The sequence below is a fragment of the Salipiger mangrovisoli genome (genome assembly GCF_015223355.1).
Lineage (GTDB): Bacteria > Pseudomonadota > Alphaproteobacteria > Rhodobacterales > Rhodobacteraceae > Salipiger > Salipiger mangrovisoli.
Map to the genome: position 1 here is coordinate 1 of NZ_JADFFK010000005.1, position 111,993 is coordinate 111,993.

Below are 111,993 nucleotides of genomic sequence, written 5' to 3' on the forward strand. Positions count from 1 at the left end.
CGCTTCCGGATGGACGTCTGGAACAGCTTCGCCCCGCACCTGCTGCACCTGCTGCAGGTCGGCGCACGTGAACTCGCCGCTGAAAGGGCCTGACACATGGGGATTTTGACCGATACCCGAACGCCCGCCACGCCGGTTGCGACCGGCGGCGCGCAGACCATGACCTTCATCCTCACCGTCTCCTGCCCGGTGCGCAGCGGCATCGTCGCGGCGATCTCGACCTACCTCGCCGAGCAGGGCTGCAACATCCACGACAGCGCGCAATTCTCGGATCTGGCGAACGACCGCTTCTTCATGCGGCTCAGCTTCAGCTCGGAGCAGGGCCGCAGCCGCGAGGCGCTGGAGCAGGGCTTCGCGGCGATCGCCGGCGCGCTGGAGATGGAGTTCGACTTCCATGACCCGCGCCGCAAGATGAAGGTGGCGATCATGGTGAGCCGCTTCGGGCACTGCCTGAACGACCTGCTCTACCGCTCGCGCATCGGTGCCCTGCCGGTGGAAATCGTCGCGGTGATCTCGAACCACCAGGACTACCAGAAGGTGGTGGTGAACCACGACATCCCCTACCACTGCATCAAGGTCACGAAGGACAACAAGCCCGAGGCCGAGGCCGAGCAGATGCGCATCCTGCGCGAGAGCGGCGCCGAGCTGGTGGTGCTGGCGCGCTACATGCAGGTGCTGAGCGACGAGATGTGCACCGAGATGTCGGGGCGGATCATCAACATCCACCACTCGTTCCTGCCGAGTTTCAAGGGCGCCAACCCCTACAAGCAGGCCTACGAGCGCGGCGTGATGCTGATCGGGGCGACGGCGCATTACGTCACCGCCGACCTCGACGAGGGGCCGATCATCGAGCAGGACGTGATCCGCGTGACCCATGCGCAGAGCGCCTCGGACTACGTGTCCTTGGGCCGCGACGTGGAAAGCCAGGTGCTGTCGCGGGCGATCCACGCGCATATCCACCGCCGGGTTTTCATCAACGGCAACAAGACCGTGGTCTTCCCGGCGAGCCCGGGCGAATACGCCTCGGAGCGCATGGGCTGACACCATCGCCGATCGGAATGAAAAAGGCCTGCCGCGTGACGCGCGGCAGGCCTTCGCTTTTCCGGACAGGGCGGGCAGGGCGCCCGCCCAACCGTTGCTTACCAGGAGGTCAGCACGGTGCCGTGGTACTTCTCTTCGATGAACGCCTTGATCTCGGGGCTGTGGTAGGCGTCGATCAGCGGCTTCACCCAGGGCTGCTCCTCGTCGCCCTGACGCACGACGATGATGTTCACGTAGGGGTTGTCGGCGCTTTCCATGGCGATCGAGTCTTCCTTGGGGTTCAGGCCCGAGGCGATCGCGTAGTTGGTATTGATCAGCGCCGCGTCGAGGTCGGCCAGCGAGCGCGGCAGCTGTGCCGCGTCGAGTTCCTGGAAGCGCATGTCCTTGGGGTTCTCGACCACGTCCAGAACGGTCGGCACGAGGCCGGTGCCCTCGGCCAGCTTGATCAGGCCAAGCTGCTGCAGCACCAGCAGGGCGCGGCCGCCGTTGGTCGGATCGTTCGGGATGCCCATGGAGCCGCCCTCGGGGAAGTCGTCCATCGAGGTGATCTTGTCCGAGTAGACGCCCATCGGGGTGGTGATGGTGGTCGCGATCGGCGCCAGCTCGAAGCCGCGGTCCTTCATCTGGTTGTCGAGGTAGGGCTCGTGCTGGAACGAGTTGGCCTCGATGTCGCCATCGGCCAGCGCCTGGTTCGGCACCACGTAGTCGGAGAATTCGACCACGTCGATGTTGAGGCCCATGGGCGCGGCGATCTTGGCCACTTCTTCCATGATCTCGGCGTGCTCGCCGGGCGAGACGCCGACCTTGATGTCTTCGGCCATCGCGGTGCCGGCGATCAGCGCCAGCGCGGAGACGAGGGGGAACATACGCTTCATGGGAAATCTCCTTCCAATTGCGTTCTTATTGTTGGTTCAGCGGCCGCGGTTGCGCGGCGCGCGCTTGTCGACCAGCCTGGCCAGCCCTTCGCCGAGGGACTGCACGAGCTGGACCAGCACGATGAGGATGACCACCACTGCCAGCATCACCTCGGGCATGAAGCGCTGGTAGCCGTAGCGGATGCCAAGATCGCCAAGGCCCTCACCGCCGACCGCGCCGACCATGGCAGAGTAGCCGATCAGGCTGACCACGGCGAGCGTCAGGCCGAGGGTGATGCCGGGCAGCGCCTCGGGCACCAGCACCTTGCGGATGATCTGGAGGGGCGTCGCGCCCATGGCGCGGGCCGCCTCGATCAGGCCGCTGTCGACCTCGCGGATGGCGTTCTCGACGAGCCGGGCGATGAAGGGCACGGCGGCGATGGTCAGCGGCACGATGGCGGCGGTGGTCCCGATCGAGGTGCCCGCGATCATCCGGGTGAAGGGGATGATCGCCACAACGAGGATGATGAAGGGCACCGAGCGCGCCGCGTTGACGATGAGTCCCAGCACCTTGTTGACCCAAGGCGAGGACAAGAGCTCGCCGCGTTGCGAGACGGCGAGGTAGACGCCGATGGGCAGGCCGAAGAGCGTGCCGAGCGCGCCCGAGATGGCGACCATGTAGAGGGTCTGAAGCGTGGCTTCGATCAGCAGGTTGATGAGGTTAGCCGACATAGCCCAGCACCTCCGTGAGCAGTTCGTGACGTTCAAGATAGGCGCGGGCCTCGGCGCCGCGGGTGGCCTCGACCGAGACCAGCAGGTTGCCGAAGGGATGCGGACCGATCTCCTCGATGGCACCGGCAAGAATGTTGACCGGGATGCCGAGCTCCGAGGTGAGCTTGGCCAGCATCGGATCGGTGGCATGGCGACCGGCGAAGGTGATGCGGATCACTTCCTGGCTTTCGCCCTGCGGACGCTCCGACATCAGTTTTCCGGCGATGAAGCTCGGCAGGGTGATGCCGGTGATGCCCGACAGGAACGAGCGGGTCGTCGGGTGCTGCGGGGCGGCAAAGACATCGTAGGTCTCGCCCGCCTCGACGATGCGGCCGCCGTCGATGACAGCCACGTGGCTGGCGATGTCGCGGACCACGGCCATCTCGTGGGTGATCAGCAGGATGGTAAGCCCGAGGTCGCGGTTGATGTCCGCCAGCAGCTTCAGCACGGTCTGCGTGGTCTCGGGGTCGAGCGCCGAGGTCGCCTCGTCCGAGAGCAGCACCTTGGGCTGGGTGGCGAGCGCACGGGCGATGCCGACGCGCTGCTTCTGCCCGCCCGAAAGCTCCGCCGGGTAGCGGGTGCTGAACTGCTCGAGGCCGACGCGGGCGATCAGGTCATCGACGCGGCGCTTGATCTCGGCACCGGGCACGCCGGCGATCTCGAGCGGCAGGGCGACGTTGCCGTAGACCGTACGCGAGCTCAACAGGTTGAAATGCTGGAAGATCATCCCGACCTCGCGCCGGATCCGGCGAAGCTCGGTGCCGCTGGCACGGCCGACATCATGCCCGGCGACGGTGACCGTGCCGGAGGTCGGTTGCTCGAGTCCGTTGACCATGCGCAGCAAGGTGGACTTGCCCGCGCCGGACCGTCCGATGATCCCGGTGATCGTGCCGGGAGCGACGTCGAGGCTGATATCCTCGAGCGCCATGACTTGACCGGAGCCCTTCTTGGCGAAGGACTTTCCCAGCTTGTCGAAGGTGATCGCGGCACCTGATGTCTTTACGTCGGCCATCCGAGTCTCTCGTTTCCGTCCGGCCTCCTCCCGCGGCGCGATAGACCGGATATGTGCCGGGGACGCAAGCCCTGCCGGGCGCTTGCAGGTGCAGGGGCGCTGTGCGGTGGAGTGTACCATGTCGGAGGGACGGGAGGGTGTTCCGGCTTGTGGCGGCGCGCACGCGGGCTGTTCGCTCCGCAGCGGGGCGGGCCGGAGGATGTTCTTTTTGCTGCGGCGAAAGGCGCGGTCAGGCCGCCGGGCGAGCGATGCCCCGTCCCGGCGGCCCGCGTTGCTACCCCTGACTGCGCGCCGCCAGCCACGCCTGCCAGTTCGCCTCGTTCCCGGCAAAGGCGTTGAGGTCCACCGAGCCGCGCACGCCGGGCACGAGGCCGGTGCCGGTGTACTGCCAGAAACTCCAGCGCTCGTCCGGATAGCGCTCGGCTGGATGCGCGGTGACCGAGCGGAGCCAGAACTCGGTGCCGCGCAGGCTCCCTAGGTCGTTGCGCGCGTAGAAGTCCGGTGTGGTGTAGATCACCGGCGCGGTGCCGTAGTGGCGTTCGACGATGCGGGAGAACTCGCGGATGCTGGCGCGCACCTCCTCGGCGGGCGGGCGGATCCGGCAGGTCGGCGAGAGGTGGTTCCACTCCATGTCGAGGATCGGCGGCAGGTCGCCGCGCCGCTTGGGGACGTTGGCGATGAACCAGGCCGCTTGCTCGCTGGCGGGGCGGCAGAAGTAGTAGAAATGATAGGCTCCCACGGGAACCCCCGCCGCACGCGCGCCCGCGGCGTTCTGCGCGAAGGCCGGGTCGAGCACATCGCCGCCCTCGGTGGCCTTGAGGTAGCCGAAACGGATGCCCGCGCCGCGCGCCGTGTGCCAGTCGATGACGCCCTGATAGCGCGCCGCGTCGAGCCCGTGCACGGGGTAGGTGGCCGGGCCGATCGTGCCCCAGTCGTGCGGCTTGCTGTCGCCAAAGCGGCGGGGGATTCCGCTGGCGCGGTTTTCGCGGACGTAGAGGGCTTGGGTTTCGCTGGGGGAAAGGGTGGCGGTGCGTGGCGCCGAACTGCCGCAACCGCCGAGGGTTGCCGCGAGTGCGACGATCAATGCGCCCGCCCTGACCCATGGTCTGGGGGATGTGGTGATCATCTTCTTGTCCTGCTCTTGCCTGAAAAGAGCGTAACGCGAATTTCGATTCACCGCATGATGTAGTTGTGCAACGTCGGGTCACGCCCAACGGGTGCGCCCGCGCCGCCGGAGGGGCAGCGCGGGGCCGGTCTCAGCGCTGCGCGCTCCGCCAGTCGGGATGAATCCACGGCTGCGCGTTGTCGCGGGGCAGGGGCTGCTTGCCGAGGATGTGGTCCGCGGCCTTCTCGCCGGTCATGATCGAGGGCGCGTTGAGGTTGCCGTTGGTGATCTGCGGGAAGATCGAACTGTCCGCCACCCGCAGCCCCTCGACGCCGATCACCCGGCACTCGGGATCGACCACCGCCATCGGGTCGGTCGCAGCCCCCATCCGGCACGAGCCGCAGGGGTGGTAGGCGCTTTCGGCATGCTCGCGGATGAAGGCATCAAGCTCTTCATCGGTCTGCACCGTGTCGCCCGGCTGGATCTCGTGGCCGCGATAGGGGGCAAAAGCCTCTTGCCCGAAAATCTCGCGCGTCAGGCGGATGCAGGTGCGGAAGTCGCTCCAGTCATCTTCATGCGACATGTAGTTGAAGAAGATGCTGGGCGCGTCCTTGGGATCCGCCGACTTCAGGGACACCGCGCCGCGCGACTTCGAGCGCATTGGTCCGACGTGGGCCTGGAAGCCGTGCCCCTCGGCCGCCGCCTTGCCGTCGTAGCGCACGGCGATGGGCAGGAAGTGGTACTGGATGTCGGGGTATTCGACGCCCGGTTTCGAGCGCACGAAGGCGCAGCTCTCGAACTGGTTCGAGGCCCCCGGACCCTTGCGGGTGAACAGCCACTGCGCGCCGACATAGGCCTTGCCGAAGAGGTTCCAGTACTTGAACAGCGACACCGGCTGCGTCGCCGCCTGCTGGATGTAGAGCTCGAGGTGGTCCTGCAGGTTCTGCCCGACGCCCGGACGGTCGGCGACGACCTCGATGCCGTGCTCCTTGAGGTGTGCGGCGGGGCCGACCCCCGACAGCAGCAGCAGCTTCGGCGAGTTGATCGAGGAGGCGGCGAGGATCACCTCGTGCGTGGCGCCGATCATCTCGATCCTGCCCTTGCGCTCGATCTCGAGGCCGGTGGCGCGACCGTTCTCGATCACCACCTTGCGGGCGAAGCCGCGCACCACCTCGACGTTGCCGGTGGCGATGGCGGGCTTGAGATAGGCCTTGTAGGCCGACCAGCGTTCGCCCTTGTGGATCGTCGCCTCGAAGGGGCCGAAGCCCTCCTGCTTCTCGCCGTTGTAGTCGTCGGTGGCTTCGTAGCCCGCCTGTACCCCGGCCTCGACGAAGGCGCGGGTGAGGGGATTGTCGCGCTTGCCGCGCGAGACATGCAGCGGGCCGGACTTGCCGCGCCAGTCGGCATCGCCGCCGTGGCCGTTCTCGTGCCAGCTTTCCATGCGCTTGTAGTAGGGCAGCACGTCGGCATAGGCCCAGCCCTGCGCGCCCATCTCTTCCCAGGTGTCGAAGTCGCGGGCGTGGCCGCGCACGTAGACCATGCCGTTGATCGAGGACGAGCCGCCCAGCACCTTGCCGCGCGGCGTGGCGAGGCGGCGTCCGCCAAGATGCGGCTCGGGCTCGGATTCGAACCCCCAGTCGTAGCGCTTCATGTTCATCGGGTAGGACAGCGCGCCGGGCATCTGGATGAAGGGCCCGGCGTCGGTGCCGCCGAACTCCACCACGATCACCTTCTTGCCCGCCTCGGCCAGCCGGTAAGCGATGGCGCAGCCCGCCGAGCCCGCGCCGACGATGACGTAATCTGCCTGCATCAAAGCCTCCCTCAGAACGGCGCTTCGGTCGGGTTCATGCCGACGTAGACCGATTTCACCTGGCTGTAGTGGGCGATGGCGGCCTTGGAGTTCTCGCGCCCGACACCCGACATCTTGGAGCCGCCGAAGGGGGCCTCCACCGGGGTCAGGTTGTAGGCGTTGATGTAGCAGGTGCCCGCCTCGAAGCCCGCCGCCATGCGGTGCGCGCGGGTAAGATCGGCGGTGAAGACCCCCGCGGCGAGGCCGAACTCGGTGGCATTGGCGCGGGTCAGCGCCTCTTCCTCGGTGGCGAATTTCAGCACCGACATGACCGGGCCGAAGATCTCCTCGCGGGCGATGGTCATCTCGTCGGTGACATCGGCGAAAAGCGTGGGCTCGATGTAGAAGCCCGCGCCGTCGATCACCTTGCCGCCCTTCACCAGCCGCGCGCCTTCCTCGATGCCCTTGGCGATGTAGCCCTCGACGATCTCGCGCTGCCGGGCCGAGACCATAGGGCCAATGGTGGTCGCCTCGTCCATCGGATCGCCGATCACGGCGTTGCCCATGCGCTCGGCGACGCGGGCCACGAACCGATCGTACAGCCCTTCCTGCACGAAGACGCGGGTGCCGTTAGAGCAGATCTGGCCAGTGGAATAGAAGTTGCCGTTGATCGCCGCCGAGACGGCGCTTTCCAGATCGGCATCGTCGAAGACGACGATGGGGGACTTGCCGCCAAGTTCCATGGTGACATGGCGCATTCCCTCGGCGGCGGCGGCATAGACCTTGCGGCCGGTGGGCACCGAGCCGGTGAGCGAGACCTTGTCGACGCGCGGGTCGGTGATCAGCGCAGCGCCGACGGCGCCATAGCCTTGGACCACGTTGAAGAGGCCCGCCGGGGCGCCCGCCTCGATCAGGATCTCGGCCAGCTTGAGTGCGGTCAGCGGGGTCATCTCGGAGGGCTTGAAGATCATCGCGTTGCCGCAGGCCAGCGCCGGGGCGGCCTTCCAGCTGGCGATCTGGATCGGGTAGTTCCAGGCGCCGATGCCGACGCAGACGCCGAGCGGCTCGCGGCGGGTGTAGACGAAATCGCCACCGGCAACGGGGATGTGCTCGCCGGTCAGCGTGCCGGCGAGGCCGCCGAAGTACTCCAGCGCGTCGGCCCCCGAGGCGGCATCGGCGATCAGCGTCTCGGACATCGGCTTGCCGGTGTCATGGGTCTCGATCTCGGACAGCGCGCGGTTGCGTTCGCGCAGCAGGTCCGCCGCCTTGCGCAGCACGCGGCCGCGCTCGGTGCCCGACAGCGCGCCCCACGCCTTCTGGGCAGCCTTGGCCGAGGCCAGCGCCTGTTCGATGATCGCCGGGGTGGCCGCGTGCAGGGTGGCAATCACCTCGCCGGTGTGCGGATAGATCACTTCGAGTTTTTCGCCTGCGGTGTCATCGACATAGGCGCCGTTGATGAAGTGGCTGCCAGCGGGTTGGAAAGCAGTGGTCATGATTACTCCTGAGGTCCTGCGAGGGGGGCCATGGGCGCCGGGTCGGCGTCCGCCATGGAGATTTCGTCGTTTTCGTGAACTTCTGTGCATTCGGCGGCGATGGCGCGCAGCACGTGCTGCGCCCCCTCCGAGCCGTCGACCGCGCCGACCGCCTCTTCCGGCGGGCGCAGCGTGCGGGTGTCGAGCGCATAGCGCAGGTAAAGCCCGTCGATCAGCCCGCCGATCCGCCGCGCCACGTCGGGAGCGCGCTCGCGAATCTTCGGGCGAAGCGCGTGCACCAGATTGCTGTGCAGGCGGCGGTGGTAGAGCGACAGCAGCCGCCGCGCTTCTTCGGAGCGGAGCGCAAGTGCATAAAAATTCACCCAGGCCGAGATCGCTTCGCGGCGGAAGCTCGTCATGCCGAAACTGGCCTGCGCGATGGCGTGCAGCCGCTCGTCGGGCGTGCGGGTTCCGGCCAGCGCCTGCGTCACGTCGGCCCGATATTCCGTGAGAATTGAACGCATTGCCGCAAGGAACAACGTGTCCTTGTCGGTGAAGTAGTGAAAGGCCAGTCCCGGCGAAACACCGGCGCTCTTGGCGATCTGGCTGGTCGTCACGTTGAGCGTGCCCGAGGCACCGATCTCGCGGATCGTCGCAGCGATCAGATCCCTGCGCCTTTCTTCCTCGGATTTGCGTGCCATGCGGGGCTCCCACAGATTTCTGGTTGCTTTTCTGGAATAGCCCGTCATTAATTGACTCGTCAATCAATAACTCAGACTTCATCACGCTAACCTCAAAAGGGGACCCTATGAAACTCATCCTGACCACCTCCGCCATCGCCCTTTGCGCCAGCGCCGCCGCTGCGGATTGCTCCAAAGTCAGATTCTCGGACGTGGGATGGACGGACATCACCGCCACCACGGCCGCGACCACGACCGTGCTGCAGGCGATGGGGTACGACACCGAGATCAGCGTGCTGTCGGTGCCGGTGACCTACGTGTCGCTGGAGGAGGGTGACATGGACGTCTTCCTCGGCAACTGGATGCCCACGATGGAGGCGGACATCGCGCCCTACCGCGAGAAGGGCACGGTGGACACGCTCCGCGCCAACCTCGAAGGGGCGAAGTACACGCTCGCCACCAATGCTGCAGGTGCCGCGCTGGGGATCAAGGATTTCGCCGACATCGCGGCGCATGCGGATGAGCTTGACGAGACCATCTACGGCATCGAGCCCGGCAACGACGGCAACCGGCTGATCATGGACATGATCGAGGCCGATGCCTTCGGGTTGAAGGACTTCGACGTCAAGGAAAGCTCGGAGCAGGGGATGCTGAGTCAGGTGTCGCGGCTGTCAAAGAAGGACGATCCCATCGTCTTCCTCGGCTGGGAGCCGCACCCGATGAATGCCAACTTCGACCTGACGTACCTGTCGGGCGGTGACGAGTGGTTTGGCCCGGATTTCGGCGGGGCCACGGTCTACACCAACACCCGCGCGGGCTATGTCGATGAGTGCCAGAATGTCGGCAAGCTTCTGGAAAACCTGGAATTCTCGTTGCAGATGGAGAACGAGATCATGGGTGCCATCCTCAACGACGGCGATAAGCCGGACGAGGCGGCCAAGGCCTGGCTCACCGCCAACCCCGCGGTGCTTGATGGCTGGCTCGACGGGGTGACCACGCTCGACGGCGCACCGGCGCTCCCGGCGGTCAAGTCCGCGCTCGGCCTCTGATCCGGACTGTTGCTCTCGGGCTCCGCGCGCTGACGCGGAGCCCAACGTGACTTCCCTAGCGACTGCTCAACAACAAGGAGCGCAGCCTTGGATTGGCTCACTTCATACAAGATACCCGTCGGCGACTTCGCGGCCTTCATCTTCGAAGGCATCCGTGACCACGCCGAGGGGCTGCTCGACCTGCTCTCCGTCGTTCTGGAAACGATGATCGAGGGCATCCTCTGGGTGCTGCAGGAACCCCACCCGTTCATCATCATTGCCGTCTTCATGCTGTTTGCCTGGCTGCTGCAGCGCAGCTGGAAGATCTGCGCCTTCGTGGCGCTCGGCTTCCTGTTCATCCTCAACCAGGGCTATTGGGAGGAAACCACCGAGAGCCTGACGCTGGTGCTCTCGGCCTGCGTCGTCTGCATGGCGATCGGCGTGCCGGTGGGCATCGCCGCCGCGCATCGGCCCCGGCTCTACGCGGTGCTGCGCCCGGTGCTCGACCTGATGCAGACCCTGCCCACCTTCGTCTACCTGATCCCGGCGATTGTCTTTTTCGGCATCGGCATGGTGCCGGGCTTGATCGCCACGGTGATCTTCGTGCTGCCCGCGCCGATCCGGCTGACGCAGCTTGGCATTTCGTCGACGCCGGAGCAGCTGACCGAGGCGGTGCGCGCCTTTGGTGGCACCAACCGCGACGTGCTGCTGAAGGCCGAACTGCCCTACGCGCTGCCGCAGATCATGGCGGGGCTCAACCAGACCATCATGCTTGCGCTGTCGATGGTGGTGATCGCCGCACTGGTGGGGGCCGACGGGCTTGGTGTGCCGGTGGTGCGCGCGCTCAACCAGGTCAACACTTCGCTCGGCTTCGAGAGTGGACTGGTGATCGTGGTGGTGGCCATACTTCTTGACCGTCTGCTGAACTGGGGGGGCGACCGCAAATGACCGTGGCCGTGAAAATCGACAATGTCTCCATCGTCTTCGGCGAGGAGCCTGAAGCCGCGCTGCCGCTGATGGACCAGGGGCTGGACCGCGCGTCGATCCAGAAGAAGACCAACCAGGTGCTCGGCGTTCACGATTGCAGCCTCGATGTCGAAGAGGGCGAGATCCTCGTGCTCATGGGGCTCTCGGGCTCGGGCAAGTCGACGCTGCTGCGCGGGATCAACGGGCTCAACCCGGTGGTGCGCGGCGGGGTCCATGTCCGCGAGGGCGCGCATATGGTCAACGTCACCGATGCCGCGCCGGCCGATCTGCGCCGTATCCGCCGCGAGCGGGTGGCCATGGTCTTCCAGCAGTTCGGTCTCTTGCCCTGGCGCTCGGTCGCCGAAAATGTCGGGCTCGGGCTGGAACTCGGCGGCATGGCCAAATCCGCCCGCCGCGCCAAGGTGATGGAACAGCTGGAGCTGGTCGGGCTGACCAACTGGGCCGACAACAAGGTCGGCGAGCTTTCGGGCGGCATGCAGCAGCGCGTCGGCCTCGCCCGCGCCTTTGCCACCGAGGCGCCGATCCTGCTCATGGACGAGCCCTTCTCGGCGCTCGACCCGCTGATCCGCAGCAAGTTGCAGGACGAACTTCTGGAACTTCAGGCCAAGCTCAAGCGCACGATCATCTTCGTCAGCCACGACCTCGACGAGGCGTTCAAGATCGGCAACCGCATCGCGATCATGGAGGGGGGGCGCATCGTGCAATGCGGCACACCGAACGAGATCGCCAGCGCGCCGGCAAATGACTACGTGGCCGAATTCGTGGCGCATTCCAATCCGCTCAGCTTCCTGCGCGCAAAGGACGTGATGCAGCCCATCGATGCCCCGGCCGAGGTCGAAGTGGACGAAGATACCCCGGTGCTCGATTTTGCCGCTGCGATGACCGCGCGCAACGCGCCGGTGGCGGTGACGCGGGCGGGGGTGCGCGTGGGCGCTGTGACCCCGGCCACGCTGCTCAAGCGGCTGGTGGACCAATAAGCGGAGCGGCGCAGCTTCGGCTGCGCCGCGTCGCATTCTGCCGCAGCCGGAAGGCAGCGCGCCGGGCGGTTGGACCGGACCCCGAGTTCAGCCCGTGTAGATCAGCAGCAGGTTCACCCGCGCCCGGTCCCTGCGCGCCTCGCGCTCGAGCAGGGCCTCGCGGCGCGCCAATTGCAGTTTCTCCAGCGCTTTCTGGCGCGCGTTGTACAGCGCGCGCACCCGCGATCCCCGGTTGCCGATCTGCACGGCAAGATGGGTGGCGCTGCCCGGGAAGAACCCGGTCACGTTGCGCTGCGCCGCGCGGAAGGCCTCGTCCGCCTCGATCCAGGCGCTGTAGGATTTCATCAAGAGCCGTCGTGATGCTGAAGCCATGCGTCTCCTCCCCAGGATGAGCCTCTGTCTCGACACACCCGCAAGTATAGGCGGCGCGGGTGCGGCTGTCAGCAACGCGAAGTGACGCAGAGGAAGATGTGAACGGTCGGGGGAATCAGCTGCCGGCTTGGACGGCCCAGGGCAGGATCTCGGCGACCATGCGCCGCGTCGCCTGGTCGAAGGCGGCCACGAGCGTCGCGGTCTCGTCATCCGTGGCGGGCTCGCGCACCTCGAAGGTGCGGCTTGCGACCACGGCGGCGTCGCGCTCGCGCACCAGTCGCAGCATCAGCCGCAAGTGGACGGAGACCGGGGCGCCGGTGCCGTAGCTCTCGGCCTGGAAATCGGTCAGCTCGCCCAGAAGCGCGTAGTCGCCCTGTGCGCCCAGCGGTGCCCGTCCGACCGAGGCAAACGCACCGGTTTCGGCAAGGCTGCGCACGAGCAGCGTCTGAAGCAGAACCGGTGTGTCGTCCGACCAGCGCGCGCCGGGAAGGTATTGCGCCTGCAACGGCGAGGGGCGGATCATGATCCGTTCGGTGCTGAGCGCGCCGCTGGCGATCGGTGGTTCGACCACCAGTTCGGCCCAGCCGCGCCGGGCCGGTGCCTCGATGGCCGGGGTCTGCAAGTCGTAGATGTCGAGCGGCTCCGAGGCGCTGCCGAGCGCCGAGATCGCGGCGCAGCCAGAGGTGCCGAGGGCAAGGGCGAGTGCGGGGAGAAGGGATCTCGGGGGCATGGCGTTACCTTCGGTATTCGGGGGCGCGGTCATCGAGGAAGAACCGGCCCGGATCGCGGCGAAGCTGGGTGGTGAGCTTGTCGAGGTTGTCGATCAGCGCGCGCGCCTCGGCGGCGAGACGGCCGAACTGCGGCAGGGCGGTGGCGCTGAAATCGCGCAGCGCGGGCCGCGCCTCGCCAACGGCGCCCTCGAGCCCGGAGAAAGCGGCGGCGGCGGAGCGGCTGGCGGCGCGCAGCTCGTCGGCAATCTCGGGGATCTGTCCCGAGACCGCGCCGACGGCGCTTTCGAGACCGGCCAGGGTCTGGCGCAGCTGCGCGGTGATCTCGGCGACCTCTTCGTTGATCACCTTGTCGGCCCCGTCAAAGGCGCGCTCGGCGGCGGAAAGCGCACGATCGCCGGTCTCCAGCGTGCCATTGAGCGCGGAGAGCGTCACATTTGCATTGGCGAAAGTCGTGCGCGCGGCCTCGAGCGTGTCTGACGCCTGACCCGCCAGCCCGTCGAGCTGCCCCGAGGCAGAGCTCAGATCGGCGCCGACGGTCTCGATGGTCTGCACGGCGGAGCGGGTGGCGCTGCGGATGTCCTCGAAGATCGCGGTCAGCTCGGCACCGGTGCTGTCACCGAAGCCACGAATGACCTTTGTGGCCTCTGCCGTGGCGGTGCGCAGCTCGGCGATCAACGCGGCGGCGTCCCCGGCCAGTAGCCCGTCAAGCCGTTGCGCCGCGCCGTCCACGCTGCGCGACGTCGCAGTCAACTCGGTCACGAGCGCGTCCACCGACGCCAGCGTGCGCTGCGCCTCGGTGAGCCGGGCGGTGGCGGCGGTGCCGGTCGCGGTGAAGGTTTCGGCCAGCGTCTCGGCCCGCGCGCTGAGTGCGGCAAAGCGGGTCTCGATCTCGGCGACGGACCCCTGAAGCTGCTCGGTGGCGGGACCGAGCCGTTCGGTGATGTAGGTTTCGGCGACCTGCGCCGTGCCGGTGCCCTGCGCCACCAGAGCGCGCGCCTCTTCCGACAGGGTGGTGATCGCACGCAGCGTTTCGCGGGCATCGGCCATCACCCCGGCGACGTCGCCGCTGAGCCCCTCGACGCTGGCGTTGAAACGGTCCATCTGGTCGGTGAAGGTCGAGACGGCACCGGTCACGCTCGAGAGATCCTGCAGGGTCTGCGACAGCTCGCCCGAGGCGATCTCGACGTTTTCGAGGATGGCCGTGACACGCCGCTGGTTCTCACCGCCCAGCGTTTGCCGCAGGTCGCGCACCAGCGCCAACGTCTCGTCGAGGATTTCAGGTCCGGATTCGGTCAGCGATTGCAGCGCAGACTGGCCCGCCTCGATCGTTGGAATCGTGTCGCCGGTCTGGTCCGACAGCAGCCTTGCGCCGGGACTGCCGGAGGAGATGCTGACGTAGCCCAACCCCGTGACACCCTGAGCCTCGATCGTGGCGACGCTGTTGCTCCGCACCGGCGTACCCGCGGCCACCTCGACGCGGACCCGCACCGTGCCATCATGCGCGGGGGACAGGCCAAGGCCGACAACCTGACCCACGGGCAGGCCGGAGAAGCGCACCTCGGAAGAGACCGACAAGCCGGAAACCGAGGGGAAGTCGATGTCGTAATAGTCGAACTGGCGATCAAGCTCGACGTTGGCAAACCACAGCAGGAAGCCGAGCAGTCCAAGGAAGCCCGCGATGGCGAAGGCTCCGACAAGCACGTAGTTGGCACGGGTTTCCATGGTCACTCAGCCTCGGGTTTCGTGTCGCTCCGGCCCGCCCCGCGCGCAAGGCGCGCCCGCGGCCCGGTGAAATATTCCTGCACCCACGGGTGATCGACCTCCAGCATCTGCGGCAGAGTGCCGGTGACCAGCACACGTTTTTCCGCCAGCACCGCGATACGGTCGCAGGTTGCATAGAGCGTGTCGAGGTCGTGGGTGACGAGAAACACGGTCAACCCGAGCGCCTCGCTCAAGGTGTTGATCAAGCTATCGAAGGCCGAGGCGCCGATCGGGTCGAGCCCGGCCGTGGGCTCGTCGAGAAAGACGATCTCGGGATCGAGCGCAAGCGCCCGAGCAAGCCCGGCGCGCTTGCGCATCCCGCCAGAGAGTTCCGAGGGGTAGGCCTCGCCGGCGCGGTAGGGCAGGCCGACGAGCGACACCTTGAGGTCGGCCAGCGCCCGGCGCAGCTCCGGCGTCAGGTCCGGGATGCGCCGCAAGGGCACCTCGACGTTCTCGCGCACGGTCAACGAGGAAAAAAGCGCGCCGTCCTGGAACATCACCCCCCAGCGCTGGTCGAGGCGTTCGCGCTCTTCGGGGGAGGCGCCGAGCACCTCGGTGCCAAAGGCCTCGATGCGTCCGGCGGCTGGCGTGTCGAGCCCGGTGATTGCCCGCAGCAGCACCGATTTTCCGGTACCAGAGCCCCCCACGACGCCGAGGATCTCGCCCCGATAGACGTCGAGGTCGAGCCCGTCATGCACCACGTGGCTGCCGAACTGGGTGCGCAGTCCACGGACTCGGATAAGGGTCTCGCGCGCGCCAGGATGCTCGGGCGTGGTCACAGGCCGACCTCGGCGAAGAAGATCGAGAACAGGGCATCGGCGACGATCACCGCGAAGATCGCCGTCACAACGGCGCTCGAGGTCATCCGCCCGAGCGATTCCGCGTCTCCCTTCACCTGCATCCCGGCATGGCAGCCCACGACGCCGATGATCAGGGCGAAGACCGGTGCCTTGATCAGCCCGGCGATGACATTGCTGATGTCGGTGTCGGCCACCAGCCGCGTGCGGAACATCGAGGGCGAGATGCCAAGCTCTATCCAGGACATCAGTGCGCCGCCGAACAGCCCCATGACGTCGGCGATCAGCCCGAGGATCGGCAGCATGAGCAGCAACGCGAGGATGCGCGGGACGAATAGCACGGTCACCGGGTCGAGCCCGAGCGTGCGCATCGCGTCGATCTCCTGCCGCATCTTCATCGACCCGATGGCGGCCGTGAAGGCCGAGGCGGTGCGGCCCGCGACGATGATCGCGGTGAGCAGAATTCCCAGCTCTCGCAGCACCGAGATGGCAATGAGGTCGACCACGAAGACCTCGGCGCCGAACTGGCGCAACTGTGTCGCGCCCTGAAAGGCAAGGACGACGCCGATCAGGAAGGCCATCAGCGAGACGATCGGCACCGCGCGCAGCCCCACGTCGTCACAATGGGCAACAAGCGCTGTCAGGCGAAATTCGCGCGGATGCAGCAACACCCGCACCAGACCCGCGACAAACATGCCAAGATATTCGAGCAATCCGCGCAGGAAGGTCACCGCCGCCACCACCCGCCGCCCGGTTGCCTCCAGCAGGGCCCGGGGCCCGGAGGCCGAAGGCGGCTCCGGCTCGGGCACCGGCAGGGCGCGCCGCACCGTGCCCAGAAGCAGCTCGGCCGCCTCGCTCGCGCCGCGGTAGCGCAGAGTGCCGCCCGCCGCGGCCACCCGTTGCTCGAATTCGGCCAGTGCCCAAGCCCCCGCGGTGTCGATCCGCGTGACGCCCGAAAGATCGATGGTGGGGCTCAACGTCGGCTCCGCCAGCTTTCCATGCAGCGCGGCGAGTTCGTGCACGGTCAGCGCGCCCGAAAGGCCAATCACCTGCCCGGCAGCTGATTCTCCGTTCTCCGTCTGCAAGCCTGTGGTGCTCATCGGCCGGTGGGCTCCCTGCGTATGGGTCTCATTTTGAAAGCTTTTGCCGCATTTCGCCAGCCCAATCAGAGCAACCGGGCAGGGCGCTTTGACGCGGCAGCCGACTGTTGCCGCTCTGCGTCAGGCTCTTCCATTGAGTGCATCAATGCGCCCGTAGACGCGGTTAGGACGACGGCGCCGCATGTGTGGCGCACGATTTTTAGGCATCAGCGCACCTGAAGCGCTTTGGGTTTGGTTAAACGTTTAATTCTTCGTTGACCGACGGAAATCTGGCTGATTAAACGTTTCACCAACGAGGGAATTGCATGACCAGCATCAAGCAGATTGCACAGGATATCGGGGTTTCGGCCGCCACGGTCTCGAATGCGCTCACCGGCAAGGGGCGGGTGTCGAAGGATCTGGCCGATCGCATCCGGGCCCGCGCCGAGGCGCTCGGCTATCGTCCGAGCAGCGCCGCCCGCGCGCTGAAGACCGGACAAAGTGGTATCCTTGGACTTGTCATGCCGGACCTTACCAACCCGTTGTTCCCGCGCATCGCGCAGAACCTGTCGATCGCCGCCGAGGCGCGTGGTCTCGGCATTCTCATCGCCGACTCGCGCGGCAGCGAGGCGCGGCAGACCGAGGCGCTTCAGCAGCTCGTGGGGCGCGGCGTCGACGGGGTGGTGATCGTGCCGCAGAAGGGCACGTCACCCTCGGCACCGGGCCTGCCGTTGGTAACGATCAATACCGCCCGCGATCCGCGCAACACGGTGTCGGCCGACCACATTGGCGGGGGAGCCCTCATCGGGGCACATATCCGCGAGCTTGGCCATCAGGACATCGTGCTGCTCGGCGGCGATCGCGTGTCGGACGTGCAGCAGGACCGGATGCGGGGCATGGCCGAGGGCCTTGGGCCGAGCATCCGGATCGCGACGGTCTGGGGCGACAACGGGCTTGCCGCGCTGCCGGAGCTCGTGCGGCAGGGCAGCAGCGCGATCCTTGCGACCTCGGACCTTCTGGCGCTTGCGGCCCTGTCGGAACTGGCGCGCGCCGGGATCTCCGTGCCCGAGGACGTCAGCCTCACAGGTTTCGACGATCTGCCCTTCGCCCCCGCCATGCACCCGGCGCTGACCACCACGGCACAGGACGTGAGTGCCATTGCCGAACACGCGCTCGAGGTGCTGACGACGCTCATCGCCGGCGGCACCCGCCCCGAAACCGGCCACGCGGTGCCGATGCGGCTGGTTCCGCGCGCCTCGACCGCCGCCCCCCGATAACCGACCCCGACCAACACGGAGTGACTGCCATGAAGACCCAACTTTCGATCCTCGCACTCGCCAGCGCCCTCGGCACCGCCGCCCATGCGGAAGACAAGACGCTGACCATCTCGGTCTATTCCTTCGCCCAGGACGAGTACAAGGAAGCGCTTTACGATCCGTTCGAGCAAATGTGCGGCTGCAAGCTGGTCGTCGAGACCGGCAACAGCGTCGAGCGCATGGCGAAGATCGAGGCGAATGCCGCCGACCCGGTGATCGACATGGCCGTCATCTCGACGCAGGACGCGCTGGCGCTGGCCCGCAAGGACCTGATCCAGCCGCTCGACAGCGCCAAGCTGAGCAACTTCGACAAGCTCTACGACAGCGCCAAGGATCCCGTCGGCGACAACATGGCGGTGGGCTATACCTACTACGCGACCTCGATCGTCTACCGCTCGGACCTCGTGGACATTGCCAGCTGGTCTGACCTGCTGGGCGAAGACGTCGCAGGACAGGTGGCGCTGCCCAACGTGACCACCACGCAGGGCCCGCTCACGCTGATGATGCTCGGCAAGTCGCTCGGCCACGAGGATGATTTCGGCCCGGTCATTTCCGAGATCGGCGCCCACGCCTCCGACATCGTGACCTTCTACTCTCGCTCGTCCGAGTTGGTGCAGCTGATGAACCAGCAGGAGGTCATCGCCGCCCCCGTCGGCCGCTTCGCCTGGGCCAGCTTCAAGGACGCGGGCCTGCCCTTCGCCTGGGCCGAGCCCGAGGAAGGCCAGGCCGGCGGCATGAACGTCATGGTGATGACCAAGGGCAATGGCAACGAGGAACTGGCCTACCAGTTCATGGACTACTGGCTGTCGACCGAAGTCCAGACCAAGATCGGCGAAATGCTGGTGGACAGCCCCGCCAACAAGGAAGTCGAGCTGAGCCCCGAAGCCGCCGACAACCTGACCTACGGCGCGGATGTCATTGAATCGCTGAACATCCTTCCGGCCGACGAAGTGCTCGACAAGCGCGAGGGCTGGGTCGAGCAGTGGAACACCGAGGTGATCCAGTAACACCCGGCACCGCACCCGGCGGGCGGCCCCGTGCCACCCCCGGAACCCGGCCATGGGCGCCTTCCATCCCCAGCGCCCATGGCCACCACCTCCGCTTCTGACAGACGGGACCGATACCCATGTTTCGCAACACGCGCGAAGGGCTGGCGCTGGCCCTTCCGGCCGCCATCTTCTCGACGCTGCTCTTCCTCGTGCCGGTGTGCATCCTGCTGTCCGAGGCGTTCCGCGCCGGCGGAAGCTGGTCGCTGCAGGGCTACATCGATTTCTTCAGCACGCCGCTCAACCGCACGGTCTTCCTGCGCACGTTGAAGCTGGGCGTGCTGGTGGCCGGGACGGCGGCGGTGATCGGCTATGCCGCGGCCTTCTGCATCGTCAACCTCGGGCCGAAGTCGCGCGGCAAGGTGTTCGGCATGGTCGTCCTGCCGCTGATGATCTCGCCCGTCGCCCGGACCTACGCCTGGATCGTCATCCTCGGCCGCACCGGCATCGTCAACGAGGCGATCACCGGGCTGGGCCTGTCGGACACGCCGCTGCGGCTGCTCTTCACCGAGACCGCCGTCTTCCTCGGCCTGCTGCAGCTCTTCCTGCCGCTGATGATCATCAGCCTCGTGTCAGCCATGGAGAACATCCCGCGCGACGTGATCCCCGCCGCCCGCGTCCTCGGCGCAAGCTGGATCGCGGTCTTCTTCAAGGTGATCCTGCCGCTGACCAAGGAAGGGCTCGTCATCGGCGGCACGCTGGTCTTCACCGGTGCGCTGACGGCCTACATCACCCCGGCGATCCTTGGCGGCTCGAAGGTGCTGATGCTGGAAACGCTGCTCTACCAGCGGGTCAACGTCAGCAACGATTTCGTCTCGGCCAGCGTCATCGCCATGATCCTCATCGTCATGTCCTTCTCGGCGAACCTGCTGCTGAAGCGCATCGCGACCGCCCGGAGCTGACCCCATGAACCCCTCCATGCGCCATCTCGCCAACTGGACGATCCTCGGGCTCACGCTCTCCTTCCTGATCGGGCCGTTCCTGATCATCATCCTCGCGGGGGCCTCGGCCACCGACTATCTTGCCTTCCCGCCCGAGGGGCTGACCCTCAAGTGGTACCTCAAGGTCTTCACCGTCGAGAGCTTCCGCGCCTCCTTCCTGCTGTCGATGGCGCTGGCGGTCTTCGGCACGCTGGCGGCGCTGCTGCTCGGGGTGCCGGCGGCCTATGCGCTGAACCGCTACGACCTGCCGGGGGCCGAGACCCTGCGCACCATCGTCGCCGCGCCGATCATCGTGCCGGGCATCATCGTCGGCCTCGCGCTCTTGCGCTACATGGTGGTGCCGACCGGGGTCACGGTGACGCTGGCACTTTTCATGGCGCATACCGCGCTGGTGCTGCCCTACGCCGTGCGTGTCGTCTCCTCGTCGATGACCAACCTGCGCGCCGACATGGAAGAGGCCGCGGTTCTGCTCGGCTGCTCGCGGCTTCAGGCCTTCACCAAGGTGGTGCTGCCGAACATCCGCGGCGGGGTGCTTGCCGCCTTCATCCTCGGCTTCGTCACCTCCTTCAACCAGGTGCCGGTCTCGCTGTTCCTCTCGGGCCCCGGGGTCCGCACCCTGCCCATCGACATGCTGGCCTACATGGAGATCACCTTCGATCCCTCCGTCGCCGCGCTCTCGGCCCTCTTGGCCTTCATGTCGCTCGCCATCGTCTACACCGCCGAACGCCTGCTGGGATTCTCTCGCTATGTCTGACGCCTTCGTCCAACTCTCCGACCTCACCCTCAGCTACGGCAAGTCGGTCGCCGTGCCGAACCTGAACCTCTCGATCCGCGAGGGCGAGCTGATTGCGCTGCTCGGCCCGTCGGGCTGCGGCAAGACCACCACGATGCGCTCGATCGCCGGGCTGCTCGCGCCCTCCGGCGGGACCATCACCATCGACGGCCGCGACGTGACCCGCGTGCCCGCCAACAAGCGCGGCATCGGGCTGGTGTTCCAAAGCTACGCGCTCTTCCCGCATCTCACCGCCTTCGAGAACGTCGCCTTCGGCCTGCGCCTGCAGAAGCTGCCCGAGGCGGAGATCCGCCAGCGCACCGAGGAAGGGCTGGCGACCGTCGGCCTGACCGGTTTCGAGAAGCGCAAGCCCGCCGAGATGTCGGGTGGCCAGCAGCAGCGCGTGGCACTGGCGCGGTCGCTGGTGATGCGGCCCAAGGTGCTGCTGCTCGACGAGCCGCTGTCGAACCTCGACGCGCGGCTGCGCCTCGAGATGCGCACCGAGTTGCAGCGGGTGCAGAAGGAGACCGGCATCACCATGGTCTTCGTCACCCACGACCAGGCCGAGGCGCTGGCGCTGGCCGACCGCATCGTGCTGATGAAGGACGGAAGGATCGAGCAGCTTGGTACGCCCGCCGACCTCTACGCCCGGCCCGAGACGGCATTTGCCGCCGAATTCATGGGCTTCGAGAACATCTTTAAAGTGGAGGGCACCGACGTGATCTCGCCCAAGGGCCGACTTCCGCTGGCGGCCAGCCCCACGAGCCCGATCCTCGCATGGCGCCCGGATGCGGTGACCGTGGGCAGCGGCCCGCACGAGGGCCGCGTCGCCGCCTGCAGCTTCGCCGGGGCGCACCGCGAGTACGTCATCGACAGCGCGCTCGGCCCGATCAAGGCCGATGCCGCCATCGCGCTGCCCGAGGTGCCGCTGGGGCAGACCATCCGCTTCGATCTGCCGCTCGCCACCGCGCGGGGCCTCGCGGCATGAGGCTCTGGGTCGACACCGACTACGGCTTCGACGACCTCTGGGCGCTGCTGCTGCTGCGCCGCTACGGGGCGACGGTCGAGGGCATTTCTCTGGTGGCGGGCAACACGCCGCTGCCGCAGGTCATCGCCAATGCGCTTGGCGCAGCGCAGGCCTACGGGCTGGATGCACCGCTGCACGCCGGGGCCGAGAAGGCGCTGGTCCGCGAAGTCGAGACCGCGCAGGAGATCCTCGGCGAGAAGGGCATGGACAGCCGTGGCCGCTTCCTGCCCGAGGTGGATCGACCGCAGCCGTCCGCCGATGCCGTCGAGGCGCTGGCCGCGTGGCTCATGCAGGACGGCCCGCGCGAGGTGCTCGCGCTGGGGCCGCTGACCAATATCGCGCTCTTGGTGCAGCGCTTCCCGGAGGCCGCCGCGCGCATCACCCGGCTCGTGTGGATGGGCGGCAGCAACGGGCCGGGCAACCATTCGCCGCTGGCCGAGTTCAACGCGCTCTGCGATCCCGAGGCGGCGGCCATCGTTGCGGGTGCGGGCCTGCCGCTCGAGGTGATCGACCTGATGATCTGCCGGCAGGCGACCTTCGGCCCAGATGACATGCCGGACACCGATCCGCTCACCGCCGACCTGCTCGGCGGCTACCTCGACATCGGGCTGAAACGCGGCCGTGCCGGCATGGCCATCTACGATCCGGTCGCGGCGCTGGCCATGGTGCGCCCCGCCGCCTTCGACTTCGCACCGCAGGACCTCTCCGTCTCGACCGAGCGGGACGAAACCTATGGCGCCACGCGCTTCACCGCCGACCCGCAGGGGCGCACGCGCCTTGCCATCGCGCCGAGAGAAGACATCGCGCGTCTCTGCCTCGACGCGCTGCGACAGGAGGCGGCCGATGGCCTTTCCGAGTGATCTCAACGACCCTGCGCTGCGCGCCCGCGCCGTGCAGGCGGCGCGCGGCGACGTGCCTTTCGACCTGCTGGTCGAGGGGGGCACGCTGCTCGACATGATCACCGGGCGCGAGCGCAAGGTGGACGTCGGCATCATCGGCCCGCTCATCGCCAGCGTCCACGCGCCCGATCCCGCGCGCCCCGCGCAGCGGCGCATCAGCGCGCGCGGCATGACCATCGTGCCGGGCTTCATCGACAGCCACATGCACGTGGAGAGCTCGATGATCACCGCCAGCGCCTATGCCGCCGCCGTGGTGCCGCGCGGCGTGACCACGGCGCTGTGGGACCCGCACGAGCTGGCCAACGTCTCCGGCGAGGACGGGCTCGCCTACGCCTGCGCGGCGGCGCGGGATCTGCCGCTGCGGCTGATGCCGCTGGTGCCGACCTGCGTGCCCTCGGCCCCCGGCTACGAGACATCAGGGGGCGATTTCACGCCCGAGACCGTGGCGCGCTGGCTGGCGCGCGCGGACACCCATGGCGCGGCCGAGCTGATGACCATGCGGCCGCTGCTCGAGGGCGACGCCCGCGTCGCGGGCATCGTGCAGGCCGGGCTCGACGCGGGCAAGCGGGTCTGCGGCCATGCCCGCGGGCTCAAGGGCAGCGATCTTGCGGGCTTTGCCGCGGCGGGAATCGAAACCGACCACGAACTGACCGGGGCGGAGGACCTGATCGCCAAGCTCGAGGCGGGTTTCACCATCGAGCTGCGCGGCTCGCACGAGCACCTGCTTCCCGAATTCGCCGAGGCCCTGACCCGGCTCGGCGAGCTGCCACAGACCGTCACCCTCTGCACCGACGACATCTTCCCCGATGACCTGCTGCGCAAGGGCGGTCTCGACGGGGTGATCCGGCTTCTGATCACCTGCGGGCTGCCGCCGGTCTGGGCCTATCGCGCCGCCACCCTCAACGCCGCGAGCCGCATCGGGCGCCCCGATCTCGGGCTTGTCGCCCCGGGCCGCCAGGCGGACCTGGTGCTGCTGACGGATGTGGAGACCGTGCGCGCCGAGGTGGTCGTCGCGAATGGCGCCGAAGTGGCGCGCGGCGGCAGGCTTTGCGCCGCGCCGGAGCCCGCGTCGGTGCCGCCTGCGCTGCGCCGGACCATGCGTCTCGATCCCGTCCGGGCGGAGGACTTCGAGGTTGCGGCCGTGGGGCCCCGCGCCCGCATCGCGACGCTCAGCAAGCCGCGTTTCCCGGTCTGGGGCGAGCGCAAGGTCGCAGTGGAGGACGGCAAGCTGGCGCTACCGGACGACATGATCCGCATGGGTATCGTCAACCGCCACGGCGCGGGCACGCCGATGCGTGTGGCGTTCCTCGAGACCTGGGGAGACTGGCGCTGCGCCTTTGCCACCACCGTCTCGCATGACAGCCACAACCTGACGGTCTTCGGCCGCTGCCCCGAGGATATGGCTGCCGCAGCCAATGCGCTGCGCGAGGCGGGGGGCGGCGTGGCCGTCGCCTCGCGCGGCAAGGTGCTGCACTGCCTGCCGCTGCCCATCGCCGGGCTGATCAGCGAGGCCCCGCTGGCCGAGATGGCGGAGAGCTTCGCCGCGCTGCGCGCCACGCTCGACGGGCTGGTCGGCTGGCAGCCGCCCTATCTGGTGTTCAAGGCGCTGTTCGGGGCTTCGCTGGTCTGCAACCCGGGGCCGCGCCTCAGCGACGTCGGTCTGGTTGACCCCTTCGAGGGGCGTGTGCTGCAAAGCTGTGTGCTCGAAGACGGGCTGAGGTGACCCGCGCCGGCAGGTCCCTGCCGGGGTCTGCCGGACCGTCTCGGAAACACCTGGAGACGTGCCGCGTGAAGCCCCGCACGCCGAGGCGCGCGGAAAAGGCCGCGGGTGCGGTCCGTCATCGCGCGGACGAGAACGCGCGCGCGCGCCGTCGGTCGTGGCTGCGGGCGCGCAGCGATGCAGTACGAGGCTTTTCCCTGTGCTTGCAGGGCCTGGTTTTCCTGGGATGGGATCGGCCTTCCTTACCGCGCGCCTCGCCACGCCGGTCACGAGCGCGACCCTGCGCCGCGGGCTGCCGAACCCGCGCTGTGCCGCGCGCGTCCGCGATGCGCGCGACGCAAGAGGGGGCTCCGCCCCCCGGCCTGCGGCCTCCCCCCGGGATATTTCAACCTAGAAGAATGGCGCGCGCTGCAGACAGGAAAAGGCCCGCACCCCGGGGAGGGTGCGGGCCGCTGTTCAGGCTCCGGCGCGGATCACTTCACGTCGAAGCGGTCGGCGTTCATCACCTTGGTCCAGGCGTCCACGAAGGCCGCCAGGAAGGTCTCGGTGCCGTCGTCCTGGGCGTAGATCTCGGCGTAGGCGCGCAGGATCGAGTTCGAGCCGAACACCAGGTCGACGCGGGTCGCGGTCCATTTCACCTCGCCGGTCCTGCGGTCGCGGATCTCGTAGAGATCGCGGCCCGCCGGAACCCAAGTATAGGCCATGTCGGTCAGGTTGACGAAATAATCCGTGGTCAGCGCGCCGGGACGGCTGGTGAAGACACCGTGCTTGCTGCCGCCGTGGTTGGTGTCCATGGCGCGCATGCCGCCCAGCAGAACGGTCATCTCGTTCGCCGTGAGGCCGAGCAGCTGTGCCCGGTCGAGCAGCATCTCTTCCGAGGAGACCGCGTAGTCCTTCTTCTTCCAGTTCCGGAAGCCGTCGGCCACCGGCTCGAGCGGATCGAAGCTTGCGGCGTCGGTCATCTCGTCCGTGGCGTCACCGCGGCCCGGCGCGAAGGGCACCGAGATGTCGTGGCCCGCGGCCTTGGCGGCCAGTTCCACCCCGACGTTCCCGGCCAGCACGATGGTGTCGGCGAGGCTCGCACCGGCAGCGTTCGCCAGCGGCTCGAGCACGTTCAGCACGCGGGCCAGACGCTCGGGCTCGTTGCCTGCCCAGTCCTTCTGCGGCGCAAGGCGGATGCGCGCTCCGTTGGCACCGCCGCGCATGTCGGAGCCGCGGAAGGTGCGGGCGCTGTCCCAGGCGGTCGACACGAGGTCCGACACGCTCAGGCCCGAGGTCGCGATCTTCGCCTTGAGGCCGCCGATGTCGTAGCCGGTGGCACCGGCGGGGATCGGGTCCTGCCAGATCAGGTCCTCGGCGGGCACGTCGGGGCCGACGTAGCGCACCTTCGGGCCCATGTCGCGGTGGGTCAGCTTGAACCAGGCGCGGGCGAAGACCTCCGAGAAATACGCCGGGTCGGCCATGAACTTCTGGCAGATCGCGTTGTAGATCGGGTCGACCTTCATCGCCATGTCGGCGTCGGTCATCATCGGCATGCACTTGATCGAGGGATCCTCGACGTCTGCGGGCATGTCTTCCTCGCGGATGTCGATGGGCATCCACTGCCATGCGCCGGCGGGGGACTTCTTGAGTTCCCACTCGTAGCCGAAGAGCAGCTCGAACCAGCCCATGTCCCACTGGGTGGGGTTCTTGGTCCAGGCGCCCTCGATGCCGGAGACCACGGTGTCGCGGCCGATGCCGCGGCCCTTGGTGTTCATCCAGCCCATGCCCTGCGCGGTCACGTCGGCGGCCTCGGGATCTTCCGACAGGTTCGCCGCATCGCCGTTGCCATGTGCCTTGCCGATGGTGTGGCCACCGGCGGTCAGCGCCGCGGTTTCCTCGTCGTTCATCGCCATGCGGGCAAAGGTCTCGCGGACCATCGCGGCGGTGCGCATCGGATCGGGCTGGCCGTTGACCCCCTCGGGGTTCACGTAGATGAGGCCCATCTGCACCGCCGAGAGCGGGTTCTCGAGCGAGGCGGGGTCGGTCACGTCATCGTAGCGCGTGTCGGAGGGCGCGAGCCATTCCTTCTCGGCGCCCCAGTAGACGTCCTTCTCCGGGTGCCAGATGTCCTCGCGGCCAAAGGCAAAGCCGAAGGTCTTCAGGCCCGCGACCTCGTAGGCGATGGTGCCCGAGAGGATCATCAGGTCGGCCCAGGAGATCTTGTTGCCGTATTTCTTCTTGATCGGCCAGAGCAGGCGGCGGCCCTTGTCGGTGTTGACGTTGTCCGGCCAGCTGTTCAGCGGCGCGAAACGCTGGTTGCCGGTGCCGCCGCCGCCGCGGCCATCGGCCAGGCGATAGGAGCCAGCCGCGTGCCATGCGACGCGGGCGAACATGCCGACATAGGAGCCCCAGTCCGCGGGCCACCACTCCTGGCTGTCCTTCATCAGGGCGCGCAGGTCATCCTTGAGCGCTTCCACGTCGAGCTTCTTCAGCTCCTCGCGGTAGTCGAAGGCCGGGGCGAAGGGCTTCGTCTTGGCATCGTGCTGGTGCAGGATGTCGAGGTTCAGCGCGTTCGGCCACCAGCTGGTCACCGAGGTCGCGGTCGAAGTCTGACCGCCGTGCATCACCGGGCATCCGCCCGAGGGTTTCACATCATTTCCGTCCATCGTTGGCTCCGACATTCGCTGCGTTGGTTGTTTTGTGCGGTTTGCGCCGCCACCGGGCGCTGGGGCCGATGGGGTGACCAGACACCGCTTGGCTATGGTCTACCGTCAGCACGCGATAAACGGAAATTGGATTTATTTGTGTTTGGGATAACTAAAACTTATTGAACCAAGCGCCAAGCCGAGCCCGCAACGGGGGCAGGGAACCCGGACGCGGCGAACTGGTTGCAAAGGGATGAATGATGATTCCGACCCCACCCGCAACGATGCTTTGAAGAACGACACCATCCACCGCCCGGCAGAGGAGCGCTCGGTGGACAGCGCCTCGCGGCTTTCGGCACGGCTGATCTACGAGGTGGTGCGTCGCGACGGCGAGGAGGAGCTCAATCGCCCGACCGTCTCGCTGATCTGGTCCGGCCTTGCGGCGGGCATCCTGATCAGCCTGTCGGTGCTGGCCCAGGCCGTGCTCCGGGCGCATTTGCCGGAGGCCGGCTGGGCGGTGCTGATCGAGAGCCTGGGCTATTCCCTGGGTTTCATCGTGGTGATCTACGGCAGGATGCAGCTGTTCACCGAGAACACCATCACCACGGTGATGCCAGTGGTCGCGAGGCGCTCGGCACGCTGCTTGCGCCAGATGATCCGGCTTTGGGCAATCGTCCTGTCGGCAAACGTGCTGGGCGCGATCATCGCCTCTGGTTTCCTGCAACTTCCGGGCGTGCTGGCACCGGAGCTGGGCGAGAGCCTGCTGGCCGTCGCCCGCCACGCGGTCGAGGGAACGGCCGGAGGAAACTTCCTGCGCGCGATGCCCGCCGGGGTTCTGATCGCTGCGCTGGTCTGGGTCATGCCCGGTGCCCGCGGCGAGGCTCTGCTGATCGTGCTGGCGATGACCTGGCTGCTCGCGGTCGCGGGATTCGCACATGTCATCGCCGGATCGGTCGAGGCCGGGCTGCTGGTGTGGCACGGCGAGATCGGGATCGCCCAGGCGGCCTGTGGTTTCTTCCTGCCGGTTCTGGCAGGCAACGTCGCCGGCGGCACGGCGATCTTTACCTTGGTCACCTGGGGACAGGTGAAGAACGAGGTGGCCCAGGCCGAAGAGTCACACGCCGGGCGGCGCGCCTAGGCTGCCTTTGGCGTGGCCTTTGCAGCGGCGGGCTGCTGGCCGATCTGTTGGCCGGTCTGCTGGATGCGGAAGTTCCAGGCAATCACCGCGTTCAGCACCGCCGCCCCGACGAAGGAATAGCCCACCAGCTCCAGCGGCAGCACAAAGCACGACACCAGGAAGACCAGCGCATCAAAGCTCATCTGGAACCAGCCGGTCTTGAAACCGGTCTTTTCCTCGACGATCAGCGCCAGAACTCCGAGACCGCCGGCCGAGGCATTGTGGCGGAACAGCGCGATCAGCCCAGCTCCGGCGCTGGCCCCGGCGAGGACCGCTGCGACAAGCGGCGGCAGGTGGTCGAAGGACACCCAGCCCTGCAGCAGCGGCGCGGTGATCGAGATGCCGACCACCGCCGCGATCGTGCGGAGCGTGAAGCCCTTGCCGCGGCGTTTCCACGACAGCCAGAAGAACGGCAGGCTGACGAGCAGGAAGATAACCCCGAAATCCAGCGGCAGCAGGTAGGACAGCAGCACCGAGGCCCCGGCGGTCTGGCCGGTGATCAGCCCGGCCGCCTTCAGGAAGACGACGCTGAGACTTGCCATGAGAATGCCGAAGGCGATGCCTTGCGCGTCATAGAGCGAGATCGGGGATTTGAGCGGCATGGGAGGTCTCCAGCGGCGAGGCTTGTGACTTGGGAGGGGCGGTCAAAGGCGATGGGCGGGTGCCAGCGCGCGGGAAAGGGCGGTCTCTTCGCCGTCGATCGCGGCGGCGAGCAACGCGCCGGTTGTCGGCCCGAGCGTGAACCCCTGGTGGCCGTGGCCGAAGTGGAACCACAGCCGCTGATGGCGCGGCGCGGCCCCAACCAGCGGCAGCATGTCCGGCAGGCAAGGGCGGGTGCCCGACCATTGCGGCTCGTCCACCCGTGCGCCGATTTCGAGCATGTCCGACAGCGCGGCGCGGCCACGGTCGAGCTGGCGCAGGTCGGCGGGGGCCTTGCGGGTGACCAAGGCGGCGCCGGTGGCGATGCGGAGCCCGGCCCGCATCTGCCCGGCGACCACGCCATTGTCCATGTCGACGATCGGGCGCAACGGCGGGCGCGGGGTTTCGAAATGGCCGTGGTAGCCGCGCTTGTAGATCATCGGAATGCGATAGCCGAAGCGGCGCAGCAGCGTCGGCGACCAGGGGCCGAGCGCAACAATGGCATGTTCGGCCTCGACCGCCTGCGCCACCGTGTTCACCGTCCAGCCATGCGCGGAGTGGCGGAGGCTGGCGGCATCGCCTTCGAGCAGCCGTCCGCCGCGGCTGGCGAAGAGCTTGGCGTAGGAATGCACGAGGCAGCCAGGGGCGCTGCAGCTCCAGCTGTCGGTCCAATGGATGATGCCGGCGGGATCGCGAAGCAGGGCAGGGTCTTCGCGCCGGTAATCCTCCCCCGAGAGCGCGCGGTGGCGCACGCCGTAGTCCCGCCGCAAGCGTTCGGCCTCCGCGGCGTCGGCATCGAAGGCGGCGCGGTCTCGGTAGAGCTGCACCATGCCTTGCCGGGCGATCAGGTTGCCGGCACCTGCGGCCTCGACGAGCGGCGCGTGATCTTGGGTGGCGCGGGCGGTGAGCTGCGCATAGGTGCGGGAAATCTCGGCGTGCCGCCGCGGCGCCGATTGGCGGAAATAGGACCAGAGCGCCGGCGCCATTTGGGTCACGCCCCGCAGCGACCAGGTGACATCATTGCTGCGCCCGCTGACCATCGACCAGAGCGTGCCCAGATCGCGCGGCAATCCGTAGGGTTCGGCGGCCTCGGCCTGGATGATCCCGGCGTTGCCGAAAGAGGTCTCGCGGCCAGGCGCGCTTCGATCGACCAGGCTCACCGCGTGGCCGCGCGCCTGCAAGGCCAGCGCGGTGGAAACGCCGACCATGCCGGCACCGAGGACAAGGATCTCAGCCATGTTTGGGCTCCGCTGGCGAGGTATTCGGAAAATTGGCCGCGCGGGCCGCGAGCCCGTCGATCAGCAGGTCAAGCAGCACCGCGTAGCCGTCGTCATAAGAAACCTGCGCCCCGTTCTGCCAGCGCAGCACGAAGATGCGGTTGGCGAGCTGCGGCAGAGCGGCGTGGGTCAGAGGATGGGTCTTGGGGTCGACCTCGGCCATGCGCTGCGCGACGCGCTCTTCCCAGGCCCCGTCCTCCGAGGCCGGACCGGGCGCCAGCTCCATGGTGACAAAGCCGCACAACCCGCCGATCAGCGCGTTGAACGCGTCCCGCAGCGCATCGCCCTCGAAGCCGCCCTCGGCGAGGGCGACGAGCACGGTCTCGATCCAGTCAAGGCTGGCAACGCCGTTGGATTTCATCTGCGCGCCCAAAAGCGGCGAGACCTTGGGGTGGCAATGGACCGAGGCGCGATAGGCGTGGAACACCTGCCGCAGCCGCTCGGTCCAGATCGCAGAGGGGTCCTGCGCCTCGGCAAGCCCGCCGGTGATCGTGGCCGCGATGGCAGCAAACAGGTCTTCCTTGGCGCCGCCGACATGCCAATAGATCACCGCCGGGGAGACACCAAGGCTGCGTGCGAGCTCGCGCAGGGAAAAGGCCGCGAGCCCCTTGGCCTCGATCTGCGCGACGGCCGCGGCAACGATCTGCGCGCGGCTCAATCCGATCGAGGCCGCCCGGCCGCGCGGTGTTCTCCCGCGCTGGGACTCCGTGGTGCCCATCAGCCGCACACCTTTGGCGGATGCAACGGGCGGCAGGACGGGCAGGCGGCAGGACGGTGAAAGAGAGGCATCGCGGCGGATCCATGGGAAGTCTCCACCGCTTTAGCGCATCAATAGAACGATGTTCAATTGTGAATTCGAGCGCGGCAGATCATTTGCCGGCGGTGCGGCGCGGGCCGTTCGGGCGGCTCAGCACGAAGGCCGCGGCACCGCCCATGCACAGAGCCTGGATCAGCAACAGGCGTGGCGGTACCGACAGCGCGACGCTGATCAGCAAGGCAACGAGCATCATGCTCACGGCCATGGCCTTGTAGCGCGGTGCGATCGCACCATGCGCGCGCCAATCGGCGATCATCGGGCCGAAGCGCGGGTGATCCGTGAGATAGGCGTGAAGCCTCGGCGAGCTTTTCGAGAAGGCAAAGGCCGCGAGGATCACGAAAGGTGTCGTAGGCACGACCGGAAGCACGACGCCGACAATGCCCGCAAAAAGCGCGACGCCGCCAAGCGCCAGCCACAGCAGCCGCAGACCGCCAACGCGTGTCATCATCGGGTCTGTGGGGCGTTCAGAGGGCATCTTGGGGCATCCGGTCCTCGGGACGGTGATCGCAACGCGGGATGATGCGAGAGATTAGCGCGTCGCGACTGCATATCAAACCGCACGGAAGGCGCATGCAGGCGCTGGACCCGAAGGAAATCGCTGCATCGTATAAGTAGGATTATGTTAATAATTTCCTGCTAGGCCCGCAAGCCTTGTCCCGCACATGCCAGTCTCGCCGCGCCTAGATGCTGATGCCCGGGCAATGACTCGCGCGGGTCCATCGCAGGCGCCCCGAGCAGTGTCAGAGTTGACCGCTGCCGTGTCCCGGTCGCATGGCGATCTGCTCCTTGTCCGAGCGCGCAGGCCCCGACTTTGCCCGCCGCGCCGACAAAAGGAACAGCGCAAGGATCATCGCCGCAGGAATCATCAAATAAGCAAGCAACACCACAAGCGGATGCGCTCCGGCATTCCACAGGACGATCCCCGCCACGATCCCGATGAGTCCCGAAAGACACGCAATAACGAAACCGCCACCCGATGAGATTCTACGGCCTTTAACAGGCTCGTTGTTATTGTGGTTCATGCGCCTCCCTTCCTGAAAGCGGTCATTTATGACGACTAACATCTTGAAAAACAAAGGAATTAACCACAAAAACCCCGAATCCGAGCGGGGAAACGCATTCAGAATAGCGAGTTTTGGAGCGGAAAGCGAATTAATGCGTAACCCTAGGTCAATTAACCCAACGTAAAATCATCTGCGTCACATGGGATACAGAGGTGACGCTCTATATTGTGGCAGCCGCCCCAACCGCGATTATTGCGCAAGCACAATTTTAGCCGCCAAATGTGCCTCGCGCGGCACCTGTACCTCCGAATCCACCGCGCGACGCAACGGTGGCCCGGCTCATCGGTGCCTTGCCCGCGGTGGTCGGCGGCTTGGAGAACATGCTGGTGCCCAGCTTGGCGCGGCCCGAGTTGCTCGAGTAGGTGCTGGCGCCGGTGGCATTGGTGAAGCGGCCGTCGGGGGTACGGTAAAGCGGTTGCGCCGCAGCCATCCCCGAGCGGCCCCCAAGCATGTTGCCGATCAGATAGCCTGCCAGCAGCGGCATGAAGATGCTGCCCGAGCCGCCCTGCGTTGCCTGCGCTTCGCTGCCGCAGGCGCCTTCGCCATGTTGCTCCTCGCAGACCTGCAGGCTGTCATAGCGCGGTGCGGACTCGACGTGCAGCGCCTCGGCCTCGGCAAAGGCGGTGTCGCAATCCTGTGCCGAGAACATGCCGCCGGAAAGCGCCGCATTGCGGCAGCTCTCGAGGTCCGGGAAAGCCTGCGCGTCGACCTGTTCCTCGCGGCAGCCGGCAAGGGTGAAGGACGCGGCACCGACGATCGCCAGTGCGACGGTTCTGGAACGTTTACGCATCTTTTTCTCCCTTATGGCGACGGTCAGTCGCGTATGAAATGCGGCTTGAACCGCGACAGGTCCTGAGTGATCCGGGCGCGGTCCTCGCGCAGGCCGATCCCCGCGCAGCTTTCACCGATCACCCAGGCACCGACCACCGGTCGGAAGCCCTCGAAGACCGGCAGCGGCTGGTAGGCCTGCACCACCCGCGGATGCTCCTCGTAGCCTGCATCGGGCGCGGATTCCAGCAACTTCCCGTTCTCGAAGATGCGCACCGAGGCCCCTTCGCGCGAGAAGATCGGCTTGCTGACATAACCGCGTGCGAGGACGTCGGCGGCACGCTGGAACGCATCCGATCCGGCCTCGCGACCGGCCAGCGCCTCGGCCACCTCGTCCTCGAAAAAGGCAGGCAGCAGGTTCGGATGCCCTTCGAACATCCGCCAGAGCACGGGCAGCAGCCCCTTGTTCGACAGCACAGCCTTCCAGGCCGGCTCGAGCATCAGGCAGCGCGCGGTGCCAAGATGCCGCGCATAGTCGTCGCGCAGCAGGTCTTCCCAGGGATAGAGCTTGAACAGTGTGCCGATCACCCGATCCTCGGAGTCGAGGAACTGTCCGTCGGTGCTGATGGCGAGCTGCTCGAGGTCGCTGTAATGCGCGCCGAGATCGGCCTCTCGCGCAGCCCAGCCCATGGCCTCTACCGTGCCGTAATCCTCGGGGTTGCCGGCGGCTGCGGCAAAATGCAGGTCCGTGCCGGGCTCGAAAAGCGCGCGGAACCGTGCGACCAACGCCTCGTGGATGCCGTTGAACTGGTCGTCGCCCTCGCGCAGCACGCCCGCCTCGAGCTGATCCTCCAGCCAGAGCCATTGGAACGACGCGCTCTCGTACAGTGACGTCGGCGTATCCGCATTGTATTCCAGCAGCTTCGCCGGCCCCTGCCCGTCATAGGCAAAATCGAAGCGCCCGTAGATCTCGGGATCGCCGCGCTGCCAGCTCGCGGCAACCAGGTCCCAGTGCTCCTGCGGGATGCCGAGCCGGGTCAGCAGCTCCTCGCTCTGAACGATGGCGGCGGCGGCCTCGCGGCACATGCCGTGAAGCTCGGTCGCCGGGTCCTCGATGTCCTCTTCGATCTCCCGCAGCGTGAAGCGATAGGCCGAGGTCTCGTCCCAATAGGGCTCGCCGTGCATGTCGGCGAAGGTAAAGCCGAGCTCTTCGGCCTTCTCGCGCCAGTTCGGGCGCTCGCTCAGGGTCAGTTTTTCCATGCGGGACTGTTCGCGGCCTCCTCGGGGCGGGTCCGCGCCTCCCTGACAGGTTCCGTCGGAAGAAAACAGCGCGAAGTCGCCGGTTCCGCAGATATAGGAAGCGTGGGCCGGGGTTTGAGACCCCGGCGCAAGAATGACGTAACGGAACTCGTAATTTTCTTTATCTTATAATCGCTTGCCCTGCCCTACTCCGGCCGCTCCGTCAGCCGCAGGACAGCGACTCCCGCCGCGTTGGTCAGGCTCAGGTTCTTGCCGTAGCGCACAAAGCCGGTGGTCTGTTCCAGCGCAGCGACCATGGCCTTGTCGAGGTTCATGCGCGGCTCGGGACAGGCGCGGCGTGTCCCGGCCAGCGGTTGCAGGACGTGCAGCGTGCCCGCACCGATCTCGGCCCGACCGGTGAAGCGGTTGCAGCCGCCATACATGGAAAACGTGCCATCCTCGTTGAAGGCCATGCTGGGCGGATCCTCGGTCACCATCATCCGGCCGCCGATCTCGAAGGCCGCCCATTCGATGCCGGTGATGCGCGGCAGATCGGCCACCGGCATCGTGCCGGTCTGTTCCAGCGTGATCTCGGGGCGCGCGGGGGCGTCGCGGGTGATCGCGGGAAAGGCGGTGGTGGTGCGCAGCACCACGCTGTCGCCCGCACGCACCTTGCCCGCGACGATGTAGCTCATGCGCGGATCGATCGCGTCATCGTCATAGGGCAGCTTGACGATCACCGGCAACACCTCGACGCGGTAGCGATGCGCCGAGAGCACCGTGGCCGGGGCATCGGCCCGCGACACGTCGAGCAGCTCGACCTCGAGCATGGCATCCGGCGGCAGGGTTGCGCCCTCGGCCAGACGCACGACGACGGGCAGATCGACGGTCTCGGCCATGGCGGGCGCTCCTCCGAGGCTGGCCAGCAGGGCGATCGCGCCGAGCGGCCGCGCCAGATGGTGGAACAGGGGTCGGGCAATGGGCATGTCGCGTCTCCTCGCAGGATGGGCCACGTCGCCGGACGCGGACCGGGCGGGTCGGCACCCCCTGCAACCTATAGGCGCAGACCCGTGCCCGGCATGATGGCGCAAGCCCCCCTGCGCGGCAAGCGTGACCGAAGGCGCGTCGGCGCAGATTTGCCAAGATCTGCCAATATGATGACGATCATCGGCGGGGGCGACGGGCGGAAACAGCTGTGCTAGGCTCGGTGCGGATTTCCCGTCGGGCGCGACCCGGCACCAAATGACTTTTGACGAGGTGAGGATTTTGCCATGGCACGGCGCACGCGTTCGCCCAGATACGTCACGACCCTGATGATGGCCCTGATCGGGGTCATGCTCATCGCGGCCTTCATGGCTGAGGATGCCGCGGCCAAGGGAGATGTCACCTGGGCCGATCTGCCCAAGGGGCTGATGCTGCGCTACCTGCTCGCGATGGCAATCGGCGGTGCTTTGGCAGGCTGGCTGCTGTCGGGGATGTTCGGGCGGCGCGGCGTCGGGGGCTTCATGCTCGGGTTTCTCGGATCGGTGATCGCGACGCTGGTCGCGGGGCTCTTCGGCAGCGCGGCGGGGCTGCTGCCGGATCTGCTGCGGGATGGCTGGTCGAGCGCCGACCTGATCCCGGTTCTCTACGGTCTTGCCGTGCTGCCGCTGGCCTTCGCCGGGCAGCCTCTGCTCTTTGTCGGATGGCTGGTGCTGATGCTGCTCACCCACCTCTGGGCGCGGCGCATCCGCGGCGTCTGAGCCGCCGATGCTCGGACGGCAGCGCAAGCTGCGCTGCCGTCCGCGTCCGGGGCCGTCGCCCGCGTGTCGAGGATCAGGGCTTGAGGGTCACGCGGCTGATGTGATCGCCGGTGGCATCGTCCTGCCCCTTGCTCTTGTTCACCACGTAGACGCCGCCATCCGAAGCCGCGATCAGGTGGTTGGGGAAGCTGCCGATCTGGGTCTTGGCAACCACCTCGCCCTCGGGCGAGACCGCAACAAGCGAGTCCGAGCCGCGCACCGCGACCCAGGCCAGATCGTTTTCCGTATCGAAGGCGATGTTCAGCGGGCCCGAGCCGACCGGCACGTCATGCAGCGTCTCGCCGGTGGCGGCATCGACGATCAGCACGTTGTCGGTGTTGACCCCGGCGGTGAAGATACGGCCCGTCTTGGCATCATAGCCCACACCGATGGTGCGCTTGGACAGCGGCAGCGGGGTGACTGCGGTTTCCTCCCCCGAGGCGAGATCGACCGTGGCCACCTCGTCGGTGTCGAGGCTGACCACGTAGAGCGTGCCGCTGGCCTCGTCGATGTGCATGCTGGCGGTGCCGAAGGTTTCGCCGCGCTTGCCCGAACTCAGCTCGATCGGTGCGAGTTCTTCCAGCGTTGCCGCGTCGAACACGTGGATCGTCGGCTCGAAGGTCGCGGTCACGTAGACCTTGCCGTCATGCGCCAGCGCATCGCGCGGGTGCGGCACCGCGCCCTGCTCGAACTGCTTGATCAGCGACAGGTCCTCGGCGCTGTAGACAGCGACCGTGTCCTGGCGGGTGTTGGTCACCCAGACCTGCCCCTGTGTTTCCTCGACGCCGACGCCGTAGACCGCGAACACCCCGCCGTCGCGGCCATCCGGGCGGTCGGGTGCCTCTTCCGGGGTAATTTCGGCCAGAATTTCAAAGCTCTGCGGATCGAGTTTGAGGAGCTTGCTTTCGGTCACGGGCGGGCGACCGACAGCCGAGGTGACGTAGAGCGCGTCCGGCGTCTCGGCGACCTGGTAGAGCCCCGGCACCAGCTTCTGGGACGTGATGTCGAGCGCCCCGACATCGGGCAAGACCGGCGAGATCTTCAGATCGACCGTCAGCGCATATCCCGGTTCGGCGATCTCGGCGACCACCGGGTAGAGCCCCGGCTCCGCGCCCTCGGGAATGGCGATCTCGGTGCGGAACTCGCCTTTGTCGTCGGCGGTGATCGGGGTGCCCTCGGTGAGCACGACACCATTCTGGCGCAGCACAACGGTTTGACCCGGCACGAAACCTCGACCGCGGACCTCTGCGCTGCCGCCTGCGGTGATCGGCGCGCGGTTCAGGCCCTCGGCAACCATCTGGCCCTCGAAGCCCTTGGCGAGATTGGTGAAGGGATCGCTGAGTGCCGCGCTCGCCATCAGGGCGGTGAAGGCAAGGCCGCAGACGCCGGTACGGAGTGCCGAGACAAGGGACATGGAAGTCCTCCTTTGAGGGCGCGCAGGGGCGCGCGAAATGTCGATGGGCTGGCTCGGACCCTCGGGCTCCGTGGCTCTGCGGAAAAGCCCGCAGTTGCCTCTGCCTAAGATGGCTGACTATTACAGTCAAGTATCCTCCTGCCCCGCTGACAGCCCCGTGAACAGTGGCGGCTCTCCACCGAAATCGTGGCCTTTGCCAGATTGTCTGGCAATCAGGCGATCTGCCTGCTACTGCTTGAGCTGGAGGACGATTCACAGGGAGGAACCTATGTCCAAGAAATTCACCGCCATCCTTGCGGGTGCCACGCTGCTGGCCGGAGCCGCGAGTGCCCAGACAACGCTGCGCATCCAGACCCACCAGTCGCCGGAATCCGTGTCGGGCCAGCTTGTCCGCGACTTCGTCGAGCAGGTGGAAGCCATGTCCGGCGGCTCGGTCGATATCGAGATGTTCTACAGCTCCGCCGTCGTTGCCTCGGCCGAGACCTTCGGGGCCGCGGCCACCGGCATCCTCGACTGCGACATGACAAATCCAAGCTACCAGACCGGCCTCAACCCGGCGTTCCAGTTCGTTGCAGATACCATGGGCGGCTACGACACGCCGCTCGAATACCTCAGCTGGATAGCCTACGGCGGTGGCCGCGAGGCGATCAACGAGCTCTACAATGCCAATGGCATGGAGTTTGTCGGGGCCTATCTCGGCGGTCAGGAATCGATGAATTCGACCGCGCCGCTGGCGGGCATCGAGGACCTCAAGGGCTGGAAGTTCCGCTCGCCGCCGGGCATGGAATCCGAGATCTTCGCCGAGCTGGGTGCAACGCCGGTCGTGATGGATTTCACCGAGATCTTCACCGCCCTTGAAACCGGCATCATCGATGGCGCCGATGCCTCGACACTGGCCAACAACGTGGGGCTCGGGATCTACGACATCGCCAAGCACACCACCTTCCCCGGCTTCCACTCGATGAGCTCGGACCACCTCGCCTGCAACAAGACCGTCTGGGACGGGCTCGACCCGGCGCAGCAGGCGATCCTGCGCTCGGCGATGGACACCCTCGCGATGAACCTGATGATGCGCACCATCGTGCAGAACGGCGAGGCGCTGACAGCGCTGCCCGAGAAGGGCGTGACCATCTACGACTGGTCCGCCGAGGACCGCGCCGCCTTCCGCAAGGCGGCGGTCAGCCGCTGGGACGTCTGGGCCGACAAGACACCCGAAGCGGCGGCCATGGTCGAAAGCCACAAGGCGTTCCTCAAGCGCATCGGCCTCGGCCAGCCTGAGTAACCCTGCCACCCATCCCCAAGGGCGGCCCGCAGGGGCCGCCCGTTTCCGCAACCCGCCTGAATATATGGAAAGTAAGTCCGAATGAACGTTCTGATCATCGGCGGCGGCGGCTTCATCGGCCGCAAGGTCGCCCAGAGCCTCGCCGACCGCGGCAACCTGCGTGACGAACCCATCGAAAAGCTCACGCTGGCCGACATCGCGGTGCCCGAGCCCATCGAGGCGCCCTTCCCCGTCGAGACCCGCGCCTGCGACATCACCGACCGCGCCTCGGTGGACGCTTTGATCGACGGTGATACCGACGTCATCTTCCACTTCGCCGCCGTGGTCTCGGCCCATGCCGAGGCCGATTTCGAGGCCGGCATGAAGGTCAACCTCGACGGCACGCTGAACGTGCTGGAACGCTGCCGCGCGCTCGGCACCTGCCCGGTGGTGGTCTTCACCTCCTCGCTGGCGGTCTTCGGCGGCGAGGTGCCGGATCCGATCACCGATTTCACCATTCCCAATCCGCAAACCTCCTACGGCATGCAGAAGGCGATCGGCGAGCTGCTGCTGAATGACTATTCGCGCAAGGGTTACGTCGATGGCCGCGGCTTCCGCCTGCCGACCATCTCGGTGCGCCCGGGCAAGCCGAACCGCGCGGCCTCGTCCTTCATGTCCTCGATCATCCGCGAGCCGCTGAACGGCGAGCCGGCGATCTGCCCGGTGGATGAGGGTCAGGAACATTTCTACCTTTCGCCAAGGCGTTGCGTGGAAAACCTCATCAAGGGCGCCGAGCTCGACGCCGCGGACCTCGGCATGCAGCGCTGCATGACCATGCCGGGCCAGCGGCTGTCGATCCGCCAGATGATCGACGCGCTCACCGCGGTCGCGGGCCCCGAGCCGGCGCAGCTGATCCAGTGGGAAGAACAACCCGAGATCGCCGCCATCGTGCGCGGCTGGCGCTTCGACTACCGCTTCGACAAGGCGCTGGCGCTGGGGCTTGAAGCCGATGCCAGCTTCGAGGAGAACGTGCGCTACTACATGGAAGACGATCTTCCCGACGCCACGCCAGCTGCCTGAGGCCCACCATGCTGACCCCGATCGTCCAGACTCCGCGCTACCGGCTGGTCGCCGAGGAGATCGCCACGCGCATCCGCGCCGGCGATTTTGCTCCCGGCACCAAGATGCCGGCGGACAAGGACCTGGTCGCCCAGCTCGGGGTCAGCCGCACCACGGTGCGCGAGGCGATGATCGCCCTCGAGCTGATGGGCTATGTGGTCACCCGCTACGGCGCCGGGGCCTTCGTCGCCGACCCGCTGCCGCCGATGCAGATCGAGCCGCAGGCGGGCGCGCAGGGCCTGCCCGGCTTCTTCGAGCTGGTCGAGGCGCGTTTCGTCATCGAACCCGAGATCGCCGCCATCGCCGCCAGCACCGTCACCCCCGCGCAGATCGCGCAGCTCTCCCGCTGCATCGAGGCGATGTGCGACGCCAGCCTGCCCTTCGAGCGGATCGAGGCGCAGGACCGCGAGTTCCACCTGATCGTTGCGCGATCCACTGGCAATTCGGTCTTCGTCTCGGTGGTCGACGAGTTCTGGCGCGTGCGCCAGCGCTATCCGGAATGGACTCGGCTCAACAACCGCCAGGGCGCCGCGGACATCGCGCGCTTCTCGCGGGACGAGCATCAGGCCATCGTCGATGCGCTGGCCTCCGGAGACGCCGACGGCGCCCGCGCGGCCATGGCGCTGCATTGCCGCAACTCCGGCCAGCCGCTGTTGGAACGCTGGCAGCTCTTCGAGGGCGAAGCGGGTGGCGAGGAGGTGCTGCACCGCCTCAAGGCGCGTGCAGGCCGGGAAGGCTGAGGGGGCGCTGCCCCCTCTTGGCCTGACGGCCAATTCATCCCCGGCGTATTTCAAAAGAGAAGAAGCGACGAGATCCCGATGGAAAAGGCCCGCATGTCAGAGACATGCGGGCCTTTCTTCATCCTGGCGCCAGGATCACTTCAGATCGAAGCGGTCGGCGTTCATCACCTTGGTCCAGGCCCGCGCGAAATCGGCGACGAATTTGTCCCCCATGTCGTCCTGGGCGTAGATCTCGGCGTAGGCGCGCAGGATCGAATTGGAGCCGAAGACGAGGTCCATCCGTGTCGCAGTCCATTTGACCGCCCCGGTCTTGCGGTCGCGGATCTCGTAGAGGCCCTCTGCCGCGGGCACCCAGCTGTTGGCCATGTCCACAAGGTTGACAAAGACGTCGCTGGTCAGCGCGCCCGCGCGGTCGGTGAAGACGCCGTGCTTGCTGCCGCCGTGGTTCGCGCCCATGGCGCGCATGCCGCCGAAAAGCACCACCATCTCGGGTGCGGTCAGCCCCATGAGCTGCGCGCGGTCGAGCATCAGCTCCTCGGCCGAGACCACGTAGTCCTGCTTGAGCCAGTTGCGGAAGCCATCGGCCAGCGGCTCGAGCGGCTCGAAACTCTCGGCGTCGGTCGTCTCGTCCGTGGCATCGCCGCGGCCCGGCGCAAAGGGCAGCTCCAGCGTGTGGCCCGCCGCCTTGGCGGCCTGCTCGACCCCGAGGTTGCCGGCCAGCACGATCACGTCGGCAAGCGAGGCGCCGGTCTCGGCGGCGATGGGTTCGAGCACCGACAGCACCTTCGCCAGACGCTCGGGCTCGTTGCCTGCCCAGTCCTTCTGCGGGGCGAGGCGGATGCGCGCGCCATTGGCGCCGCCACGCATGTCGGAGCCTCGGAAGGTGCGGGCACTGTCCCAGGCGGTGGAGACCATCTCTGCAAGACTGAGGCCGCTCGCGGCGATCTTTGCCTTGACCGCGCCGACGTCGTAGCCCGACGGCCCGGCGGGGATGGGATCCTGCCAGATCAGGTCCTCGGCGGGCACGTCCGGCCCGAGGTAGCGCGATTTCGGCCCCAGATCGCGGTGGGTCAGCTTGAACCAGGCGCGGGCGAAGGTGTCGGCGAAATACTCCGGGTCGGCCATGAACTTCTGGCAGATCGCGTTGTAGATCGGGTCGACCTTCATCGCCATGTCGGCATCGGTCATCATCGGCATGCACTTGATCGAGGGATCCTCGACGTCGGCGGGCATGTCCTCTTCCTTGATGTTCACGGGCATCCACTGCCAGGCGCCGGCGGGGGACTTCTTCAGCTCCCACTCGTGGCCGAAGAGCATGTCGAACCAGCCCATGTCCCATTGCGTGGGATGGGTGGTCCAGGCGCCCTCGATGCCGGAGACCACCGTGTCGCGGCCGATGCCGCGGCCCTTGGTGTTCATCCAGCCGATGCCCTGGTACTCGGGCCCGGCGTCCTCGGGGTCGGGGCTGAGGTCGGCGGGATTGCCGTTGCCGTGGCTCTTGCCGATGGTGTGGCCACCGGCGGTCAGCGCCGCGGTTTCCTCGTCGTTCATCGCCATGCGGGCAAAGGTCTCGCGGACCATCGCGGCGGTGCGCATCGGATCGGGCTGGCCGTTGACCCCCTCGGGGTTCACGTAGATGAGGCCCATCTGCACCGCCGAGAGCGGGTTCTCGAGCGAGGCGGGGTCGGTCACGTCATCGTAGCGCGTGTCGGAGGGCGCGAGCCATTCCTTCTCGGCGCCCCAGTAGACGTCCTTCTCCGGGTGCCAGATGTCCTCGCGGCCAAAGGCAAAGCCGAAGGTCTTCAGGCCCGCGACCTCGTAGGCGATGGTGCCCGAGAGGATCATCAGGTCGGCCCAGGAGATCTTGTTGCCGTATTTCTTCTTGATCGGCCAGAGCAGGCGGCGGCCCTTGTCGGTGTTGACGTTGTCCGGCCAGCTGTTCAGCGGCGCGAAACGCTGGTTGCCGGTGCCGCCGCCACCGCGGCCGTCGGCCAGACGGTAAGACCCTGCCGCGTGCCATGCGACGCGGGCGAACATGCCGACGTAGGAGCCCCAGTCCGCGGGCCACCACTCCTGGCTGTCCTTCATCAGGGCGCGCAGGTCGTCCTTCAGCGCCTCCACGTCGAGCTTCTCGAACTCTTTGCGGTAATTGAAATCCGGCCCCATCGGGTTGGTCTTGAGATCGTGCTGGCTGAGGATGTCGAGGTTAAGACCTTTCGGCCACCAGCTGGTCACCGACGTGCCGCTCTCGGTCAGACCGCCGTGCATGACCGGGCATTTGCCCCCGGTGCCAACGTCGTTTCCGTCCATGTCGTTTCTCCCATAGGATGAGCATCCTTGCGCGGGACGAGGCAGGGCAGCGGGCGCGGGTCGTTCGCATGCGCCGATATCGCCGCCGAGGTCCCTCCTGCACGGGCAGTCTATCTAGCGGAGGCGGAAGGGTCAGGTGATTCTTGCCCGCTTACGTTGCGCCTGCGGCAGTCTGCCGCTGCGCGGAAGATAGGTTTCAGATGTCACAAAGGGATCACAGCACCATCGCAGGTGTCGGCCCGCTTTGCTCCAGCTCCCAGATCGCGCGCCACTGACCGGCGCGCCGTTCGAGCCGCAGGTAGTTGCGCTCGGCAACGTAGCGCGTGGCTTGCCCCGGCAGAGGGCGAATGCGGATCGCGCGGCCCGGAAGCGGTGCCTCGCCCAGCCCGGCCAGCGCTCCGAGGCAGCGGGCATAGGTCTTTGGCGGCGCGCGGTGCGAAATGCCCGAGGCGACGAGCTGGTGGATCTGCTCCGGCCCGCTGCCCATCTCGGCGCGGGTGGCAAGATGGATCTCGCCCGACAGCACGGTGACCGGCCCGGCCTTGCGCATGCGCAGGACCTCAGAGAGCATCCGCCGCCATTCCTCGCGGTGGGCGTGGCTCTGCCACTGGTCGCGCAGGTCGTCTTCGTATTTCTGCATCCGGGGGATCGCCATCATCAGGCTCTCGACCAGCGACAGGCGCGGCCCGAGCAGCGGCACCGAGGAGACAAGGAACGTGTGCGCGCCGCCCTCGGTGGCCTCGACCCCGCGCCAGCCCGCGGTGCCCATCACCTGCCGCCGCTCGCGCTCGGAGCGCAGGTCGGGGGCCAGCAGCGTCAGGCCCGGCAGCTCGTGTCGCCAGGACAGGCTGCGACCCTCCGGGTCAAGGAAGAGCTCGGGCACGTCTGCCTCGGTGGCGGCATGCTGGAACAGCAGGTAGGTCTCACGCGCGATGCGGAACAGCAGCTGGCCGATCGCCGAGGCGGTGGCCTCGCGCCGCAGCGAGCCCCAGCCGTCGCAGATATCGTGGTCGTCCCAGATGCAGAGCGCCGGCACCTCGGCGGAGACCTCGGCGAAGCCGGGCGCGGAGAAGGTGCGCAGATAACGCTCGAAGAAACGCGAGCGGAGGTGGGCTTCGAGATCGGCCAATGCCTCGGGCGTCGCTTCGGGCAACCGCTCCGGCCAGTCCTCGGAGAGCGGGTGCCCATGGGTGGCCTCGTCGGCGTAGATCTGATCCCCGCCCATCAGCATCAGCGCGTAGCCCGTCTCGCGGTGCTGCGCATGGAGGCGGTGCCACATCCCGTTGCGCTCGGCCGCGTCGCGCCCGAGATCGCCGTGCTCCTCGCCGTTGCAGGAGACGAAGGCTATGCGCAGGTCGCCGGAGAAATCGGTGACAACCGAACGCGTGATGCCCTCGAAGTCATAGGCCGGCGCGGCATGCGGCAGGGTCAGATCATAACGCCAGACCCGCCTGCCCTCGCAATCGGCAAGCAGGCGCGGCGCGACGGCTTCCCCGGCGACGCGCATGTCTTCCGGCCGCTCGGCCTCGGGGCGCACCACCAGGGCGGCGATGCGCAGCGCATGGGGCTCGGCGGCCCGGAAATAGAGGATCGGGCCGATGCGGTCGGGGGTGTCGGTCATGGCGGTCCTGCTCTGCCTGTGTCATCGTCAAGATAGGCAGTCGCGGCAGAAATTCCCGTGTGCGCCGAGGGCTTCCCGAGATTTTGCGGCTTTGCGCGATCAGACCTTCGTGACCGCCTCGGCGATCGCCTGCATCCGGTCCGGCCCTTCGGGCAGCCCCGGCAACAGGGCGGCGAGCAGCAGGCGGGCCTTGGCGGCGCTCAGGTCCCCGGCAAGGATCGCCCCTGCCTCGACCATGGTCACCCCGCCGCCGTCGGAGCCGTAGACGGCGCGGGTCCGTCCCTCGGAACAGCGGCTGGCAAGGATCACCGGAACGCCAGCGGCGACCAGCCGCCGCGTCGCATCCGCAAAGCCCCTGGGCGCGTTGCCCCGTCCGAAGGCCTCGATCACCACGGCAGAAGCACCGCTCTTCGCGCACCATTCAAGGTAGCGCGGCGTGCTGCCGAGGCCGAGGGCCACAAGCTCGACGTCCGGGTCGAGCGCGACGGCGTCGATCCGATGACGCGGCCGTGCCGGTCGGGTGTAGAGATGAACCTCGCCCTCATCCACCTCCCCCAATTTGCCGTGGCCGTTGGAGCGGAAGGTATCGGTGCGCGAGGCATGCACCTTGCTGACGTGGCGCGCGCCGTGGATCTCGCCTTCGAAGACGATCACCGCCCCCACGCCACTCAACTCGGGCGTCGCCGCGCAGAGCAGGGCATCGCGCATGTTGCGCGGCCCGTCGGTGTCGCGTTGGCCCGCGTGGCGTTGCGCGCCGGTGAAGACCACCGGCTTGTCGGAGCTGACCAACAGCCGCGCGAGGAAGGCGCTTTCCTCCATGGTATCGGTACCATGGGTGACGACGACGCCATCGACCCCCGCCTCGGACAGCCGCGCATCGATATGTCGGCATAGCCTGTGAACGGCCTCGAGCGTCAGCGCGTTGCTGCCCGCGGCCGCGATGGTGTCGACCTCGACGGTGATCCCCGGCAGCGGCGCATTCAGGCTCTCCAGCAGCGCGTCGCCGCTGAGCCCGGCGGTGACCGCCCCACCCTCGGTCTTGGCAAAGGAGGCGATGGTGCCGCCGGTGGCGACGAGAACGATATGGGGCATGCGGTCCTCCTGCGGAACGGAAACTGACGGTGTGCGACAGCTGCATAGGCGCAGGCGCGCGCGAAGGCCAGACGGCGCGCCGCGTTCGGAATTCTGCAAAGGAAGGGAGGATGCGGCGGCCCCAAGGGAGGAGAAGGGCCGCCGCCGATTTCCGGGGCTGAGGGAGGAGGAGAAAGACCCCGAAAAAATCCTTTGACGCGTTGCCGCGTCGACAGGGCCTATCTAGGAAGACGCCGCCCCGGGAACAATCGACATTCCTGCAGAGCCGACCTGTCGAGAATGCATGGCGGCCGCCGAAGTGGCCCAAGGCGCTGTATTTCAGGGATGAGCCGCGTTGCGCCGATGCTGCATCGCGTGGCAGGAGGGCGGAATTGAGGAAGTCAACAACAACTGCATATTGACGCATTCGGGGTGAGATGTTCTAGATGTAGTTGCTTTTCGGTTCCATCGAGTCGGGCGACGGCCCGGCGCGGCGACAAGAGGGAAACCGGTGAAAACCCGGTGCTGCCCCCGCAACTGTAAGCGGCGAGTGAAGGCCCAAAGAGCCACTGGGACCCCCCGGGAAGGCGCGGCCGGAACCACGACCCGCCAAGCCAGGAGACCTGCCGAGGGCCAAAACGAATGACCACGAACGGAGGGTTCGGGGCGTGCAAGATCTGCGGCAGGCACGGGGCCTGTCCGGTTGCGCGTTCCTGCCCTGCTAGCTGAGGACGCAAGAGCATGATCACCGTCTACTCGAAACCCGCCTGCGTGCAGTGCACTGCCACCACCCGCGCGCTCGACGCCAAGGGTCTGGACTACAACGTGATCGACCTCACCGAGGACGACGCGGCGATGTCGCTCGTGACCGAACTGGGCTACCGCCAGGCACCCGTCGTCACCTTCGGCGAGGATCACTGGTCGGGCTTCCGCCCGGACCTGATCGCCCGCCTCGCGAACTGAGGTCGGCAGGATCGGCAAAAAGGGATCGGCCATGTCGGGGCTCGTCTATTTCTCCTCTGCCAGCGGCAACACCGCGCGTTTCGTCGCCAGCCTCGGCCGGGCGGCGCTGCGCATTCCGGTGTCGCCGAAAGAGATGACGCCGGAGCCCGGTGACCCCTTCGTGCTGATCTGTCCGACCTATTCCGACGGCGAGGGCCGCGGCGCGGTGCCGAAACAGGTGATCCGCTTTCTGAACGATCCGGCCCGCCGCGCGCTGCTGCGCGGCGTGATTGCCGGCGGCAACCGCAATTTCGGCGAGACTTTCGCGCTCGCTGGCCGAGTCATTGCGCAAAAATGCAACGTCCCCCTGCTCTACAGTTTCGAGCTGGCGGGAACGACCAAGGATTTCGCCCGCGTCAACGACGGGCTCGACGCTTTCTGGGGGACCCCATGCTTGACCGCCTGAACGAGACGCTGGACTACCACGCGCTCAACGCCATGCTGAACCTCTACGATGCGGACGGCAACATCCGCTTCGAGGCCGACCGTATGGCGGCGCGGCAGTATTTCCTGCAGCATGTGAACCAGAACACCGTGTTCTTCCACTCGCTGACGGAAAAGCTCGGCTACCTTGTCGAGGAAGGCTACTACGAGGCCGAGGTGCTCGCCCAGTATGAGCAGAGCTTCCTGCAGAAGATCTGGGACGCGGCCTTTGCCAAGAAGTTCCGCTTCCCGACCTTCCTCGGTGCGTTCAAGTATTACACCTCCTACACGCTGAAGACCCGCGACGGGAAACGCTTCCTCGAACGCTACGAGGACCGCGTGGTCATGGTCGCGCTGGCGCTGGCGCGCGGAGACGAGGGGCTGGCGATGTCCTTCATGGAAGAGATCCTGTCGGGCCGCTTCCAGCCCGCCACGCCGACTTTCCTCAACGCGGGCAAGAAGAGCCGGGGCGAGCTGATCTCCTGCTTCCTGCTGCGCATCGAAGACAACATGGAAAGCATCGGCCGGGCGATCAACTCGTCGCTGCAGCTGTCGAAGCGCGGCGGCGGCGTCGCCCTGATGCTGACCAACATCCGCGAGGCCGGTGCGCCGATCAAGGGCATCGAGAACCAGTCCTCGGGCGTGATCCCGGTGATGAAGCTTCTTGAAGACAGCTTCTCCTACGCAAACCAGCTGGGCGCGCGTCAGGGCGCGGGCGCGGTCTACCTCAACGCGCACCACCCCGACATCCTCAAGTTCCTCGACACCAAGCGCGAGAACGCCGACGAGAAGATCCGCATCAAGACCCTCAGCCTTGGCGTGGTGATCCCCGACGTGACCTTCGAACTCGCCAAGCGCAACGAGCCGATGTACCTGTTCTCGCCGCATGACGTGCAGAAGGTCTACGGCGTGCCCTTCTCCGAGATCTCGGTGACCGAGAAATACGAGGAGATGGTCGAGGACAAGCGCATCCGCAAGACCAAGATCAACGCCCGCGCGTTCTTCCAGACGCTGGCCGAGATCCAGTTCGAGAGCGGCTATCCCTACATCATGTTCGAGGACACGGTGAACCAGATGAACCCGGTGGACGGGCGCATCACCATGTCGAACCTCTGCTCGGAGATCCTGCAGGTGGCCGAGGCGTCGGAGTTCAACGACGACCTGAGCTATTCCAAGCTCGGTACCGACATCTCGTGCAACCTCGGCTCGCTCAACATCGCCAAGACCATGGACGGCCCGGACTTCGGCGCCTCGATCGAGACCGCGATCCGCGCGCTGACCGCCGTGTCGGAAATGTCGGCCATCGACTCTGTGCCCTCGATCCGCCGCGGCAACGACGAAAGCCGCGCGATCGGCCTTGGCCAGATGAACCTGCATGGCTACCTCGCCCGCGAGCACGTGCATTACGGCTCGGACGAGGGCGTCGAGTTCACCTCGGTCTACTTCGCCGCCGTGGCCTACCACGCGCTGCGCGCCTCCTGCGCCATGGCGCGGGAAAAGGGCATGACCTTCAAGGGCTTCGAGAAGTCGAAATACGCCGACGGCAGCTTCTTCGAGAAATACGTCACCCGCGACTGGCTGCCTGTGAGCGAGACGGTCACCCAGCTCTTTGACGGTATCACCCTGCCCACCCGCGCCGACTGGGAGGCGCTGAAGGCCGACGTCATGGCGCACGGGCTCTACAACCGCAACCTGCAGGCGGTGCCGCCGACCGGCTCGATCAGCTACATCAACAACTCGACCTCCTCGATCCACCCGATCGTGTCGAAGATCGAGATCCGCAAGGAAGGCAAGATCGGCCGCGTCTACTACCCGGCCGCCTTCATGAACAACGAGAACCTCGAGTATTACCGCGACGCCTACGAGATCGGTCCGGAGAAGCTCATCGACACCTATGCCGCGGCCACCGAGCACGTCGACCAGGGCCTGTCGCTGACGCTGTTCTTCCCCGCCGAGGCCACCACGCGGGACATCAACCGCGCGCAGATCTACGCGTGGAAGAAGGGGATCAAGACGATCTACTACGTGCGCCTGCGCCAGACCGCGCTGGAAGGCACCGAGGTGCAGGGCTGCGTCTCCTGCACGCTCTGACCCGAACGCCGGACCGGGGGCGCTGCCCCCGGACCCCCGGCGTATTTGAGGAACAATGAAGAAGGGGCGCGCGCGCCTCGCAAGGGACGAGGGCCGCTGGCCCGATAAAGGGATGATCCGATGAAGGACACCGTCACCTCCCCCGCCGTGCCGCGGGCGATCAACTGGAACCGGCTGCAGGACGACAAGGACCTCGAGGTCTGGAACCGCCTGACCGTCAACTTCTGGCTGCCCGAGAAGGTGCCGCTGTCGAACGACGTGCAGAGCTGGGCAACCCTGACCGACGCCGAGAAGCAGCTGACCATCCGTGTCTTCACCGGTCTCACCCTGCTCGACACGATCCAGAACTCGGTCGGCGCGCCGGCGATGATGCCCGATGCGCAGACCCCGCACGAGGAGTCGGTGCTGACCAACATCGCCTTCATGGAGGCGGTGCACGCGCGCAGCTACAGCTCGATCTTCTCGACGCTCTGCTCGACCCGCGAGGTCGACGAGGCGTTCCGCTGGTCGGACGAGAACCCGCACCTGCAAGCCAAGGCCAAGGCGGTGCTGGAAACCTATGCCGCCGGAGCCGACCCGCTGAAGCGCAAGATCGCCTCGGTGTTCCTTGAAAGCTTCCTGTTCTACTCGGGCTTCTACCTGCCGATGTACTGGTCGAGCCGCGCCAAGCTGACCAACACCGCCGACCTGATCCGCCTGATCATCCGCGACGAGGCGGTGCATGGCTATTACATCGGCTACAAGTTCCAGCGCGCGCTGGAGCGCGAGAGCGAAGAGCGCAAGGCCGAGCTGAAGGATTACGCCTTCTCGCTGCTGTTCGAACTCTACGACATCGAGGCGCGCTACACCGAGGAGCTCTACGATGGTATCGGATTGAGCGAAGAGGTGAAGGCGTTCCTCCACTATAACGCGAACAAGGCGCTGCAAAACCTTGGTTTCGAGGCTCTTTTCCCGCCCGAGGCGGCGGAGGTGAATCCGGCGATCCTGGCGGCGTTGAGCCCCGACAGCGAGAACCACGACTTCTTCTCGGGCTCGGGGTCGAGCTACGTGATCGGCAAGGCCGTGGCCACCGAAGACGAAGACTGGGATTTCTGAGCGCCGCGCCAGGCCCGGCCCAGACTTGCAAAGCGCCGCCCGATCCCTCGGGCGGCGCTTCTTCGTGTGATGCATCAACTACGGATCAGAAGGTCTTGGTCAGACCGAAGTAGTAAGCGCGTCCGGGTTCGTTGTACGTATTCGCGCCATCGCCGGACCGCAGGATTTCCTTGTCGAAGAGGTTGGTCACCCCGGCCTTCAGGTCAAAGCCGTTGTCAAACTGGTAGGTCATCGCGAGGTTGACCAGCGTGTAGGGATCGCGGTCTTCGGTGTCGTCGATCGAGTAGCCGGAATGCGCGCTGTACTCGGTGGCCTCGGTCGGCCCGTAGTGGGTGAGCGACGGAATGAGGCTGAACTTGTCGTTCACTTCCCAGGTCACCGCGGCGTTGATCGTGTAGTCGGGCACCAGCGACAGGGGCACCTCGACGTCAAGATCGCCATAGCTTTCGCCGTCGGAGTTCGTGCCACCCTTGATCTTCAGCTTCTGCGAGGACTCGATCATGTAGGTCCCGTTCACCGCCAGCGACAGCCGCTCGCCAAGCGGCATGGCGAAGCTGCCCTCGAGACCTTCGACTTTCGATTCCGGCACGTTCTGCCACTGGTAGAGCCGTGCGGTGCTGCTCCCGACGGAGGTGGTCCCGACCTGCTCGGTGCCCGCCTGGATCTTGTCGCGGTAGTCGTTGTGGAAGTAGGTCAGCGTCGCATTGATGCCGTTCAGGCCGGAATAGGCCACCCCGATTTCGGTGTTGATCGAGGTTTCCGGGTCCAGGTCATCGTTGCCGAGCACGTAGCACGGTCCATCGCCGACATAGGGGTACGGACAGCCGTTGCCCCGCGTCGTGTAGACGTAGCGGCCCGACTGCTGGTAGAGCGTCGGCGCCTTGAAGGCCTTGGCGATCCCCCCCTTCACCGTCCACTCCGAGGTCAGGTCGTAGGAGGCGTTGATCCCGCCGGACATGGTGGTGCCGAAGGTGTCCGCCCAGTCCAGGCGCACCGAGGGGGTGAGCGTCAGCCGGTCGGTCCACTCGATGTTGTCCTCGAGGTAGAGACCGAGCGTGAGCTGTTCGGTGACGTCGTCGCCCGACGTCGTGTCGATCGAGCCATCGTTGCTGGTGATCGAAGAGAAGGAGCCGTAGTCGCTGAGGTCGAGCTTTTCGTACCGCAGTTCGGTTCCCAGCGTCAGCGCCGAGGGGCGGCCGAGGAAGCTGCGGTCGAGGTAGGCCTCGGACTTGCCGGAGATCGCCTGCAGCAGCGCGGTATCCCATTCGTCGGTTGAATTGATCGTCCCCTCGCTGCCGCCGGCGGGGCCCTCGGAGAGGCGCGTGTTGTCGCTGCGCTCGTACTGGAGGTAGCTCATCGTCTCGCCCCAGCCGTAGCTGCCGTTATGGGTGATCGCGAAGGTGCCCCGCTTGATGACGTTGGTTTCTTCGCCGTCGTCCGAAAGCTGGGTGACCAGCGAGTCGGGATCGTCGGTCAGCCGGTTGCCAAGCTGGGTGTCGCCCGCATAGAGGTTGCCCTGCCGCGACCAGCCAAGCTCGAAATCGAAGCGGTTCCGGTCGCTGGGCTGCCAGCGCAGCGCAAGGGTCGCGTCCTTGTTGACCACGCCTTCGCTGCCCGCGTCGCGGCTGCAGCTCACCTCGCCGGTGTCCTCGTCGGTCTCGCAGGTCTCGACTTCGCCGTTGACGTCCGGATCGTCCGCATCGGTCTTGTTGTAGCTGCCCGAGAAGCGCAGCGAGAAATCCTCGTTGAGGCGCTTGGCCCAGAGCAGGTTGTAGCGCTGGGTCGCGCCTTCGAGGCTGCTTTCGGGCACGTCGAAGAAGGTGCCGATCTGCAGCAGATCCTCGTCGGGGGCCTTGGTGATGATGTTCACCACGCCGCCCGCAGCGCCCGAGCCGTAGCGCGCCGCCGCCGGGCCACGGATGACCTCGATACGCTCGACCATCTCGGCGGGCACCCAGTTGGTGTCGCCGCGGGTGTCGCGCTCGCCCGAGCGGCCCATCTTCACCGAGGTGCGCGACAGCACGGGTTTGCCGTCGATCAGGATCAGCACGTTTTCGGGCCCCATGCCCCGGATGTCGACCTGCCGCTGGTTGCCGCGCTGGCCCGAGGGCGAGGTGCCGCTGAGGTTCACGCCCGGCATCTTGCGGATGATCTCGGCGATGTCGTTGACCACCGGCTGCTTGTCGAGGTCCTCGGCGGTGATGGTCGAGGTGCCGAGCGCCTGCTTGATCTGTTCCTCGGCGGTGAGGACGATGGTACCAAGCTCGTAGCCGGCGTCATCGCCAAGGGTGAAGTCCTGCGCCAGTGCCGGGGTCAGCGGAACAGCGGACAGAAGAAATACGGCTGTGCCAGAGGCAAGCCGTGCACGTGCGGATGCCATGAGCGATCCTCTCTGCGCGTTGAGGGTTTCACGATGTAAGGAGAGTCGCTGGCGGGAGCTGGCGTGGCGGAGGAGAACCATCTCGGCCCCGCCTCTGCAATATTTCAGACAAAATTACTCAGTTTCTTGTCGCATTTCTGCAACAAGCTGTCCGCTGCCCATGCGCGCCAGTCGGGGCTCGCGCGGGTAAGCACCGCGTCCGTGTTCGCGACTGCCATGCGGCAAGCCGAGGGATTTTACCTGTCCGCCGACGCCGGTGATGGTCTCGACGAAATTCTCTTCCTGCCGGCGCAGCAGTGCGTGCTCCTCCTCGTGCAGGGCGCAGGTGATATGCGGCACGGGAATTCCCCAGCGGTCGCGCCGCTTGGGATCGAGGGGGATCCGGTTGGTCGCGTGGGACTGGATCTGGCCGAAGCCGAAGAACAGCAGCGGCGCGGGCTCGCCCGCGGGCACCGCGCCGCGTCCGACCGCGCCCTGGAAATCGAAGTGGCCGATCTCGACGGGGTCGCCGGAGAAGCGCGGAATGAAGACGCCGCCCTGCGGGGCGCAGAAGAGGTCCTGCGGCTGGCCGTCGGTGCCGGTCCAGCCGCCCCCGACAGCCGGAAAGCACCCCATACCCAGCATTGGCAGCTGGTCCATGACCTCGCGTCCGAGCGTGCCAGAGGACGTGCCGTGCCCGCCGGGGTGCGCCTCGGAGGCGGAGGTGAGCAGCCGCCGCGCGCTCCCGGCCACCTGCTTGAAGCTCTTCTCGGCCGGGCTCTTCTTGGCCGGGGCCTTGCAGATGGCATCGGGCAGCTGCGGCAGCCCGTCGGCATTGCCGTAGGTGCCGAGGCAGGTCTCGACATCGTCGTGGTTGGGCTCCAGGTCCTCGTGGCCGATCGGCCGGTCCTCGCCGCGCCCCCTGAGGGTTCTCGAGAGGAGATCGTCATCGGACCAGCGCAGCAACACCCGGCCGAAGATATGCGTCCTTCGGCCCGCCTGCCGCCCGCGGCTCCACGCGAGGGGCGCGCCATCTTCACGCCGCCTGCAGGCTGATGGCGCTTGTCCCTCTCCTGGCCCTGCCCGTGCTGATGCGCCTCGATCCAACCCGAGCATCACTGATGAAAAACCACGCCCATGGCCGAGAACAAGTCGATTGGCGCAACCAAAAGGGAGAGAGGACCTTCCATGACCCAGATCGGCGTCTTCCTTCCCATCGGCCGCCACGGCTGGCTGATCCGACGACCTCGCCGGACACCATGCCCAGCGTCGATCTGAACAAGGCGGTGATGCAGCGTGCCGAGCACTTCGGGCTCGACGTCGCGCTGTCGATGATCAAGTTGCGCGGCCACAATGGCCCGTCCGAATACCGGGTGCAGAACCTCGAGCGCTTCACCATGATGTCGGGCTCGCGGCGGTCACAAGCCGTATCAAGCGCTTCGCTTCCTGCGCCATGCTGACCCTTCCGCCCGCGCTCACCGCCCGCATGGCGGTCACGCTCGACTCCATCGCGCCGGGCCGAGCCGGGGTGAACATTGTGACCGGCTGGCAGCCCAAGCAATACCAGCAGATCGGCATCGAGCTGACGCCCGAGCATTTCGCCCGCCGCCATGATTGCGCAGCCGAATACGCGCAGGTCATGCAGGGGCTGTGGCGCGACGGCCGCTCCAACGTCAAGGGCGACGTCTTCCCGATGGACGACTGCGTGCTCGAGCCGCGTCCGACCGATGGCCGCATTCCGATCGTCTGCGCGGGACAGTCCGAGAAGGGCCTAGAATTCGTCGCCAAGTACGGCGATTACAACTTCGTCGGCGCGGGCGGAGACATGAACAACACCTCGGCCTCCATGGAGATGGTCGCCAAGGAAAGCTCGACCGCTGCGAACCTCGTGCGCGCGATCAAGAACCCGCAGCCCACGGGCATGCTCAAGCCCATCCGCGGCTACGAACAGGGTGCCGCCATGCGCGACGAGATCGCCGAGGCACCGGGTCTGAAAGGCATCCTGTCGACCTTCGACGACTTCCTCATCGGCATGGAGCAGTTCGGCCAATACATCCAGCCGCTGATGAAGCCCCGCAGCGACGCGGGGCGCAAAACCTCCTTCGCGGCCTGACGCACGGCTGACACCTCCCCGCGAGACCCTGCCCCGGACCGCTGGCTTGTCCGGGGCTTTTTCCGTGCGTCTTTGCCCCTCATGCCGTCCATGGCCGTGGCACGACGGTGAAATCCCCCGTTCCATTGCCGCGCAACATCTGCAAACGTGATTGCAAAAGCTGCCCCCGAGTAAGACACATGTCGGATCGGGGATAAAAACAAAACCCGTGCAACCACAGAGAGGTAAACTATGAAACTCACCGCAGCCGCGTTCCTGACGCTGACCACCGCGCTTGCCGGCGCCGCCTCGGCCGAGACCTGGGACATGCCGATGGCCTATCCCGCCAACAACTACCACACCGAGAACGCGCAAGCCTTCGCGGATGCGGTCAAGGAGTGCACCGGCGGTGACCTGGAAATCGTCATCCACGCCGGCGGCTCGCTGTTCAAGGGCGACGAGATCAAGCGCGCCGTGCAGCTGGGCGAAGCGCAGATCGGCGAGCGTCTGCTCTCGGCCCATGCCAACGAGAATGCGGTTTTCGCCTACGACTCGATCCCCTTCCTTGCCACCTCCTTCGAAGCCTCCGAGACGCTGCGCGCCGCGGCCGAGCCGGTGCTCGCCAAGGTGCTGGCCGAGCAGAACATCGTGCCGCTCTACTCGGTGCCGTGGCCGCCGCAGGGCCTGTATTTCTCCAAGCCGGTCGAGACCCCCGAGGCCATGGAAGGCACCAAGTTCCGCGCCTACAACTCGATCACCGCGCGCGTCGCGGAACTTGCCGGCATGGTGCCGACGCAGGTCGAGGCGGCGGATCTGAAACAGGCCCTCGCGACCGGCGTCGTTTCGGCGATGATCTCTTCGGGTGCCACCGGCGTGGACGAGAGCGTCTGGGAGGACATGACCAACTTCTACGACGTGAAGGCCTGGCTGCCGCGCAACACCGTGTTCGTCAACAAGGACGCGCTTGACGGCCTGTCCGACGCGGCGCGCACCTGCGTGCTCGACGAGGCGGCTGCCGCGCAGACCCGCGGCGCCGAGAAGGCCGCCGAGCTCGCTGGCGGCTTCGTCAAGACCCTGGCCGACAACGGCATGGACGTGAACCCGCCAAGCGAGGCGATCACCGCCAAGCTGCAGGAGATCGGTGCCGAGATGACCACCGAGTGGATGGAGACGGCTGGCGCGGATGGCAAGGCCATCGTCGACGCCTACAAAGCCCAGTAAGCACGGGCATCCCGAACGCGCGGCGCCCCGGACTGACCGGGGCGCCGACCCGGTCATGACGCCGGATGCCCGCGTTCGCCCGTGACTGATCCCGACATGACGTCAACGACACATATGGAAGGCCGAGACGCGATGACAGCAGGCTCCCCCCTTCGCCGCCTCGCCGATGGGCTCTATGCACTCTCCGGCACGGGGGCCGCGCTGGCGCTGGTCGCGATCCTCTGCCTCGTGGTCGCGCAGATGGTGACGCGCTGGCTTGGCGTGCTCTTTCCCGGCGGCGCCAACTACGCCGGCTACGCGATGGCCACCGCCTCGTTTCTCGCGCTCGCCGACACCTTCCGGCGCAACGAGCACATCCGGGTCGGCATGCTGGTCGAACGGAGCGGCGCCTTGCGGCGCGGCGTCGAGATCTGGTGCTACACCGCCGGGGCGGCAGTGGCCCTGTTCTTCGCCTGGTACGCGGTGAAGGCACCCTACCTGAGCCACAAGATCAACGACATCAGCCAGGGCCAGGATGGCACGCCGCTGTGGATCCCGCAGATCGCCATGGCGGTGGGCGCGGTGCTGCTGGCCATCGCCATGGTCGACAGCCTGTTGGGGCTGCTCTTCACCAGGGAGATGGGCGTCGACACCCCGCGCCAGCCGATGCTGCGCGACGCGCTCGGCTCGGTGAAGGCGCGGCTGGCGCTCTTCGCGCTGTCGGTGCTGGTGCTCTACGCCGCGATCCACCTGATGACCGGCTTCGACCGTGACGCGGTGGGGCTGAAGATCGGCGTCTTCCTCTTCGTGATGTTCTTCCTGCTGGGCTCGGGGCTCTGGGTCGGGCTCGCGCTGATGGGGGTCGCCTACATGGGGATGATCGGCTTCACCCCGCGCAACCCCGGCAGCTCGATGAGCATCACCGTCTGGACCTCCTCGTCGAGCTGGACGCTGACCTCGTTGCCGCTGTTCATCTGGATGGGGGAAATCCTCTACCGGACAAGGCTGTCCGAGGACATGTTCAAGGGGCTTGCGCCCTGGCTCTCGCGCTTCCCCGGCGGCTTGCTGCATTCCAACGTGGTGGGCTGCACGGTCTTCGCGGCAGTCTCGGGCTCCTCGGCGGCGACGCTGACCACGGTCGGCAAGATGTCGATCCCCGAGTTGCGCAAGCGCGGCTATCCCGAGTTCATGATCGTCGGCACGCTCGCGGGGGCCGCGACACTGGGGCTGATGATCCCGCCCTCGCTGACGCTGATCGTCTACGGCGTCACGGTGCAGCAGAGCATCACCGGCCTGTTCATGGCGGGCGTCATCCCCGGCATCGTGCTGGCCACGATGTTCATGGCCTACATCGCGATCTGGTCGGTGGTCCGCAAGGATCAGGCCCCCGAGCCGGAGCCGCACACCACCTTTGCCGAGAAGCTGCGCGCCTCGACCCTGCTGATCCCGGTGATCGCGCTGATCCTCGTGGTCATCGGCTCGATGTACCTCGGCATCGCCACGGCGACCGAGGCGGCGGCCTTCGGCGTCATCGGCGCGCTTGTGCTGGCCGGGCTGCAGGGCTCGCTCGACTGGGAGGCCTTCCGCCAGAGCCTTATGGGGGCCACCCGCACCTCGGCGATGATCGCGCTGATCCTGATGGGCGCGAGCTTCCTGACGCTGGCCATGGGCTTCACCGGCGTGCCGCGCGCGCTGGCCGGGGTGATCGCCGCCTGGGAGCTCTCGCCGGTGGCGCTGATCGCGGCGCTGACGGTGTTCTACATCATCATCGGCATGTTCCTCGACGGCATCTCGGCGGTGGTGCTGACAATGGCGATCATCGAGCCGATGATCCGCGCGGCGGGCATCGATCTCATCTGGTTCGGCATCTTCATCGTGGTGGTCGTCGAGATGGCGCAGATCACCCCGCCGGTGGGCTTCAACCTCTTCGTGCTGCAGGGGATGACCCGCCACGACATGAGCTACATCGCCAAGACCGCCCTGCCGATGTTCCTGATCATGGTGCTGATGGTCGGCGTGCTGGTGGCCTTCCCCGGCCTCGCCACCTGGCTGCCGGACATGGTCCAGGCCAAGCAATAACCCCGGTGGGGAGCGCGCTGCGCTCCCCGTCCCTGTCTCAGGTGCGCCATGTCCGCCTTCATCGGCATTCTCAGCCTCGACACCCGGTTCCCGCGCATCCTCGGGGATGCGGGCAATCCCGGGAGCTACCACCTGCCCGCCCGCCTGCGCATCGTGCCCGGTGCCGGCAGCCCCGACATCGTAAGAGACGGCCGGCCTGCTCCGGCGCTGGTGGCGGGGTTCCAGGACGCCGCGGCGGCGCTGGTGGCCGAGGGCGCCTGCCTGATCACCTCGACCTGCGGCTTCCTGATCACCGTGCAGCAGGAGGTCGCCAGCACACTGCCGGTCCCGGTGCTTCTGTCGGGCCTGTGCCTGCTGCCCGTCGTCAGCCTGATGACCGGGGGCCGCCCCGTGGGCGTGCTGACCGCCTCGGAGACGGCGCTGGGACCGGCCGCGATCCGCGCCGCAGGGGCGCTGCCCGAAAAGGTCCGGATCGGCGGCCTTCAGGACAGCACCCTCTTTGCAGGCACTTTCCTTGCGGCCAAATCCGAACAGCGCGCCGGTTTCGATCCCCTAGAGATGCAGCACGAGGTCTGCGCCGCCGCCGAGCGGCTGGTCACCCGCGCGCCCGAGATCGCCGCCATCGTCCTCGAATGCGGCAACCTGCCCCCCTACGCCGAGGCGATCCGCAGGGCCACCGGGCGGCCGGTCTTCTCGATCCTCGACGCAGCGCGGCTGGTGACCGCGGCCTGACTGGCCGCGGCCTAATCGAGCGCCGGGTCCGCCGGGCAGAGCGCATCGAGCTGGCTCACGTTCTTCAGCACCGAGGCGAGGATCCCGCGCACCGCCATGCGCCGCAGCAGCGCCTGCCCCGGCTCGTCAAAGAGCTCGGACCCGAAGTTGGTGGAGAAGGTCGCGCGGTTGGCGACGTTGAAGAAGCTCACCGCGCTGATCTGCCAGTGCAGCGCCACCGGCGAGATGTCCTCGCGGAACAGCCCCGCCTCGCAGCCCGCCCGGCAGATCCGCTCGACCACGCCGATGGCGCGCTCGTTCTTCGCCGCCAGCGTGTGCATCTTCTGCATGTGCCGCGCATCATGGATGTTCTCGATCATCACGAGCCGGATGAACTCGGGGTTACGGCGGTGGTGGTCGAAGGTGAATTCGAGCAGCGCCCGTAGCGCCACGTCGGGCCGCAGCCCCTCGAGGTCAAGCTCCAGTTCCCCCTCGCGCACCTCGGCATAGCAATCCTCGAGCACCGCCTCGTAGAGCGACTGCTTGTCCTGGAAGTAGTAGAAGATCATCCGCTTCGAGGTCTTGGTCCCCGCCGCGATGTCCTCGATTCGCGTCCCCGAAAGGCCCGTCCGGGCAAACTCGGCCCGGGCGACGCGCAGGATGTCGGCTTTCACCGCCTCGGGGTTCTGCTTCCATTTCCGCGACTTCTCGCGAGTTTCCATGGAGTTTCTCCTGCTCCTTCACCTCGGGGTGATCCTACCCGCTTAACCCACAGGTTCAATTCCCTTGACAATTTAACCCATCGGTTCAATCTAGCATTAAATTAACCCGTGGGTTCAATACTCGGGAGTGGGGCCGCGCCAGCGCGGCAGGAGACGCAGGGGGAGGAGGCCGCCTTGAAGACTGCAAAAACACAGGAAGACTGTCTGCTTGCCGGCCTGATCGGTCAGGGCATCGCGCTGTCGCGCACGCCGCTGATGCAGATGGAGGAAGCCCGTGCACAGGGGCTCTTCGCGAGCTACAAGAAGCTCGACATGGAGGCGCCCGAGCGCCGGGACATGACCCTGGCGCAGATGGTCTCGGCTGCCGAGGCCGCGGGCTTCGACGGGCTGAACATCACCTACCCCTACAAGATCGACGTCATCCCCCTGCTCGACGAGTTGAGCGAGAATGCGCGTGCGGTCGGTGCGGTGAACACCGTCGTGTTCCGGGGCGGAAAACGCATCGGTCACAACACCGACATGTGGGGCTTTGGCGAAAGCTTCCGCCGCGGGCTCGAAGGCGCGGACACCGGCCACGCGCTGCTGCTGGGTGCCGGCGGCGCGGGCGTCGCTGTGGCCAATGCGCTGGCGGAATGCGGCGTGCAAAAGCTGTCGATTTTCGACACGGACCCGGCGCGGGCCGAAGCGCTGGCGGCGCAGGTCGCGGCGAACTTCCCCGCAACCCGGACGCAGGCAGTCAGCGACATCACCGCGCTCTTTGCCGAGGACAGGCCGAACGGCGTGGTCAACGCGACCCCGATGGGGATGGCCAAGCTGCCCGGCATGGCGATCGACGCGGCGCTCATCGACGCGGATCTCTGGGTCGCCGACATCGTCTATTTCCCGCTTGAAACCCAGCTCATCGCCCGCGCGCGTGCGAAGGGCTGCCGCGTGCTGCCGGGCTCGGGCATGGCGGTCTTCCAGGCGGTGCGCGCCTTCGAACTCTTCACCGGGCGGCCCGCCGACGCGGTCCGCATGAAGGCGACTTTCGACGCCTTCGATCTGCCCGCGCCCGCCGCGGGCACTCAGAAACGCTAAGGGAGGAACTCATGCGTTCGATCACCAAGACCCTGCTCGCCGTCACCGCACTTTGCGGCAGCCTTGCCGCCACCACCGCCGGGGCGCAGACGCTGCGCGTCGCCCACGTCGACCCCGACGACTGGACCGGCTCGAAGAAGGGCGCCGCGGCGCAGATCTTCAAGAACATCGTCGAGAGCGAATCCGACATGACAGTCGAGATCTTCCCGGCGGGCGCGCTCGGCAACGAGGACGAACTGGTCGCCCAGGTGCAGGACAATCTGACCCAGGTCGCGCTGATCTCGGGCGCCATGTCCAAGGTCTGCCCGGCGGCCTCGGTGCTGGACATCCCCTACACCTTCTCCTCGGCCACCATCGCCTGGGACGTGCTCGACGGCCCCTTCGGCGACGAGCTGGCGCAGCACTGCCTCGAAGAGACCGGCCTGCGCACCCTGGCCTACGGCGAGACCGGCTTCCGCAACTTCACCAACAACACCCGCGAGATCAAATCGCCCGCCGACATGGCCGGGCTGAAGTTCCGCGTGCAGCCGATCCCGCTCTACGTCGAGATGGTCAAGGGCCTTGGCGGCGAGCCGACCCCGATCGCCTGGACCGAGCTGCCGAACGCGCTGTCGACCGGTGTGGTCGACGGCCAGGAGAACCCGGTCGGCGTGATCTACAACAACGGCCTGCACAAGCTGCAGAAGTACATGACGCTGGACGGCCACGTCTACGCGGCGGACTTCATCGTCATCTCGGACGAGTTCTATGACATGCTCGAACCGGCGCAGCAGGAAGTGATCCGCAAGGCCGCCCGCGTCGCCGGCACAATGGGCCGCGCCATCCAGCAGTGGAACACCGCCGAGGGCGTCGGCAAGGCGCAGGCCGAGGGCATGCAGGTCTATGCCCCGACCGCCGACGAGATCGCGGCCTTCGCCGACAAGGCACAGCCCGCCGTGGTCGAATACCTGCGCGGCGAACTCGGGGATGACGCCGAGTGGATCGACCGCCTGCAACAGGCCGTCGCGGACGCGACCGAGTAACACCGCATGACGTCCGGCCGGGCCCGCCCTGCGCGGCCCGGCCTTTCCTTTGGAGGAGCCAAGATGGATCGTCTCATCCGCGGCGCAAGGGGGGTCTTCGCCTTCGGCGCAGGTCTCAGCATGGCGCTGGTCTTCATCATCATCTTCGTCAATTCGCTGCGGCGCTACGCCGTGGGGCGCTCGGTGCCTTGGGGTGAGGAGCTGCCGATCTACCTGACGATCTACGGCGTGATGTTCGGTCTTGCGCTGGCCTATCTTGGCGACAACCACATCCGCTTCACCGTGGTCTCGGACATGCTGCCGAAGCGCGTGCGCCACTGGCTCTTCGTCGCCGCCGACGCGGTGGGCGTCGCCACCGGCATCGCGCTCGCCTACGCCGGGCATGTCTTCGCCCTGCGCCGCGGCGATGTCGCCTCCTCGGGCCTGAAAAGCACCGCCGACGCGCTGGCGCAGAGCACCGGCATCGAGGCGCTCACCTGGCTCGGCAAGGTCGGCCCCTATCAATACGCCATCGCCTTCGGCGGCGCGGTCCTCGCGCTCGCGGCGGCGCTCAAACTCATGCAGCGGCTCTCGGGCCGCGCCGCGGAGGTCTGATCCATGGTCTACATCATCCTGATCGGCGGCCTGCTGGCCGGGGCCCCCATCGCGGTGGCGATCCTCGCGGCGCTGCTCTTCTTCATGGGCACCGGCGAGGCGCCCTACACGCTGCGCATCGTGCCGACCGAGATCTTCAAGGGTCTCAACTCCTTCCCGCTGCTGGCCATCCCGCTCTTCGTGCTGGCGGGCGAGCTGATGAACGAAAGCGGCATCACCGGGCGGATCATCGCCTTTGCCAACGTGCTGGTCGGCCGCATGCGCGCAGGGCTCGCGCTGGTGAACATCTGGGCCTCGGTGATCTTCGCGGGCCTCTCGGGCTCGGCGGTGGCCGACACCTCGGCGATCGGCCGGGTGTTCATCCCCGAGATGGAAAAGCACGGCTATGACCGCGCCTATGCCGCCGCGCTGACCGCCGCCTCCTCGGTGATCGGCCCGATCATCCCGCCGTCGATCCCGGTGATCATCTACGCGCTGATCGTCTCGGGCGTGTCGGTGCCGGCGCTGTTCCTTGCAGGCGTGGTCCCCGGCATCCTGCTGGCGATCTTCCTGTCGGGCTACGTCATGATGACCGTCAAGGTCGACAAGGGCCATGAGGCAGGGGGTATCGGCGGGCCATCGAAAGGCCAGGCGCTGCTGCAAGGCATCCTGCCGCTGTTAATGCCGGTGCTGGTGGTGGGTTCGATCCTGCTCGGCATCGTCACCCCGACCGAGGCCGCGAGCTTCGCCGTGGGCTACGCGCTGATCCTCGGGCTCTTCGTCTACCGCAACATCCGCCTCTCGGCGCTGCCGCGGATCTTCTCGGGCGCGATGCGCGACAGCGCGGTGATCCTGATCATCATCGCGGCGGTCTCGGCGGCGAACTGGCTGCTGACCTACAACCGCGTGCCCAACATGCTGACCGACTGGGTGCTGGCCAACGTCGACAGCAAGACCACCTTCCTTATCGCGGTCATCATCCTGTTCCTCTTCGTGGGCCTGTTCCTCGAAGGCATCGCGGCGATGCTGGTGCTGGTGCCGATCCTGCACCCGATCGCCGTGTCGATGGGCGTCGATCCCACGCACTTCGGCATCCTCGTGATCTTCAACCTGATGATCGGCCTGATCACCCCGCCGCTGGGCCTGTGCCTCTTCGTCGCCGAGGGGGTGGCCAACGTCGGCATGGCCAAGCTGATCCGCGCGATCATGCCGTTCTTCTTCGTCGAGGTGCTGGTTCTGATCATCCTGACCTTCGTGCCGCAGACCGTCATTTGGCTGCCGCGCGCGCTTGGCTACTGAGGAGGCAATCCCCATGAAAACCGCGATCGCCACCGTCTCGATCTCGGGCACCCTGCCCGAGAAGCTCGAGGCCATCGCCGCCGCAGGCTTCGACGGCGTGGAGATCTTCGAGCAGGATTTCATCGCCCATGACGGCGGCGCGCGGGACGTGGGGCGGATGATCCGCGACCACGGGCTGGAGATCCCGCTGTTCCAGCCCTTCCGCGATTTCGAATGCCTGCCCGAGCCGCTGCGGTCGAAGGCCTTCGACCGCGCCAAGCGCAAGTTCGACGTGATGCAGGAGCTCGGCACCGATCTGATCCTGATCTGCTCGTCGGTGCACCCGCGCGCGCTCGGCGGCATCAAGCGGGCGGCCGACGACCTGGCCGAGCTTGGCGAGATCGCCAAGGAGCGCGGCATCCGGCTCGGCTACGAGGCGCTGGCCTGGGGCCGCCACATCAACGATCACCGCGACGCCTGGGAGATCGTGCGCCAGGCCGATCATCCCAACGTCGGCATCATCCTCGACAGCTTCCACACGCTGGGCCGCAAGATCGACCCGGAGTCGATCCGCGCGATCCCCGGCGAGAAGATCTTCTTCGTGCAGCTTGCCGACGCCCCGGCGATCGACATGGACCTGCTCTACTGGTCGCGCCACTTCCGCAACATGCCCGGCGAGGGCGATCTGGAGGTGCAGCGCTTCATGCAGGCGGTGATGGCGGCGGGCTACACCGGGCCGATCAGCCTCGAGATTTTCAACGACCAGTTCCGCGGCAGCAACGCCCGCGCCACGGCGCAGGACGGCTACCGCTCGCTCATCGCGCTGATGGACGACGTGCGCCGCGCCGAACCCGAAACGAAGATCGACCTGCCCATGATCCCGCCGCGCGTGCGCGCCGAGGACGTGAGCTTCGTCGAATTCGCCGCCCGCGACACCGAGGTCGAGACGCTGACAGGGATGCTGCGGACACTGGGCTTCCGCAACGCCGCCAAGCACCGCAACAAGGCGATCACCCTCTGGCAGCAGGGCGACGTGCGCATCGTGGTGAACTCGGAGACCGAGGGCCATGCCGCCCACGTCTGGAACACCCGCGGCCTGTCGGTCTGCGACATCGGCCTGCGGGTCTCGTCGGCGCATGACACCGTGGCCCGCGCCAACGCCCTCGGCTCGCCGACCTTCTCGCAGCCGACCGGGCCGGGCGAGCTGGCGATCCCGGCGATCCGCGGCCTCGGCGGCTCGGTGCTGCATTTCATCGACGCCACCAGCGGCCTCGGCGAGGTCTGGGACGTGGAATTCGAGGCGCTGCCGGACAGCAAGGACGAAGACGCGGGCATCACCCATGTCGACCACCTTGCGCAGACCATGTCCTATGAGGACATGCTGAGCTGGACGCTGTTCTACAGCGCGCTCTTCGACATGAAGAAATCGCCGATGGTCGACGTGATCGATCCCGATGGGCTGGTGCGCAGCCAGGCGGTGGAAAGCGCCGGGGGGCGGCTGAAGATCACCCTCAATGGCGCCGAGACGCATCGCACGCTGGCGGGCCGCTTCCTGGCGTCCACCTTCGGGGCCTCGGTGCAGCACATCGCGCTTTCGACCGAGGACATCTTCGCCACCGCCGCGCGGCTGGCCGAGCTGGGCTTTGCCGCGCTGCCGATCCCCGGCAACTACTACGACGACCTCGCGGCGCGCTTCGACATGCCGGACGGGCTGCTCGAGAAGCTGCGGGCGGCGAACATCCTCTATGACAGAGAGGGCGACGCAGAGTTCTTCCAGCTCTACAGCCGTGCCTTCGCCGGGGGCATGTTCTTCGAGATCATCCAGCGCGGGCCGGGCTACAGGGGTTTCGGCGGGCCGAATGCACCTTTCCGGATTGCCGCGCAAAAGCGCCTCGGCTTGCCCAAGGGGATGCCACAGGCCTGATCCGGACCGTCCCGAGCATAAGAAAACCGCCGGGCCTTCGCTGGCCCGGCGGTCTTTCATCCTGAATGGTATGCGGCGCGTTCAGCCGCCGAAGCTCTCGATGAAGCGCCGCTTGATGTCGGCACCGTCGCAGTTGAGCGCCACGCCGATCTCGGGGCGGCCCGCCGCGCGCCGGGTGCGGCCGATTTCCTTGCCATCCAATACCACCTCGACCGGCGTGTGCTCCAGCCCGACCAGGTCGGGCATGATGCAGGCCATGACCGCCAGCGGATCGTGCAGGCCGCAGCCTTCCGCCCCGACGGTGCGGTAGAACTCGAGGTAGAAGTGGCTCATCTCGCGCAGGAAGGCGCCGTGCTCGGGGTCGCGCCGCTCGAGTTCCTCGAAGTCCTCGGCGGTGAGCAGCACCTCCATCGTCACGTCGAGCCCGATCATGCGGATGTTCGCACCGCTCTGGAGCACGATGTCGAGCGCATGCGGATCGTGGTAGGTGTTGGCCTCGGCATAGGGGGTGATGTTGCCCCGCGCATCGAGCGCCCCGCCCATGAAGACAATCTCGCGCAGGTTGCCCGCGAACTCGGGATCAAGCGCGATGGCGTCGGCGACGTTGGTGATCGGGCCAATCGGGCAGAGAACCAGCTCGCCCTTGTGCTCACGCGCCATGCGTACGAGGAATTCCGCCGCGCTCTCCGCGACCTTGGCCCCTTTCGGGGTCATCTCGGGCAGGTGGCCGAAGCCCTCGGGCCCGTGCACGTGGTGGCTCGGGGTGAAGGGCGGCAGCGCCATGGGCTTGCCCGCACCCTCGGCCACGGGAATGTCGAGCCCGGCGCGCTCGACCAGATAGAGCGCGTTGCGCGTCGCCTGCGCCACGGTGACATTGCCGAAGACGGTGGTCAGCCCCAGCAGCTCGATCTGCGGGTGCGCGGCGGCGTAGAGGATTGCCAGCGCGTCGTCGACGCCCGGATCGGTATCGATGATGAGTTTCATGTCTGCATCCGTCTTGAGGCCGGATCAGCACCCGGCGAAACATCGCCCTGCTTACCCTCCCGCGCGCCGCAAGGGAACCGGGACGATGAGCGCGGCTGCGGAGCGACGCGGCTCTACCCCACCTCCGCGAAGTCCCTTCGCAGCGCCTTGCGGCGGATCTTGCCGAAACCGTCGCGGGGCAGCGCTTCGGACACCTGGAAGGTCTTCGGCACTTCCTGCGGGCCGAGGTGCCGCAAGCAGAAGGCGCGCAGCGCCGCCTCGTCGAGCACCGCGCCCGGCTTCGCCACCAGGCAGGCAACGATCTTCTGGCCCCATTCGCGATCCTCGACACCGAAGACCACCGCATCGCCGACGCCCGGCGCGCGCAGCAGCACCGCCTCGATGGTCTCGGGGTGGACCTTGACGCCGCCGGTGTTGATCACGTCATCGCGCCGCCCGCCGAGGTAGAGATACCCCTCGGCATCCAGCCAGCCGACGTCGCCGATGCTCTGAAACCCGTCCGCGTCGCGCTCGGGTTCGGGCGCTTCGGGGCCCGTGTAGTGGCTGCGGCCCGACAGGTCGACCGGCCGCATGAAGATCTCGCCCGGTACACCCGAGGGCTGGAGCTGGCCATCGGGGCCGTAGATGCGGATCTCGGTCTCGAAGCCGCGCCCGACCGAGCCCTGATGCACCAGCCATTCAGCCCCGGTGATGGTGGTCTGGCCGGTGTTCTCGCCCGAGCCGTACATTTCGGTCACGCGGTCGGGTCCCAGCACCTCGATCCACGCCTGCTTGAGCCAAGCCGCGCAGGGCGCACCGGTGTGATAGAGTGCATGCAGGCTGTCCAGCGCCGCGCCGCTTTCCTCCAGCCGATCGATCATCCGCACCATCATCGTCGGTACCAGCATCGCAAAGCCGACCTCATGCGCGTCGATGACCCTCAGCGCGCGCATCGCATCGAAACGCTCCATCAAGACCAGCCGATTGCCCTCGAACAGCCCGTTCTGCGCCCAGGTGAAAGGCGCATTGTGCGACATCGCCCCGCAGACAAGCTGCGTCTGGTCGCAGCGAAAGCCGAGACGCGGGGCCACTCGGCCCCAGCTCGCGCCGGGGATGCGGGCGAAGGGACGGTCGTCGCACATCATCTTCGGCAGCCCGGTGGAGCCGCCCGACAGCACGATCTTGCCCGGAACGGACAGGCGATCCGCAACTGGTGTTTCAGGCAGACGGCTGGCGAGCGCCTCGAACTCGTCAAGCGTCAAATCTCCCAGCCCATCGCCCTGCCCGATCAGCAAGAGCGCGCCACTGCGCGCCTTCATGGCGGCGGCGGTCTCGGGGCGGATGCCGGGGTCGAGCACCATGGTCGTCGCGCCGACCCGCCAGACCGCCAGCGCCAGACCGAGATGCGCGGGAATGTTGCCGAGGGCAAAGGCGACGACGTCGCCCTGCCCCACGCCGCGCGCCGTCAGCGCGCGTGCGTATCGGTCGGCCATGGCGTTGAGCCCCGCCCAACTCTGGCTCTGCTCCTTACCCTCCGCGGGCAGAAAACGCACCGCCTCGGCATCGCCACGCTCGGCGGCAAGCTGGCGCAGGCGCGCGCCGTAGCTGATCGGGGATGTCGTCATGGCCGTGTCCTTGGTCGCTTGGGTCTCAGGCTTCCTCGAAGAGGATCGCTTGCGCACCTTCCCACAGCACCTTGGGGCCGATCTCGGCCAGCTTGTCGAGGTTCGAGGTCAGCGTGATGAAATGGTTGCCCGCCAGCTGCCCCATCTTCGAGGCGAAATGCACACCGCCATAGGCCAGCAGGATCTCGGTCTCGGAGATGCCGCCCGGATAGAGAATGAACTGGCCCGGCGCGGGGTAGCTGGTGTGGTTCTCGTACTCGACGCCGAAATCGGTCTCGCCGAGCGGGATCCAGACGCCCTCGCCCGACCAGCGCACGTGCACCACCTGGCTTGTATAGGGAAGCTGCGCGCGGAAGGCGGCGACCGTCTTCGGCGCGGCCTCCTCGAAACGCGCGTCGAACTCGATGCCGGCGATGGTGACTTTGAGCTTGGTCATTGGTCTTGGTCCTAAAGTGAGGTCAGTTGATGAGCCCGAAGAGCCGCGGCAGGAACAGCGACAGGTCGGGAATGAAGGTCACCGCGATCAGCATGGCGAAGAGCCCGGCGAGCGGCCAGCCGAGGCGGCGCGAGACCTGCAGCACCGTGCGGCCCGCGACGCTCGACGAGACGAAGAGCGACACGCCGTAGGGCGGCGTCACCGTGCCGATGGCGCAGTTGAGGATCACCAGCAGCGAGAAGTGCAGCGGGTCCACCCCCATCTGCGCGGCGATGGGCGCAAGCACCGGCACGATGATCAGGATCGCTGCGATGGTCTCGAGAAACATGCCGACGAAGAGGAACAGCAGATTGGCGATGATCAGGAAGACGGCCTGGCTCGACGAGACGCTTGCGATCCAGTCGCCGAGGATGCGCGGCACATTGGCATTGGCGATGAGCCAGGAGAAGACGCTGGCGGTGCCGATGATCAGCATGACCGCCGCCGAAAGCGAGGCGGTGCGCAGGATCAGCCCGGGCAGTGCCGAGAGCTTGAGGTCGCGGTAGACGAAGGCGCCGACGAGCAGCCCGTAGAAGCCCGAGACCGCCGCCGCCTCGGTCGGGGTGAAGATGCCTCCCAAGATGCCGCCGAGGATCAGCACCGGCATGCCCGCCGCAGGCAGCGCCGCCCAGCCGGTGCGGCCGAGGCGGGCCATGGTGAAGGGCTCGGCGTCGCGGTAGGTTTCGCCGCCCTTCTTCGCCTGGAAATAGGCGATGAGCATCAGGATCACGATGCACATGAGCCCCGGCAGCACCCCCGACACGAAGAGCGCGCCGATCGAGACGTTGGAAACCACGGCGAGGATCACCATCGTCAGGCTCGGCGGGATGACCTGCGCGATGGACCCTGCGCAGGCGATGAGCGCCGCGCCGAAGTCGACGTCATAGCCGCGGCGGCGCAGCTGCGGCTGCATGATCGCCGAGATCGCGGCGGTGTCCGCCGACCCGGAGCCCGAGATCGCGGCGAGGCCCGCGGCGGCCACGCAGCTCACCTGGTAGAGGCTGCCGACCACCCAGCCGATCAGCGCCGAGGCGAAATCGACGATGCGGCGCGAGATGCCGCCCGCGTCCATGATCACCCCGGCAAAGACGAAGAAGGGAATGGCCATCAGGGTGAAGGAGTTGAGACCCGCAAAGACCCGTTGGCTGACGATGGCGACCGGCACGTCGGTGGTGGTGACCAGCGCCAGCACCGCCGAGGCACCGAGCACGAAGACCACCGGCACGCCGAGGGCGAGAAGAAAGACGAAGGCGGCAGCGATCACGATCATCAGAGTGCCTCCTCGGCGTCGGGTTCAGGCGGCGGGAAGGGATTGTCCCAGCGCTGGATGACCGAGAGCAGCAGCTCAAGCACCATGTAACCCGCCCCGAAGGGCAGGCAGAGATAGACGTATTTCATCGGCATGCGCAGCGCCGGCGAGCTCTGGAAGGAGCCCATCTTCAGCAGCGGCAGGCTGCCCCAGGCGAGCGTCGCCAGAAAGGCGGTGATGACCAGCGCGATGGCGATCAGCGCCACGCGCGCCAGCGGCAGCGGCAGCTGCGCGGGCAGCATGTCGATGGCGACGTGCTGGCCCTTGGCCACCGCCACCCCCGCGCCCATCAGCACCAGCCAGATCTGGCTGAAGGTGGCGATCTCGGTCGCCTGCGCGATCGAGTAGTTGAAGACGTAGCGCCCGCCGACCTGGACCAACACCGAGATCATCATCACCGTGAAGAGCAGGATCACCACGCCCGAAACGACGTGGCGCAGGGCAAAGCAGAGGCGTTCGAGAAGGGCGAACATGGGCGGGCTTTCTTGCGGGCAGTCAGAGGAGAGGCCCGGCCGCGGAGTGGGCGCGGCCGGGCAGTTGGGTCGAGCCTGGGGAGGTTACTCGACCGATTTCAGCATCTCGAAGATCTTCTTCTGCGTGTCGGTCTCGAGATATTTCTGCTGCACCGGCGCGGCGGCGGCGCGGAAGGCCTCGACGTCCGGGTGGGTGATGTTCACGCCGGCCTTCTCGAGGTCTTCGAAACGGGCGTTGTCCGAGGCGAGATAGGTGGCGCGCTCGGCCTTGCCGGCCTCGAGGCCCGCCTCGTCCAGCGCGGCCTGCACGTCCACGGGAAGCGCTTCATAGGCGGCCTTGCCCATGATCACCGGAGCGACCAGTTCCAGCCAGCCGACCACGGCCCAGTCGGGCGCGACCTCGTAGAACTTCTGCGAGTAGAAGTTGGTGTTGGCCGCTTCCGCGCCGTCCACCACGCCGGTCTCGATCGCGCCGTAGAGCTCGGTGTAGGCGATCGGCGTGGCGTTGGCGCCGAAGGCGTTGAAGGTGTCGACGTGCGCCGGGTTCTGCATGGTGCGGATTTTCAGGCCGGCCATGTCGTCGAGCGATTCGATCGGCTTCTTCGTCATGATGTGACGGGTGCCGGCCGAGAAGACCGACAGCAGGTGGAAGCCCTGCGCATCAAGCGCGGCGTCGATCTCTGCCAGCACCTCGGGATCGCTCAGGGCGCGGTCCATCTGCGCGGCGTCGTTGAACAGGAAGGGCAGCGAGAAGACCGAGAGATCCGGCACGAAGTTTGCCAGCGTCGAGTTGGCGGTCACGGCGATGTCGACCGTGCCGATCTGGGTGCCCTGGATGCTCTCCATCTCGTCGCCGAGCGTGGCGTTGTCATAGACCTCGATGGTGGCCTTGCCGCCGGATTTCTCTTCGAGGATCTCGGCCATCTTGCGCATGCCGACGCCATAGGGCTCGTCGGCATTGGCGTTGTGGCTGGCCCTGAGGGTGATCTCCTGCGCGACGGCGGGAGCGGAGACGAGGGTCGCGCCGAGCGCGGCGCAGAGGGCGAGGTTGGTGAGTTTCATCTGGGTGTTCCCTGTTGGGGTTTCTCTCTGTTGGGGCGGATGTTGTCCCCCGGCGGGACGCCGGGTTCAGGCCTCCGCCAGCAGCCCGAGATTTCGGATGATGGTTTCCAGATCGGCGCGCCTGTCCTCGGGCAGAGGCAGGCGCGGGGCGCGCGGATCGCCCATCGGACGGCCGATCATCTGCATCGCGGCCTTGGTGGCCGACACGTAGAGATCACCGGCCAGCGCGTTGATCAGCGGCAGGCTTTTGACGTAGAGGTCGCGGCCCTCTCCGGAGCCGTCAACCGTCCGCTCGAAGGTCTGTGCCGAGAGCTTCGGGGCGATGTTGGACATCACCGAGCTGTAACCCCCGGCCCCTGCAAGGTAGCTCTCCCACGGGTAGTAACCGGCAAAGACGGTCATCCGGCCCTGGCAGGCCTCCAGCAGTTCGGTCACCCGGTGCACGTTCTTGGACGTGTCCTTGATGTAGCGGATGTTGTCGACTTCCGAGAGCCGGCCCACCAGCGCCGCGCTCAGGTCGACGTTGGCGGTGAAGGGGTTGTTGTACAGCATCACCGGGATCGTGAGCGCCTCGGCAACGCGGGTGAAATGCACGACCAGCTCCTCGTCGGTGGGCGAAGAGTAATAGGGCGGCACCAGCATCACGCCGTCGGCGCCCAGCTGCTCTGCCTCGCGGCTCAGCGACACGGCCTCGTCGGTCCATTCAGCGGCGGTGCCGATCAGCACCGGCACCCGGCCCGCCGTTTGCTGGATCACCACCTCTGCGACCGCCGTGCGTTCTTCGCGGGTCAGCGACAGGAACTCGCCGGTGCTGCCGAGCGGGATGAGGCCATGGACCCCTTCCTCGATCTGCCAGTCGACGTAACCGCGCAGCGCCTCGAGATCGACGCGGCCCTCGGCGTCGAAGGGCGTGACGCAGACGGTGTAGCTCCCCTTGAAGGTCATTCGTGTCCTTTCCGGCATTTCGAACGCCGATCCAAATTCCTTGCAGTCACGTTTTATCTGATCAGATAATGAGTCAACTCAGCGACCCATCACCGCGCCCTCTGGCGCCAATTGCCTCAAGGAGACTCACCATGCCCTTCATCGAGATCATCGACCGCGACGCGACCGAGGAAATACGGGAGGTTGCGACGAAAGGCATGACCGATGGTCTCTGCCAGGCGCTCGGGATCAAGCCGGAAATCGTCACCTGCTATTATATTTCGGCCCCCAACTATTCCTACGGACATGCTGGAAAATATGGCGAAAACGCTGAAAACTTCCGCATGTTCATAAAAGTACACGCCTTCCCGAGGGCGCAGGAGGCGAAGGAAAATGCCGCCCGCGCGATCACCGAGGCGGCGGTGCGCGCCTATGGGGCCTCCCCCAAGGATGTCATCGTCTACTTTTTCGACCGCGCGCCCAGCGACGCCTTCCATGCGGGTGTCGCCTCGACTTGACCCGGCGGTATCAGCCTGTGTAGCTCATGATCAAATAATATCAGACTTAGCCAAAAGGAGATCAGATTGGATCAGTTCTATTCCGAAGAGCAGCGCATGGTCCGCGACACCGCACGGCGGCTCTCCGACGACGTGGTGGCACCTGCCGCCGCGGCCATCGACCGCGACGACGAATTCCCCCGCCCGGTCTACGAAGCGCTGGCCGAGCAAGGGCTTTTCGGCGTCGCGCTGCGCGAGGAGGCAGGCGGCGTCGGGCTCGACGCCATGGCCGCCTGCATCGTCATGGAAGAGATCGCGCGCGGCTCGGGCGCGGTCGGCAATGCCTTCGCGATCCCTGTCGAAGCTGCGCTCTTCCTCGACCACCACGGCTCGGAGCAGCACAAGGCGCTGATTCCCGGCATCCTCGAGGGCAAGCTGATTCCCGCCACGGCGGTCACCGAACCGGATCACGGCTCGGACGTGGCGGCGATGGAGACCACCGCGCGTCGCGACGGTGATGAATATGTCATCAAGGGCACCAAGGCCTGGGTCACTTTCGGGCAGGTCGCCAATATGATCATGGTCTTCGCCAAGACAGATCCCGAGGCCGGGCATCGCGGCATCTCGTGCATTCTTGTGGAAACCGACCGCCCCGGCGTGATCCGCGGCAAGTCCGAGGAGTTGCTGGGGATGCACGGTCTGGCTGAATGCATGGTCAGCTTCGACGAGGTGCGCGTGCCGGTCGGCAACCTGATCGGGCCGGAGCATGGCGCCTTCAAGATGGCGATGGAGAACTTCAACTTCTCGCGCCTGATGATGTCGTCCATGGCCCTCGGCATGGCGCAGGCGGCGATGGAGGATGCCATCGCCTATGCGGGCGACCGCAAGCAGTTCGGCAAGCCGATCTTCGAGCATCAGGCGGTGCAGTTCATGATTGCCGACATGGCCAAGGACATCGCCGCCGCCCGGCTGCTGATCCACAATGCCGCGAAACTCTATGACGCGGGCAAGCCGATCGCGCTGGAGGCGGCGCAGGCCAAGCTTTTCACCACCGACATGGCGCAGGTGCACATCTCGAACGCGCTGCAAATCCATGGCGGCAACGGCTACTCGCGCGAGTTCCGGGTCGAGCGGCTGTTCCGCGACGTGCGCCTCAGCCAGATCTACGAGGGCACCAACCAGATCCAGCGCATGATCATCGCGCGGCAAGTGCAGAAGGCCTACGCATGAACCTCTACTACGAAGACGTCGAGATCGGCCGGACCTACACGACACCCGGTCACGAGATCACCGTGACCGACATTGCCGATTTCTGCCGCCTCACGCGCGATCACCACCCGCTGCACACCGACGAGGACTACGCGAAGGAGGCCGGCTTCCCCGGCATCATCGCGCATGGCCTCTATGGCCTTGCGCTGATGGAGGGGCTGAAGACGGAACTGAAGCTCTACGAGGAAACCTCCATCGCCTCGCTCGGCTGGAACAACGTGCGTTTCAAGCACCCCATCGGCGCCGGGGACGCGGTCTACGTGGAGATGGATTTCACCGCAAAGCGCGAAAGCGGCTCGCGCCCTGCCGGAGTTATCACCGAAGCGGTGCGGCTGATCCGAGATGACGGCACGTTGCTGATCGACGCCGAGCATATCTCCTTGATCCGCAAGAAGCCCTGACGGAAGGTCTGCCCATGTCCAACGAAGCCCTCGCCCTAGATGCCGCCCAAAACTCCGTGGATCAGGCCACCCGCCTGATCCGCGAGGATATTCTTTCCGGGCGCATCGCCCCCGGCGAGCGGCTGAAGACCGCCGAGCTGGCCAAGCGGCTCGGCTTCTCGACCATGCCGCTGCGCGAGGCGCTGCGGAAGCTCGAGGGCGAGGGGCTGGTGGCCATCGAGCCCAACCGGGGCGCCACCGTGCGCCAGCTCGACCGCGCCTATATCACCGACCTCTTCGAGCTGAACACCGAACTGCGCATCTTCGCGGTGCGGCGCGGCATGGCGATGCTGACGCTGGAACGGATCCGGGAACTCGAAGGTCTGGCCAAGGAATACCGCATGCACCTCGAGGCCGGCGAGGATCTCGAGGCGATCGACTGCAACCGCCGCTTCAACGCCCGGCTTGTGGAATTCGGCGGCAACCGCGAGGCGCTGCGGGTCTTCCTGCGCGGCTGGGACACGATCTTCGCCTTCCGCCGTGGCTACGGTTACGGCACCGGGCGGCGTCGGGTCATGGCCGAAGAGATGAAGCTGCTGATCGAGGCGCTGCGCCGGCAGGACGCGACCTCGGCCGAGGCGATCCTGCGCATGCAGAACGCCGCGATGATGGAAGACCTCGTCTCGCGCATCGCACCCGAGAGTTGAAAGACCGAATGCCGGCCATGGCGGCGCGAGTTCAGCCCTGCGAGGTCGCCTCCGGCTCCATGCCCATCCAGAGTTTGCCCGCGCGGTAGCCGCCGGGCACCAGATGACCGGTACGCCCGATCTCCGGGTGCGCCTCTGCCCAATCACGGTAGCGATCGTTGGTGACAATGCGCGCGCCCTGGTCGCGGGCGACCCGCAAGATGATCTGATCCGCCGGAACGCCCTTGGGAACCACCATCACCCGGTCGCGGGGCAGCCCCAGCAACTCAGCCAGTTCCGCATCCCCCTGATAACGGCCGACCAGCTTGTAACCGACATTGGCGTCGAAGATGACGCCAGCCAGAAAGCCCCGTGCAGCAAGGCTGTCCAGCGTGTCCTTGACTGCCGCCAGCTCGGCACCGTCGCCGCGCCAGTACATGACGTTGGAGCCATCGAGGATGATATGCTGTCGCCCCGCTCCACCGCGCCGCGCACGGAACAGCAGGATCAGGCTGGCAAGGGCGCAAGGCGCCGCCAGAAGCAGGACATCGGACAGCCCCGGCAGGATCAGCGCCGCGGCCAATCCGGCGAGAGACAGGGCAAAAAGAAACAGCGGCATCCACATGGCGCGACGGTACGCCAGGCCATGCGGTCTGCCAAGACCCTGATGCGCCATGACTATCGCGTCCCCGCGGCAGAGCCGACACGGAGGTGCGGCGTCACCCGCCCCTTTGCGTCTTCATCCGATCGCAGAGGGGCGGTACGGCTGTCAGGCCCCGAAAGCCTGGCTGGTGCCGCGTTCGAGGTAGACGCCCGCGTCGCGCGCCCCGGTGACCTCGCCGTCCTCGAAAATCGTCCTGCCGCGCAGGATGGTGCGGACCGGCCAGCCCGTCACAGCGAGCCCCTCGTAGGGCGTGTAATCGCAGTCGTGGTGCATCAGCGCCTGCGAGATCGTCACCTCGCGAGACGGATCCCAGAGCGTGATGTCGGCATCGGCACCCACGGCGATGGTGCCCTTGCGCGGGTAGAGACCGAAGAGCTTGGCAGGGTTGGTGGCGGTCAGCGCAACGAAGCGTTCGATCGAGATGCGGCGCTTGGAAACCCCCTCGGAGAAAAGGATCGGCAGCCGGGTCTCGATGCCGGGGATGCCGTTCGGCACCCAGCGGAACGAGGTGCGCGCACCGGGCGCGTCCTTGCCCTTGTCGTCCTCGAAGCGGAACGGGCAATGGTCCGACGAGAAGATGTCGAAGGTACCGTCGCGCAGCCCTTCCCAGATCGCCTTCTGGCTGTCGTTGTCACGGGGCGGCGGGGAGCAGACATATTTGGCGCCCTCGAAATCCATGTTGAGCCCCTTCAGGTCATCGGCGGTCAGCGTGATGTACTGCGGGCAGGTCTCGGCCCAGATGTTCATGCCGCGGCGCTTGGCCCATTGGATCTGCTCCATCGGCTCGCGCCCCGAGACGTGCACGATGGTGATCGGCACGTCGGTCAGCTCGGCGTGGGAAATGGCGCGGTGCGTGGCTTCGCGTTCGACCGACTGCGGGCGGCTCTCGGCGTGGTAATAAGGCGCGGTCCTGCCCGCCTCTTCCAGCCGTTTCGCCATGTAGCGGATCGCGTCGTAGCCCTCGGCATGGACCATGACCATGGCCTTCTCGCGCCGCGCAACGTCGAAGACGTCGAGCAGCTGCGCGTCGTTCAGCACCATGTCGTCATAGGTCATGAAGACCTTGAACGAGGTGTAGCCCGCCTTGACCAGCGCCGGCAGCTCCTGCCCCAGCACCTGCGGCGTCGGGTCGGTGATGATCAGGTGGAACGAGGTGTCGACGTGGCACTTGCCCTCGGCCGCGGCGTGGTAGGCCGCGACCGCCTCGCGCAGCGACTGGCCCTTCTGCTGCAGGGCAAAGGGCATGACCGTGGTGTTGCCGCCCGCCGCGGCCGAGCGCGTGCCGCTCTCGAAGCCGTCGGCCATGACCACGCCGCCGCCCTGGTGCTGGGCGAGGTGGACATGCGCGTCTATGCCGCCCGGAAGCGCCAGAAGCCCCGCGGCATCGATTTCCTCGCGCGCGGGGCCGACATCCTCGGCGATGGTGACGATGCGTCCGTCTCTTATGCCGATCTCGGCGCGGATGCGGTCGGCGGCGGTGATGATCTCGGCGTTGCGGATGGCCGTGTCGAGCATGCTTGGGTCTTTCCTGGAAGAGAGGTCGGACCCGCGGCGGATAGGGAGGGGGACACCGCGGGTCCGGGGTCAGCTTACTGGGTCAGCGCCTCGAAGAGGGCCTTCTGACCTTCGGTGGTAAGCTGGCTTTGGTAAAGCGGCTGCGAGGCTTCGACGAAAGGCGCGGTGTCGGGCGTGGTGATGGTGACACCATGCTCCTTGAAGCTGTCGATCAGCGGCTGCTCCTGATCCACCACATACTGGCGCTGCCAGCTGGCGGCTTCCGAGCCGGCTTCCATCAGCGCGGTCTGGATGGTCTCGGGCAGCGCGTCGAAGGTGTCTTTCTTCATGGTCACGGGCGCGGTCATGTTCAGCCAGCCGACCAGCGCAAAGTCGGGAGCGACCTCGTAGAACTTCATGCCGTCATAGCCGGTGGAGGCGCCTTCGGCCCCGTCGACGACGCCCGACTGAAGCGCGCCGTAGAGCTCGGAGTAAGACATCGGCGTCGGGTTGGCGCCATAGGCGCGGAAGGCCTCGACGTGGATCGGGTTCTGCATGGTGCGGATCTTCATGCCCGCGAGGTCATCCATGCTCTCGACCGGCTTCGAAGTCATCAGGTGGCGGATCCCCGAGGAGAAGACGGCGAGCAGCTGGAAGCCCGAGCCGTTGGCCGAGGATTCCATCATGTCCCAGTTGGCATCGACCTTGTCGCCGAGCTCGGGGATCGTCGGGAAGAGGAACGGCAGGTCGAAGACCTTGTAGTCCTCGACGTAGTTGGAGAGCATCGCGTTCGAGGTCATGCCCATGTCAAGCGAGCCGAGCATCACGCCCTCGACCGTCTGCTGCTCGTCGCCGAGCTGGCCGCCGGCGTAGATTTCCAGCGTGGCTGCGCCGTCCGTCTTTGCTTCAAGCAGCTCCTTCATCTTCTGCAGGCCCATGTCCTGCACCTCGCCCGCGGCGTTGGTGTGGGCGACCTTGAAGGTGTAGTCGGCGGCGAAGGCCGGCGCGGCGGCAAGAGCGGCCAGCGCGGCGATGGTGGTGAGAACCCTGTTGGACATCTTTGTTTTCTCTTTTGGTTGAGGTTGCGTGAGTGGGGGTGGGACGGCACCCGCGGTCACAGCAGGACCGAGGGAAGCCAGAGGGAAATCGCAGGCACGAAGGTGACCAGCAGCAGCGCCACCAGCATGCAGCCGAGCGGCAGCCAGACCTTGCGCGAGACCTGCTCGATGCGCCGCCCGGCCACGGTGGAGGCGACGTAGAGGCAGATGCCGTAGGGCGGCGTGATCAAACCGATCGAGAGGTTGAACGCGGTGATCACCCCGAACTGCACCGGGTTGATGCCGTAGCTTTGCGCCATGGGCAGAAGGATCGGCAGCAGGATCAGCACCGCCGAGATGCTCTCAATGAACATGCCGACGACGAGCAGCAGCAGGTTCACGATCAGCAGGAAGACGATGGGGTTGTCGGTCACCCCGGTCAGCCAGTCCTTGAGCATCGCCGGGAAGCCCTGCGTCGCGATGATCCAGGTGAAGACCGAGGCGGTGGCGATGATGATCAGCACCGTGGCCGAAAGGCTGATCGCCTTGAGGAAAATGCGCGGCAGGTCGCGTGGCTTCAGTTCGCGATAGATGAACATGGTCACGATCAGCGTGGTGAAGAGCGCCACGCAGGCCGCCTCCGTGGCGGTGAAGATGCCGCCGACGATGCCGCCGATGATCACGATGGGCACCAGCAGGCCGGGGGCCGCATCGATGAACCCCTTGCGCAGGCGCGCGAGGGTGAATGCCTCCTGGTCCCGATAGGCGTCACCGCCGCGCTTGGCGTAGAGCCAGCAGCCGACCATCAGCCCGATCATCACCAGCAGCCCCGGCACGATACCCCCGAGGAACATGGCGCCGATCGACTGGTTCGAGGTGATGGCGATGACGATCATCACGATCGACGGCGGGATGATCGAGGCGAGCGAGCCCGAGGCCGCGATCACCGCCGAGGCGAGGTCGATGTCGTAGCGCCGCCTGCGCATCTCCGGCGTCATCACCGCACTGATCGCCGCCGTGTCGGCCGAGCCCGAGCCCGAGATCGCCGCGAGCCCGGTGCCGGTGACGATGGAGACCATGTAGAGCGAGCCGGTGATCCAGCCGACCAGCGCGCTGGCCAGGTTGACGAAGCGCCGTGCGATGCCGCCCGCCTCCATCAGCAGGCCCGAGGCCACGAAGAAGGGGATCGCCATCAGGGTGAACGAGCTGATGCCGCCGTAGACCCGCTGCGCGACGATCGAGATCGGCGCGGTCGTGGTCAGCTCGATCGCCAGCAGCGCCGCGATGCCGAGGGCCAGCACGATGGGCGTGCCCGAGATCAGAAGGACGAGAAAGCCGCCGCCTGCCCAGATCATGCCGCACCCTCCGCGTCGGAGTCCTGTGCGGGCTCGGCCCGGCGCGGATCAATCACCTTCGGCAGCGTCGTCACGGCGTATTCGATCAGGAAGTAGCCGAAGCCGACCGGCAACGCCATGTAGGGAACCGACATGGGAATGCGCAGCGCCGGGGATTTCACCACGAAGCCGATGGCCAGCATCGAAAGCGAGCCGACGACCACCACGCCAAGAAACCAAAGACCCAGCAGCAGGCTCGCGCCGTTGCACAGGCGCTGCACCGGCAGCGGGGCCTTGCGGATCAGCACGTCGACCCCGACGTGCTGGTTGTAGCGCATGGCGATCCCGGCGCCGAGCAGCGTCAGCCAGACCTGTGCGAAGGTGGCGGTCTCCTCGCTCCAGGCGATGGAGTAATTGAAGAAGTAGCGGCCGATGATCTGCACGCCGATGGCGCAGGCCATGTAGGCGAGCAGCAGCAGCGCCACACCGTCCACCAAGCGCCGCAGGGCGGTGAGGCACAACCGAAGGAATCTGATCAAGTTGGGGAAGACCGCACCATCGTGCAGGGCCGTCACTCCGCTGTTGCTGGACGTCCGGTCAAGCATGGACGCACCTCCTTTCGTCGCATGGGTGCGCGGATAGGCAAAAGCCGAGCCAACGTCACCGGAGCTGATTTTCAGAGGAGGTTACCGGCATCGGCGGGCCGGTGAAGCTATGGGTCTATAAATATCGTGATAGGAAGTATTTAACGCCCCGGTTTTCCGAATATTCCGGGAAAATCTGATCTATTCTGCGGATGACACAAAAGCGAACGGATCAAAAAGTGGTCAATCCATGAGTATCAGATCAATCATCGGGCAGCATGAGAACGCCGCGGGCGCGCGCTTCGGCCTCGCCTTCTGCCTGCTCGGACGCGCCGAGGCCATCCTGTTGGCACGGGGGGCCGGATTCGACTTCGCGGTGATCGACATGGAGCACGGGCCGCTTGGCCTCGGCGATCTCGGTCAGGCCGCGGCGGTGGGTCTGGCGGCGGGCCTGCCGGTCTACGGCCGCGTCACGGGCCCGGCCTCACCCGACATCGCGCGGGTCCTGGACTGCGGTGCAACCGGGGTAATCGTGCCGCATGTGGACAGTGCCGAAGAGGCAGCGAATATCGCCCGCGCCTGCCATTTCGCACCGCGGGGTGCCCGCGCCCTGCCCGGCCCGCTGCCCGCGCTCGACTACCGCGTCGTGCCCGCGGCCGAGTTGACCGATACCGCCGAGCGGCAGGTCGAGGTGATCGCGATGATCGAAAGCGCGGCCGCGCTCGAGGCGGTGGAGGACATCGCCGCCACGCCCGGGATCGACATGTTGATGATCGGCAGCAACGATCTCGCCGACGGCATCGGCCATCGCGGCGATCTTGCACACCCCGAAGTGCTCGCAGCCTTTGCCCGCATCGCCGGGGCGGCGCGGACCAATGGTCGTGGCTTCGGGGTGATGGGACTTCCGCCTGCGCTGGTGCGGAGCCACGCTCTATCGCTCGGGGCCACGACGCTTGTTGCGAGCAACGAGACCAACCTGATTGCGGAAGGCGGCGCGGCGCTGTTGCGCGCGCTGCGCGAGACCCTCAGCCCTGAAGCGGACGCAGACTCTCTGCCCTGACCTCGGCGAGGCGGATCGCCACCCTCTCGCGGAAGGCCTTGATGAAGCGCTGGGTCTGCCGCGAGGGTGGCTTGGTCCGGGAGATGGCAGCGCAGAGATCAAAGTGCATCTCGGGACCATAGGGGCGGATCACCAGCCCCGGCCGCATTGCGGTGAAGGCGGAAAGCTCGTCCACCAGCGCCACGCCCCAACCGTCGCGCACGATGCGCGCGGCGGCATTCATGAAGCGGGTTTCGATGGTTGGACGGTAATCCTGACCTCGGGCGCGGAAACTGTCGGCCAGCATCAGACCGATGCGGTTGGCGACCTGAGGGCCGACCATCGGGCGCTCGGCCAGGTCCTTGGGATTGACCACCTCGAGCTTGGCCAGCGGATCGCTCTCGTCGCAGAGCACCACCGGGCGCAGCTCGTCGATCAGCTCGTAGTCCAGTGCCTGCCGCTCGAAGGGCGACAGCGCAAAGGCCACGTCGGCGACGCTGTTCTCGACCACCTGCAACACGCTGTCGAGCGGGCGGGTTTCGAGCGATATCTGGATGCGCGGGAACTCCCTCGCGTAATCCGCGATCACCCGTGGCAGCACCGCCTCGCTCAACTCGGCGGTAGAGGCGATGCGGATGCGGCCGATCCGCCCCATCCGCAAGTCCGCCGCGCGCTGGTTCACCGCGTCGCGCAGAAGGAAGAGCGGTTCGGATTCCTCCAGCAGGATCAGCGCCTCTTCGGTCGGGGACAGGCGGTTGCTGACCCGCTCGAAGAGCGGGAAGCCGAGCACCGTCTCGATGTGACGGATGGTGTTGGAGATCGAGGGCTGCGACATGCCGAGCCGCTCCGCCGCGCCGACGGTGGTGCGGTACTGCACCACGGCGCGCAGGATCTCGAGCTGACGAAGGTTCAGCATGTCGCCGATCGGATACCCCTGCACCGGCTTTGCCTTGCCGGCCCTTTCCTGTCCCAAACCGCTGCCTCAGCTCTGCGTCAGCCGGATCCGGTGAAAGTTCCGCACCTTGTCGCTGAACGGCCCGAAGCCCTTGATAGCATTGAACTCGGGCGTTTCATAGGCGTCCGGTCCGGTGATCGTGTAGATCGCGACGTGACGCGGGCCGCCTTCAAGGCATTTCTCCCGCCGGGCATCCAGCCAGCCGGGGCATGCAAGAATATCGGGAAGGTGGGTATTCACGTACCAGTCGTCGAAGGCGGCCTCGTGCTCGGGGTCGATGTCGACGAAGACGATATGGGTTTGCGGGTTGGTCACAGGGTCAGCTCCAGGCAGGGGCGAAGGGCGCTCATCAGGGCGTCAAGCTCGCCCTGCTCGATACGGGGGGTCGGCGCGCGGCAGGCGGGGCTGTCGATCCGTCCAAGTTCGGCAAGGCAGGCCTTGAGGCGCGCGGCGGCAAGGTGGCCGGGCGCGGCGTAGACCAGCTTGGCAAACTCGAAGAGCGCCTCGTGGATCACCCGAGCCTCGTCGATCTCGCCTGCGCGGACATGGCTGTCGAGCGCGGTGATCAGCTCGGGCAGGATCGCCGAGAGGCTGACCGCCGAGCCATCGCTGCCAAGCATGAAACAGGGGAAGAGGTGCTCGTCGCCCGAGGCCATGACCGCCACGTCGGGACGCATCTCGCGCGCGATGCGGCGGGTGACTTCGTAGGCCTTGCTCTCCCAGCTGCCTTCCTTGATGCCGACGACCGCCTCGATCTCGAGCAGCCGGCGCAGGACGTCCGGCGTGTAGGCCAGCTTGAACGAACCGACCGAGCCCTGGAAAAGATAGACCGGCGCGCCGGTCGCCTCGGCGATGCCGCGGTGATGCGCGACGATGGCGCGCGGGTCGGCCCCGAGCGCCCAGGAGAAGGGCGCGAAGACCATCACCGCATCGGCCCCCGCCTTCAGCGCCGCCTGCGCGTCGGCGGCGGCCACGGCGGTGCTCTCGGCGCTGACCGCCGCGAGGATGCGGCGCTTGCCCGCCACCTCGCGGGCGATGCGCACCACCTCGGCCTGCTCGGCGCGGGTCATGAAGATGCCCTCGCCCGCGTGGCCGTTGAGCAGCAGCCCCGCCTGCCCCGGGTCGGACAGCACGGTTTGGAAATGCCGTTCGAGGCTGGCGCGGTCGAGCGCGCCCTCCTCGGTCATCGGGCAGATCGTCGCGGCGTAGAGACCGCCGTGCAGCGCCGCGCTCATCACAGCACCTCGGCCGCGATCAGCGCCTTGCGCACGCCCTCGCGCACCGCCTCGGACTGCGGCAGCAGCGGCAGGCGCGGTGCGGCGTTCTTGATCACGCCCATCATCTGCAGCCCGTCTTTCATGCGGGTGTGCATGTCGACCACCGGCGCGGGGCCATAGATCGCCCGCACCACCGGGTAGAGCCGGTCGTTGGCGGCGCGCATCTTGGCCAGGTCCATCTCTTCCGACGCCTGCCACAGATCGGCCAGCAGGCCGGGCACGAGGCTGGCAAGGCCCGACAGGATGCCGTCCCCACCCAGCGCCACCTGCGCAAAGAACCAGTGGAAGTTCGACGGCAGGATCGCAGTGTCGGGGCCTGCGGTCTTCACCGCGCGCCGGTTCTCGTCATAGGCAAGCAGCGTCGCCGAGCCTTCCTTGATCGCGATGACCTCGGGGATCTGCGCGATTTCGGCCAACACCGGGGTCGCGAGGCCGAAGCCCGACGCGATTGGGAACTGGAAGTGCGACAGCGGCATCTGGATCTCGCACGCCAGAAGCTCATACATCTTTACCGCCGCCGAGGTGTTGGCGTTGCCGCCGCCAAGCGCCTCGGGCGGGAAGATCACGGCGACATCGGCGCCGGCCTCGCGCAGCATCTCGGCCTGACGCAGAGCGTCAGGGATGCCCGTCGGCACGATGCCGGCAAGCAGCGGCTGGTCCTTGTGGATCTGGTCGCGAGTGCGCTTGATCACCTCGACCTTTTCGGCGTCGGTCAGCGCGGTGGCCTCGCCCGCATGGCCGTTGACGAAGACGCAATCGGTCGTCTCTGGCTTGGCGCAATGGTCGAGCACGGCGGAATAGCCGTCCCAGTCGATCGCGCCCGCCTCGTCGAAGGGCAGCACGGTGGCAACGGTGATGCCGCGAAGATCCTTGCCGGTCAGGGTCATGCGATTACTCTCTTTCTCGGGAATTTCAGCGTGGCGTCGGCTTTCAGCACCTCGACGCCCTCTTCGTTTGTCGCGCTGGCCTGCCAGTCGACGGTGCGGGTCTCTTCGTCCTTGCCGGAGATCCAGATGTCGAAGGTGATTGTGTCGCCGTAGCGCACCGCGCCGGTGAACCAGAAGCTGTCGCGGATCGACACGCCCACGGTGCCCACCAGCTCGGCGGTCAGCACCGAGGTGCAGATGCCCGCGACGAGGATACCGGGCGCAAGCCGTTCGCCGAAGCGGGTGGTCGAGGCATAACCCTCGTCCACGTGCACGGGGCCGAAATCGCCGGTGGCGGCGATGTACATGGCGCCATCGGCCTCGGTGACGGTCTTGGAGACGGTGATCCGGTCTCCCACCTCCAGCTCGTCGATATTGCGGATGTCATACATGCTCAGGCCTCCAGCGGCACCATGCGCGCGCTGCCGGTGATCACCTCGTCGCCCTCGACCAGAACCGAGAGGGTGCAGGCGATGGCCTCGGGCGAGGCCTCGGTGACCGTGGCGGTGGCGGCGAGCGAGCTGCCCACCGGGAAGGCGCGGGCGAAGGAGACCGAGAAATCGCCGATCCGCCACGCGGGGCCAGCGAGGCGGCCAAGCGCGGTGGTCAGCAGGCCGGAGGCGGCCAGCTCGAAGACCGACATATCCGCAAGGCCCGCGCTCTTGGCATGGGCGCGGTCGACGTGCGGTTTGGTCATGTTGCCGGTGATGCCGGTGAAAAAGCCCTGCTCGGCCACGGTCATCGTCTTGCGGAAGGTGATGGCGGCCCCGGTTTCGGGAAGTTCCAGTGTCATCGCTGTCTCGTCTGCTGCACCGGGCCGGGGGCCAGCCCCCGGACCCCCGGCGTATTTGGGGAACAATGAAAGGGGCGGCTCAGAGAGTGAGGCCGCGCTTGATCACCGATCGGGCGATCAGCATGCGGTGCACTTCGGAGGTGCCGTCGTAGATGCGGGTGACGCGGGCATCGCGGTAGATGCGTTCCAGCGGCAGCTCCCTGGTGAAGCCGTAGCCGCCGAAGACCTGGATGCCGCGGTCGGCGACGCGGCCGAGCATTTCGGAGGCCTGCACCTTGACCATCGACACCTTGTCGCGCGGGTCGAGCCCCTGGTCGACCTCCCAGGCGGTGTTGAGCACCATCATGCGGGTGGCGAAGATCTCCATCGCGCTGTCGGCGATCATCTGCTGAACCATCTGGAACTCGCCGATCGGCAAACCGAACTGCTGGCGGGTGGCGGCGTGCTCGCGCATCATCTCGAGCACGCGGCTGGCCATGCCCACGGCGCGCGCGCCGATATGACCGAGGCGGATGCCGCCGACGTTCGCCATCATCACCTTGAAGCCGTTGCCGACCTCGCCCAGCACGTTGCCCTTGGGGATGCGCACGTCGTCAAAGACCAGCTCGGCGTGACCGTAGCCGCGGTGGCCCATCATCGGCTGGTTGCGCATGACCTTGAAGCCGGGCGTGCCCTTGTCGACGATCAGCAGCGTGATGCCGCCGCGGGCACGCTTCTCGGCGTCGGTGACGGCCATGACGATCACGTAATCGGCGATGTCGCCATCCGAGATGAAGTGCTTGGTGCCGTTGAGCACCCATTCGTCGCCATCGAGATGGGCGTTGGTCCTGATCGCCGCGGCGTCCGAGCCGGCGCCGGGCTCGGTGATCGCCATGGCGCAGATCTTGTCGCCCTTCACCGTGGGGTGGAGATACCTGTCGCGCATCTCGCCCTCGAAGGCCTCGAGCATCGGGTAGACCTGCCCGAAGATGCGCCGGATCAGCGCGTCCGATGTCTGGCCGAGCTGCTCCTCGACGAGACACATGTCCATGACGCCGAGGCCCGCGCCGCCGACCTCCTCGGACATGTTCATCGCGTAGAAGCCCAGCTCCTGCGCCTCGGCCCGCAGCTTCGCCAGCTTCTCGGGCGGGATCTGCCCGGCCTCTTCCGTCTCCTGTTCGAGCGGCTGGACCTTTTCGCGCACGAACCGGCCCACCGCGTCGGTGATCATCTTCATCTCGTCGGAGATCGTGAAATCCATCTGTCCTGTCCTGTCGGGTAGCTGGGTGGGACGTGCGCTCAGGCGCGCATCTTGTCGGTTTCGACCACGGCACCGGAGGTGATCAGCGCGTCGATCTCCGCTTCCGAGAAGCCCGCCTCGGCGAGCACCTCGCGGCTCTGGCCGCCGAGCGCCGGGGGCGCGCGCCGGATGGCCGGCGCTTCACCGTCGTAGCGCACCGGGTGAGACAGCATGACCATCGGGCTGCCCTTGTCGCTCGGCACCTCGGTGAAGGCCTCGAGGTGCGCGACCTGCGGGTTGACCTTGAGCCCGTCGTAATCCTGCACCACCGCGTGCCAGACGCCGGCCTCGGTCAGCTTGGCAACGGCCTCGTCGGTGGCGAGTGCAGCCATGCCTGCAGCGACCATGCGGGAGATCGCGCCGCGCTTCGAGAACCCCTCGTCGGCCGAGAGCTCGGCCAGCGCGGGTAGACCCAGCGCCCCGGCAAGCTGCGGCGGCGTCGACATCGAGATCATCACGTGCCCGTCGCTGGTGGCGTAGATGCCGTAGGGCGCGGGGCTGAACCAATTGGCCATGCCGTCGCCCCCGCGCGGGCCGGCGCGATCCGCGCCGTTCATCCAGGCGGTGATCGACTCGCCCTGCAGGTCCATCGCGGCCTGCAGCATGTTGACCTCGACCCGACGGGCCACGCCGGTACGCTCACGCTCGAAGAGCGCCGCGACGATGCCGGCGACAGTGAGCGCCGCGGCATGGTGGTCGATCGGCACCGAGCCAACCGCCACGGGGCCACTTTCCATGCTTCCGGTATGCGCCGCGAGGCCGGTCATCGCCTGCAGCAGCACGTCCTGACCGGGGCGCTTGGCATAGGGGCCGTCGGCGCCGTAGCCGGTGGTGGCGGCATAGATGAGGCGCGGGTTCACCTTGCGCATCTCGGCCTCTGACAAACCAAGCTTGTCGAGCGTGCCGGGACGGAAATTCTCCATCACCACGTCGGCGGTGGCGATCAGCCGCTTCACCGCCGCGATGCCCTCGGGCGATTTGAGATCCACGGCGATCGAGCGCTTGTTGCGGCCGGTAGTGATATGGTTGACCGAGGTGTCGTCGACGAAGCGGTTGGCCACGGCCCAGTTGCGCTGGAAGGCGCCGCCCAGGGGCTCCACGGTGATCACGTCGGCGCCGATGTCGCCGAGATGCTGCGCGGCGGCCGGGCCGGACAGGAAGTGGTTGAAGCTCAGTACTCGGATTCCGTCAAGCGCGCCCATCACAGTCCCTCTGTTGGTATGGGCTGAGCCTAGGGCCTTTGATCCGGGCGGAGAATATATCCAGCTATGATATGTAGCCCCCAGAAAATTCGGATTTAGAATAGTCGAGAGCCGCGCGCCGCGCCGGAAGAGCCTTCCGGCATCGCCCGCAATGCGGGTATTGCTGACTGTCCTTAACCCTTTGACGGGCGCAAACTGTCGACACCGCCCCTGCGCGATGGCGCGCCGCCGGTCCGGCCGGAGCACCGTCGCGGCCGGGGGTGTCCGCAGGGGAGTTCGGCTTTTGGAAAAGATCAGCTACGACGAGTTCCTCGACCGCTGGAACAACCTCGACCTGCCCGACGCGGCGCTGCGCCCCTACGTGCTGGTTTCCCCCGGCGAGAGCGCCTTTTCGGTCGAGCTTCGACCCAACCCCGAGACCGTCACCGGCATCCCGAAGCTGGAATCGGCGATGACCTTCCTCAACGATCGCAGCCGCCGCCAGCGGCAGCGGGACTTCGAGCGCGCCCTGGCGCGCGGTGATCCGCGGCCGGTGCTGGTCAGCGAGGGCGACAGCTGGTTCCAGTTCCCGCTGCTGCTCGACGACGTCATTGACCATCTGGGCACCGATTACCTCATCTGGAGCCTTGGCGCGGCGGGGGACACGGTCGAGAACATGATCGACAGCGATGCCGCCGAATACATGCAGGGGCTCGACGCACAGGCGGGCCGGGTGCAGGCCTTCCTTCTTTCGGCGGCGGGCAATGATGTCATTGGTGCTCGAGACGGCGTGCCGGTGCTGCTGTCGCTGCTGCACAACGGCAGCCGCGCCGATCTTCCCGAGAAGCTGGTCAACCAGGCCGAGCTCGGACGGGTGACGGAGAAGCTCAAGGCGAGCTATCGAAAAGTCGTCGCAACGATCCGCGCCGACCCGCGCTTTACCGAGCTTCCGATCCTGATTCACGGCTATGACTACGCCTTCCCCTTTCCCTTCGGCAACGACACGCGGCGACCGATCTGGGTGTTCAACAACCAGGACAAATGGCTTGGCAGCGCTTTCCAAGCCAAGGGCATCACGGGTCAGGACCTGCGCCGCGACATCATCCGGGTGTTGATCGACGCGCTGCACGAGGCGCTGGCCGAGGTGGCGGACGAAGACCCCAATGTGCATCTGGTGGACCTGCGCGGCACGCTCACCAAGCGCAGCGACTGGGCCGACGAGATCCACGGCACCGGCGAGGGTTTTGCACGTGTCGCTGCGAAATTCGCCGCCGTGCTGCGCGCCGTTCTGCCCGTCGCCCCGCCGCTCGGGACCCCCGCCCTGCCCGAACCCGCCAGCCCCGCGACGCGGGGCGAAGAAACGCTTCTCGCGCCGGAACCGAGCCTCGCCCGTCATCGCTACCGCCTGCCCGAGGTGCCCGCCAAGGCAATGGGCATCCCCGATCCCGAGCGTTTCGGCCTGGGCTTCACCGACCCGGCGCGGCTCGAGGCCATCGTCGAGGAAGATGACAGCGTGCCTTTCTGCTTCCTCTCCAGGGGCAGCGAGATCGGCCGCGCGGTTGCCCGCATCAGCACGCGCGGCACCACCTGGGACGGCAAGTCCGGGCGCTGGCGCGGCACGGGGTTCCTGGTCGGCCCCAATATCCTGCTGACCAACGCCCATGTCCTCAACAGCCCCGAGGTGGCAGGCGCGGCGAAGGTGGAGTTCGGCTACGAGGAATGCGTCGGCGGCGAGGTGCTGCCGACAGTGAACTACCGGCTCGATCCGAACCGGCTCTTCGTCAGCAGCGGGCCGGAGGATCTCGATTACACCTTTGTCTGGATCGAGGGCGACGCCGCCGAGCGTTTCGGCCACATCCAGCTCTGGCGGGGTTCGTTCATCGCGGTGGACCGGCACCCGGCCCATGTCATCCATCACCCCGACGGCAAACCCAAGCGCGCCTCGCTGCGGCGCAATGACATCGTGACCTCGCTCGGGGCACGTGAGGTGCTGGTGCATTACACGTCCGACACGATGCATGGCAGTTCCGGCGCCCCGGTGCTCCGCGATGACTGGCGGCTTTTTGCGCTGCACCACGCGTTCGAGGAAGCCGACGCCGAGCTGCGCGCCAAGCTCAGCCGCAACGGCTTCGACGTGAATTACGTCAACGAGGGCATCAAGATCTCGGCCATCGCCATCGATCTCGACATGCGCGCCCGGAGCGGCCCGAACCAGCAGTCCGCCGCCGAGGTGCTCCGCCACATGGGCGGCAGCGACTCGCGCACGGGTTTTTTTGGCACGCTCGGCCGCGAGGCGACGGGCGAAAGCGCCTTCGAACGGGTGGTGGACACCTATCGCGGCGGCGAGCAGGACGTCGATGTCGCCTTCTGGAACGTGGCATGGTTCAGCCGGGATGTGCGGCAAAAAGCGCAGGGGGTCGCGCGGGTCATCGCCGATCTCAACCTTGATATATGGGTTTTGGAAGACGCGTCGTCCGAGGCGGCGCAGGCCTTGGTTGCCGAACTCAAGCGCGGCTTTCAGATGCAGTTCGAGCTTGCAGTCTCGGAGACTGATACCCCGGACTCACAGCACAACACGGCGGTGATCTGGAACCGGATGACCGTCCAGGGGCGGCGGCTCGACTGGCCGGCAGAGGCCGAGCGGATCCTCCGCGCAGGCAGCGGTCCCGATGCGCGTTCCGAAACCTGCGTCTTCACCCGCCACCCCGGCCTCTTCGGTTTCTCCTCGACCCTGTCCGGCACCGGTGAGCGTTTCGACTTCCTGCTGGTGCCACTGCATCTCAGGGCGCTTACCGAGGGTGCGAAGCGTCGCCGCATGGCGACCGACGCGCTCGCACAGGCGCTCATGCTCGCCCTTGCCCAACACGGCGCGCATGACATCCTGATCGGCGGCGACACGAATGCCGGCATCGGTGCTGGCCAGATGCAGGCGCTGCGCGACGCAGGTATTTCGGTGCATGGCGCGGCCGATGCGCGCGACGGCGCCTTCACCTACCTGCGGTGGCCGCAGCAGTCGCATGTGGATTCGATCTTTGCGTCACCGGGGATGACGCAGGCGGTCGGAAGCGAGGACTTCATCCTGATCACCGCAGATCGAACGTTCCCGCAGTTCCTCACCCAGGTCTCGGATCACCGACCGGTCATGGTGCGCCTGAGCCTCGGCGAATGCCCCGGCGGACCTGCCCCACACCTTGCCCCACCCGTCGCGACCCCCGAGATCAGTCCCGGCGCCAGCGACGAGAGCTTGCTCCAGGCGTTTGCCGAAAGGTTCAGAACCGATCCCGGCGGCACCCTGCGCGCGCTCGCGGACATCTGGGGGCAGCAGGAAAGTTGATCGTCAGCCCAGCCGCGCCCTGAACCGCGCCATTTCTTCCTCCGATGGTCGCTTGCCAGTATAGATTTCCACGTAATGCGGGATCCGTTCGAGCCGCTCATCCAGCGCTTCTTGGACCCGCATGGAGATATATCCGACCTGCACAAGGTAGATGGTGCGCGCCCGTACGTCGGCATCCGCCGCCGCGTGGCCCCAGGCCATCAGCATGTCCCGGAGCGCGTCCAGCCGAAGCGCATCCGCCTTTTGCAGCCGCGCCAGAACCGACGGGTCCTGCTGCGCCCAGGAGCGCACTGCCAGCTCCAGCCGCGCATCGAAACTGCGGTCCGACAGGAAGGTCCCGATGACATTGAGCATCGCCTCTGTCCCGGTCGCCGCATACTCGCGGGTGGCCGCCACAAGCGGCACCGTCGTGGACGCCTCCCAGCGCTCGAGCAGCGCGTCGAGCAGCTGTGTGCGGTCCTTGAAGAACCAGTAGAAACTCGTCCGCGAGAGCTGCAACGCATTGGCGAGCGGCATGATTTTCACCGCATCGACGCCCTTGTCGGTCAACGCCTCGTAGGCGGCATCAAGCCAAAGATCGGGAGATCCGCGCCAGCCGCGGTTGGGAGAGGTCGTATTGGACATGGGCCCTTCTCGAGACCGACGGGTGAGCGCGAACCGCGGCATTTTCGGAAAAACCTAGGGTACTGTCGAGTCCGAGCAAGGGAAAAATAGACATATGTGATCGCATTATTGACATACATGTACATTCCGGGAATCGTCGTGACAGTTCCCCCCTCGAGAGCGTCCTGACATGTCCACTGACCCCTTGCTCCAGCCGTTTCAGCTCAAGCACCTGACGCTGAAGAACCGCATCATGATCACCAGCCACGAACCGGCCTACCCCGAGGACGGCATGCCCAAGGAGCGCTACCGCGCCTACCATCTGGAACGTGCCAAGGCGGGCGTCGCGTTGACCATGACCGCGGGCTCCGCTTCGGTCGCACGCGACAGCCCGCCGGTGTTCAACAACATTCTCGCCTGGAAGGACGAGGTCGTTGGCCACATGAAGGCACTCACCGATGCCTGCCATGACGAAGGCTGCGCGGTGATGATCCAGCTCACCCACCTCGGGCGGCGCACCCGCTGGGACAAGGCCGACTGGCTGCCCGTGGTCTCTGCAGGTCACGAGCGCGAGCCGGCGCACCGGGCGTTTCCGAAGAAGCTGGAAGACTGGGACATCGCGCGCATTGTCGAAGATTACGCCGATGCCGCCGAACGCATGCAGGCGGCGGGTCTTGATGGCATCGAACTCGAGGCCTACGGCCACCTGATCGACCAGTTCTGGTCACCGCTGACCAACGACCTCGACGCGCCCTACGGCGGCGATCTCGACAACCGGCTACGCTTCGGCTTTGACGTCTTGCGCGCAATCCGCGAGCGCTGCGGCACGGAATTCCTTGTGGGCGTGCGCTACACCGGCGACGAATGCCTGCCGGGCGGCACCACGCCGGAAGACGGGCTGGCAATTTCGCACAAGCTCAAGGACAGCGGCCTCGTCGATTTCCTCAACGTCGTGAAAGGGCATATCGATACCGATCCGGGGCTGACCGACCTCATTCCGATCCAGGGCATGAGGGGCGCGCCGCATCTCGACTTCGCGGGCGAGATCCGCGCGGCGACCAATTTCCCGACCTTCCATGCCGCCAGGATCCCCGACGTGGCCACCGCACGCCATGCCATCGCCAGCGGCAAGCTCGACATGGTTGGCATGACCCGCGCCCACATGGCCGACCCGCACCTGGTGCGCAAGGTGATCGAGGGCCGCGAGGATGACATCCGCCCTTGCGTCGGTGCCAACTACTGCCTCGATCGCATCTACCAGGGCGGCATGGCGCTCTGCCTGCACAACCCCTCGACCGGGCGCGAGATCGAGATGCCGCATGCCATCGCGAAGGCCGGAACGCCGAAGCGCGTGACAATTGTCGGTGCGGGACCGGCCGGGCTCGAGGCGGCACGTGTGGCGGCGGAGCGTGGTCACGCGGTGACGGTGTTCGAGGCGGCCGACCAGCCCGGCGGACAGATCCGGCTGACCGCGCTGCAGGAGCGGCGGCGCGAGATGTCCTCTATCATCGCCTGGCGCTTCGACCAGTGCCGCAAGATGGGCGTGACCTTCCATTTCAATGCCTTTGCCGAGGCCGCCGACGTGCGGTCCAGTACCCCGGACGAGGTGATCATCGCCACCGGCGGCCTGCCCCACACCGAGGTTCTGGGTGCCGGAAACGATCTGGTCGTCTCTGCCTGGGACATCCTGTCGGGCGACGCCAGACCCGGCCGAAACGTGCTGGTCTATGACGATGCCGGCGATCATGCCGGCCTGCAGGCGGCGGACGTGATCTCTGCCACCGGCGCGCGGGTCGAGATTGTCACCCCGGACCGGGCCTTTGCACCCGAGGTGATGGCGATGAACCTCGTGCCCTACATGCGTGCGCTGCAAGGCCGCGACACGACCTTCACCGTCACCTGGCGGCTGGCCTCGGTTGCGCGCGCTGGCAATGGGCTCGTGGCGCGGCTCGGCTCGGACTACGGCGATGTGATCCGCGAGCGCGACGTCGATCAGGTGGTGGTGAACCACGGCACCAGGCCACTCGACGAACTCTATTTCGAGCTGAAGCCTCTGTCGCGCAATCTAGGCGAGGTGGATTACGAGGCGCTGGTGGCCGGAAGCGAGCAGGAGGTGCTGCGCAACCCGGACGGCACCTTCCGGCTGTTCCGCATCGGTGATGCGGTCGCGGCGCGCAACACCCACGCGGCGATCTACGACGCGCTGCGGCTGGTACGGACACTGTGACCGGCGGGCGGGGCCCCGAGCCCCGCTTCGACGCGGCGGGCACGGCACCCGACAGGGGCAGCCGCTGCGAGGATTTGCCCGGTGCAGCACAGCCTGGCGCGCTTGGATTTTCAAGATCAGGGGATGAGAGGGGAGGTGCGGCGACCCCAGGGAGGAGGAGAGGGGCCGCCGCTAATTTCCGGAACTCAGGGAGGAGGAGAGAGTTCCAGGAAACCCGGTGACGCATCGCTGCGTCGTGGGTTCTATCTACGACCGACGCCGCGCCGGAACAATGGTCAGGATTGCAGACCCGTCTTGACGTCAGCGCATGGCAGATCTTGTGTCTTGGGATCACCGCGGCGGCAATGGACCACGTCCTGACGCCTCTCGCGCGGCTGCTGAACCGGTCCAGCGACTCGCCTCGCGCCCCGACAACCGCTCGGATCTCCGGGGAATTGCCCATGAATTGAGCAAATGCCCCCGATGACTCTGCGACAAAATCGACGAAAGCGCGAAATCGCTTCCGCGCCGGTTGCGCTAAAGTGCAGCATATTTAGTAAGTAAGGTATCCGGCCGCCCCAAAACCTCCCAAGGAGCGACCGGATCACTGAAGATGGCTACTCCTCCCAAAGCGCCATCTTGCTGGTCGATCCTCCGAGTTAGGCACTCGGCGGATCGACCATAATTCTCTAGTCGCGCCCACAACACATGAAGTTTTTGTGTCTGTCCAGCGGATTTTGCGAAATTCCTGCGCAACCAACGGATCGACTGCGGCAGCACGCGTCTGCCGGGGCCGCGCCGACGACACGTCCGGCGCGACCACAGAGCCGATTCTCATGCGGTTCCTGAGATGGCGCGCAGGCCGCCGAGCGCAAAGCGGCACAGGTGATCGACCAACACCTCGGGCCCCATGCCAAGTACGTCATCGGCCAATGGCGTGATCCGCGGCGCGGCAACCACCAGCATCGCGCAAGGACCCAGAACGCTGAACAGGCTGCGGCGCAGCGCGGGATCGTCCGGCGCGAGGCCGGTGATCTCGGACAGCAGGCGCAGCATGATCTCCATCTTCGCGCCGATCTCGGCGACGGGGAGGACATCGAGGTGTGACGAGGGCGAAAGCACCTCTCGGCTCAAGACCCGCGCATGCCATCCCTGCCCGTCCAGCCCCTGCCCGATGATGCGCGCGATGAAGGCCCGCAGCTTCTGCTCCGGCGGCAGAGCTGACCCGGCTATGGCGCGCAGCTCTTCTACCGAGATGATCCTGCGGTGCGCCTCGACCAGCACCTCGCGGTAAAGCCCCGCCCGGCTGCGGAAGTGGTAGTTGATCGAGGCAATGTCCGCCTCGGCTTCCGCGGCAATGGCCTTGTTGGTGGTCTCGGCAAAACCGTGCTCGGCAAAAAGGCTGCCCGCCGCCTCCAGCAGGCGCGCGCGGGTCGCCTCGCCATCGGTCCGCATCGGGCGGCGTGACGCGCGCGCTTGGGCCGCGCCTTGCCCGGCGCGGGATCTGCTGGTGTCAGGGCCTTTCGTCATGCTCCGGGTACCGTCGGGGTTGCAGCCGGGGTTGCGGCGTTAGTCTAAATCACATTTAATCTACTCCGAGCGCCGCAGAGTCGCAATCTCTGCCCGCAAGGGGACGCACCGACATGAAGAAGGCCCTCGTCATCTTCCTCGCCCTGGCCGCCGCGCTTGGCGGGGTCTGGCAGTTTTCCCGGCAGGAGAGCGGACCCAGCGATCTGCTCGAGCTGCATGGCAACGTCGACATCCGTCAGGTCGCCCTGGCCTTCGACGGCAGTGGCCGGATCACCGAGCTGCGCGCCGAGGAAGGCGACCGGGTTACCGAGGGACAGGTGATCGGCGTTCTCGACACCCGCACGCTGGCGCTTCAGGCCGATCAGGCCGCGGCCCTGGTCGAGGCCTCGCGCCAGAGCCTGCTGCGGCTGCAGAACGGGGCGCGTCCGGAAGAGATTGCCCAGGTCCGTGCGCAGCTTGCGTCGGCCGAGGCGACGGCGGCCCGCGCCGCGCAGGACCTGACCCGCGCGCAGCGCCTGCAATCCTCCTCGAGCGGCGCGGTCAGCGTGCAGGCCGTCGATCACGCACAGAGCGAAGCCGAGGCCGCCGAGGCCAAGGTCACCGAGATCCGCGCCGCGCTGGATCTGGCCGAGGCCGGCGCGCGCAAGGAGGACATCGCCGCCGCCGAGGCCGATCTGGCCGCCGCGCGGGCCAATCTCGCATTGCTGCGGCATCAGATCGACCTTGGCACGCTGCGCGCGCCCATCGCCTCGGTGGTGCGCTCGCGACTGCTCGAACCCGGCGACCAGGCGACGCCGCAGCTGCCGGTCTTTGCCCTTGCGGTGACCGAGCCCAAATGGGTCCGCGTCTACGTGAGCGAGCCCGACCTTGGCCGCATCGCACCCGGCCTGCACGCCGAGGTGGTTTCCGACAGCGCCCCCGACCAGCCCCTTCCCGGCACCGTCGGCTACATTTCCTCGGTGGCCGAGTTCACCCCCAAGCCGGTGCAGACCGAAGAGCTGCGCACCAGCCTCGTCTACGAGACCCGCATCACCGTGACCGATCCGCAGGACCAGCTGCGCCTCGGCCAGCCGGTCACCGTGCGCATCCCGCTCGGCACCGCGCCCGGCAGCGGGCAATGACCGGAGCCACCGTGGTCGCCGAGGGGCTTCAGCGGTCCTTCGAGGCGCCGGGCGGCGGCAGCCTGCGGGCCATCGACACGCTTTCGCTGACCGTCCGACCCGGCGAGCTGACCGCGCTGGTCGGTCCCGATGGCGCGGGCAAGACCACGCTGCTGCGGATGATCGCCGGGCTGCTGACGCCGGGCGGCGGGCGACTGGAGGTGCTTGGCACCGATGTCACCCGCGACCCGCAGCGGGTCCAGGACCGGATCAGCTACATGCCCCAGCGCTTCGGTCTCTACGAGGATCTGAGCGTGCAGGAGAACCTTGATCTCTATGCCGACCTGCACCGCGTTCCGCAGGACGAGCGCGGGCCCCGGTTCACGCGGCTGCTGAAGATGACCGACATGGCACGCTTCACCGCGCGCCCGGCGGGCAAGCTTTCCGGCGGGATGAAGCAGAAACTTGGGCTGGCCTGCACATTGGTGCGCGCGCCCGAGTTGCTGCTGCTCGACGAACCGAGCGTCGGGGTCGACCCGCTGTCGCGGCGCGACCTATGGGCCATCGTGCAGCAGCTGGTCGAGGACGACGGCCTGAGCGTCATCGTCAGCACCGCCTATATGGACGAGGCCGCGCGCTGCGCGCAGGTGCACGTGATGAACCATGGCCGCATCCTCGCCAGCGGCACACCGAAGGCGCTTTGCGCGCGTGTCCAGGGGCTGACCTTTGCCGCGGTTCCACCCGCAGGAGTGCATCCGCGTGTCTTGCAGGCGCGGATGCTGGCGGCGCCTGAGGTGATCGTCGACGCAACGCCCCACGGCGGTGCAGTGCATTACGTGCGTCAGCCGCAGGCCGACGCGGCGCGGCTAGCCGAGGCGCTCGACGGCGCCGCCAGCGCGCCCCGCGGCGAGGGCCTGGAAGACGCCTTCATGCTGCTGCTGCGCCAGCACGACAACGGCACCCACCACGCCCTGCCCGAGCCCGACGAGAGGACCCCCGCATCCGCCGTCGCGCCGGACAATCCAAATGTCTCGCCGATCATCTCGGTGCGCAACCTCGTGCGGCGCTTCGGCGATTTCACCGCCGTGGCCAGCACCTCCTTCGAGGTTCTGCCGGGCGAAATCTTTGGCCTGCTCGGCCCCAATGGCGCGGGCAAGACCACCACCTTCCGGATGCTCTGCGGCCTGCTGCCCGCCACCGAGGGGCAGCTCGAGGTCGCCGGCCGCGACCTGCGCACCGCCCGTGCCCGAGCGCGCGCGCGGATCGGCTACGTGGCGCAGAAATTCTCGCTCTACGGCAACCTCAGCGTGCGCGAGAACCTCGAATTCTTCGGCGGCGCCTATGGCTTGCGCGGCCGGGCACTGCGCACGCAGGTGCGCGCTGCGCTGGAGCGCTTTGACCTTGATCCCACGGCCCGCAGTGGCGAGCTTCCCGCCGGTTACAAGCAACGGCTGGCGATGGCGACCGGGCTGCTGCACGCGCCGCAGATCCTCTTTCTCGACGAGCCCACCAGCGGCATCGATCCGCTCGCCCGCCGGGCGTTCTGGCGAACGATCACCGGGCTTGCAGGCGCGGGGGTGACCATCATCGTCACCACCCATTTCATGGAAGAGGCCGAGTATTGCGACCGCATCGCGATACAGGACGCGGGCGAGATGCTGGTCATCGGCACCCCTCAGCAGGTGCGCGACAAGGCCGGGGCTGACCGCGGCACCGACATGAATGCCGCCTTCATCGGCATCGTCGAGCAGGCCCGCGCCACCCGCGAGGCCGCTGTATGAGCGCCGTCGGTTTCATCACGCGGCTGCGTGCGCTGACCCGCAAGGAGAGCCGGCAACTCCTGCGCGACCGCAGCAACCTCCTTGTCGGGTTGCTGCTGCCGGTCGTGCTGATCCTGCTTTTCGGCTACGGGCTGTCGTTCGACGTGAAGGACGCGCGCATCGCGGTGGTGATGCAGAACAACTCGCAGGCCGCGCGGGAGGCGGCGATGGGTCTGACCGGCTCGAGCTATCTCTCGCCGGTCTGGATGCATGACATGCGCGAGGCCGAGGCCGCGATGATCGCTGGCGACATCGACGCAACGCTGCGCGTGCCGCATGATTTCCTGCGCCAGCTCGCGCTTGGCGAGGCGCATGTGCAGCTGATCCTGAACGGCGTCGACTCGACCACCGCCAGCGCCATCGAGGGCTATGTGAACGGCGCGCTGGCGGTGCCCTTCGCCAAGCGGCTCCAGCGCATGGGCGGCAAGAGCGCCGAGAGCGGCAGCGTGGTCATCGTGCAGCGCAGCTGGTTCAACGAGCCGGGCGAGAGCACCTGGTTTCTTGTTCCCGGCCTCGTGGTGCTGATCCTGACGCTGATCGGGGCTTTCCTGACCTCGCTTCTCGTCGCGCGGGAATGGGAGCGCGGCACGCTCGAGGCGATCTTTGTCACCCCGGTGCGGCCGCTTGAGCTGGTGCTGGCCAAGCTCGCCCCCTACATGGTGATCGGCGCCATCGACCTTGGCATGTGCCTGTTGGCCGCGCGCTGGCTCTTCGAGGTGCCGATGCGGGGTTCGCTGCCGATCATCATCGCCGTGTCGCTGCTCTACCTGCTGGTCTCGCTCTCGCTCGGGCTGCTGATCTCGGCGCTGGCGCGCAACCAGTTCGCCGCCAGCCAGATCGCCCTGCTGGTCAGCTTCATGCCGGCGCTGATGCTCTCTGGTTTCGTCTTCGACCTGCGCAACGTGCCGGTGGTGATCCGGGCGATCTCGCAACTGTTGCCCGCCACGCATTTCATGGGGCTGATCAAGACGCTGTTCATGGCGGGCGACTACTGGCCCGACATCCTGCGTTCGAGCGCGATCCTGTCGATCTATGCCGCCGTGCTGATCACTTTCACTTGTCGCGCCCTGCGCAAGACGATGGATTGAGCCCATGCAGGACGCCCTCGCCTGGCTTGCGCAGATCGCCGCGCTGATCCGCAAGGAGTTCCGCGACCTCTTCAAGGATCCGTCGAGCCGCGCCCTGCTGCTGGTGCCGGCAATCCTGCAATCGCTGCTCTTCGGCTACGGCGCGACCTACGATCTGACCCATGTGCCCTACGCGGTGCTCGACCAGAGCCGCGGCGCGGCCTCGACCAGGCTGCTTGCCAGCCTCGACGGCGGCGGAGTCTTCACCCGCGTGGCGACGCTCGACAATGCGCGCCAGATCGCGGCAGTGATCGACAGCGGTGACGCGCTGCTGGCGCTGGCCATCCCTGCGGACTTCGAGGCGCGGCTGGCCACGGGCCGGGATGCGCCGCTCCAGGTGATCCTCGATGGGCGCAACTCGGCGACCGCGGCTGCCGCCGCGGCGCAGATCGCCGCCGTGGTCGGCGCGGTCAACGTCGCGCGCGGCCATGCGCCGCTGGTCACCATCGATCGCCGCGCCTGGTTCAATCCCAACCTCGAGTCGCGATGGAACCTGATGCCGCCGCTGATCGCCGCGCTGAGCATGATCCAGACGCTGCTGCTCTCGGCCCTTTCGGTGGCGCGCGAGCGCGAGCAGGGAACCTTCGACCAGCTTCTGGTCACCCCGCTGACCCCGCTGCAGATCCTGATCGGCAAGGCGCTGCCGACGATGACCGTCGGCATCCTGCAATCGACGCTGATCTTTCTCATCATCCTGTTCTGGTTCGGCATTCCCATGGTCGGCTCGGTCTGGCTGCTCTATCTCGGGCTCGCCAGCTTCACGCTGGCCTCGGTCGGCATCGGCCTGTCGATCTCGGCGGTGGCGCTGACCATGCAGCAGGCGATGCTCTACACTTTCCTGATCGTCATGCCGCTCATGCTGCTTTCGGGGCTGCTCACCCCGATCCGCAACATGCCGCAGGTTCTGCAATGGCTGACCTACGCCAATCCGCTGCGCTTCGGCGTGGACCTGGTGCGCCGCGTCTATCTTGAAGGCGCGGGTCTCGCCGAGGTCGGGGCCGACTTCGTGCCGCTGCTCTGCGTTGCGGCGCTGACGCTGCCGCTCGCCGCCTGGCTGTTCCGTCACCGCCTGTCCTGAGCCGCGCAAATCATCCTGTGACCGGAGGGGTTTGAAAGCGCGGTGCCGGGGCCTATACCAAGAGCGACAACCGGCGCAAGGAGAGCAGAACCATGGCCAACCCCACCGCAGCCATGCTGGTCATCGGGGATGAAATCCTCTCGGGACGGACCCGCGATTCCAACATGCACTACCTTGCACAGCAGCTGACCAAGCAGGGCATCGACCTGTGCGAGGCGCGCATGGTCTCGGACGATGCGAGCGCCATCGTCGCCGCGGTAAAGACGCTGAGCGAGACCTTCGACCACGTCTTCACCTCTGGCGGCATCGGGCCGACCCATGACGACATCACCGCCAATGCGGTGGCCACGGCCTTCGGCGCTTCGATCGGCGTGCGGCAGGATGCCTATGATCTGTTGGCCGCGCACTACCAGCGGCAGGGGTCAGAGTTCAACGAGGCGCGCCAGCGCATGGCCCGGATCCCCGAGGGGGCCACGCTGATCGACAACCCGGTCTCCATCGCGCCCGGCTTCACCATCGGCAACGTGCACGTCATGGCGGGCGTGCCGTCGGTCTTCGAAGCGATGGTGGCCAGCGTGCTGCCCAAGCTGACAGGCGGCGCGCCGCTGCTGTCGCAATCGCTGCGCATCCAGCGCGGCGAGGGCGAGATCGCCGGACCGCTGGCGGCGCTGGCAGCGGAGTTCTCGGATCTCTCGATCGGCTCCTACCCGTTCCAGAAAGACGGCATCTATGGCGCGAATATCGTCATCCGCGGCCCCGAAGGCGCGCGGGTAGATGCCGCAATGACACGGCTCGCCGCGCTCTTTCCCGAGAGCTGAGCCCTCTGGTGGCCGCGGTGATTGCCCTCGAGCGCCGCTGCCGCCATAGATAGGGCACAGACCGTAACCCGTTCCGGCCCGCGCGGGCAGATCGCCCGCCCGACGCCGGCAGAGTGCAAGAATGACGCCAGACCTTCCCCGCCTCTACGCCACGCTCGACAACACCTGGCCGCCCGCCTCGACGGTGGCCGCCGGCCCCTGGCTGCTGCGCGAGGGCGGCGGCGGCGGCAAGCGCGTGTCCTGCATCACCGCCGAGGACGGCTGGAGCCCCGACGATCTTCAGGCCGCCGAGCAGGCGCAGCGCATGATGCGGCAGGAGCCGCTCTTCATGGTGCGAGTCGGTGAGACCGCGCTCGACGTGGCGCTGGAGTCGCGCGGCTACGATCTCATCGATCCGGTGAACCTCTGGGTCTGCAAGATCGGTCTGCTGACCGAGACGCCGCCACATCGGATGAGTGCCTTCTCGCTCTGGGAGCCTTTGGCCGTCATGCGCGAAATCTGGGCCGCGGGCGGCATCGGCCCGGCCCGCGTCGCGGTGATGGAACGCGCCAAAGGGCCGAAGACGGCCCTTTTCGGACGGGTCTCGGACAAGCCTGCGGGCGCGGGCTATTGCGCCATCCACGACGGCATCGCCATGGTGCATGCGATCGAGGTGCTCGAGGCGCACCGCGGCAAAGGCGTCGGCACGGCAATGATGCGGCGCGCCGCGATCTGGGCCGAAGGCAGGGGCGCGCGCTACATGTCGCTGGCTTGCCTGACGGACAATGACCCGGCGAACGGGCTCTACGCTTCCCTCGGGATGGAGCTTGTGGGACAGTACCACTACCGCATCAAGCCCGGACACTGACCGCATGACCAAGGACCTGCCCACCGCCCTCGACCTGCCGATGGTCGACCCGCTGCCGGAGCGGACGCAGAAATATTTCGACATCTGCGAGGAAAAGCTGGGCATGGTGCCGAATGTGCTGAAGGCCCATGCCTTCGACATCGCCAAGCTCGACGCCTTCACCGCGATCTACAACGAGCTGATGCTGGCGGACTCGGGTCTGAGCAAGCTCGAACGGGAGATGATCGCCGTGGTCGTCTCCTCGATCAACCGCTGCTTCTACTGCCTCACGGCGCATGGTGCCGCCGTCCGAGAGCTGTCGGGCGACCCGAAGCTCGGCGAGATGCTGGTGATGAACTGGCGTGTCGCCGACCTCAATCACCGCCAGCGGGCCATGCTCCACTTCACCGAAAAGATGACCAAATCCAGCGCCGAAATCGCGGAGTACGACCGCGAGGCGCTGCGCGACGCAGGCTTCTCCGAGCGCGATATCTGGGACATCGTCAACGTCGCGGCGTTCTTCAACATGACCAACCGGGTGGCCAGCGCCACAGACATGCGGCCGAATGACGACTACCACGCGCAGGCGCGCTGAGCGCCTTCTTTCCGGGCTGGCCCTGGCGGTGCTTGCTACAGCGCCGGCACAGGCTTTCGACCTCGCCCTGCCCGCAACCGCCCGGCTGGCCGAGGAACGGATCACCGATCCCGGCAGCTACGCCGTCCCCCTCGCCCCCTGGACAGAGATGGAAGGCCTGCCCGAACACGCCGTCGAGGGCCGCATCCAACGCCAGGCCTGGCGTATCGACGCCACCGGGCTCACGGTTTTGCAGATCATGGAGCCGCTGCGCGCGCAGCTCGAAGAGGCAGGCTGGGAGATCCTGCTCGACTGTCCGGCCCGCACCTGCGGCGGTTTCGACTTCCGCTTCGCCACCGAGGTGATGAAGGGGCCGGCGATGTATGTGGACCTTGCCGCCTACCGCTACCTCTCGGCACGCAGCCCCGAGGGGACCTACATCACGCTGCTGGTCAGTCGCAGCCCCGCCGCAGGCTTCGTGCAGGTGATCCGCGCCTCGGCCGCTCCGGCGGCACCGGAGACGGCTCCGGGAACCACTCCTGCGGAGGAGCCCACCAAGGAGGCGGTGGTGGCCACGGCGACACCCGATCTCATCCAGACGCTCGAGGCGCAGGGCCATGCGGTGCTGCCGGACCTGACCTTTGCCTCCGGGGCCGAAAAGCTGGCTCCGGGAGATGTGGCCTCGCTCGACGAGCTGGCCCGCTACCTGACCGATGACCCCGCCCGGCGGGTGCTTTTTGTCGGCCACACCGATGCCACCGGCTCGGCCGCGGCGAATGTGGAGATCTCGCGCCGCCGCGCGCAGGCGGCCCGCAACTACCTGCGGGAAAAAGGTATTTCCGATGGTCAGATGGAGGCGGATGGAGCAGGATATCTTGCGCCGGTCGCCAGCAATCTCGGCGACGAAGGCCGGCGCGAGAACCGCCGTGTCGAGGTCGTGCTACTGCCCGCCGTCGAGTGAGCGCCGCGCCGTGACGGCGCGGGCCCCTTCACTTTGGCTCAGGGCGTCATGTCCCCAGCACGACCCGCCAGCGGCGCGCCCTGCTCACGCAGCGCCGAGTCCAGGTAGGATTCGAATTTCATCGCCAGCTCACGCGCCGGACCGCCGGTTTCCGTGCGCGACAGGATCACCCGGCGCGCCGCGTCATATTCGGGCAGCACACGCGTCAGGCGGCCAACGCTGAGATCGCGCGCCACGACGAAGTCCGGCAGGCAGGCGATCCCGAGCCCGGCGAGGCAGGCCTCGAGCACCGAGCGCGCATCGGCCATCTCGATGCGCCGCTCGGCAGTCACCGGGGTGACCGCGCCGCGCCGGTCGGTCAGCGTCCAGATCACGCCTTCCTGTTCCGCGGGCAGGTGCAGAAGGCGGTGGTTGGCCAGATCGCTGGCGCTCTCGGGGCGACCCTGGGTCGCGAGATAAAGCGAAGAGGCGACGACAACATGCGCACTGACCGCAAGCGGACGGCCGACCATATCCTCGCCAGTCTCGGTGCTGAGGGTCAGGTCGCAGCCCTCGGCTCCCAGCGGCTCGAAGACCACGGAACTGTCTGGGTGCGACGCGAGGAACCGTCCCAGACGCGGCAGGATCATGTGCTCGACCAGTTCGGCGGGCGCGGCGACGCGCAGCGCGGCCTCCTGCGGCTCGGCCAGGGCGCGCGCGCAGGTATCGGCCCAGTCGGCCTCGGCAAGCAGCTGTCGGGTCCAGCGGTAGTAGTGATTGCCCTCGGTGGTCGGGCGCACCTGGCGCGTGGTGCGTTCGAAAAGCTTCAGACCAAGTCGGCGCTCGAGCGCCGCCACATTCTTGGAAACCGCCGCCTTGGACATGCCGAGCGCCTCTGCAGCCGCAGTGAAACCACCATGGTCCATCACATGCGTGAAGGCTCTCAGTTCGGCAAACTTGTCCATGCAGACTCTCCAGACACCCTGGGCACTTTTGACCCGTCCGCGCTTATGTAGCGAGGGCGACAGTTTTTCAACATTGTTAATTACAATGTCATAGACTTTCCTGTTTCGTGCCGTAATCTTCGGCAAATGGACACCAAAGCGAGCCGCCATCGGAACCGGGAGGAGAAAAGCGCCGCGACCCGTGCGCGTCTGACGTCCGCTGCCCGCACGCTCTTCGACGCCCATGGCTACCACAATGTCTCGGTCACGCAAATCGCCGGAATGGCCGGTGTGACCCACGCCATGATCAACGTCTATTTCCATTCCAAGGCCGGACTGCTCTATGCGTTGATCCAAGAAAACAATGCATCTCAGATAGATACGCTTTCCGGCTCGGTTCCGCTCCACGCAAGTTTCGAAGACAAGCTGCGGCACATCGTGACCGTTTACGTGATGGGTGACCTTAGGGATCCGCGGCTTCTCGCCGTGATGCAGGCCTACTACTGGCAATGGCCCGCCGAGACCGAAGCCGAGAACCGGGTGCAACTGAGGCAGGCGCTGGCCCCATTGCTGCAGGCCATGCGCGACGCGCCACAATTCACCCATCGGACCGAAGAAGAACTCGAGGATGCGCTCGGAGCCTTCTACGCGATCTACACGCACGGGCTGCGGCCGTCGATCTATCAGGATGTGACCATCCCCGCCTGTATCGAGTTGATTCTGCGCCGCAGCAAACCTCTCTTCGACGGGCTCGCGGTCCGCACCCTCGCGGCGCACTGACCCCCCCAAAAAAAACGCCCCGACCGAGGTCGGGGCGCAGGCGGGCGTCACGAGGTCAGCCCAAGGAAACAACCGTTACCAGTCGTGCGGGCCCTTTTCAGCGAAGGCATGCACGAGGAAATCGATGAAGGCGCGGACCTTCGGCTGGGTGAAGCGACCCGGCGGATAGACCGCGTAGATACCCTGGGTCTCGACCGGCAGATCGGGGATCGCATCCTCGACCAACCCCTGCTTCATCGCGTCGGCGTAGAGGTAGGACGGCAGGTAGGCGATCCCCAGACCCGCGATGCAGGCGTTGAGCAGCGACTGCCCGTCGTTGACCGAAAGCCAACCGGCGGTGCGCACCTGGCGCTTCTCGCCCGAGGGCGCGGTCACCTTCCAGACGTTGCCCGAGGACTGGTTCGAATAGTGCAGCAGTTTGTGCTCGTTCAGGTCGTCGATCCGCTGCGGGCGGCCGAAGCGCTGGAAATAGGACGGCGAGGCGATCATCCGCTTGGTGGTGTCGGTCAGCTTGCGGGCGCGCAGCGTGCTGTCCTCGAGTTCGCCGATCCGCACCGCCATGTCGAAGCCTTCCGAGATCAGCTCGACGTAGCGATTGTTGAGCACCATGTTCACGGTGATGTCGGGGAATTCCGAAAGGAACTCGCCCAGCACAGGGCTTAGGTGGTTCACGCCGAAATCTGTGGCGACAGAGATGCGCAGCAGTCCGGAAGGGGCCGATTGCATCGAGGTCACCAGCGCATCGGCTTCGCCCGCGTCGTTCAGCACCCGCCGGGCGCGGTCATAATAGGCAAGCCCGATCTCCGTGGGCGACACGCGGCGCGTCGTACGGTTGAGCAGCCGGGCGCCGAGACGGGCCTCCAGCGAAGAGACATGTTTCGACACCGCCGATTTCGAGATTCCCATCTTCTTTGCCGCGTCAGTGAAACCACCCTGGTCCACCACCGTCGCAAAGGCCTCCATTTCGGTCAGCCGATCCATACCCGTCACCTCGTAAACGATCCTTGAGACCTTTTATTGTCGCGGATTGGGGCAGGACTTGGACAGAGCGGGGACAATATCGGGGTTTTCCCCGGCACTGTGCTTGACCCCGAAACCAGGAGGTAAAATGTGCTTCAAGAGTGTTTCCCTTTGCCCAACGACCATGTCAGACCTGCCAGCCCCTGTCTTTCCCCCTGCCCAACCCGGACACAATCGCGGTCCCTCGCTCGACAGCCCCTCGCTGCTTGCCGTCGCGCGCTGGCGGCGCGCCAAGGCCGACAGGAAGCCGCAGTCGGGCATTGCGCTGCGCATGCAGCTGCGCCGCGCCGGTGAATTGGGTATGGCGCCCGGCAGCTACCTTGCCCTTCGGGCGTTTTGTGGGACGGACATCCGCGCGGTCGTTTTCATGCCGGATGCACTGGGCCTGCGTCTCGCGCGGCGGCTTACGCTCCCCGATGGGATCCGCGGGCGGCTTTGCGCGATGCGCGATGTGCACCTTCTGTGTTTCGCGCCGCCAGAGGAACCCTCTGACCTGTTTCGCGCGGATCTGACGGAGGCCACGGGCTGCGCCTTCTCTGGCTGCGCGCCCTGCCCGCCTTCCCTTCTGGCCTGGTCCGAGGCCCGCGCTGCCGCCCGCAGGCTGCTCGACCCGCTGCGTCTGCCCGGTGCCGCAGTGCTGTTGGTTGGCTCGGGAGAGATAGCAACACAGCTTTACGGCGCCGCGCGGCTTGGCGGCCAGATGTCCCCGGCCGAGTTCTTCGGGAGCGCTTCAGCGCTCTGACCATATAAAAGACCGCGCCGGTCGCCCGGCGCGGTCAGTCTTCGCAAAGCCGCTACGGAAGGGTCACGCGGCCCTGCGGTCGTGCTGACCCTCTTCGATCTCCTCGACGATCTTCGCCACGAAGGCCTTCAGGTCATCCGGCTTGCGGCTGGTGACGATGCCCTTGTCGCAGGCCACCTCTTGGTCGACCCAGTCACCACCGGCGTTGATCACATCCGTCTTGATGGAATGGTAAGATGTCACCTGGCGCCCGGAGAGGATGCCCGCCTCGACCAGCACCCAGGGCCCGTGGCAGACCGCGGCAATCACCTTGCCCTCATTGTGGAAGTCCTTGACGAGGTTGATCACCGCGGGCTCAACCCGCAGCAGGTCCGGGTTGATCTGGCCGCCGGGGATCACCAGAGCGTCGTAGTCATGCGAATTGACCTCGGAGATCTTGGCATTGGCTTCGGCCTCGCGGCCCCAGTCCTTGCCTTCCCAGCCCTTGATCGGCTGGCCGTCAAGCGTTGCCACATGCACCTCGGCGCCTTTCACACTGAGCTGGTCACGCGGGAACTCGAGCTCGGATTGCTCGAAGCCGTCGGTGGCGATGATCAGGATCTTGGCGTTGCTGATGGCAGTCATGTCGTGCCTCCTTCCATGTGTCACGGTCATGCGCCGCTGTGGCGCATCTGCACAGGCAACGGGCGCGCCCCTTCCCGTGTTCCAAGGGACACGGACACAGGTTTTTGAGGAAACGGCGGGAACCTGCCCCGTCCGGCGGCCTCCGGCGGGAGCATTTCGAGACAGATGAAAGGATGCCGCGCCCTCAGGCGCGGGCGCTGCGGGTCCAGGGCTCGGCGCCCTTCACATCGACGAAGACGCGGTAGACCGAGCTTGTCGCGGTGATGTACATGCGCTGCCCGTCCGGCCCGCCGAAGCAGAGGTTGGCGACCACCTCGGGCACAAGGATCTTGCCAAGCAGCGTCCCGTCCGGCGCGAAGCAATGCACCCCGTCCCCGGCCGAGGACCAGAGGTTGCCGAGCGCGTCGCAGCGCATTCCGTCGGGCAGGCCGCAGTCGAGCGTGGCGAAATCGCCGAGCGGGGTCAGGCTGCCGCCCTCGACCGCGTATTTGCGGATCACCGGGGGCACGGCGTCATCATGGCTCGATCCGCTCTCGGCCACGTAGAGCAGGCGCTCGTCCGGAGAGAAGCAGAGCCCGTTCGGCTGCGCGAAGTCCGAGATCACCGGCACCGGCGCGCCACCCTCCGGCGCAATGCGGAAGACATGGCGGGCGGATTGCTCGGGCTCGGCGCGGTTGCCCTCGAAATTCGAGATGATGCCGTAGGTCGGATCGGTGAACCACACGGCGCCATCCGAACTCACCACCACGTCGTTCGGCGAGTTGAGCCGCTTGCCGCCGTATTCCGCGGCCAGCACGGTCAGCGCGCCGTCATATTCGGTGCGCACCACGTCCCGCGTGCCGTGCCGGCATCCCACCAGCCGCCCCCAGGGATCGCGGGTATTGCCGTTGTTGAACTGGCTCTGCGCGCGGAAGGTGCTGAGCCCGCCGTTCGGCCCTTCGGTCCACTGGTAGAGGGTCTGCGAGGGGATCTCGGAGAAGATCAGCGCGTTCCGGTCGCCGAACCAGACCGGCCCCTCGGTCCAGGTGAAGCCGGTGCAGAGCTGTTCGAGCTTGCCCATCGGGTGGACGAGGGCGCGGAAGCGCTCGTCGCGGATCTCCAGATGCTCGGGCGTGCGGATCATCGCGGGATCCTCCTCGTGCTGGCGGCAATGACGATGCCGATGATGATAAGACCGGTCAGCACCATGCGCACCCCGGCACCCGCGCCGTAGGAATTGAGCATGGAGACGACGAGGAACATGAAGAGCGAGGCGCCCCAGACGCCGGGCACGTTGGACATGCCGCCGGCGATCGAGGTGCCGCCGATGACCACGACGGCGATCGACATGAGCAGGTACTCGGCCCCCATGTTGAGCGCGGCGCCGCCCGAGAAGCTGGCCAGCAGGTAGCCCGCGATGGCGGCAAAGACGGTGACGGCGACATAGGTGGCGGCGCGCACCGCCTCGACCGGCACGCCGGCAAGCCGCGCGGCGCGCAGGTTCTGGCCCGAGGCGAGCAGCCACCGGCCCCAGACCGAGCGCTCGAGCAGCAGCCAGATCAGGATCGACAGGCCCAGTCCGACCAGCGCGACGTTGGGAATACCGAAGCTGCGCCCCGTGGCAAAATCGGCGAGCCCGGCGGGCGGCTTGATGCGCAGGCCGCGGTTCGACCAGATCGCCAGCGACTGGTAGACCAGCGAGGCGGCGAGCGTGGCGATGATCGGCGGCAGGCGCAGCAGGAAGATCAGCGCAAAATTGGCAAGACCGGTGCCGAGCCCGACGAGCAGCGCCACCCCGAGCCCCATCCAGGCGGTGCCGGGATCGGAGCCCATCGCCTTCAGCGCGAGCGTGCCCGAAAGCGTCATGGTTGCGGGGATCGAAAGGTCGACATTGCCCGGCCCCAGCGTGATGACCAGCATCTGCCCGAGACCGACGATCGCCGCGAAGGCACCAAAGCTGAGAGCGGCATAGGCCAGCTCGCCCGCGCCGCGCCCCTCGGTCAGCGCCACGGTCAGCGCGAAGGCGGCAGCGGCGGCGAGCCAGGACCAGAGCCAGGGTTTCTGGATGAGTTTCATGCGCGCCTCCTCACGCCTCTGCGTCGCGGCGGGTGAAGAGCAGCCGCGCCGTCAGGACAAGGATCAGGATCGCCCCCTGCGCGCCGATCTGCCAATCGGGAGAGAGCCGCAGGAAGCTGAGGAACGAGGCGGCAAGCGTCAGGGTCAGCGCGCCGATGACCGCGCCCACCGGGCTGACCTTGCCGCCGGTGAACTCGCCTCCGCCAAGGATCACCCCGGCGATGGACAGCAAGGTGTAGCGCAGCGCGATATTGGCATCGGCCGATGTGGTGAGCCCGACCAGCGCCATCCCGGCAAAGACCCCGAAAAGCCCCGCCAGCCCGTAGGCAAGCGCCTTCAGCCGCACCACCGGCCAGCCCGCGCGCTCGACCGAGCGGGCGTTGCCGCCAACCCCGCGCAGCACCGTGCCGATGCCCGAGCGGATCACCAGCAGATGCGTCACCAAAGCGATGATCACCGAGGCGCAGACCGCCATGGGAATGTAGGGCGGCTTGACGGTCATCAGCGCGCGCAGCCAGCCGGGGCTCGCACCGCCGGGACTGGGCAGGATGAACAGCGCCAGCCCGCCCCAGACGAAGGACATGCCCAGCGTCACGACGATGGCGGGCAGATCGAGTGCATGGATCACCGCGCCAAGCGCGGCGTAGCAGAGCACCAGCGCCAGCAGGATCAGCACGCCGAGCATCGGGCTGTCGCTCAGGAAGGTCGCGGTGATGCAGGCCACCAGCGACACGAAGGCCCCGAGCGACAGGTCGATGTCGTTGACCATGATGATCATCATCTGCGCGATGGTCGCCAGCGCGATCGGCACCGCGAGGTTGAACAGCAGGTTGATCCCGAAATAGCTCATTGCCCGCGGCTGCATGTAGAAGGTCGCCGCCAGCACCACCGCCAGAGAGACCACGGGCAGCAGGATCCGGTATCTTGCAAAAATCCGCATGTTACGCCCCTTCCATCTCGAAAGAGGCCTCGAGGATGCGCTCTTCGTTGATCGCGTCGCCGGTCAGCTCGGCGGAGATCTCGCCGTTGCGGAAGACGAAGACCCGGTCGCACTGGCAGACCTCCTCGGTCTCGGTCGAATACCACAGGAAGATGCGGCCCTTGGCGGCCTCGGCGCGGATCATGGCATAAACGTCCTGCTTGGTGCCCACGTCGACGCCGCGCATGGGATCGTCCATCACCACCACCGGGGCGGCGGAGGCGAGCGCGCGGGCGAAAAGCACCTTCTGCTGGTTGCCGCCCGAGAGCGACAGGATGGGGTTGGTCACGTCCTCGGTGCGGATGCCGATGCGCTTCTTCCACTCGGCAACGATCTCGGCCTCACGGGTCCGGTCCACCATGCCGCGCCGGGCGATCTGCGGCAGGATCGAGATCGAGGCGTTGCGCAGGATCGACCAGAGCGGCAGCACGCCGTCCCTGCCCCGGTCCCCGGCGACAAAGACCATCCCCGCCTCGCGCGGGCTGCGCCATGACGAGGTGGCACCGAGGTAGATCCGCGCCAGCGCCTCGGCCTGCCCGTGCCCCGCCAGACCCGACAGGCCGACGATCTCGCCCCTGCGGGCGCGCAGCCCTTCGGGGGTGCGCACGACTTCGTCTCCCGGCAGCCGCGCGGCCTGCGCGGCGGCGGCCTCGGTCGCGACATGGCCCATGGCATCCACCAACCCCTGCCGGGTGAAGCCTCCGGCCGGTTTCTCGGCGACGACCTTGCCGTCCTTCATCACGAGGATGCGGGTGGCGACCTCGAAGATCTCGCCCAGCATGTGCGAGATGAAGATCACCGCGCCGCCGCCCGCGCAGAAGCGCTTGATATGGGTCAGCAGCTGGTCGGCGATCCCGGCGTCGAGCGACGAGGTGGGCTCGTCGAGGATCACCAGCCGCGCCTCGGTGCCGCGCGGGGCAAAGCCGATGGCGATCTCGACCATCTGCCGCTGGGCGATGCTGAGCGTGTCGACCGGCGCGTCGGCGTCGATACCGTGGCCGGGAAAGACCCGATCGAGCGCGGCGCGGATCTCTGCCCGCGCGGGGGCGCGCCAGTTCATGCCCTTCAGGGCGGAATGCGAAATACGCAGGTTCTCGGCCACCGTCAGGTTCGGGCAGAGCGAGAGCTCCTGGAACACCGAGCGCACCCCGGCGGCCAGCGCAGTGGCCGCGCCGGAGGCGGGAAAGGCCACGCTGCCCGAGGTGGGCGCGAGCCCGCCATTGACCACGTTGACGAGCGTGGATTTCCCGGCGCCGTTGTGACCAACGAGGCCAAGGCAGTCACCAGGAAAGATGGACAGGCTCACGCCGTCGAGCGCCCTGACCGGACCGAAGTGCTTGGCGGCCTCGGTCAGGGCGACGATCGGCGCAGCCAAGGGGGCTGCGGTACTCATCGGTGATTACATGGCCCCGGAAATGACGGCCTTGGCATCGTCGAGCGTGTAGACGGTGTTGGCGACCGAGCCCTCGGGGGTGGTCTCCAGCGCCTCGTCCAGCGTGTCCTGCGTCACCTTCAGGAAGGGCACGGTCAGATCCTTGGGCACCTCGGCACCGTCGAGGATCTGCTGCGCCACCCAGAAGGCCAGCGAGGCCACGCCCGGCGCGATCGACAGCGACAGCGTCTCGTAGCCATTGGCGTCGCGCTGGTCGGCCCACCACTGCATCTCGTCCTGGCGGTTGCCGAGCACGATCAGCGGTGTGTCGCGGCCCGCGGCCTTGAAGGCCTGCGCCGCGCCGTAGCCGTCACCGCCCTGGGTCACCACGCCGACGACATCGGGCAGCGAGGGCAGCACGCCCGCCACGGCCTTCTGCGCCACGTCCTGCGCCCAGTCCCCGTGCACGGAGCCGACGATCTTGAACTGGCTGTTCTCGGCGACGCCCTCCTCGATGCCCGCGTGGATCTCGTCGTCCACGAAGA

105 protein-coding genes, 1 pseudogene and 1 riboswitch (1 of these 107 only partly in view) are annotated in these 111,993 nt (G+C 66.9%); of the genes and pseudogenes, 48 read left to right on the forward strand and 58 right to left on the reverse strand.

Annotated features, from left to right (window positions below; translation table 11 throughout):
* The first annotated feature begins 159 nt into the window (after positions 1-159).
* Entirely contained in the window at positions 160-1,041 is an 882-nt protein-coding gene (gene purU, locus IQ782_RS07930) for a formyltetrahydrofolate deformylase (RefSeq protein WP_194134312.1), read from the forward strand.
* A gap of 98 nt (positions 1,042-1,139) precedes the next feature.
* Here the strand turns inward: purU and IQ782_RS07935 are convergent, their stop codons facing one another.
* From IQ782_RS07935 to betI, 7 genes are all read right to left on the reverse strand, one after another.
* A complete protein-coding gene (locus IQ782_RS07935; RefSeq protein WP_194134093.1) occupies positions 1,140-1,916 on the reverse strand; it encodes a MetQ/NlpA family ABC transporter substrate-binding protein in 777 nt (258 codons plus the stop codon).
* Positions 1,917-1,952: 36 nt separating this feature from the next.
* Positions 1,953-2,627 carry a methionine ABC transporter permease gene (locus IQ782_RS07940; RefSeq protein WP_194134094.1) on the reverse strand — a complete coding sequence of 225 codons (675 nt, stop codon included), beginning with the start codon at positions 2,625-2,627 and terminating at the stop codon, positions 1,953-1,955.
* On the reverse strand, positions 2,617-3,678 hold the full coding sequence (locus IQ782_RS07945; protein ID WP_194134095.1) for a methionine ABC transporter ATP-binding protein: 1,062 nt from the start codon (positions 3,676-3,678) through the stop codon (positions 2,617-2,619). Before IQ782_RS07945 ends, IQ782_RS07940 begins: the two co-directional genes overlap by 11 nt.
* Positions 3,679-3,952: 274 nt before the next feature.
* A complete protein-coding gene (locus IQ782_RS07950; protein WP_194134096.1) occupies positions 3,953-4,804 on the reverse strand; it encodes a glycoside hydrolase family 25 protein in 852 nt (283 codons plus the stop codon).
* Positions 4,805-4,934: 130 nt separating this feature from the next.
* The gene (gene betA, locus IQ782_RS07955; RefSeq protein ID WP_194134097.1) at positions 4,935-6,593 is read right to left on the reverse strand and encodes a choline dehydrogenase; all 1,659 of its coding nucleotides are present in this window, start codon (positions 6,591-6,593) and stop codon (positions 4,935-4,937) included.
* An 11-nt stretch (positions 6,594-6,604) separates the two neighbouring features.
* On the reverse strand, positions 6,605-8,065 hold the full coding sequence (gene betB, locus IQ782_RS07960; RefSeq protein WP_194134098.1) for a betaine-aldehyde dehydrogenase: 1,461 nt from the start codon (positions 8,063-8,065) through the stop codon (positions 6,605-6,607).
* Between the two features lie 2 nt (positions 8,066-8,067).
* Complete coding sequence (gene betI / locus IQ782_RS07965) at positions 8,068-8,745, reverse strand: transcriptional regulator BetI (RefSeq protein ID WP_194134099.1); 678 nt, start codon at positions 8,743-8,745, stop codon at positions 8,068-8,070.
* A gap of 107 nt (positions 8,746-8,852) precedes the next feature.
* Between betI and choX the strand changes: the two genes are divergently transcribed.
* The 3 genes from choX to choV all read left to right on the forward strand — a co-directional run bounded on the left by choX (position 8,853) and on the right by choV (position 11,716).
* On the forward strand, positions 8,853-9,773 hold the full coding sequence (choX, locus tag IQ782_RS07970; protein ID WP_194134100.1) for a choline ABC transporter substrate-binding protein: 921 nt from the start codon (positions 8,853-8,855) through the stop codon (positions 9,771-9,773).
* 87 nt (positions 9,774-9,860) lie between these two features.
* A complete protein-coding gene (gene choW, locus IQ782_RS07975) occupies positions 9,861-10,700 on the forward strand; it encodes a choline ABC transporter permease subunit (protein ID WP_194134101.1) in 840 nt (279 codons plus the stop codon).
* Positions 10,697-11,716 carry a choline ABC transporter ATP-binding protein gene (choV, locus tag IQ782_RS07980; protein ID WP_194134102.1) on the forward strand — a complete coding sequence of 340 codons (1,020 nt, stop codon included), beginning with the start codon at positions 10,697-10,699 and terminating at the stop codon, positions 11,714-11,716. Before choW ends, choV begins: the two co-directional genes overlap by 4 nt.
* A gap of 87 nt (positions 11,717-11,803) precedes the next feature.
* Here choV and IQ782_RS07985 read toward each other — a convergent pair whose 3' ends face one another.
* The 5 genes from IQ782_RS07985 to IQ782_RS08005 all read right to left on the reverse strand — a co-directional run bounded on the left by IQ782_RS07985 (position 11,804) and on the right by IQ782_RS08005 (position 16,477).
* Positions 11,804-12,088, reverse strand: a complete 285-nt coding sequence (locus IQ782_RS07985; RefSeq protein WP_194134103.1) for a hypothetical protein — start codon at positions 12,086-12,088, stop codon at positions 11,804-11,806.
* Positions 12,089-12,203: 115 nt separating this feature from the next.
* Positions 12,204-12,818, reverse strand: a complete 615-nt coding sequence (locus tag IQ782_RS07990; RefSeq protein WP_194134104.1) for an ABC-type transport auxiliary lipoprotein family protein — start codon at positions 12,816-12,818, stop codon at positions 12,204-12,206.
* Between the two features lie 4 nt (positions 12,819-12,822).
* Positions 12,823-14,541, reverse strand: a complete 1,719-nt coding sequence (locus tag IQ782_RS07995) for an MlaD family protein (protein WP_194134105.1) — start codon at positions 14,539-14,541, stop codon at positions 12,823-12,825.
* Between the two features lie 2 nt (positions 14,542-14,543).
* A complete protein-coding gene (locus IQ782_RS08000) occupies positions 14,544-15,359 on the reverse strand; it encodes an ATP-binding cassette domain-containing protein (RefSeq protein WP_194134106.1) in 816 nt (271 codons plus the stop codon).
* Positions 15,356-16,477: an ABC transporter permease gene (locus IQ782_RS08005; RefSeq protein ID WP_194134107.1), complete on the reverse strand. Its 1,122-nt coding sequence runs from the start codon at positions 16,475-16,477 to the stop codon at positions 15,356-15,358. Before IQ782_RS08005 ends, IQ782_RS08000 begins: the two co-directional genes overlap by 4 nt.
* A gap of 305 nt (positions 16,478-16,782) precedes the next feature.
* Between IQ782_RS08005 and IQ782_RS08010 the strand changes: the two genes are divergently transcribed.
* The 7 genes from IQ782_RS08010 to IQ782_RS08040 all read left to right on the forward strand — a co-directional run bounded on the left by IQ782_RS08010 (position 16,783) and on the right by IQ782_RS08040 (position 24,180).
* The gene (locus IQ782_RS08010; protein WP_194134108.1) at positions 16,783-17,733 is read left to right on the forward strand and encodes a LacI family DNA-binding transcriptional regulator; all 951 of its coding nucleotides are present in this window, start codon (positions 16,783-16,785) and stop codon (positions 17,731-17,733) included.
* A 29-nt stretch (positions 17,734-17,762) separates the two neighbouring features.
* Positions 17,763-18,779 (forward strand): ABC transporter substrate-binding protein, encoded by a 1,017-nt coding sequence (locus IQ782_RS08015; RefSeq protein ID WP_194134109.1) that lies wholly within the window; start codon positions 17,763-17,765, stop codon positions 18,777-18,779.
* A 119-nt stretch (positions 18,780-18,898) separates the two neighbouring features.
* Complete coding sequence (locus tag IQ782_RS08020) at positions 18,899-19,720, forward strand: ABC transporter permease (protein WP_194134110.1); 822 nt, start codon at positions 18,899-18,901, stop codon at positions 19,718-19,720.
* Positions 19,721-19,724: 4 nt separating this feature from the next.
* The gene (locus IQ782_RS08025) at positions 19,725-20,513 is read left to right on the forward strand and encodes an ABC transporter permease (RefSeq protein ID WP_240989173.1); all 789 of its coding nucleotides are present in this window, start codon (positions 19,725-19,727) and stop codon (positions 20,511-20,513) included.
* Positions 20,506-21,519 carry an ABC transporter ATP-binding protein gene (locus tag IQ782_RS08030; protein ID WP_194134111.1) on the forward strand — a complete coding sequence of 338 codons (1,014 nt, stop codon included), beginning with the start codon at positions 20,506-20,508 and terminating at the stop codon, positions 21,517-21,519. The genes IQ782_RS08025 and IQ782_RS08030 overlap by 8 nt, the downstream gene beginning before the upstream one ends.
* A complete protein-coding gene (locus tag IQ782_RS08035) occupies positions 21,516-22,418 on the forward strand; it encodes a nucleoside hydrolase (RefSeq protein WP_194134112.1) in 903 nt (300 codons plus the stop codon). Before IQ782_RS08030 ends, IQ782_RS08035 begins: the two co-directional genes overlap by 4 nt.
* The gene (locus tag IQ782_RS08040; protein WP_194134113.1) at positions 22,402-24,180 is read left to right on the forward strand and encodes an adenine deaminase; all 1,779 of its coding nucleotides are present in this window, start codon (positions 22,402-22,404) and stop codon (positions 24,178-24,180) included. Before IQ782_RS08035 ends, IQ782_RS08040 begins: the two co-directional genes overlap by 17 nt.
* Positions 24,181-24,650: 470 nt before the next feature.
* Here IQ782_RS08040 and katG (IQ782_RS08045) read toward each other — a convergent pair whose 3' ends face one another.
* A complete protein-coding gene (gene katG, locus IQ782_RS08045) occupies positions 24,651-26,825 on the reverse strand; it encodes a catalase/peroxidase HPI (RefSeq protein ID WP_194134114.1) in 2,175 nt (724 codons plus the stop codon).
* A 232-nt stretch (positions 26,826-27,057) separates the two neighbouring features.
* Between katG (IQ782_RS08045) and IQ782_RS08050 the strand changes: the two genes are divergently transcribed.
* A complete protein-coding gene (locus tag IQ782_RS08050) occupies positions 27,058-27,942 on the forward strand; it encodes a formate/nitrite transporter family protein (RefSeq protein WP_194134115.1) in 885 nt (294 codons plus the stop codon).
* Here the strand turns inward: IQ782_RS08050 and IQ782_RS08055 are convergent.
* The 8 genes from IQ782_RS08055 to IQ782_RS08090 form a co-directional block, all read right to left on the reverse strand.
* Positions 27,939-28,583, reverse strand: a complete 645-nt coding sequence (locus IQ782_RS08055) for a YitT family protein (RefSeq protein WP_194134116.1) — start codon at positions 28,581-28,583, stop codon at positions 27,939-27,941. The genes IQ782_RS08050 and IQ782_RS08055 overlap by 4 nt on opposite strands.
* A gap of 42 nt (positions 28,584-28,625) precedes the next feature.
* Positions 28,626-29,858: an NAD(P)/FAD-dependent oxidoreductase gene (locus tag IQ782_RS08060; RefSeq protein WP_194134117.1), complete on the reverse strand. Its 1,233-nt coding sequence runs from the start codon at positions 29,856-29,858 to the stop codon at positions 28,626-28,628.
* Positions 29,851-30,615, reverse strand: a complete 765-nt coding sequence (locus tag IQ782_RS08065; protein WP_194134118.1) for a TetR/AcrR family transcriptional regulator — start codon at positions 30,613-30,615, stop codon at positions 29,851-29,853. Before IQ782_RS08065 ends, IQ782_RS08060 begins: the two co-directional genes overlap by 8 nt.
* 151 nt (positions 30,616-30,766) lie before the next feature.
* Positions 30,767-31,189: a YbaN family protein gene (locus IQ782_RS08070; RefSeq protein ID WP_240989174.1), complete on the reverse strand. Its 423-nt coding sequence runs from the start codon at positions 31,187-31,189 to the stop codon at positions 30,767-30,769.
* A gap of 265 nt (positions 31,190-31,454) precedes the next feature.
* A complete protein-coding gene (locus tag IQ782_RS08075; protein WP_194134119.1) occupies positions 31,455-31,736 on the reverse strand; it encodes a hypothetical protein in 282 nt (93 codons plus the stop codon).
* A 250-nt stretch (positions 31,737-31,986) separates the two neighbouring features.
* Positions 31,987-32,568, reverse strand: a complete 582-nt coding sequence (locus IQ782_RS08080) for a DUF1190 domain-containing protein (RefSeq protein ID WP_194134120.1) — start codon at positions 32,566-32,568, stop codon at positions 31,987-31,989.
* A gap of 23 nt (positions 32,569-32,591) precedes the next feature.
* Positions 32,592-33,806: a glutathionylspermidine synthase family protein gene (locus IQ782_RS08085; protein ID WP_194134121.1), complete on the reverse strand. Its 1,215-nt coding sequence runs from the start codon at positions 33,804-33,806 to the stop codon at positions 32,592-32,594.
* A gap of 185 nt (positions 33,807-33,991) precedes the next feature.
* Positions 33,992-34,771, reverse strand: a complete 780-nt coding sequence (locus IQ782_RS08090; protein WP_194134122.1) for an META domain-containing protein — start codon at positions 34,769-34,771, stop codon at positions 33,992-33,994.
* A 285-nt stretch (positions 34,772-35,056) separates the two neighbouring features.
* On the opposite strand from IQ782_RS08090, the gene IQ782_RS08095 reads away from it, so the two are divergent.
* Positions 35,057-35,527: a hypothetical protein gene (locus tag IQ782_RS08095; RefSeq protein ID WP_194134123.1), complete on the forward strand. Its 471-nt coding sequence runs from the start codon at positions 35,057-35,059 to the stop codon at positions 35,525-35,527.
* Positions 35,528-35,600: 73 nt separating this feature from the next.
* On the opposite strand, the gene IQ782_RS08100 is transcribed toward IQ782_RS08095, so the two are convergent.
* A complete protein-coding gene (locus IQ782_RS08100) occupies positions 35,601-36,980 on the reverse strand; it encodes a YncE family protein (protein ID WP_194134124.1) in 1,380 nt (459 codons plus the stop codon).
* A 268-nt stretch (positions 36,981-37,248) separates the two neighbouring features.
* On the opposite strand from IQ782_RS08100, the gene IQ782_RS08105 reads away from it, so the two are divergent.
* The 3 genes from IQ782_RS08105 to IQ782_RS08115 all read left to right on the forward strand — a co-directional run bounded on the left by IQ782_RS08105 (position 37,249) and on the right by IQ782_RS08115 (position 40,100).
* Positions 37,249-38,262: a TRAP transporter substrate-binding protein gene (locus IQ782_RS08105; protein ID WP_194134125.1), complete on the forward strand. Its 1,014-nt coding sequence runs from the start codon at positions 37,249-37,251 to the stop codon at positions 38,260-38,262.
* 81 nt (positions 38,263-38,343) lie between these two features.
* Positions 38,344-39,321 (forward strand): D-erythronate dehydrogenase, encoded by a 978-nt coding sequence (gene denD / locus IQ782_RS08110; protein ID WP_194134126.1) that lies wholly within the window; start codon positions 38,344-38,346, stop codon positions 39,319-39,321.
* Between the two features lie 8 nt (positions 39,322-39,329).
* Positions 39,330-40,100 carry a FadR/GntR family transcriptional regulator gene (locus tag IQ782_RS08115; protein WP_194134127.1) on the forward strand — a complete coding sequence of 257 codons (771 nt, stop codon included), beginning with the start codon at positions 39,330-39,332 and terminating at the stop codon, positions 40,098-40,100.
* 135 nt (positions 40,101-40,235) lie between these two features.
* On the opposite strand, the gene katG (IQ782_RS08120) is transcribed toward IQ782_RS08115, so the two are convergent.
* The 3 genes from katG (IQ782_RS08120) to IQ782_RS08130 all read right to left on the reverse strand — a co-directional run bounded on the left by katG (IQ782_RS08120) (position 40,236) and on the right by IQ782_RS08130 (position 45,123).
* Positions 40,236-42,410, reverse strand: a complete 2,175-nt coding sequence (gene katG / locus IQ782_RS08120; RefSeq protein WP_194134128.1) for a catalase/peroxidase HPI — start codon at positions 42,408-42,410, stop codon at positions 40,236-40,238.
* A gap of 214 nt (positions 42,411-42,624) precedes the next feature.
* Entirely contained in the window at positions 42,625-44,031 is a 1,407-nt protein-coding gene (locus tag IQ782_RS08125; RefSeq protein WP_194134129.1) for an alkaline phosphatase D family protein, read from the reverse strand.
* 99 nt (positions 44,032-44,130) lie between these two features.
* Positions 44,131-45,123 carry an asparaginase gene (locus IQ782_RS08130; protein ID WP_194134130.1) on the reverse strand — a complete coding sequence of 331 codons (993 nt, stop codon included), beginning with the start codon at positions 45,121-45,123 and terminating at the stop codon, positions 44,131-44,133.
* A gap of 422 nt (positions 45,124-45,545) precedes the next feature.
* Positions 45,546-45,747, forward strand: a riboswitch (cobalamin riboswitch).
* A gap of 96 nt (positions 45,748-45,843) precedes the next feature.
* Here IQ782_RS08130 and nrdH point away from each other — a divergent pair.
* From nrdH to nrdF, 4 genes are all read left to right on the forward strand, one after another.
* Positions 45,844-46,065 carry a glutaredoxin-like protein NrdH gene (gene nrdH / locus IQ782_RS08135; RefSeq protein ID WP_092420396.1) on the forward strand — a complete coding sequence of 74 codons (222 nt, stop codon included), beginning with the start codon at positions 45,844-45,846 and terminating at the stop codon, positions 46,063-46,065.
* Between the two features lie 31 nt (positions 46,066-46,096).
* Positions 46,097-46,510 carry a class Ib ribonucleoside-diphosphate reductase assembly flavoprotein NrdI gene (gene nrdI / locus IQ782_RS08140; protein ID WP_194134131.1) on the forward strand — a complete coding sequence of 138 codons (414 nt, stop codon included), beginning with the start codon at positions 46,097-46,099 and terminating at the stop codon, positions 46,508-46,510.
* Entirely contained in the window at positions 46,495-48,618 is a 2,124-nt protein-coding gene (nrdE, locus tag IQ782_RS08145; RefSeq protein WP_194134132.1) for a class 1b ribonucleoside-diphosphate reductase subunit alpha, read from the forward strand. The genes nrdI and nrdE overlap by 16 nt, the downstream gene beginning before the upstream one ends.
* Before the next feature lie 120 nt (positions 48,619-48,738).
* Complete coding sequence (gene nrdF / locus IQ782_RS08150) at positions 48,739-49,713, forward strand: class 1b ribonucleoside-diphosphate reductase subunit beta (RefSeq protein WP_194134133.1); 975 nt, start codon at positions 48,739-48,741, stop codon at positions 49,711-49,713.
* Positions 49,714-49,798: 85 nt separating this feature from the next.
* Here nrdF and IQ782_RS08155 read toward each other — a convergent pair whose 3' ends face one another.
* Together IQ782_RS08155 and IQ782_RS08160 are read right to left on the reverse strand one after the other, a co-directional pair.
* Positions 49,799-52,093 (reverse strand): FepA family TonB-dependent siderophore receptor, encoded by a 2,295-nt coding sequence (locus IQ782_RS08155; RefSeq protein WP_194134134.1) that lies wholly within the window; start codon positions 52,091-52,093, stop codon positions 49,799-49,801.
* A 114-nt stretch (positions 52,094-52,207) separates the two neighbouring features.
* Positions 52,208-53,038, reverse strand: a complete 831-nt coding sequence (locus tag IQ782_RS08160; protein WP_194134135.1) for a hypothetical protein — start codon at positions 53,036-53,038, stop codon at positions 52,208-52,210.
* A 155-nt stretch (positions 53,039-53,193) separates the two neighbouring features.
* Here IQ782_RS08160 and IQ782_RS29725 point away from each other — a divergent pair, with 155 nt between their 5' ends.
* The 6 genes and pseudogenes from IQ782_RS29725 to IQ782_RS08180 all read left to right on the forward strand — a co-directional run bounded on the left by IQ782_RS29725 (position 53,194) and on the right by IQ782_RS08180 (position 58,175).
* Positions 53,194-53,532 (forward strand): hypothetical protein, encoded by a 339-nt coding sequence (locus tag IQ782_RS29725; RefSeq protein WP_240989175.1) that lies wholly within the window; start codon positions 53,194-53,196, stop codon positions 53,530-53,532.
* Positions 53,526-54,185: an LLM class flavin-dependent oxidoreductase gene (locus tag IQ782_RS08165; protein WP_240989176.1), complete on the forward strand. Its 660-nt coding sequence runs from the start codon at positions 53,526-53,528 to the stop codon at positions 54,183-54,185. The genes IQ782_RS29725 and IQ782_RS08165 overlap by 7 nt, the downstream gene beginning before the upstream one ends.
* Before the next feature lie 231 nt (positions 54,186-54,416).
* Positions 54,417-55,385, forward strand: a complete 969-nt coding sequence (locus IQ782_RS08170; protein ID WP_194134136.1) for a TRAP transporter substrate-binding protein — start codon at positions 54,417-54,419, stop codon at positions 55,383-55,385.
* A 132-nt stretch (positions 55,386-55,517) separates the two neighbouring features.
* Positions 55,518-55,979 (forward strand): annotated as a pseudogene (locus IQ782_RS29730) (TRAP transporter small permease); the annotation flags it as partial.
* 138 nt (positions 55,980-56,117) lie between these two features.
* Positions 56,118-57,443 (forward strand): TRAP transporter large permease, encoded by a 1,326-nt coding sequence (locus IQ782_RS08175; protein WP_240989194.1) that lies wholly within the window; start codon positions 56,118-56,120, stop codon positions 57,441-57,443.
* Positions 57,444-57,491: 48 nt separating this feature from the next.
* Positions 57,492-58,175 carry an aspartate/glutamate racemase family protein gene (locus IQ782_RS08180; RefSeq protein ID WP_194134138.1) on the forward strand — a complete coding sequence of 228 codons (684 nt, stop codon included), beginning with the start codon at positions 57,492-57,494 and terminating at the stop codon, positions 58,173-58,175.
* Positions 58,176-58,186: 11 nt separating this feature from the next.
* Here the strand turns inward: IQ782_RS08180 and IQ782_RS08185 are convergent, their stop codons facing one another.
* Positions 58,187-58,876, reverse strand: coding sequence for a TetR/AcrR family transcriptional regulator (locus IQ782_RS08185; RefSeq protein ID WP_194134139.1), 690 nt, complete (start codon positions 58,874-58,876; stop codon positions 58,187-58,189).
* Between the two features lie 174 nt (positions 58,877-59,050).
* Here IQ782_RS08185 and IQ782_RS08190 point away from each other — a divergent pair, with 174 nt between their 5' ends.
* The 5 genes from IQ782_RS08190 (at position 59,051) to IQ782_RS08210 (ending at position 64,750) form a co-directional block, all read left to right on the forward strand.
* Complete coding sequence (locus IQ782_RS08190) at positions 59,051-59,953, forward strand: shikimate dehydrogenase (RefSeq protein ID WP_194134140.1); 903 nt, start codon at positions 59,051-59,053, stop codon at positions 59,951-59,953.
* A gap of 11 nt (positions 59,954-59,964) precedes the next feature.
* Positions 59,965-60,975 carry a TRAP transporter substrate-binding protein DctP gene (gene dctP, locus IQ782_RS08195; protein WP_194134141.1) on the forward strand — a complete coding sequence of 337 codons (1,011 nt, stop codon included), beginning with the start codon at positions 59,965-59,967 and terminating at the stop codon, positions 60,973-60,975.
* A gap of 63 nt (positions 60,976-61,038) precedes the next feature.
* Positions 61,039-61,569, forward strand: coding sequence for a TRAP transporter small permease (locus IQ782_RS08200; RefSeq protein ID WP_194134142.1), 531 nt, complete (start codon positions 61,039-61,041; stop codon positions 61,567-61,569).
* Positions 61,570-61,572: 3 nt separating this feature from the next.
* Positions 61,573-62,847, forward strand: a complete 1,275-nt coding sequence (locus IQ782_RS08205; RefSeq protein WP_194134143.1) for a TRAP transporter large permease — start codon at positions 61,573-61,575, stop codon at positions 62,845-62,847.
* A 13-nt stretch (positions 62,848-62,860) separates the two neighbouring features.
* The gene (locus tag IQ782_RS08210; RefSeq protein WP_194134144.1) at positions 62,861-64,750 is read left to right on the forward strand and encodes a bifunctional sugar phosphate isomerase/epimerase/4-hydroxyphenylpyruvate dioxygenase family protein; all 1,890 of its coding nucleotides are present in this window, start codon (positions 62,861-62,863) and stop codon (positions 64,748-64,750) included.
* A gap of 81 nt (positions 64,751-64,831) precedes the next feature.
* Here IQ782_RS08210 and IQ782_RS08215 read toward each other — a convergent pair whose 3' ends face one another.
* The 7 genes from IQ782_RS08215 to IQ782_RS08245 form a co-directional block, all read right to left on the reverse strand.
* The gene (locus IQ782_RS08215; protein ID WP_194134145.1) at positions 64,832-65,734 is read right to left on the reverse strand and encodes a nucleoside hydrolase; all 903 of its coding nucleotides are present in this window, start codon (positions 65,732-65,734) and stop codon (positions 64,832-64,834) included.
* A 113-nt stretch (positions 65,735-65,847) separates the two neighbouring features.
* Positions 65,848-67,338 (reverse strand): AMP-binding protein, encoded by a 1,491-nt coding sequence (locus IQ782_RS08220; RefSeq protein WP_194134146.1) that lies wholly within the window; start codon positions 67,336-67,338, stop codon positions 65,848-65,850.
* A 25-nt stretch (positions 67,339-67,363) separates the two neighbouring features.
* The gene (locus IQ782_RS08225) at positions 67,364-67,774 is read right to left on the reverse strand and encodes a DUF3830 family protein (RefSeq protein WP_194134147.1); all 411 of its coding nucleotides are present in this window, start codon (positions 67,772-67,774) and stop codon (positions 67,364-67,366) included.
* A gap of 22 nt (positions 67,775-67,796) precedes the next feature.
* Positions 67,797-69,083 (reverse strand): TRAP transporter large permease, encoded by a 1,287-nt coding sequence (locus tag IQ782_RS08230; protein ID WP_194134148.1) that lies wholly within the window; start codon positions 69,081-69,083, stop codon positions 67,797-67,799.
* Positions 69,083-69,595, reverse strand: a complete 513-nt coding sequence (locus tag IQ782_RS08235; RefSeq protein WP_194134149.1) for a TRAP transporter small permease — start codon at positions 69,593-69,595, stop codon at positions 69,083-69,085. The genes IQ782_RS08230 and IQ782_RS08235 overlap by 1 nt, the downstream gene beginning before the upstream one ends.
* 84 nt (positions 69,596-69,679) lie before the next feature.
* Positions 69,680-70,657: a TRAP transporter substrate-binding protein gene (locus tag IQ782_RS08240; protein ID WP_194134150.1), complete on the reverse strand. Its 978-nt coding sequence runs from the start codon at positions 70,655-70,657 to the stop codon at positions 69,680-69,682.
* Between the two features lie 66 nt (positions 70,658-70,723).
* A complete protein-coding gene (locus IQ782_RS08245) occupies positions 70,724-71,602 on the reverse strand; it encodes a dihydrodipicolinate synthase family protein (protein ID WP_194134151.1) in 879 nt (292 codons plus the stop codon).
* A gap of 131 nt (positions 71,603-71,733) precedes the next feature.
* Here IQ782_RS08245 and IQ782_RS08250 point away from each other — a divergent pair, with 131 nt between their 5' ends.
* From IQ782_RS08250 to IQ782_RS08265, 4 genes are all read left to right on the forward strand, one after another.
* Positions 71,734-72,099 carry a tautomerase family protein gene (locus tag IQ782_RS08250; protein WP_194134152.1) on the forward strand — a complete coding sequence of 122 codons (366 nt, stop codon included), beginning with the start codon at positions 71,734-71,736 and terminating at the stop codon, positions 72,097-72,099.
* 66 nt (positions 72,100-72,165) lie between these two features.
* On the forward strand, positions 72,166-73,308 hold the full coding sequence (locus IQ782_RS08255) for an acyl-CoA dehydrogenase family protein (RefSeq protein ID WP_194134153.1): 1,143 nt from the start codon (positions 72,166-72,168) through the stop codon (positions 73,306-73,308).
* The gene (locus IQ782_RS08260; RefSeq protein WP_194134154.1) at positions 73,305-73,748 is read left to right on the forward strand and encodes a MaoC family dehydratase; all 444 of its coding nucleotides are present in this window, start codon (positions 73,305-73,307) and stop codon (positions 73,746-73,748) included. The genes IQ782_RS08255 and IQ782_RS08260 overlap by 4 nt, the downstream gene beginning before the upstream one ends.
* Before the next feature lie 14 nt (positions 73,749-73,762).
* Positions 73,763-74,434, forward strand: coding sequence for a GntR family transcriptional regulator (locus IQ782_RS08265; protein ID WP_194134155.1), 672 nt, complete (start codon positions 73,763-73,765; stop codon positions 74,432-74,434).
* A gap of 31 nt (positions 74,435-74,465) precedes the next feature.
* On the opposite strand, the gene IQ782_RS08270 is transcribed toward IQ782_RS08265, so the two are convergent.
* The 5 genes from IQ782_RS08270 to IQ782_RS08290 form a co-directional block, all read right to left on the reverse strand.
* Positions 74,466-75,089 (reverse strand): NYN domain-containing protein, encoded by a 624-nt coding sequence (locus tag IQ782_RS08270; protein ID WP_240989177.1) that lies wholly within the window; start codon positions 75,087-75,089, stop codon positions 74,466-74,468.
* 93 nt (positions 75,090-75,182) lie between these two features.
* Positions 75,183-76,592 carry a dihydropyrimidinase gene (hydA, locus tag IQ782_RS08275; protein ID WP_194134156.1) on the reverse strand — a complete coding sequence of 470 codons (1,410 nt, stop codon included), beginning with the start codon at positions 76,590-76,592 and terminating at the stop codon, positions 75,183-75,185.
* Positions 76,593-76,666: 74 nt separating this feature from the next.
* Entirely contained in the window at positions 76,667-77,629 is a 963-nt protein-coding gene (locus IQ782_RS08280; protein ID WP_194134157.1) for a TRAP transporter substrate-binding protein, read from the reverse strand.
* Positions 77,630-77,685: 56 nt separating this feature from the next.
* Positions 77,686-78,963 (reverse strand): TRAP transporter large permease, encoded by a 1,278-nt coding sequence (locus IQ782_RS08285; RefSeq protein WP_194134158.1) that lies wholly within the window; start codon positions 78,961-78,963, stop codon positions 77,686-77,688.
* Positions 78,960-79,547, reverse strand: a complete 588-nt coding sequence (locus tag IQ782_RS08290) for a TRAP transporter small permease (protein ID WP_194134159.1) — start codon at positions 79,545-79,547, stop codon at positions 78,960-78,962. Before IQ782_RS08290 ends, IQ782_RS08285 begins: the two co-directional genes overlap by 4 nt.
* Positions 79,548-79,776: 229 nt before the next feature.
* On the opposite strand from IQ782_RS08290, the gene IQ782_RS08295 reads away from it, so the two are divergent.
* Positions 79,777-80,586, forward strand: a complete 810-nt coding sequence (locus IQ782_RS08295) for an HpcH/HpaI aldolase family protein (protein ID WP_194134160.1) — start codon at positions 79,777-79,779, stop codon at positions 80,584-80,586.
* On the opposite strand, the gene IQ782_RS08300 is transcribed toward IQ782_RS08295, so the two are convergent.
* From IQ782_RS08300 to IQ782_RS08335, 8 genes are all read right to left on the reverse strand, one after another.
* Positions 80,552-81,481 (reverse strand): LysR family transcriptional regulator, encoded by a 930-nt coding sequence (locus IQ782_RS08300; protein WP_240989178.1) that lies wholly within the window; start codon positions 81,479-81,481, stop codon positions 80,552-80,554. The genes IQ782_RS08295 and IQ782_RS08300 overlap by 35 nt on opposite strands.
* A gap of 66 nt (positions 81,482-81,547) precedes the next feature.
* A complete protein-coding gene (locus IQ782_RS08305) occupies positions 81,548-81,835 on the reverse strand; it encodes a DUF4286 family protein (RefSeq protein ID WP_194134161.1) in 288 nt (95 codons plus the stop codon).
* Complete coding sequence (locus tag IQ782_RS08310; protein WP_194134162.1) at positions 81,832-82,755, reverse strand: dihydrodipicolinate synthase family protein; 924 nt, start codon at positions 82,753-82,755, stop codon at positions 81,832-81,834. The genes IQ782_RS08305 and IQ782_RS08310 overlap by 4 nt, the downstream gene beginning before the upstream one ends.
* Positions 82,755-83,684 carry a dihydrodipicolinate synthase family protein gene (locus IQ782_RS08315; RefSeq protein WP_194134163.1) on the reverse strand — a complete coding sequence of 310 codons (930 nt, stop codon included), beginning with the start codon at positions 83,682-83,684 and terminating at the stop codon, positions 82,755-82,757. Before IQ782_RS08315 ends, IQ782_RS08310 begins: the two co-directional genes overlap by 1 nt.
* On the reverse strand, positions 83,681-84,115 hold the full coding sequence (locus tag IQ782_RS08320) for a MaoC family dehydratase (protein WP_194134164.1): 435 nt from the start codon (positions 84,113-84,115) through the stop codon (positions 83,681-83,683). The genes IQ782_RS08315 and IQ782_RS08320 overlap by 4 nt, the downstream gene beginning before the upstream one ends.
* 2 nt (positions 84,116-84,117) lie before the next feature.
* Complete coding sequence (locus tag IQ782_RS08325; protein ID WP_194134165.1) at positions 84,118-84,516, reverse strand: MaoC family dehydratase; 399 nt, start codon at positions 84,514-84,516, stop codon at positions 84,118-84,120.
* A 79-nt stretch (positions 84,517-84,595) separates the two neighbouring features.
* Positions 84,596-85,756: an acyl-CoA dehydrogenase family protein gene (locus tag IQ782_RS08330; protein ID WP_194134166.1), complete on the reverse strand. Its 1,161-nt coding sequence runs from the start codon at positions 85,754-85,756 to the stop codon at positions 84,596-84,598.
* A 38-nt stretch (positions 85,757-85,794) separates the two neighbouring features.
* Positions 85,795-86,997, reverse strand: a complete 1,203-nt coding sequence (locus tag IQ782_RS08335) for a CaiB/BaiF CoA transferase family protein (RefSeq protein ID WP_194134167.1) — start codon at positions 86,995-86,997, stop codon at positions 85,795-85,797.
* A gap of 283 nt (positions 86,998-87,280) precedes the next feature.
* On the opposite strand from IQ782_RS08335, the gene IQ782_RS08340 reads away from it, so the two are divergent.
* The gene (locus tag IQ782_RS08340) at positions 87,281-90,310 is read left to right on the forward strand and encodes a trypsin-like peptidase domain-containing protein (protein WP_194134168.1); all 3,030 of its coding nucleotides are present in this window, start codon (positions 87,281-87,283) and stop codon (positions 90,308-90,310) included.
* Positions 90,311-90,313: 3 nt separating this feature from the next.
* Here IQ782_RS08340 and IQ782_RS08345 read toward each other — a convergent pair whose 3' ends face one another.
* Positions 90,314-90,934, reverse strand: a complete 621-nt coding sequence (locus tag IQ782_RS08345) for a TetR/AcrR family transcriptional regulator (protein ID WP_194134169.1) — start codon at positions 90,932-90,934, stop codon at positions 90,314-90,316.
* Between the two features lie 169 nt (positions 90,935-91,103).
* Here IQ782_RS08345 and hpbA point away from each other — a divergent pair, with 169 nt between their 5' ends.
* Positions 91,104-93,140 carry an N-methyl-L-proline N-demethylase HpbA gene (hpbA, locus tag IQ782_RS08350; RefSeq protein ID WP_194134170.1) on the forward strand — a complete coding sequence of 679 codons (2,037 nt, stop codon included), beginning with the start codon at positions 91,104-91,106 and terminating at the stop codon, positions 93,138-93,140.
* 813 nt (positions 93,141-93,953) lie between these two features.
* On the opposite strand, the gene IQ782_RS08355 is transcribed toward hpbA, so the two are convergent.
* Entirely contained in the window at positions 93,954-94,574 is a 621-nt protein-coding gene (locus IQ782_RS08355) for a TetR/AcrR family transcriptional regulator (RefSeq protein WP_240989179.1), read from the reverse strand.
* Positions 94,575-94,762: 188 nt separating this feature from the next.
* Between IQ782_RS08355 and IQ782_RS08360 the strand changes: the two genes are divergently transcribed.
* The 8 genes from IQ782_RS08360 (at position 94,763) to IQ782_RS08395 (ending at position 102,953) form a co-directional block, all read left to right on the forward strand.
* Positions 94,763-95,770, forward strand: coding sequence for an HlyD family secretion protein (locus IQ782_RS08360; protein ID WP_194134172.1), 1,008 nt, complete (start codon positions 94,763-94,765; stop codon positions 95,768-95,770).
* The gene (locus IQ782_RS08365; RefSeq protein ID WP_194134173.1) at positions 95,767-97,530 is read left to right on the forward strand and encodes an ATP-binding cassette domain-containing protein; all 1,764 of its coding nucleotides are present in this window, start codon (positions 95,767-95,769) and stop codon (positions 97,528-97,530) included. Before IQ782_RS08360 ends, IQ782_RS08365 begins: the two co-directional genes overlap by 4 nt.
* Positions 97,527-98,657, forward strand: coding sequence for an ABC transporter permease (locus tag IQ782_RS08370; RefSeq protein ID WP_194134174.1), 1,131 nt, complete (start codon positions 97,527-97,529; stop codon positions 98,655-98,657). Before IQ782_RS08365 ends, IQ782_RS08370 begins: the two co-directional genes overlap by 4 nt.
* A 4-nt stretch (positions 98,658-98,661) precedes the next feature.
* The gene (locus tag IQ782_RS08375; protein WP_194134175.1) at positions 98,662-99,774 is read left to right on the forward strand and encodes an ABC transporter permease; all 1,113 of its coding nucleotides are present in this window, start codon (positions 98,662-98,664) and stop codon (positions 99,772-99,774) included.
* A 92-nt stretch (positions 99,775-99,866) separates the two neighbouring features.
* On the forward strand, positions 99,867-100,592 hold the full coding sequence (locus tag IQ782_RS08380; RefSeq protein ID WP_194134176.1) for a competence/damage-inducible protein A: 726 nt from the start codon (positions 99,867-99,869) through the stop codon (positions 100,590-100,592).
* A gap of 121 nt (positions 100,593-100,713) precedes the next feature.
* Positions 100,714-101,439: a GNAT family N-acetyltransferase gene (locus IQ782_RS08385; RefSeq protein ID WP_194134177.1), complete on the forward strand. Its 726-nt coding sequence runs from the start codon at positions 100,714-100,716 to the stop codon at positions 101,437-101,439.
* A 4-nt stretch (positions 101,440-101,443) separates the two neighbouring features.
* Positions 101,444-102,013 carry a peroxidase-related enzyme gene (locus tag IQ782_RS08390; protein WP_194134178.1) on the forward strand — a complete coding sequence of 190 codons (570 nt, stop codon included), beginning with the start codon at positions 101,444-101,446 and terminating at the stop codon, positions 102,011-102,013.
* On the forward strand, positions 101,985-102,953 hold the full coding sequence (locus IQ782_RS08395) for an OmpA family protein (protein WP_194134179.1): 969 nt from the start codon (positions 101,985-101,987) through the stop codon (positions 102,951-102,953). Before IQ782_RS08390 ends, IQ782_RS08395 begins: the two co-directional genes overlap by 29 nt.
* Positions 102,954-102,991: 38 nt before the next feature.
* Here IQ782_RS08395 and IQ782_RS08400 read toward each other — a convergent pair whose 3' ends face one another.
* Positions 102,992-103,897: a LysR family transcriptional regulator gene (locus IQ782_RS08400; protein WP_194134180.1), complete on the reverse strand. Its 906-nt coding sequence runs from the start codon at positions 103,895-103,897 to the stop codon at positions 102,992-102,994.
* Positions 103,898-104,023: 126 nt separating this feature from the next.
* Here IQ782_RS08400 and IQ782_RS08405 point away from each other — a divergent pair, with 126 nt between their 5' ends.
* On the forward strand, positions 104,024-104,656 hold the full coding sequence (locus IQ782_RS08405) for a TetR/AcrR family transcriptional regulator (RefSeq protein ID WP_194134181.1): 633 nt from the start codon (positions 104,024-104,026) through the stop codon (positions 104,654-104,656).
* A gap of 75 nt (positions 104,657-104,731) precedes the next feature.
* Here the strand turns inward: IQ782_RS08405 and IQ782_RS08410 are convergent, their stop codons facing one another.
* Positions 104,732-105,637, reverse strand: a complete 906-nt coding sequence (locus IQ782_RS08410; RefSeq protein ID WP_194134182.1) for a LysR family transcriptional regulator — start codon at positions 105,635-105,637, stop codon at positions 104,732-104,734.
* A gap of 163 nt (positions 105,638-105,800) precedes the next feature.
* Between IQ782_RS08410 and IQ782_RS08415 the strand changes: the two genes are divergently transcribed.
* Positions 105,801-106,418: a hypothetical protein gene (locus IQ782_RS08415; protein WP_194134183.1), complete on the forward strand. Its 618-nt coding sequence runs from the start codon at positions 105,801-105,803 to the stop codon at positions 106,416-106,418.
* Between the two features lie 63 nt (positions 106,419-106,481).
* On the opposite strand, the gene IQ782_RS08420 is transcribed toward IQ782_RS08415, so the two are convergent.
* The 6 genes from IQ782_RS08420 to IQ782_RS08445 form a co-directional block, all read right to left on the reverse strand.
* Positions 106,482-107,042: a type 1 glutamine amidotransferase domain-containing protein gene (locus IQ782_RS08420; RefSeq protein ID WP_194134184.1), complete on the reverse strand. Its 561-nt coding sequence runs from the start codon at positions 107,040-107,042 to the stop codon at positions 106,482-106,484.
* Positions 107,043-107,226: 184 nt separating this feature from the next.
* Positions 107,227-108,165, reverse strand: a complete 939-nt coding sequence (locus tag IQ782_RS08425; RefSeq protein ID WP_194134185.1) for an SMP-30/gluconolactonase/LRE family protein — start codon at positions 108,163-108,165, stop codon at positions 107,227-107,229.
* Complete coding sequence (locus IQ782_RS08430; protein WP_194134186.1) at positions 108,162-109,097, reverse strand: ABC transporter permease; 936 nt, start codon at positions 109,095-109,097, stop codon at positions 108,162-108,164. Before IQ782_RS08430 ends, IQ782_RS08425 begins: the two co-directional genes overlap by 4 nt.
* Positions 109,098-109,107: 10 nt before the next feature.
* Entirely contained in the window at positions 109,108-110,037 is a 930-nt protein-coding gene (locus tag IQ782_RS08435; protein WP_194134187.1) for an ABC transporter permease, read from the reverse strand.
* A gap of 1 nt (position 110,038) precedes the next feature.
* The gene (locus IQ782_RS08440; protein WP_194134188.1) at positions 110,039-111,469 is read right to left on the reverse strand and encodes a sugar ABC transporter ATP-binding protein; all 1,431 of its coding nucleotides are present in this window, start codon (positions 111,467-111,469) and stop codon (positions 110,039-110,041) included.
* Positions 111,470-111,475: 6 nt separating this feature from the next.
* Positions 111,476-111,993, reverse strand: the 3' portion of a protein-coding gene (locus IQ782_RS08445) for an ABC transporter substrate-binding protein (protein WP_194134189.1). 493 nt of this gene lie beyond the right edge of the window; the window shows 518 of its 1,011 coding nt (coding positions 494-1,011); its start codon lies beyond the right edge, outside the window; the stop codon is at positions 111,476-111,478.

Coding starts and splice junctions, on each gene's coding strand:
- purU (WP_194134312.1), top strand. CDS start 160: ATGACCTTCATCCTCACCGTCTCCTGCCCGGTGCGCAGCGGCATCGTC.
- IQ782_RS07935 (WP_194134093.1), bottom strand. CDS start 1,916: ATGAAGCGTATGTTCCCCCTCGTCTCCGCGCTGGCGCTGATCGCCGGC.
- IQ782_RS07940 (WP_194134094.1), bottom strand. CDS start 2,627: ATGTCGGCTAACCTCATCAACCTGCTGATCGAAGCCACGCTTCAGACC.
- IQ782_RS07945 (WP_194134095.1), bottom strand. CDS start 3,678: ATGGCCGACGTAAAGACATCAGGTGCCGCGATCACCTTCGACAAGCTG.
- IQ782_RS07950 (WP_194134096.1), bottom strand. CDS start 4,804: ATGATCACCACATCCCCCAGACCATGGGTCAGGGCGGGCGCATTGATC.
- betA (WP_194134097.1), bottom strand. CDS start 6,593: ATGCAGGCAGATTACGTCATCGTCGGCGCGGGCTCGGCGGGCTGCGCC.
- betB (WP_194134098.1), bottom strand. CDS start 8,065: ATGACCACTGCTTTCCAACCCGCTGGCAGCCACTTCATCAACGGCGCC.
- betI (WP_194134099.1), bottom strand. CDS start 8,745: ATGGCACGCAAATCCGAGGAAGAAAGGCGCAGGGATCTGATCGCTGCG.
- choX (WP_194134100.1), top strand. CDS start 8,853: ATGAAACTCATCCTGACCACCTCCGCCATCGCCCTTTGCGCCAGCGCC.
- choV (WP_194134102.1), top strand. CDS start 10,697: ATGACCGTGGCCGTGAAAATCGACAATGTCTCCATCGTCTTCGGCGAG.
- IQ782_RS07985 (WP_194134103.1), bottom strand. CDS start 12,088: ATGGCTTCAGCATCACGACGGCTCTTGATGAAATCCTACAGCGCCTGG.
- IQ782_RS07990 (WP_194134104.1), bottom strand. CDS start 12,818: ATGCCCCCGAGATCCCTTCTCCCCGCACTCGCCCTTGCCCTCGGCACC.
- IQ782_RS07995 (WP_194134105.1), bottom strand. CDS start 14,541: ATGGAAACCCGTGCCAACTACGTGCTTGTCGGAGCCTTCGCCATCGCG.
- IQ782_RS08005 (WP_194134107.1), bottom strand. CDS start 16,477: ATGAGCACCACAGGCTTGCAGACGGAGAACGGAGAATCAGCTGCCGGG.
- IQ782_RS08010 (WP_194134108.1), top strand. CDS start 16,783: ATGACCAGCATCAAGCAGATTGCACAGGATATCGGGGTTTCGGCCGCC.
- IQ782_RS08015 (WP_194134109.1), top strand. CDS start 17,763: ATGAAGACCCAACTTTCGATCCTCGCACTCGCCAGCGCCCTCGGCACC.
- IQ782_RS08020 (WP_194134110.1), top strand. CDS start 18,899: ATGTTTCGCAACACGCGCGAAGGGCTGGCGCTGGCCCTTCCGGCCGCC.
- IQ782_RS08025 (WP_240989173.1), top strand. CDS start 19,725: ATGAACCCCTCCATGCGCCATCTCGCCAACTGGACGATCCTCGGGCTC.
- IQ782_RS08030 (WP_194134111.1), top strand. CDS start 20,506: ATGTCTGACGCCTTCGTCCAACTCTCCGACCTCACCCTCAGCTACGGC.
- IQ782_RS08035 (WP_194134112.1), top strand. CDS start 21,516: ATGAGGCTCTGGGTCGACACCGACTACGGCTTCGACGACCTCTGGGCG.
- IQ782_RS08040 (WP_194134113.1), top strand. CDS start 22,402: ATGGCCTTTCCGAGTGATCTCAACGACCCTGCGCTGCGCGCCCGCGCC.
- katG (WP_194134114.1), bottom strand. CDS start 26,825: ATGGACGGAAATGATGTGAAACCCTCGGGCGGATGCCCGGTGATGCAC.
- IQ782_RS08050 (WP_194134115.1), top strand. CDS start 27,058: ATGAATGATGATTCCGACCCCACCCGCAACGATGCTTTGAAGAACGAC.
- IQ782_RS08055 (WP_194134116.1), bottom strand. CDS start 28,583: ATGCCGCTCAAATCCCCGATCTCGCTCTATGACGCGCAAGGCATCGCC.
- IQ782_RS08060 (WP_194134117.1), bottom strand. CDS start 29,858: ATGGCTGAGATCCTTGTCCTCGGTGCCGGCATGGTCGGCGTTTCCACC.
- IQ782_RS08065 (WP_194134118.1), bottom strand. CDS start 30,615: ATGGGCACCACGGAGTCCCAGCGCGGGAGAACACCGCGCGGCCGGGCG.
- IQ782_RS08070 (WP_240989174.1), bottom strand. CDS start 31,189: ATGCCCTCTGAACGCCCCACAGACCCGATGATGACACGCGTTGGCGGT.
- IQ782_RS08075 (WP_194134119.1), bottom strand. CDS start 31,736: ATGAACCACAATAACAACGAGCCTGTTAAAGGCCGTAGAATCTCATCG.
- IQ782_RS08080 (WP_194134120.1), bottom strand. CDS start 32,568: ATGCGTAAACGTTCCAGAACCGTCGCACTGGCGATCGTCGGTGCCGCG.
- IQ782_RS08085 (WP_194134121.1), bottom strand. CDS start 33,806: ATGGAAAAACTGACCCTGAGCGAGCGCCCGAACTGGCGCGAGAAGGCC.
- IQ782_RS08090 (WP_194134122.1), bottom strand. CDS start 34,771: ATGCCCATTGCCCGACCCCTGTTCCACCATCTGGCGCGGCCGCTCGGC.
- IQ782_RS08095 (WP_194134123.1), top strand. CDS start 35,057: ATGGCACGGCGCACGCGTTCGCCCAGATACGTCACGACCCTGATGATG.
- IQ782_RS08100 (WP_194134124.1), bottom strand. CDS start 36,980: ATGTCCCTTGTCTCGGCACTCCGTACCGGCGTCTGCGGCCTTGCCTTC.
- IQ782_RS08105 (WP_194134125.1), top strand. CDS start 37,249: ATGTCCAAGAAATTCACCGCCATCCTTGCGGGTGCCACGCTGCTGGCC.
- denD (WP_194134126.1), top strand. CDS start 38,344: ATGAACGTTCTGATCATCGGCGGCGGCGGCTTCATCGGCCGCAAGGTC.
- IQ782_RS08115 (WP_194134127.1), top strand. CDS start 39,330: ATGCTGACCCCGATCGTCCAGACTCCGCGCTACCGGCTGGTCGCCGAG.
- katG (WP_194134128.1), bottom strand. CDS start 42,410: ATGGACGGAAACGACGTTGGCACCGGGGGCAAATGCCCGGTCATGCAC.
- IQ782_RS08125 (WP_194134129.1), bottom strand. CDS start 44,031: ATGACCGACACCCCCGACCGCATCGGCCCGATCCTCTATTTCCGGGCC.
- IQ782_RS08130 (WP_194134130.1), bottom strand. CDS start 45,123: ATGCCCCATATCGTTCTCGTCGCCACCGGCGGCACCATCGCCTCCTTT.
- nrdH (WP_092420396.1), top strand. CDS start 45,844: ATGATCACCGTCTACTCGAAACCCGCCTGCGTGCAGTGCACTGCCACC.
- nrdI (WP_194134131.1), top strand. CDS start 46,097: ATGTCGGGGCTCGTCTATTTCTCCTCTGCCAGCGGCAACACCGCGCGT.
- nrdE (WP_194134132.1), top strand. CDS start 46,495: ATGCTTGACCGCCTGAACGAGACGCTGGACTACCACGCGCTCAACGCC.
- nrdF (WP_194134133.1), top strand. CDS start 48,739: ATGAAGGACACCGTCACCTCCCCCGCCGTGCCGCGGGCGATCAACTGG.
- IQ782_RS08155 (WP_194134134.1), bottom strand. CDS start 52,093: ATGGCATCCGCACGTGCACGGCTTGCCTCTGGCACAGCCGTATTTCTT.
- IQ782_RS29725 (WP_240989175.1), top strand. CDS start 53,194: ATGAAAAACCACGCCCATGGCCGAGAACAAGTCGATTGGCGCAACCAA.
- IQ782_RS08165 (WP_240989176.1), top strand. CDS start 53,526: ATGCTGACCCTTCCGCCCGCGCTCACCGCCCGCATGGCGGTCACGCTC.
- IQ782_RS08170 (WP_194134136.1), top strand. CDS start 54,417: ATGAAACTCACCGCAGCCGCGTTCCTGACGCTGACCACCGCGCTTGCC.
- IQ782_RS08175 (WP_240989194.1), top strand. CDS start 56,118: ATGACCGGCTTCGACCGTGACGCGGTGGGGCTGAAGATCGGCGTCTTC.
- IQ782_RS08180 (WP_194134138.1), top strand. CDS start 57,492: ATGTCCGCCTTCATCGGCATTCTCAGCCTCGACACCCGGTTCCCGCGC.
- IQ782_RS08185 (WP_194134139.1), bottom strand. CDS start 58,876: ATGGAAACTCGCGAGAAGTCGCGGAAATGGAAGCAGAACCCCGAGGCG.
- dctP (WP_194134141.1), top strand. CDS start 59,965: ATGCGTTCGATCACCAAGACCCTGCTCGCCGTCACCGCACTTTGCGGC.
- IQ782_RS08200 (WP_194134142.1), top strand. CDS start 61,039: ATGGATCGTCTCATCCGCGGCGCAAGGGGGGTCTTCGCCTTCGGCGCA.
- IQ782_RS08205 (WP_194134143.1), top strand. CDS start 61,573: ATGGTCTACATCATCCTGATCGGCGGCCTGCTGGCCGGGGCCCCCATC.
- IQ782_RS08210 (WP_194134144.1), top strand. CDS start 62,861: ATGAAAACCGCGATCGCCACCGTCTCGATCTCGGGCACCCTGCCCGAG.
- IQ782_RS08215 (WP_194134145.1), bottom strand. CDS start 65,734: ATGAAACTCATCATCGATACCGATCCGGGCGTCGACGACGCGCTGGCA.
- IQ782_RS08220 (WP_194134146.1), bottom strand. CDS start 67,338: ATGACGACATCCCCGATCAGCTACGGCGCGCGCCTGCGCCAGCTTGCC.
- IQ782_RS08225 (WP_194134147.1), bottom strand. CDS start 67,774: ATGACCAAGCTCAAAGTCACCATCGCCGGCATCGAGTTCGACGCGCGT.
- IQ782_RS08230 (WP_194134148.1), bottom strand. CDS start 69,083: ATGATCGTGATCGCTGCCGCCTTCGTCTTTCTTCTCGCCCTCGGCGTG.
- IQ782_RS08235 (WP_194134149.1), bottom strand. CDS start 69,595: ATGTTCGCCCTTCTCGAACGCCTCTGCTTTGCCCTGCGCCACGTCGTT.
- IQ782_RS08240 (WP_194134150.1), bottom strand. CDS start 70,657: ATGAAACTCACCAACCTCGCCCTCTGCGCCGCGCTCGGCGCGACCCTC.
- IQ782_RS08245 (WP_194134151.1), bottom strand. CDS start 71,602: ATGACCTTCAAGGGGAGCTACACCGTCTGCGTCACGCCCTTCGACGCC.
- IQ782_RS08250 (WP_194134152.1), top strand. CDS start 71,734: ATGCCCTTCATCGAGATCATCGACCGCGACGCGACCGAGGAAATACGG.
- IQ782_RS08260 (WP_194134154.1), top strand. CDS start 73,305: ATGAACCTCTACTACGAAGACGTCGAGATCGGCCGGACCTACACGACA.
- IQ782_RS08265 (WP_194134155.1), top strand. CDS start 73,763: ATGTCCAACGAAGCCCTCGCCCTAGATGCCGCCCAAAACTCCGTGGAT.
- IQ782_RS08270 (WP_240989177.1), bottom strand. CDS start 75,089: ATGGCGCATCAGGGTCTTGGCAGACCGCATGGCCTGGCGTACCGTCGC.
- hydA (WP_194134156.1), bottom strand. CDS start 76,592: ATGCTCGACACGGCCATCCGCAACGCCGAGATCATCACCGCCGCCGAC.
- IQ782_RS08280 (WP_194134157.1), bottom strand. CDS start 77,629: ATGTCCAACAGGGTTCTCACCACCATCGCCGCGCTGGCCGCTCTTGCC.
- IQ782_RS08285 (WP_194134158.1), bottom strand. CDS start 78,963: ATGATCTGGGCAGGCGGCGGCTTTCTCGTCCTTCTGATCTCGGGCACG.
- IQ782_RS08290 (WP_194134159.1), bottom strand. CDS start 79,547: ATGCTTGACCGGACGTCCAGCAACAGCGGAGTGACGGCCCTGCACGAT.
- IQ782_RS08295 (WP_194134160.1), top strand. CDS start 79,777: ATGAGTATCAGATCAATCATCGGGCAGCATGAGAACGCCGCGGGCGCG.
- IQ782_RS08300 (WP_240989178.1), bottom strand. CDS start 81,481: ATGCTGAACCTTCGTCAGCTCGAGATCCTGCGCGCCGTGGTGCAGTAC.
- IQ782_RS08310 (WP_194134162.1), bottom strand. CDS start 82,755: ATGAGCGCGGCGCTGCACGGCGGTCTCTACGCCGCGACGATCTGCCCG.
- IQ782_RS08315 (WP_194134163.1), bottom strand. CDS start 83,684: ATGACCCTGACCGGCAAGGATCTTCGCGGCATCACCGTTGCCACCGTG.
- IQ782_RS08320 (WP_194134164.1), bottom strand. CDS start 84,115: ATGTATGACATCCGCAATATCGACGAGCTGGAGGTGGGAGACCGGATC.
- IQ782_RS08325 (WP_194134165.1), bottom strand. CDS start 84,516: ATGACACTGGAACTTCCCGAAACCGGGGCCGCCATCACCTTCCGCAAG.
- IQ782_RS08330 (WP_194134166.1), bottom strand. CDS start 85,756: ATGGATTTCACGATCTCCGACGAGATGAAGATGATCACCGACGCGGTG.
- IQ782_RS08335 (WP_194134167.1), bottom strand. CDS start 86,997: ATGGGCGCGCTTGACGGAATCCGAGTACTGAGCTTCAACCACTTCCTG.
- IQ782_RS08345 (WP_194134169.1), bottom strand. CDS start 90,934: ATGTCCAATACGACCTCTCCCAACCGCGGCTGGCGCGGATCTCCCGAT.
- hpbA (WP_194134170.1), top strand. CDS start 91,104: ATGTCCACTGACCCCTTGCTCCAGCCGTTTCAGCTCAAGCACCTGACG.
- IQ782_RS08355 (WP_240989179.1), bottom strand. CDS start 94,574: ATGCGGACCGATGGCGAGGCGACCCGCGCGCGCCTGCTGGAGGCGGCG.
- IQ782_RS08360 (WP_194134172.1), top strand. CDS start 94,763: ATGAAGAAGGCCCTCGTCATCTTCCTCGCCCTGGCCGCCGCGCTTGGC.
- IQ782_RS08365 (WP_194134173.1), top strand. CDS start 95,767: ATGACCGGAGCCACCGTGGTCGCCGAGGGGCTTCAGCGGTCCTTCGAG.
- IQ782_RS08370 (WP_194134174.1), top strand. CDS start 97,527: ATGAGCGCCGTCGGTTTCATCACGCGGCTGCGTGCGCTGACCCGCAAG.
- IQ782_RS08375 (WP_194134175.1), top strand. CDS start 98,662: ATGCAGGACGCCCTCGCCTGGCTTGCGCAGATCGCCGCGCTGATCCGC.
- IQ782_RS08380 (WP_194134176.1), top strand. CDS start 99,867: ATGGCCAACCCCACCGCAGCCATGCTGGTCATCGGGGATGAAATCCTC.
- IQ782_RS08385 (WP_194134177.1), top strand. CDS start 100,714: ATGACGCCAGACCTTCCCCGCCTCTACGCCACGCTCGACAACACCTGG.
- IQ782_RS08390 (WP_194134178.1), top strand. CDS start 101,444: ATGACCAAGGACCTGCCCACCGCCCTCGACCTGCCGATGGTCGACCCG.
- IQ782_RS08395 (WP_194134179.1), top strand. CDS start 101,985: ATGACGACTACCACGCGCAGGCGCGCTGAGCGCCTTCTTTCCGGGCTG.
- IQ782_RS08400 (WP_194134180.1), bottom strand. CDS start 103,897: ATGGACAAGTTTGCCGAACTGAGAGCCTTCACGCATGTGATGGACCAT.
- IQ782_RS08405 (WP_194134181.1), top strand. CDS start 104,024: ATGGACACCAAAGCGAGCCGCCATCGGAACCGGGAGGAGAAAAGCGCC.
- IQ782_RS08410 (WP_194134182.1), bottom strand. CDS start 105,637: ATGGATCGGCTGACCGAAATGGAGGCCTTTGCGACGGTGGTGGACCAG.
- IQ782_RS08415 (WP_194134183.1), top strand. CDS start 105,801: ATGTCAGACCTGCCAGCCCCTGTCTTTCCCCCTGCCCAACCCGGACAC.
- IQ782_RS08420 (WP_194134184.1), bottom strand. CDS start 107,042: ATGACTGCCATCAGCAACGCCAAGATCCTGATCATCGCCACCGACGGC.
- IQ782_RS08425 (WP_194134185.1), bottom strand. CDS start 108,165: ATGATCCGCACGCCCGAGCATCTGGAGATCCGCGACGAGCGCTTCCGC.
- IQ782_RS08430 (WP_194134186.1), bottom strand. CDS start 109,097: ATGAAACTCATCCAGAAACCCTGGCTCTGGTCCTGGCTCGCCGCCGCT.
- IQ782_RS08435 (WP_194134187.1), bottom strand. CDS start 110,037: ATGCGGATTTTTGCAAGATACCGGATCCTGCTGCCCGTGGTCTCTCTG.
- IQ782_RS08440 (WP_194134188.1), bottom strand. CDS start 111,469: ATGAGTACCGCAGCCCCCTTGGCTGCGCCGATCGTCGCCCTGACCGAG.